Annotated in this window: 102 protein-coding genes and 7 pseudogenes (2 of these 109 cut by a window edge); 63 read left to right on the top strand and 46 right to left on the bottom strand. The window is 56.1% G+C overall.

Annotation, left to right across the window (positions count from 1 at the left end; all coding sequences use genetic code 11):
• Nucleotides 1-720, bottom strand: the 5' portion of a protein-coding gene (gene aruF / locus M0746_RS04275; protein WP_064598807.1) for an arginine/ornithine succinyltransferase subunit alpha. It extends 300 nt beyond the left edge of the window; 720 of the gene's 1,020 nt are visible here — the first part of the coding sequence; its start codon is at nt 718-720; its stop codon lies beyond the left edge, outside the window.
• 204 nt (nt 721-924) lie between these two features.
• Nucleotides 925-2,145, bottom strand: a complete 1,221-nt coding sequence (locus M0746_RS04270; protein WP_258448314.1) for an aspartate aminotransferase family protein — start codon at nt 2,143-2,145, stop codon at nt 925-927.
• 304 nt (nt 2,146-2,449) lie between these two features.
• Here M0746_RS04270 and M0746_RS29145 point away from each other — a divergent pair, with 304 nt between their 5' ends.
• On the top strand, nt 2,450-5,587 hold the full coding sequence (locus tag M0746_RS29145) for a dermonecrotic toxin domain-containing protein (RefSeq protein WP_342454958.1): 3,138 nt from the start codon (nt 2,450-2,452) through the stop codon (nt 5,585-5,587).
• A gap of 4,653 nt (nt 5,588-10,240) precedes the next feature.
• On the opposite strand, the gene argR is transcribed toward M0746_RS29145, so the two are convergent.
• The 7 genes from argR to acs all read right to left on the bottom strand — a co-directional run bounded on the left by argR (nt 10,241) and on the right by acs (nt 18,305).
• Entirely contained in the window at nt 10,241-11,221 is a 981-nt protein-coding gene (gene argR, locus M0746_RS04260) for a transcriptional regulator ArgR (RefSeq protein WP_258448312.1), read from the bottom strand.
• Between the two features lie 247 nt (nt 11,222-11,468).
• Nucleotides 11,469-12,233, bottom strand: a complete 765-nt coding sequence (locus M0746_RS04255) for an ABC transporter ATP-binding protein (RefSeq protein WP_007912705.1) — start codon at nt 12,231-12,233, stop codon at nt 11,469-11,471.
• A 27-nt stretch (nt 12,234-12,260) separates the two neighbouring features.
• Complete coding sequence (locus tag M0746_RS04250; protein ID WP_258448311.1) at nt 12,261-13,373, bottom strand: succinylglutamate desuccinylase/aspartoacylase family protein; 1,113 nt, start codon at nt 13,371-13,373, stop codon at nt 12,261-12,263.
• A 1-nt stretch (nt 13,374) separates the two neighbouring features.
• A complete protein-coding gene (locus M0746_RS04245; RefSeq protein ID WP_093099200.1) occupies nt 13,375-14,073 on the bottom strand; it encodes an ABC transporter permease in 699 nt (232 codons plus the stop codon).
• A complete protein-coding gene (locus tag M0746_RS04240) occupies nt 14,070-14,759 on the bottom strand; it encodes an ABC transporter permease (protein ID WP_016773583.1) in 690 nt (229 codons plus the stop codon). The genes M0746_RS04245 and M0746_RS04240 overlap by 4 nt, the downstream gene beginning before the upstream one ends.
• Before the next feature lie 91 nt (nt 14,760-14,850).
• Complete coding sequence (locus M0746_RS04235) at nt 14,851-15,624, bottom strand: ABC transporter substrate-binding protein (protein ID WP_090285420.1); 774 nt, start codon at nt 15,622-15,624, stop codon at nt 14,851-14,853.
• A 725-nt stretch (nt 15,625-16,349) separates the two neighbouring features.
• Nucleotides 16,350-18,305, bottom strand: coding sequence for an acetate--CoA ligase (acs, locus tag M0746_RS04230; protein WP_090285423.1), 1,956 nt, complete (start codon nt 18,303-18,305; stop codon nt 16,350-16,352).
• A 447-nt stretch (nt 18,306-18,752) separates the two neighbouring features.
• Here acs and M0746_RS04225 point away from each other — a divergent pair, with 447 nt between their 5' ends.
• Together M0746_RS04225 and M0746_RS04220 are read left to right on the top strand one after the other, a co-directional pair.
• Nucleotides 18,753-19,013, top strand: a complete 261-nt coding sequence (locus tag M0746_RS04225; RefSeq protein WP_258448310.1) for a DUF2790 domain-containing protein — start codon at nt 18,753-18,755, stop codon at nt 19,011-19,013.
• Between the two features lie 536 nt (nt 19,014-19,549).
• The gene (locus tag M0746_RS04220; RefSeq protein ID WP_258448309.1) at nt 19,550-20,800 is read left to right on the top strand and encodes a ribonucleotide-diphosphate reductase subunit beta; all 1,251 of its coding nucleotides are present in this window, start codon (nt 19,550-19,552) and stop codon (nt 20,798-20,800) included.
• A gap of 343 nt (nt 20,801-21,143) precedes the next feature.
• On the opposite strand, the gene M0746_RS04215 is transcribed toward M0746_RS04220, so the two are convergent.
• Nucleotides 21,144-21,377, bottom strand: coding sequence for a helix-turn-helix domain-containing protein (locus M0746_RS04215; protein WP_236379588.1), 234 nt, complete (start codon nt 21,375-21,377; stop codon nt 21,144-21,146).
• A gap of 93 nt (nt 21,378-21,470) precedes the next feature.
• On the opposite strand from M0746_RS04215, the gene M0746_RS04210 reads away from it, so the two are divergent.
• The 6 genes and pseudogenes from M0746_RS04210 to M0746_RS04185 all read left to right on the top strand — a co-directional run.
• Complete coding sequence (locus M0746_RS04210; protein ID WP_258448308.1) at nt 21,471-21,983, top strand: hypothetical protein; 513 nt, start codon at nt 21,471-21,473, stop codon at nt 21,981-21,983.
• 55 nt (nt 21,984-22,038) lie between these two features.
• Nucleotides 22,039-22,818, top strand: coding sequence for an SIR2 family NAD-dependent protein deacylase (locus M0746_RS04205; RefSeq protein WP_258448307.1), 780 nt, complete (start codon nt 22,039-22,041; stop codon nt 22,816-22,818).
• Nucleotides 22,819-23,375: 557 nt separating this feature from the next.
• A pseudogene (locus M0746_RS04200) lies at nt 23,376-23,567 on the top strand (transposase domain-containing protein); the annotation flags it as partial.
• Nucleotides 23,568-23,625: 58 nt separating this feature from the next.
• Nucleotides 23,626-24,165, top strand: a complete 540-nt coding sequence (locus M0746_RS04195) for an SMEK domain-containing protein (protein ID WP_258448306.1) — start codon at nt 23,626-23,628, stop codon at nt 24,163-24,165.
• The gene (locus M0746_RS04190) at nt 24,101-25,342 is read left to right on the top strand and encodes a tetratricopeptide repeat protein (RefSeq protein WP_258448305.1); all 1,242 of its coding nucleotides are present in this window, start codon (nt 24,101-24,103) and stop codon (nt 25,340-25,342) included. Before M0746_RS04195 ends, M0746_RS04190 begins: the two co-directional genes overlap by 65 nt.
• A 118-nt stretch (nt 25,343-25,460) precedes the next feature.
• Nucleotides 25,461-25,948: pseudogene (locus M0746_RS04185) on the top strand (IS5 family transposase); the annotation flags it as partial.
• Between the two features lie 415 nt (nt 25,949-26,363).
• Here M0746_RS04185 and M0746_RS04180 read toward each other — a convergent pair.
• Nucleotides 26,364-26,539: pseudogene (locus M0746_RS04180) on the bottom strand (helix-turn-helix domain-containing protein); the annotation flags it as partial.
• Between the two features lie 272 nt (nt 26,540-26,811).
• Here M0746_RS04180 and M0746_RS29140 point away from each other — a divergent pair.
• From M0746_RS29140 to M0746_RS04140, 8 genes are all read left to right on the top strand, one after another.
• Entirely contained in the window at nt 26,812-28,302 is a 1,491-nt protein-coding gene (locus M0746_RS29140; protein ID WP_258451429.1) for a sugar ABC transporter ATP-binding protein, read from the top strand.
• Entirely contained in the window at nt 28,299-28,721 is a 423-nt protein-coding gene (locus tag M0746_RS04170) for a hypothetical protein (protein WP_258448304.1), read from the top strand. The genes M0746_RS29140 and M0746_RS04170 overlap by 4 nt, the downstream gene beginning before the upstream one ends.
• A gap of 86 nt (nt 28,722-28,807) precedes the next feature.
• Nucleotides 28,808-29,260, top strand: coding sequence for an ABC transporter permease (locus M0746_RS04165; RefSeq protein WP_258448303.1), 453 nt, complete (start codon nt 28,808-28,810; stop codon nt 29,258-29,260).
• 1 nt (nt 29,261) lies between these two features.
• Nucleotides 29,262-30,308 (top strand): ABC transporter permease, encoded by a 1,047-nt coding sequence (locus M0746_RS04160; RefSeq protein WP_258448302.1) that lies wholly within the window; start codon nt 29,262-29,264, stop codon nt 30,306-30,308.
• 56 nt (nt 30,309-30,364) lie between these two features.
• Entirely contained in the window at nt 30,365-31,615 is a 1,251-nt protein-coding gene (locus tag M0746_RS04155) for a sugar ABC transporter substrate-binding protein (protein ID WP_258448301.1), read from the top strand.
• A gap of 49 nt (nt 31,616-31,664) precedes the next feature.
• The gene (locus tag M0746_RS04150) at nt 31,665-32,219 is read left to right on the top strand and encodes a hypothetical protein (RefSeq protein WP_258448300.1); all 555 of its coding nucleotides are present in this window, start codon (nt 31,665-31,667) and stop codon (nt 32,217-32,219) included.
• Between the two features lie 30 nt (nt 32,220-32,249).
• Nucleotides 32,250-33,164 (top strand): N-acyl homoserine lactonase family protein, encoded by a 915-nt coding sequence (locus M0746_RS04145; protein WP_258448299.1) that lies wholly within the window; start codon nt 32,250-32,252, stop codon nt 33,162-33,164.
• Entirely contained in the window at nt 33,157-34,119 is a 963-nt protein-coding gene (locus tag M0746_RS04140) for a 3-hydroxyacyl-CoA dehydrogenase (RefSeq protein ID WP_258448298.1), read from the top strand. Before M0746_RS04145 ends, M0746_RS04140 begins: the two co-directional genes overlap by 8 nt.
• Before the next feature lie 183 nt (nt 34,120-34,302).
• Here the strand turns inward: M0746_RS04140 and M0746_RS29390 are convergent, their stop codons facing one another.
• Together M0746_RS29390 and M0746_RS04135 are read right to left on the bottom strand one after the other, a co-directional pair.
• Nucleotides 34,303-34,551, bottom strand: coding sequence for a TetR/AcrR family transcriptional regulator C-terminal domain-containing protein (locus M0746_RS29390; protein WP_446731314.1), 249 nt, complete (start codon nt 34,549-34,551; stop codon nt 34,303-34,305).
• 139 nt (nt 34,552-34,690) lie between these two features.
• Nucleotides 34,691-35,551, bottom strand: coding sequence for an NmrA family NAD(P)-binding protein (locus M0746_RS04135; protein ID WP_258448297.1), 861 nt, complete (start codon nt 35,549-35,551; stop codon nt 34,691-34,693).
• Between the two features lie 106 nt (nt 35,552-35,657).
• Between M0746_RS04135 and M0746_RS29135 the strand changes: the two genes are divergently transcribed.
• On the top strand, nt 35,658-36,662 hold the full coding sequence (locus tag M0746_RS29135) for an AraC family transcriptional regulator (RefSeq protein ID WP_342454957.1): 1,005 nt from the start codon (nt 35,658-35,660) through the stop codon (nt 36,660-36,662).
• Nucleotides 36,663-36,676: 14 nt separating this feature from the next.
• Here M0746_RS29135 and M0746_RS04125 read toward each other — a convergent pair whose 3' ends face one another.
• The 3 genes from M0746_RS04125 to hisD all read right to left on the bottom strand — a co-directional run bounded on the left by M0746_RS04125 (nt 36,677) and on the right by hisD (nt 40,463).
• Nucleotides 36,677-37,555: an SDR family NAD(P)-dependent oxidoreductase gene (locus M0746_RS04125; protein WP_258448296.1), complete on the bottom strand. Its 879-nt coding sequence runs from the start codon at nt 37,553-37,555 to the stop codon at nt 36,677-36,679.
• A 92-nt stretch (nt 37,556-37,647) separates the two neighbouring features.
• On the bottom strand, nt 37,648-39,039 hold the full coding sequence (locus M0746_RS04120; RefSeq protein ID WP_258448295.1) for a GntP family permease: 1,392 nt from the start codon (nt 39,037-39,039) through the stop codon (nt 37,648-37,650).
• Nucleotides 39,040-39,155: 116 nt separating this feature from the next.
• Entirely contained in the window at nt 39,156-40,463 is a 1,308-nt protein-coding gene (hisD, locus tag M0746_RS04115) for a histidinol dehydrogenase (protein WP_258448294.1), read from the bottom strand.
• A 133-nt stretch (nt 40,464-40,596) separates the two neighbouring features.
• On the opposite strand from hisD, the gene M0746_RS04110 reads away from it, so the two are divergent.
• From M0746_RS04110 to M0746_RS04090, 5 genes are all read left to right on the top strand, one after another.
• A complete protein-coding gene (locus tag M0746_RS04110) occupies nt 40,597-41,349 on the top strand; it encodes a LacI family DNA-binding transcriptional regulator (protein ID WP_258448293.1) in 753 nt (250 codons plus the stop codon).
• Nucleotides 41,349-41,660, top strand: coding sequence for a substrate-binding domain-containing protein (locus M0746_RS04105; protein ID WP_258448292.1), 312 nt, complete (start codon nt 41,349-41,351; stop codon nt 41,658-41,660). Before M0746_RS04110 ends, M0746_RS04105 begins: the two co-directional genes overlap by 1 nt.
• A 287-nt stretch (nt 41,661-41,947) precedes the next feature.
• Nucleotides 41,948-43,069 carry a Re/Si-specific NAD(P)(+) transhydrogenase subunit alpha gene (locus tag M0746_RS04100; protein WP_258448291.1) on the top strand — a complete coding sequence of 374 codons (1,122 nt, stop codon included), beginning with the start codon at nt 41,948-41,950 and terminating at the stop codon, nt 43,067-43,069.
• Nucleotides 43,070-43,080: 11 nt separating this feature from the next.
• A complete protein-coding gene (locus M0746_RS04095) occupies nt 43,081-43,431 on the top strand; it encodes an NAD(P) transhydrogenase subunit alpha (RefSeq protein ID WP_046042645.1) in 351 nt (116 codons plus the stop codon).
• On the top strand, nt 43,428-44,861 hold the full coding sequence (locus tag M0746_RS04090; RefSeq protein ID WP_258448290.1) for an NAD(P)(+) transhydrogenase (Re/Si-specific) subunit beta: 1,434 nt from the start codon (nt 43,428-43,430) through the stop codon (nt 44,859-44,861). Before M0746_RS04095 ends, M0746_RS04090 begins: the two co-directional genes overlap by 4 nt.
• Nucleotides 44,862-45,154: 293 nt before the next feature.
• Here M0746_RS04090 and M0746_RS04085 read toward each other — a convergent pair whose 3' ends face one another.
• Complete coding sequence (locus M0746_RS04085) at nt 45,155-45,520, bottom strand: histone-like nucleoid-structuring protein, MvaT/MvaU family (RefSeq protein ID WP_258448289.1); 366 nt, start codon at nt 45,518-45,520, stop codon at nt 45,155-45,157.
• A 274-nt stretch (nt 45,521-45,794) separates the two neighbouring features.
• Nucleotides 45,795-46,097 (bottom strand): annotated as a pseudogene (locus M0746_RS04080) (plasmid pRiA4b ORF-3 family protein); the annotation flags it as partial.
• Between the two features lie 360 nt (nt 46,098-46,457).
• On the opposite strand from M0746_RS04080, the gene M0746_RS04075 reads away from it, so the two are divergent.
• The 4 genes from M0746_RS04075 (at nt 46,458) to M0746_RS04060 (ending at nt 51,839) form a co-directional block, all read left to right on the top strand.
• On the top strand, nt 46,458-47,132 hold the full coding sequence (locus M0746_RS04075; protein ID WP_258448288.1) for a hypothetical protein: 675 nt from the start codon (nt 46,458-46,460) through the stop codon (nt 47,130-47,132).
• Between the two features lie 879 nt (nt 47,133-48,011).
• Nucleotides 48,012-49,934 (top strand): ATP-dependent nuclease, encoded by a 1,923-nt coding sequence (locus M0746_RS04070; protein WP_258448287.1) that lies wholly within the window; start codon nt 48,012-48,014, stop codon nt 49,932-49,934.
• The gene (locus M0746_RS04065) at nt 49,931-50,911 is read left to right on the top strand and encodes a UvrD-helicase domain-containing protein (protein ID WP_258448286.1); all 981 of its coding nucleotides are present in this window, start codon (nt 49,931-49,933) and stop codon (nt 50,909-50,911) included. The genes M0746_RS04070 and M0746_RS04065 overlap by 4 nt, the downstream gene beginning before the upstream one ends.
• 337 nt (nt 50,912-51,248) lie before the next feature.
• On the top strand, nt 51,249-51,839 hold the full coding sequence (locus M0746_RS04060) for a hypothetical protein (protein ID WP_258448285.1): 591 nt from the start codon (nt 51,249-51,251) through the stop codon (nt 51,837-51,839).
• 401 nt (nt 51,840-52,240) lie between these two features.
• On the opposite strand, the gene M0746_RS04055 is transcribed toward M0746_RS04060, so the two are convergent.
• The 4 genes from M0746_RS04055 to iteA all read right to left on the bottom strand — a co-directional run bounded on the left by M0746_RS04055 (nt 52,241) and on the right by iteA (nt 57,247).
• Entirely contained in the window at nt 52,241-52,954 is a 714-nt protein-coding gene (locus M0746_RS04055; RefSeq protein ID WP_116665704.1) for an ArsR family transcriptional regulator, read from the bottom strand.
• Between the two features lie 906 nt (nt 52,955-53,860).
• On the bottom strand, nt 53,861-54,589 hold the full coding sequence (locus M0746_RS04050) for a hypothetical protein (RefSeq protein ID WP_258448284.1): 729 nt from the start codon (nt 54,587-54,589) through the stop codon (nt 53,861-53,863).
• A complete protein-coding gene (locus tag M0746_RS04045) occupies nt 54,526-56,118 on the bottom strand; it encodes a S8 family serine peptidase (protein ID WP_258448283.1) in 1,593 nt (530 codons plus the stop codon). The genes M0746_RS04050 and M0746_RS04045 overlap by 64 nt, the downstream gene beginning before the upstream one ends.
• Entirely contained in the window at nt 56,069-57,247 is a 1,179-nt protein-coding gene (gene iteA / locus M0746_RS04040) for an anti-phage ATPase IteA (RefSeq protein WP_236379558.1), read from the bottom strand. The genes M0746_RS04045 and iteA overlap by 50 nt, the downstream gene beginning before the upstream one ends.
• A gap of 533 nt (nt 57,248-57,780) precedes the next feature.
• Here iteA and M0746_RS04035 point away from each other — a divergent pair.
• Nucleotides 57,781-58,281: a hypothetical protein gene (locus M0746_RS04035; protein WP_258448282.1), complete on the top strand. Its 501-nt coding sequence runs from the start codon at nt 57,781-57,783 to the stop codon at nt 58,279-58,281.
• Nucleotides 58,282-58,800: 519 nt separating this feature from the next.
• On the opposite strand, the gene M0746_RS04030 is transcribed toward M0746_RS04035, so the two are convergent.
• A complete protein-coding gene (locus M0746_RS04030; protein WP_258448281.1) occupies nt 58,801-59,460 on the bottom strand; it encodes a site-specific integrase in 660 nt (219 codons plus the stop codon).
• A 423-nt stretch (nt 59,461-59,883) separates the two neighbouring features.
• Between M0746_RS04030 and M0746_RS04025 the strand changes: the two genes are divergently transcribed.
• Complete coding sequence (locus M0746_RS04025) at nt 59,884-60,840, top strand: DNA-binding protein (RefSeq protein WP_258448280.1); 957 nt, start codon at nt 59,884-59,886, stop codon at nt 60,838-60,840.
• 40 nt (nt 60,841-60,880) lie between these two features.
• Here M0746_RS04025 and M0746_RS04020 read toward each other — a convergent pair whose 3' ends face one another.
• Entirely contained in the window at nt 60,881-61,759 is an 879-nt protein-coding gene (locus tag M0746_RS04020) for a hypothetical protein (RefSeq protein WP_258448279.1), read from the bottom strand.
• A 1,041-nt stretch (nt 61,760-62,800) separates the two neighbouring features.
• Between M0746_RS04020 and M0746_RS04015 the strand changes: the two genes are divergently transcribed.
• Together M0746_RS04015 and M0746_RS04010 are read left to right on the top strand one after the other, a co-directional pair.
• The gene (locus M0746_RS04015; protein WP_258448278.1) at nt 62,801-63,319 is read left to right on the top strand and encodes a hypothetical protein; all 519 of its coding nucleotides are present in this window, start codon (nt 62,801-62,803) and stop codon (nt 63,317-63,319) included.
• On the top strand, nt 63,306-63,743 hold the full coding sequence (locus tag M0746_RS04010; RefSeq protein WP_258448277.1) for a hypothetical protein: 438 nt from the start codon (nt 63,306-63,308) through the stop codon (nt 63,741-63,743). The genes M0746_RS04015 and M0746_RS04010 overlap by 14 nt, the downstream gene beginning before the upstream one ends.
• 32 nt (nt 63,744-63,775) lie before the next feature.
• Here M0746_RS04010 and M0746_RS04005 read toward each other — a convergent pair whose 3' ends face one another.
• Nucleotides 63,776-64,105: a hypothetical protein gene (locus M0746_RS04005; protein ID WP_258448276.1), complete on the bottom strand. Its 330-nt coding sequence runs from the start codon at nt 64,103-64,105 to the stop codon at nt 63,776-63,778.
• Nucleotides 64,106-64,218: 113 nt separating this feature from the next.
• Here M0746_RS04005 and M0746_RS04000 point away from each other — a divergent pair, with 113 nt between their 5' ends.
• From M0746_RS04000 to M0746_RS03980, 5 genes are all read left to right on the top strand, one after another.
• Nucleotides 64,219-65,193, top strand: coding sequence for a hypothetical protein (locus M0746_RS04000; RefSeq protein ID WP_258448275.1), 975 nt, complete (start codon nt 64,219-64,221; stop codon nt 65,191-65,193).
• Nucleotides 65,194-65,457: 264 nt separating this feature from the next.
• A complete protein-coding gene (locus M0746_RS03995) occupies nt 65,458-66,414 on the top strand; it encodes a TniB family NTP-binding protein (RefSeq protein ID WP_258448274.1) in 957 nt (318 codons plus the stop codon).
• Nucleotides 66,407-67,498 (top strand): TniQ family protein, encoded by a 1,092-nt coding sequence (locus tag M0746_RS03990; RefSeq protein WP_258448273.1) that lies wholly within the window; start codon nt 66,407-66,409, stop codon nt 67,496-67,498. Before M0746_RS03995 ends, M0746_RS03990 begins: the two co-directional genes overlap by 8 nt.
• Before the next feature lie 355 nt (nt 67,499-67,853).
• On the top strand, nt 67,854-68,255 hold the full coding sequence (locus M0746_RS03985; protein ID WP_258448272.1) for a hypothetical protein: 402 nt from the start codon (nt 67,854-67,856) through the stop codon (nt 68,253-68,255).
• A complete protein-coding gene (locus M0746_RS03980) occupies nt 68,255-68,893 on the top strand; it encodes a hypothetical protein (protein WP_258448271.1) in 639 nt (212 codons plus the stop codon). The genes M0746_RS03985 and M0746_RS03980 overlap by 1 nt, the downstream gene beginning before the upstream one ends.
• Before the next feature lie 322 nt (nt 68,894-69,215).
• Here the strand turns inward: M0746_RS03980 and M0746_RS03975 are convergent, their stop codons facing one another.
• Together M0746_RS03975 and M0746_RS29130 are read right to left on the bottom strand one after the other, a co-directional pair.
• Nucleotides 69,216-70,544 (bottom strand): DNA cytosine methyltransferase, encoded by a 1,329-nt coding sequence (locus M0746_RS03975; RefSeq protein ID WP_342454980.1) that lies wholly within the window; start codon nt 70,542-70,544, stop codon nt 69,216-69,218.
• Between the two features lie 50 nt (nt 70,545-70,594).
• Nucleotides 70,595-70,831, bottom strand: coding sequence for a hypothetical protein (locus M0746_RS29130; protein ID WP_342454994.1), 237 nt, complete (start codon nt 70,829-70,831; stop codon nt 70,595-70,597).
• Here M0746_RS29130 and M0746_RS03970 point away from each other — a divergent pair.
• From M0746_RS03970 to M0746_RS03935, 8 genes are all read left to right on the top strand, one after another.
• Nucleotides 70,800-71,300, top strand: a complete 501-nt coding sequence (locus M0746_RS03970) for a very short patch repair endonuclease (RefSeq protein ID WP_342454956.1) — start codon at nt 70,800-70,802, stop codon at nt 71,298-71,300. The genes M0746_RS29130 and M0746_RS03970 overlap by 32 nt on opposite strands.
• Nucleotides 71,301-71,510: 210 nt before the next feature.
• The gene (locus M0746_RS03965) at nt 71,511-74,150 is read left to right on the top strand and encodes a Z1 domain-containing protein (protein WP_258448269.1); all 2,640 of its coding nucleotides are present in this window, start codon (nt 71,511-71,513) and stop codon (nt 74,148-74,150) included.
• On the top strand, nt 74,131-75,141 hold the full coding sequence (locus tag M0746_RS03960) for a PD-(D/E)XK motif protein (RefSeq protein ID WP_258448268.1): 1,011 nt from the start codon (nt 74,131-74,133) through the stop codon (nt 75,139-75,141). The genes M0746_RS03965 and M0746_RS03960 overlap by 20 nt, the downstream gene beginning before the upstream one ends.
• Before the next feature lie 544 nt (nt 75,142-75,685).
• Nucleotides 75,686-76,720, top strand: a complete 1,035-nt coding sequence (locus tag M0746_RS03955) for a hypothetical protein (RefSeq protein WP_258448267.1) — start codon at nt 75,686-75,688, stop codon at nt 76,718-76,720.
• 31 nt (nt 76,721-76,751) lie between these two features.
• The gene (locus tag M0746_RS03950; RefSeq protein WP_258448266.1) at nt 76,752-76,994 is read left to right on the top strand and encodes a hypothetical protein; all 243 of its coding nucleotides are present in this window, start codon (nt 76,752-76,754) and stop codon (nt 76,992-76,994) included.
• Nucleotides 76,991-77,896, top strand: a complete 906-nt coding sequence (locus M0746_RS03945) for a hypothetical protein (protein ID WP_258448265.1) — start codon at nt 76,991-76,993, stop codon at nt 77,894-77,896. Before M0746_RS03950 ends, M0746_RS03945 begins: the two co-directional genes overlap by 4 nt.
• Entirely contained in the window at nt 77,896-78,687 is a 792-nt protein-coding gene (locus M0746_RS03940) for a DUF6339 family protein (protein WP_258448264.1), read from the top strand. The genes M0746_RS03945 and M0746_RS03940 overlap by 1 nt, the downstream gene beginning before the upstream one ends.
• 521 nt (nt 78,688-79,208) lie before the next feature.
• The gene (locus M0746_RS03935) at nt 79,209-80,195 is read left to right on the top strand and encodes a hypothetical protein (RefSeq protein ID WP_258448263.1); all 987 of its coding nucleotides are present in this window, start codon (nt 79,209-79,211) and stop codon (nt 80,193-80,195) included.
• A 3-nt stretch (nt 80,196-80,198) separates the two neighbouring features.
• Here M0746_RS03935 and M0746_RS03930 read toward each other — a convergent pair whose 3' ends face one another.
• The 3 genes and pseudogenes from M0746_RS03930 to M0746_RS03920 form a co-directional block, all read right to left on the bottom strand.
• Nucleotides 80,199-81,335, bottom strand: a complete 1,137-nt coding sequence (locus M0746_RS03930; RefSeq protein WP_258448262.1) for a hypothetical protein — start codon at nt 81,333-81,335, stop codon at nt 80,199-80,201.
• Nucleotides 81,336-81,416: 81 nt separating this feature from the next.
• Nucleotides 81,417-82,135: pseudogene (locus M0746_RS03925) on the bottom strand (DUF6933 domain-containing protein).
• 76 nt (nt 82,136-82,211) lie between these two features.
• Entirely contained in the window at nt 82,212-83,027 is an 816-nt protein-coding gene (locus tag M0746_RS03920) for a sulfite exporter TauE/SafE family protein (RefSeq protein WP_258448261.1), read from the bottom strand.
• Nucleotides 83,028-83,138: 111 nt separating this feature from the next.
• On the opposite strand from M0746_RS03920, the gene M0746_RS03915 reads away from it, so the two are divergent.
• The 3 genes from M0746_RS03915 (at nt 83,139) to M0746_RS03905 (ending at nt 84,589) form a co-directional block, all read left to right on the top strand.
• Nucleotides 83,139-83,906 (top strand): AraC family transcriptional regulator, encoded by a 768-nt coding sequence (locus tag M0746_RS03915; protein ID WP_258448260.1) that lies wholly within the window; start codon nt 83,139-83,141, stop codon nt 83,904-83,906.
• Between the two features lie 93 nt (nt 83,907-83,999).
• Entirely contained in the window at nt 84,000-84,317 is a 318-nt protein-coding gene (locus tag M0746_RS03910) for a DUF3071 domain-containing protein (RefSeq protein WP_258448259.1), read from the top strand.
• Between the two features lie 14 nt (nt 84,318-84,331).
• A complete protein-coding gene (locus M0746_RS03905) occupies nt 84,332-84,589 on the top strand; it encodes an XRE family transcriptional regulator (RefSeq protein ID WP_208940104.1) in 258 nt (85 codons plus the stop codon).
• Between the two features lie 39 nt (nt 84,590-84,628).
• On the opposite strand, the gene M0746_RS03900 is transcribed toward M0746_RS03905, so the two are convergent.
• Nucleotides 84,629-85,684, bottom strand: a complete 1,056-nt coding sequence (locus M0746_RS03900; protein WP_208940103.1) for an MBL fold metallo-hydrolase — start codon at nt 85,682-85,684, stop codon at nt 84,629-84,631.
• Between the two features lie 212 nt (nt 85,685-85,896).
• Between M0746_RS03900 and M0746_RS03895 the strand changes: the two genes are divergently transcribed.
• Both M0746_RS03895 and M0746_RS03890 read left to right on the top strand, forming a co-directional pair.
• Nucleotides 85,897-86,505: a TetR/AcrR family transcriptional regulator gene (locus M0746_RS03895; protein WP_258448258.1), complete on the top strand. Its 609-nt coding sequence runs from the start codon at nt 85,897-85,899 to the stop codon at nt 86,503-86,505.
• Nucleotides 86,506-86,957: 452 nt separating this feature from the next.
• Nucleotides 86,958-88,277 carry a methyl-accepting chemotaxis protein gene (locus tag M0746_RS03890; protein ID WP_258448257.1) on the top strand — a complete coding sequence of 440 codons (1,320 nt, stop codon included), beginning with the start codon at nt 86,958-86,960 and terminating at the stop codon, nt 88,275-88,277.
• Nucleotides 88,278-88,440: 163 nt separating this feature from the next.
• On the opposite strand, the gene M0746_RS03885 is transcribed toward M0746_RS03890, so the two are convergent.
• A complete protein-coding gene (locus M0746_RS03885) occupies nt 88,441-88,767 on the bottom strand; it encodes a DUF2025 family protein (RefSeq protein ID WP_208940100.1) in 327 nt (108 codons plus the stop codon).
• Between the two features lie 220 nt (nt 88,768-88,987).
• Here M0746_RS03885 and M0746_RS03880 point away from each other — a divergent pair, with 220 nt between their 5' ends.
• Both M0746_RS03880 and M0746_RS03875 read left to right on the top strand, forming a co-directional pair.
• The gene (locus M0746_RS03880; protein ID WP_258448256.1) at nt 88,988-90,115 is read left to right on the top strand and encodes a glycerophosphodiester phosphodiesterase; all 1,128 of its coding nucleotides are present in this window, start codon (nt 88,988-88,990) and stop codon (nt 90,113-90,115) included.
• Nucleotides 90,116-90,271: 156 nt separating this feature from the next.
• Complete coding sequence (locus M0746_RS03875) at nt 90,272-90,577, top strand: PepSY domain-containing protein (protein ID WP_030142484.1); 306 nt, start codon at nt 90,272-90,274, stop codon at nt 90,575-90,577.
• A gap of 344 nt (nt 90,578-90,921) precedes the next feature.
• On the opposite strand, the gene M0746_RS03870 is transcribed toward M0746_RS03875, so the two are convergent.
• On the bottom strand, nt 90,922-92,544 hold the full coding sequence (locus M0746_RS03870) for a methyl-accepting chemotaxis protein (RefSeq protein ID WP_258448255.1): 1,623 nt from the start codon (nt 92,542-92,544) through the stop codon (nt 90,922-90,924).
• A gap of 276 nt (nt 92,545-92,820) precedes the next feature.
• Between M0746_RS03870 and M0746_RS03865 the strand changes: the two genes are divergently transcribed.
• Nucleotides 92,821-93,843 carry a transporter gene (locus tag M0746_RS03865; protein WP_208940098.1) on the top strand — a complete coding sequence of 341 codons (1,023 nt, stop codon included), beginning with the start codon at nt 92,821-92,823 and terminating at the stop codon, nt 93,841-93,843.
• 239 nt (nt 93,844-94,082) lie between these two features.
• Nucleotides 94,083-95,696, top strand: coding sequence for an inorganic phosphate transporter (locus tag M0746_RS03860; protein WP_208940097.1), 1,614 nt, complete (start codon nt 94,083-94,085; stop codon nt 95,694-95,696).
• Nucleotides 95,697-95,819: 123 nt separating this feature from the next.
• On the opposite strand, the gene M0746_RS03855 is transcribed toward M0746_RS03860, so the two are convergent.
• On the bottom strand, nt 95,820-96,716 hold the full coding sequence (locus tag M0746_RS03855) for a LysR family transcriptional regulator (protein WP_258448254.1): 897 nt from the start codon (nt 96,714-96,716) through the stop codon (nt 95,820-95,822).
• A gap of 122 nt (nt 96,717-96,838) precedes the next feature.
• Between M0746_RS03855 and M0746_RS03850 the strand changes: the two genes are divergently transcribed.
• On the top strand, nt 96,839-97,597 hold the full coding sequence (locus tag M0746_RS03850; protein ID WP_258448253.1) for an SDR family NAD(P)-dependent oxidoreductase: 759 nt from the start codon (nt 96,839-96,841) through the stop codon (nt 97,595-97,597).
• 47 nt (nt 97,598-97,644) lie between these two features.
• Here M0746_RS03850 and M0746_RS03845 read toward each other — a convergent pair whose 3' ends face one another.
• The gene (locus M0746_RS03845) at nt 97,645-98,082 is read right to left on the bottom strand and encodes a multidrug/biocide efflux PACE transporter (protein ID WP_258448252.1); all 438 of its coding nucleotides are present in this window, start codon (nt 98,080-98,082) and stop codon (nt 97,645-97,647) included.
• An 89-nt stretch (nt 98,083-98,171) separates the two neighbouring features.
• Here M0746_RS03845 and M0746_RS03840 point away from each other — a divergent pair, with 89 nt between their 5' ends.
• Nucleotides 98,172-99,026 (top strand): LysR family transcriptional regulator, encoded by an 855-nt coding sequence (locus M0746_RS03840; RefSeq protein WP_258448251.1) that lies wholly within the window; start codon nt 98,172-98,174, stop codon nt 99,024-99,026.
• 200 nt (nt 99,027-99,226) lie between these two features.
• On the opposite strand, the gene M0746_RS03835 is transcribed toward M0746_RS03840, so the two are convergent.
• From M0746_RS03835 to M0746_RS03825, 3 genes are read right to left on the bottom strand one after another with little or no spacing between them, the layout of a single operon-like run.
• Entirely contained in the window at nt 99,227-100,468 is a 1,242-nt protein-coding gene (locus tag M0746_RS03835; RefSeq protein ID WP_258448250.1) for an RNA polymerase sigma factor, read from the bottom strand.
• Nucleotides 100,461-100,805 carry a YciI family protein gene (locus M0746_RS03830; protein WP_150592919.1) on the bottom strand — a complete coding sequence of 115 codons (345 nt, stop codon included), beginning with the start codon at nt 100,803-100,805 and terminating at the stop codon, nt 100,461-100,463. The genes M0746_RS03835 and M0746_RS03830 overlap by 8 nt, the downstream gene beginning before the upstream one ends.
• A 40-nt stretch (nt 100,806-100,845) precedes the next feature.
• Nucleotides 100,846-101,271, bottom strand: coding sequence for a YybH family protein (locus M0746_RS03825; RefSeq protein WP_258448249.1), 426 nt, complete (start codon nt 101,269-101,271; stop codon nt 100,846-100,848).
• Nucleotides 101,272-101,411: 140 nt separating this feature from the next.
• On the opposite strand from M0746_RS03825, the gene M0746_RS03820 reads away from it, so the two are divergent.
• Complete coding sequence (locus M0746_RS03820; protein WP_258448248.1) at nt 101,412-101,897, top strand: GNAT family N-acetyltransferase; 486 nt, start codon at nt 101,412-101,414, stop codon at nt 101,895-101,897.
• 18 nt (nt 101,898-101,915) lie between these two features.
• The gene (locus M0746_RS03815; protein ID WP_258448247.1) at nt 101,916-102,521 is read left to right on the top strand and encodes a pyridoxamine 5'-phosphate oxidase family protein; all 606 of its coding nucleotides are present in this window, start codon (nt 101,916-101,918) and stop codon (nt 102,519-102,521) included.
• 151 nt (nt 102,522-102,672) lie between these two features.
• On the opposite strand, the gene M0746_RS03810 is transcribed toward M0746_RS03815, so the two are convergent.
• From M0746_RS03810 to M0746_RS03800, 3 genes are all read right to left on the bottom strand, one after another.
• On the bottom strand, nt 102,673-103,161 hold the full coding sequence (locus M0746_RS03810) for a GNAT family N-acetyltransferase (protein WP_258448246.1): 489 nt from the start codon (nt 103,159-103,161) through the stop codon (nt 102,673-102,675).
• 87 nt (nt 103,162-103,248) lie between these two features.
• Nucleotides 103,249-103,734, bottom strand: a complete 486-nt coding sequence (locus tag M0746_RS03805; RefSeq protein ID WP_258448244.1) for a GyrI-like domain-containing protein — start codon at nt 103,732-103,734, stop codon at nt 103,249-103,251.
• Nucleotides 103,735-103,803: 69 nt separating this feature from the next.
• On the bottom strand, nt 103,804-104,466 hold the full coding sequence (locus M0746_RS03800) for a LysE family translocator (protein WP_258448243.1): 663 nt from the start codon (nt 104,464-104,466) through the stop codon (nt 103,804-103,806).
• A gap of 139 nt (nt 104,467-104,605) precedes the next feature.
• Here M0746_RS03800 and alaC point away from each other — a divergent pair, with 139 nt between their 5' ends.
• Entirely contained in the window at nt 104,606-105,814 is a 1,209-nt protein-coding gene (gene alaC / locus M0746_RS03795; protein ID WP_258448242.1) for an alanine transaminase, read from the top strand.
• A gap of 185 nt (nt 105,815-105,999) precedes the next feature.
• Here alaC and M0746_RS03790 read toward each other — a convergent pair whose 3' ends face one another.
• Nucleotides 106,000-107,352, bottom strand: a complete 1,353-nt coding sequence (locus tag M0746_RS03790; protein ID WP_208940085.1) for a GntP family permease — start codon at nt 107,350-107,352, stop codon at nt 106,000-106,002.
• An 82-nt stretch (nt 107,353-107,434) separates the two neighbouring features.
• Nucleotides 107,435-107,968, bottom strand: a complete 534-nt coding sequence (locus tag M0746_RS03785) for a gluconokinase (RefSeq protein WP_258448241.1) — start codon at nt 107,966-107,968, stop codon at nt 107,435-107,437.
• A gap of 216 nt (nt 107,969-108,184) precedes the next feature.
• Here M0746_RS03785 and M0746_RS03780 point away from each other — a divergent pair, with 216 nt between their 5' ends.
• Nucleotides 108,185-109,216, top strand: a complete 1,032-nt coding sequence (locus tag M0746_RS03780) for a LacI family DNA-binding transcriptional regulator (protein ID WP_258448240.1) — start codon at nt 108,185-108,187, stop codon at nt 109,214-109,216.
• Nucleotides 109,217-109,363: 147 nt separating this feature from the next.
• Here the strand turns inward: M0746_RS03780 and M0746_RS03775 are convergent, their stop codons facing one another.
• A complete protein-coding gene (locus M0746_RS03775) occupies nt 109,364-110,236 on the bottom strand; it encodes a LysR family transcriptional regulator (RefSeq protein WP_258448239.1) in 873 nt (290 codons plus the stop codon).
• Between the two features lie 121 nt (nt 110,237-110,357).
• Between M0746_RS03775 and M0746_RS03770 the strand changes: the two genes are divergently transcribed.
• The 3 genes from M0746_RS03770 to M0746_RS03760 all read left to right on the top strand — a co-directional run bounded on the left by M0746_RS03770 (nt 110,358) and on the right by M0746_RS03760 (nt 113,020).
• Nucleotides 110,358-110,798: a PACE efflux transporter gene (locus M0746_RS03770; RefSeq protein ID WP_258448238.1), complete on the top strand. Its 441-nt coding sequence runs from the start codon at nt 110,358-110,360 to the stop codon at nt 110,796-110,798.
• A gap of 125 nt (nt 110,799-110,923) precedes the next feature.
• The gene (locus M0746_RS03765; protein WP_258448237.1) at nt 110,924-112,348 is read left to right on the top strand and encodes an MFS transporter; all 1,425 of its coding nucleotides are present in this window, start codon (nt 110,924-110,926) and stop codon (nt 112,346-112,348) included.
• Nucleotides 112,349-112,501: 153 nt separating this feature from the next.
• Entirely contained in the window at nt 112,502-113,020 is a 519-nt protein-coding gene (locus tag M0746_RS03760) for a hypothetical protein (RefSeq protein ID WP_258448236.1), read from the top strand.
• A 141-nt stretch (nt 113,021-113,161) separates the two neighbouring features.
• On the opposite strand, the pseudogene M0746_RS29385 reads toward M0746_RS03760, so the two are convergent.
• A pseudogene (locus M0746_RS29385) lies at nt 113,162-113,590 on the bottom strand (methyl-accepting chemotaxis protein); the annotation flags it as partial.
• Between the two features lie 120 nt (nt 113,591-113,710).
• Nucleotides 113,711-114,481: pseudogene (locus M0746_RS29380) on the bottom strand (PAS domain-containing protein); the annotation flags it as partial.
• A gap of 651 nt (nt 114,482-115,132) precedes the next feature.
• Here M0746_RS29380 and M0746_RS03745 point away from each other — a divergent pair.
• Nucleotides 115,133-115,343, top strand: the 5' portion of a protein-coding gene (locus M0746_RS03745) for a GNAT family N-acetyltransferase (RefSeq protein ID WP_258448235.1). 206 nt of this gene lie beyond the right edge of the window; 211 of the gene's 417 nt are visible here — the first part of the coding sequence; the start codon lies at nt 115,133-115,135; its stop codon lies off the right edge, out of view.

Below are 115,343 nucleotides of genomic sequence, written 5' to 3'. Positions count from 1 at the left end.
CAGGATGTCGAACGTGATCTGTGCCCGCGGGTGCACCTGGCCCATCGCTTCTTGCGCGGAATCCGGCAGCAACGGCACGTAGATCGGGTAATGCGGCATCAGCTCGGCGAGGAACGTGCGGCTTTTCAGCCCGCACAGGCGTTCGGCTTCGGCGTAGTTGAGGTCGAAGAAGTTGCGCCCGATCGCATCCCAGAACGGCGAGTCACCGTTTTCATCGCTGTAACCGACGATCTCGGTCACCACCGAATCGGCGAAACGCTCCGGGTGACTGGCGACGAACAATAGACGACCGCGGGAATTGAGCTCGGCCCAGGGCGATCCGACCAGTTCGCGTTGCACGTAGAAACTGGTCAGCAAGCTGTTGCCGGTCAGGTCGTGGCACTGCGAGAGCACGTGGATCTTGTTATGGATCTTCAGCTCGCGCGAGGCGTGGACGAAAGTCTCGTTGCGGAAGCTGTAGAACGGCTCCGAATAACCGGCCGAAGCGACAATCGCCGAACAACCGACCAGCTTGCCGGTGGCGGTGTCTTCGAGGACGAAGAAATAGCTTTCCTCACCGTTGAAGCTCACTTCGGCGGCAAACGACGCTTCGCTCGCGGCGATCTTGTCGCTCAGACGTTCCACGTCATCCGGCAAGGAAGTGACACCAATCGGGCTGTCCGCAGCCAGACGCTGTACCTCGCCCAGATCAGCCATTTGCGCGGGGCGCATCACCAGCATGGTGTCACTCCTTTTCTCTTCAAAAAAATCACAGAAAGAACACCGGACCTTGTAGGAGTGAGCCTGCTCGCGATAGCGGTGTATCAGTCGACATTGATGTGTCTGATACACCGCGATCGCGAGCAGGCTCACTCCTGAAGTTGAACGTGCCCGGTATCAAAATTTTGATCGACGCCTGAAAAACTTCAGGCATCGATGGGTCCATCAGGCTTGCGTCAGTGCGGCAGCGGCGCGTTCGAAGCGGTCCAGACCGGCATCGATATCGGCGTCTTCCACCACCAGGCTCGGGGCGAAACGGATCACGTCCGGGCCGGCCTGGAGAATCATCAGGCCTTCTTTTTCAGCGGCGTTGAAGATGTCCTTGGCCTTGCCTTTCCACGCGTCGTTGAGCACGCAGCCGATCAGCAGACCGAGGCCACGCACCTGGGTGAACAGGCCGTATTTCGCACCGATCTGCTCCAGACGCGACTTGAACTTGTCGTGCTTGGCGTTCACACCGCTCAACACTTCTGGCGTGTTGACCACATCGATCACCGCTTCCGCCACCGCACAGGCCAGCGGGTTGCCGCCGTAAGTGGTGCCGTGCGTACCGACCACCAGATGCTTGGCCAGCGCTTCGGTGGTGAGCATCGCCGCGATCGGGAAACCGCCGCCCAGGCTCTTGGCGCTGGTGAGGATGTCCGGGGTCACGCCGTAATGCTGGTAGGCAAACAGCTTGCCGCTGCGGCCCATGCCGGTCTGCACTTCGTCAAACACCAGCAGCGCGCTGTGCGCATCGCACAATTCACGGGCGCCTTGCAGGTAAGCCAGTTCAGCCGGCAGCACGCCGCCCTCGCCCTGAATCGGTTCGAGCACGACCGCGCAAGTCTTGTCGGACACCGCCGCTTTCAGCGCGGCCAGATCATTGTAGGGAACGTGGGTGATACCGGTGATTTTCGGGCCGAAACCGTCGGAGTACTTCGACTGGCCACCGACGTTGACGGTGAACAGGGTACGGCCGTGGAAGCTGTTCAGCGCGGCGATGATTTCGTACTTCTCGCTGCCGAAACGGTCGAACGCGACGCGACGGGCCAGCTTGAACGCGGCCTCGTTGGCTTCGGCGCCGGAGTTGCAGAAGAATGCGCGCTCGGCGAATGTCGCGTCGATCAGCTTGTGCGCCAGGCGCAGGGCCGGTTCGTTGGTGAACACGTTGGACACATGCCAGAGCTTGTTGGCCTGCTCGGTCAAGGCACCGACCAGCGCCGGGTGCGCGTGGCCCAATACGTTGACGGCAATCCCGCCGGCGAAGTCGATCAGCTCGCGGCCGGCCTGATCCCAGACCCGGGAACCGGCGCCACGCACCGGAATGAAAGCGGCAGGCGCGTAGTTGGGAACCATTACCTGGTCGAAATCGGCGCGTTGTACCGCAGCGTGCTCAACGGACATCGGAGTCTCCTGAAAAGGAACACTCGCCGGAAACTGGCGAGCGATTGGGGGGATTGTAAGGACAGTTTTGTGCCCGGCCTTGCCGCCAAGCGACAACTTCTTATAGCGCAAACCCCGGATTTTCCCGGGTTTACGGCAATGCGACATATAGCGTCGCAAAGGCGCAGTTTACCGGGCGCGGCCGATTTGCGGCAGGCCGCGCAGAATACCAACTCAGCCTCGCCCCAGAGATATAAATATGTACCGCACGAAGGGCGCGGCCTGCTGGTTTGCTGGGGGTTCTTAATGACGCCAAGGAATGGCCATGCATTTGTCTCAAGGACACCCATCCGCAACCCCCAATGCCACCCATGACGCGCAACACGCGGACGCACATTACCAACCGCTCAAGGATGCGCTTCCCCAGTGGCTGGGCAACACCTCAGCCACACGGCGCGAAGCGCTGAAGAACAGCGCCCCGCTGCTGCCTGAAACGCTCAAGTCAGCACCTGCCGACCAGCACGCACTGATGAAAACGCTCACGGGGGCGCACATCGACGCGCAAAGCCAGGCCGATAAAGCCCTGGAGCATCTGCAGGACGCCGCCGCCTTCGCCGAGCCCTTGCTCAAGGCCGAGCTCAAGAGTTGTTTCGACCTGGAGCTGGATGTCAGAAACACCTATGTGCGCCTGTACATTCCGGCGACTACGCCGCTGTTTCCGATCAAGACCGGCGCACGCGTCTGGAGCGTTTCCTTGCTGGAGGCGGCGCTGCATAACTTCGAAGACCGGGAAACGCGAGACAACGCCTTCGAAGCCGAATCGACCTTCACCACGGCGCCGACGCCGACCGGGCAGTTCGACACCTTGCCTGCCGTCCAGTCCCGAATGAGCATTCCCGCCTTCACCCAACTGTGCCGGCGGCTGGACATCGGGGCGAAGTACACAGCCAGCCTGGAGGAAAATCTCGGTTACTCCGATCCGATGGTCGCTACCGTGTTGCGCAGCAAACTGGACGCCAGCCAGAAAACTGCAATGAAAGCGGCCCTGCAGTGGGCGCGAATGAACCGTGACGTGTCGGAGAATGCCGTGCGTCTGGTCGAGGCCATGCTCGATGGCATGAAAGGCCTCTACGTACACGGCGCACCCTTGCTCTGCCATGACGTGAGCATGCTTTGCGCGCCGCTGACCGGCATCGTCGTGTTCGCCCCGGACCTGTACCTGTCGCGAAACAATGCGCGAGTCGTGGCGTATGTGCCGGATGACCCGGAACATCCGTTCAAGGAGTATGCCTCGCCGCTGGAAATGATCATTGAACTGACGCGCCAGCTGCGCTCGAAGGATTACCAGCGTTTCTTCAGCCGTTTCGTCAATCACGAGCAACGCGGGTTCTTCTTCAGCACCCTCAACAGCCGCCTCAGCGAGATCAAGTGGCACCCGCATGAACCCGGCGACTCCCGGCCGGCGTGGCGCGAAACACCGGTGGAGCGGCCCGATCTGCAGACGGCCCTGGTGCCCTTTCATGACGACGTCTTGCAACACCTTCATCAGGCGAAACTGAACAAGATCTTCAACGACGCCCGAACCATTGCCGTGCCCACCGCCATCGTCGATCAAAAGGCGCGGTGGGCGTTCTGGGACTCGGTGGTCGACATCCTTTCCACCATCGCCCAGACCGCCGCATTGATCGTCGCGCCGTTTGTGCCGGTGCTGGGCGAAGCGATGATGGCGTACATGGCATATCAGATGCTCGACGAAGTGTTCGAGGGCATCGTCGAATGGGGTCAGGGGCGTAACACCGAAGCGTTCGGGCATTTGATGGGCACCGTTGAATCGATGATCCAGTTGGGCATGTTTGCCGTGGGCGGCGCGATTGCATCGGGCGAGTTTCGCAAGGTCTTGCCCAAGGAAGTGGTGGCGTTCATTGATCGCTTCAAACCGGTGAAGCTGGCAAACGGTAAAACCCGTTACTGGGAGCCTGACCTGCAGCGCTACGAACATCCGGCACCGCCACCTGCGGATTCGCAGCCGAATGAACGGGGCCTGCACGCACATCAGGGCAAGCAACTGCTGCCGCTCGACAAGGCGCATTTTTCGGTAGTCGAACATGAGGTGCCCGGTCAGTACCGTATCGAGCACCCGACCCGTCCCGACGCCTACCAACCGGTGCTGCGGCACAACGGCGACAGTGCGTGGCACACCGAACTCGAACAACCCATGCAATGGGACGGCGAAACCGCACTGCGGCGGACCGACCCGACACTGGAGGCTTTTACTCCAGCAGAGCGTGAAACCATTCTTCAGGTCAGCGGCAGCAGCGGAGATGCCTTGCGCAAGATGCATGTCGATCAGGAGAAAACTCCGCCGCTGCTGGCCGACAGCATTCAGCGCTTCAAGATCGATCGGCAGTTGCAGCGGTTTATCGATCAGCTCGACAGCGACACAGCTGATGATTTCCTGCAAGCCGACCAGGTGACGCAATTGCAATTGCTCAGCGAACAAGGCCGCTGGCCGAGTAACCAGCGCCTGCGCCTGCTGGATCGCAGCGGTGATTTGCTCTGGCAGTCCAGCGCCGACGAGAGCCTGCCATTGACGGAATTACAGCAGGACCGCTTGATCGGCAGCGACTTGCTCAAGACCTTGCTGACCACACTCGACGAAACGCAAATCAAGGCGCTGCTCGCCGAACCCTTCACTGCGCAGCCCCCACTGGACGTCCGCAGCCAGACCTTGCGCAAGCAATTGGCCGGCCTGGCGAAAGCCAACCGCAGCGCGCTGTTCGAATCCCGTTATCAACTGTCGCAGCAGCTCGACGACCCGCTGGCGCAACAGCTCAAGGCTCACCACCCAGACCTGCCCGCAAGCGTCACCCGCGAACTGCTCGACACCGCCACCGGAAGCGAACTGCTGCAGATCAACGACGGACAACTGCCCCCGCGCCAACAGGAATTGATGCAGCTGGCCAGTCAGGAAGTGCGCGTGTCCCGTGCCTATGAAGGGCTTGAACTTGGCTCAGTGAATAATCCCGACTCCGACTCGCTGGCGCTGCACAGCCTCAAATTGCTGCCGGGCTGGAGCGGCGATGTACAGATCGAAATCCGCGACGGTCGCTACGAAGGCCCGGTCGTCGACAGCATCGGTAGCGAGGACGCGGCCGAAAAAAAGGTTCTGGTGAGGAGCGATGACCAGCGCTATCAAGCCTTCGATGATCGCGGCCAGGAGTTGCATTCGCTCAGCGATTTCTACTCCAGCGTGTTGTACGCGCTGCCCGACAGTGAGCGCGCCAGCCTCAACATCGGCATTGGCCAGGGCAGATGCTCAAAGGCGCCATTCGCGAACGCACGCTGGAGCGCGACGAGTTGCGAGTGGTGCTGCATCAAACGCCCATCAAGCCACCCGTTCTGGACACGTTACGGCTGTTGGGCAGCGATGGTTATCCCCGGATCGATCGCGTTGAAAGTCTGAATAACCCTGCGCGCGTTTACGAGCAGGATATCCGCGCGCTCTACCCGAGGATGACCGAACAGCAAGTCCGCGCCCTGGCGGAAAACCTGCGTGCCAGCCCGGCCGGCCCGCATGTGGAAATTCAACGACTGCAGAATGATTACCTGCAACTGCAAAACGATCTGCACATCTGGGCCAACGATCCGCCCGCCAGGCATCCCGATACCGGCGCTGCGCTGACCGCGCTGCAAAAGCGCGTCGAAATCCAGAACCGCCGCTTGCTCAGGGAAGAAATCCTCAAGGGCTGGCGCCGCGAATACCCGACCGCGATCAATCAATACGGCATGGCCACCGGTCACGTCTTGCAGCTTGTCCACCCGATCATTGGCGACTTGCCGACGCTGTCGGCCGACCTCAGCCATATCACCGCGCTGATCCTGGATGGCAGCGCCACGCCCGGCTCTCTGGAAGGCTTTCTTCAGCACTTTCCTCAATTGCAGATGCTCGATGCACACAACCTGAAATTGCCGGGGCTGCCGCAGGTACTGACCTCGATGCCATCGCTGCGCGAACTGCGAATGCGCAAATGCGGGCTCAGCCTGACGATCACCACGCAATCGGTGCTGGCGTCCATGCCACAGCTGACCATTCTCGATCTGCAAGGCAACGCCTTGGGTTTACCGCCCGATCTGCACACGATGCCTTCGCTGCGTTACGTCAATTTGTCCAACACCGGCATTCACAGCCTGCCGGACGACCTGCTCAATCATCCGCGCCTGATTTCCGGCCAGTTCGACGGCAATCGCATGACCGCCGTGCCCGAAGCCTTCTTCCGATTGCCGCCTTCGCTGAGTGATGGTTTCACCTTTGCCGACAACCCGCTGACGCCTGCCGCACGCGAACGCGTGAAGCGCTTCCATGACGCTACCGGCAGGCATTTCGGCATTCGCCCGGAACGTGAGGACCTGCAGCGCACCACTACATTGTTTCCAGCGCTCGGCGAGGAGCAAGCCACTGCCCTGCTGTACCGTTTACCCGGAACCCTGGTGGAGGGCCGTGCGCAGTTGAACCTCTGGGAAACCGAACTCAATCAGTTGAAGCTGGAACTCAGCCAATGGATCAATCAGGCCGCCACGTCTCATCCTGAAACGGGTGAACGCCTGCCTCACGCTGAGCAGAGGCGTGAACTCGACGCCCGACGCGCCTTCGCGCAGCAACTTGAGCGCTTCTGGCGTAGCCGCGATCAATTCACCCGCAGTGGAGAATTTGAAGCGACGGCCGGGTTCAGCGGCGACATGCCTGTGCTCAGCGCCAATTTCGAGCATGTCTTGCGCCTCAAACTGACCGGCAATGCCGATATTTCGGCGAGCTTGCCTTTTGTGGATTCCTTCCCGAATCTGGTCTCGCTGAGCCTCAATGGCTTTGATCTGAGCACTGACTCCCTTCCCGGGAGGAATTTGCCTCAGCTGACCGACCTGAAGCTGAAGAACTGCGGCGTGGTGATGACGCCCGAACATCAGGCCGAACTGGTTTCGCTGAACGCTTTGCAGACGCTGAATCTGAGTGACAATCCCCTGGGGACTTTCCCCGATCTGAACCTGTTGCCTGCGCTCACGTTCATCGACCTGTCCAACAGCGGACTCACCGTTGCTCCGCCAGGTCTGGCCAGCCATCCGCAACTGCGCACTGCGGTATTGACCGGCAATCGCCTTACACAGCTGCCCGACGCGCTATTCGAGCTGCCTGCAGAACGCACTGATGGCCTGTATTTTTCCGACAATCCGCTATCGAGCGAAACACGCGACAAAATCAAAACCTACTTCCGCACCTATCAACAGGATTTTGAGGTCAGGGCCGCGGAGCAGGACGTCAGCCTGACCCGGCAATTGTTCCCGGAGCTGGATGAGCAAGAGGCCAGCGACCTGATCTATGACTTGCCGGGCAATCTGGCCACCGGTCGCGCACAACTGCTGCGCTGGCAAGCGGAGCTGGCGCAGATGCAGCTCGACCTCGACCGCTGGGTATTGCAAACCCCGTCTACAGATTCGGCCACGGGGCGTGCGCTGACCGACAATGAGCGCGCTCGCCAGCGCTCGGCACGATCGACGTTCAAGCAAGACCTGGAGACGTTCTGGCGCCAGACCTCCAGCGAGACCGGCCAGCGCAGCCTGTCCTTTACCGCAGACCTGCCGTTCGTTGGCCAGTTGCCTCGCCTGAGCGTCGACTTCAGTCATGTCGCAAGCCTGAAACTGACCGGCAACGCAGCGATCGATGGCATCGGCGAGTTCGTGGCGTTGTTTCCCGAACTCCACACCTTGCAAATGAAGGATTTCGCGCTGAACGAAATACCCGCCTTCATCGGCCAACTGCGCAATCTCAAGAAGCTGCGCCTGGACAACTGCGCGATAAGCCACACCTCAGCGGGCTATGACGTGCTGAAGTCGCTGCGCACGCTTACGCGTCTGGATCTGATCAACAACCCGTTGACCGTGGCCCCCGATCTGCAGACGCTTCCAGCAGTGCAGGATGTCTTTCTGCTCAATAGCGGTCTGACAGCCGTGCCTGAGGGCATCGTTGGGCACCCGACACTGCAGACGGTGCACCTCAACAACAACCACATCAGTGAGTTGCCGGAGGCACTTTTCAGCCTCACACCCAATCGTGCAGACGGTGTGCGTCTGGCTGGCAATCCGCTTTCTGTGGCGGCTCGCGAGCGCATCAAGACTTACTACGCCCAACATCACCGCAACTTCGGCATCATGCCCGCGGCGAACGATGTCGCGAGGGCGCGCAGAGTGTTCCCGCACCTGACCGACCACATGGCCGGCGACATGATCTATCGCCTCCCCGGCACCTTGCAGGCAGGTAGTTCGCAATTGATGAACTGGGAAACTGAAATCACCCGGTTGCTCAGCGACCTTACGGCGTGGCAGGAGCGCGTACCAAGTCATGATCCGACGTCAGGCCAGCTATGGAATGCCGAGCAGCGCGCCGCACAGCTTGAGGCGCGATCCCGGTTCAAGGAAGACCTCGAAGGACTCTGGCGCGGCAGTCGCGTCGATGTGCCGGATCTACGTGCGGAAATATTCAAAGCCAAGGCTGCGTTTGCTGGTGAATTGCCCGAGCTCAGCGCTGACTTCAGCCAGATAACCCACCTGGAAATTCAAGGCAATCCACACTTGATGGTTCCCGATGGCTTTCTCGATTGCTTCACTGGCCTGGAAGGTCTCGAGTTGCCCGGGTTCGCCCTGGGCCGAATCCCGCGAGCGCTCGAAAGCATGCCAGCGCTTGAAACGCTAATGATGAGCCGGTGCAACATCACCCTCGACGCGGCCGGGCAATCCACCCTGTCGACACTGAGCCGCCTGACGTCGCTGGATCTGTTCAATAATCCACTGGGCCAGACGCCCGATGCCTCGGCACTGGTGAATCTGGCGTTCATCGACCTGATCCGTACAGGCATCGACCGTGTTCCCGCCGGGCTGGACCAACTCCCGCACCTGCAAACGGCGTTGCTGAGCGACAACAACATCATCGAATTGCCCGACTCACTGGCGGCGTATGCCAACCGCGGCATCGATGTGGGCTCCAATCCGCTGTCGGCGACTTCGCGCGAACAGATGAAGGCATGCTATCTGGTCAAAGGCGACAATTTTGGCGTCTGGGTCGAACAGGCCGACATTGATCTGGCCCAAACGCTCTATCCCCGATTGAGCGGTTTCGATGCCAACAACCTGATCTACAGTCTGCCCGGGACCTTGACAGACGGACGCACCGAGCTGCTGCGCCGGCAAACCGAACTCAGCACGCTGCTGAACACGCTCGAAACCTGGGTGAATGCGGCGCCCGAAGATCCGGTTGCCCACGGTGTGCCGGAAATTGCCCCACCAAGCGCGCAAATCAGCCAGCGCCGGCGCTTCAAGGACAACCTGGAAAAACGCCTGCGGCGCTTTCCGGTCCATGGCCTGGACACCGAATTCGATTGCGATCTCTCCTTCACGGGCGAGCTGCCACAAATGACCGGGCGCTTCGACTACGTCAAACAGTTGCAGCTGACCACCACGGTAAGTACGCCGCCACCAGTCGATGCCTTGCTGGCGCTGTTTCCCCGGCTCAGGGTGCTGGATATCCGCGATTACCCATTACTTCGCGTTCCGTCGGCAATCTTTCGTCTCGAGACATTGAGCAGCCTCAGCCTGTCGGGTTGCCAGATCACGATTACGCCGCAAACTGCAGATGCATTCGCCAACCTGGCAAAGCTCGATACCCTGGATTTGAGTAACAACAGCCGACTTTGGAGAGTGCCCGACATGGATCACTTTCCCGACCTGCGAATGCTCGACCTGAGTAATACCGGGCTGACCCGGTCGCCCGCCGGTTTGTACAGACTCACTCAGACGAGACGCGTGGACTTGTCGAATAACAAGATCAAGCGATTGCCTGCGGACTTTCCTTCACGTCCCGATACCAGGATGACCGAGTACAATTTCAGCGGAAATCCATTGATCCCGGAAAGTCAGCAGCGCCTGGACAGCTACAACACGGCGCTGGCCGAGCACAATATGGAGGCGCGGATGCCGGGCCCCAACTTGATGCAACAAGTTGACGATTTTGTGGATTCGGACTTTTCCGACGGCGAGGAACTCACATGACCCGGCAATAGCTGAACCGCCGTCAGCCTCGCTCGGGCGGGACTGACGACAATTCGAACGGGCTGCTGCTGCGCCGCTGGTTGCGATCTTCGCGCGGCGTGGCACCGAAGAAGTTGCGGTAGGCGCTTGAGAAATGCGGCCCTGAAGAGAAGCCACACGAGAGGCCGATCTGGATGATCGACTTGCTGGTCTGCATCAACATCTGCCGGGCCTTGTTCAGGCGCAGTTCCAGGTAGTACTGGCTCGGCACGCGGTTGAGGTATTGCTTGAAGATCCGCTCCAGTTGCCGCCGCGATACGCACACGTGCTGGGCGATTTCGTCGGTGGTCAGCGGCTCTTCGATGTTGGCTTCCATCAGCAACACCGCCTGGGTGAGCTTCGGATGACTGGAGCCGAGACGGTTCTGCAACGGAATACGCTGACGCTCGCCGCCTTCGCGAATGCGCTCGACCACCAGCTCTTCGGACACCGCACCGGCCAGTTCCGCGCCATGATCACGCGCCAGCACCGCCAGCAGCAGGTCGAGTACCGACATGCCACCGCAGGCGGTCAGGCGATCGCGGTCCCAATCGAACAAGTGACTGGTGGCGATGACTTTCGGGAAGCGTTCGGCGAAATCGTCCTGCCAGCGCCAGTGCACCGCAGCGCGATAACCGTCGAGCAGACCGAGTTGGGCCAACGGGTAGACACCGGCCGACAGACCACCGATCACACAACCGGCACGCACCAGTTGCTTGAGCGCACTGCTCAGTGCCGGCGCCAGAGTGATCGGTGGTTCGTCAGCGAGCAGGAACAGTTTCTGGAAATTCTCGAGCTTGCCGGCCCACGCCTCACCCGGCAATTGCCAGGCGCCTTCGGCTGGCGTTTCGGCCTGCAGGAACGACAATTCGTAGACCACGTCCGGGTGCACACGCTGAGCGACACGCAAGGCTTCCTCCGCCAGCGCCAGCGTCAACGCTTTAGTGCTGGGCCAAATCAGGAAACCTATTCGATGGGCAGTCATGGGCGGGCAATCCGAAGCGAAAAACGGTGATGAAGGCATGGGCCAATGCTAGCCCGTAAATGAACACACATCCTGAAACCAACATCGATCAACTGTGGGAGCTGGCTTGCCAGCGATGGCGATATGTCTGTGCCAGATTTGCAAACTGGTTCACCGCTATCGCTGGCAAGCCAGCTCCCACAGGGTATGGAGCCGGCTTTCAGGTTGCGAAGCATGACCTAATCTGGTGCACAACGGCAGCCCTGTTTTATTTCAGGCTACCGGACAGGAACTGCTGCAAGCGCTCCGACTGCGGATTGACCAGCACTTCGCGCGGGTTGCCGCTTTCTTCGACGACGCCTTTGTGCAGGAACACCAACTGGTTCGACACTTCGCGGGCAAAACCCATTTCGTGGGTGACCACGACCATGGTCCGGCCTTCCTGCGCCAGCGCCTGCATGACTTTCAGCACGTCGCCGACCAGTTCCGGGTCGAGGGCCGAGGTCGGCTCGTCGAACAGCATCACTTCCGGTTCCATCGCCAGTGCACGGGCGATCGCCACGCGCTGCTGCTCGCCACCGGACATGTGGCCCGGGAATGCGTCTTTACGATGGGCCACGCCGACCTTGTTCAGGTAGTACTCGGCTTTTTCGCGAGCTTCGTACTTGGGCACGCCAAGCACGTGCACCGGCGCTTCCATGATGTTTTCAATCGCGGTCATGTGCGACCACAGGTTGAAATGCTGAAACACCATCGACAGGCGCGAACGCATGCGTTGCAGCTGCTTCGGATCAGCGGCTTTCAGCGCGCCGTCCTTGTTGGCGACCAGTTTCAGCTCTTCGTTGTTGAGCAGGATCTTGCCCGCGTGCGGCTGCTCGAGCAGGTTGATGCAACGCAGAAAAGTACTTTTGCCGGAGCCACTGGAGCCGATGATGCTGATCACATCGCCGGCGGCCGCTTTCAGGGACACGCCCTTGAGCACTTCGTGACTGCCGTAGCGTTTATGCAGGTCTTGGACTTCAAGTTTGTACATGCGGTCGGTTCTCACAAAAACAGTCAGTCAGTCGTTGAGCAAGCGCCCGCGACGCAGCGCTTCGCGCCCCGCCACCTTGGCCAGCCAGAAACCGGGTTGGGCATAACGCAGCCGTTCAATGGCAAACAGCACCCCGGAGGTACCAGCACATACCGTGCTGACCCGATCGGCCACAGGGTCGATCACTTCAAAAATCTCCTCGCCCGCCTCGACCCATTCGCCGGGCTTGCGGGAAAAACTCACCACACCGGGGTGCGGCGCGAACAACAATTCGGTGCCTTCGAACGGCATGCCTTCGCACGGATCAAACGCCGGATTCGGCCACTCGCCGGTGATCAGGCCCTGCTCGGCAAGAAACGCCAGAATGCCTTCAGCGTAAGCCTCTGCTTCAGCTCGGCCGGTATCGGCCTGACCACCCAGTTCGATGGTCGTGGCCAGGCACGCCAGCGGAATCTGCGCATCGGGGAACTGCCGCGACAGGCGCAGCCACGGCAGCGAACAGGCCTCGTCGAACGAGCTGCCGCCGGAGTCTTCCGCGAGCAAGCCGACCTTCACATTCAGGTGCGCGGCGAGCGAGCGCCACTGCGGCCAATGCTGCGGCAACGCGTACATGTGCAGCGCGGCTTCGGCGTCGCAATGCAGATCGAGCACCACATCGGCAGTGCAGGCATGGCTGAGCAATACGCGCTGCATGCCTTGCAACTGGCTGCTCGCCTCAGGCAAAGCGGCGAGATGGTTGGCCATCGCCTGACGGATCAGCCGCACATTGGCGTGCGGATCGTCCCCGAGCTTGTCGGCCAGCGCGGCGGCGACCGGCGCGCTCAGCTCGACGAAATCACGGTTGAAATTCTTGCCGCTGCCCGCCTCGAAACGCCCCTGGTGATTGCCTTGCAGCAACTGCCCGAGCCCCAACGGATTGGCCACCGGCACCAGCTCGATCACGCCGTTGAGCAAGCCTTGGGCTTCGAGTTCGCCGAGGCGCTTCTTCAGCTCCCAGGCGGTGCGCATGCCCGGCAGTTCGTCGGCGTGCAGGCTGGCCTGGATGTAGGCCTTGCGCTCGCCATGACCGAAGCGAAAAACCGACACCCTGCGCTCGCTGCCCAGATGGCTCCACGGCAACACGTGGTCGATGCGTTCCATATCAGTGCTTCCGCGGCGCGAGGTAGCTCAACCAGCGACGCTCGGCCAGCTTGAACAGCTTGACCAGAATGAAGGTCAGGCACAGGTAGAACACGCCAGCGGTGATGTACGCCTCGAACGGCAGATAGAACTGCGCGTTGACGGTACGCGCCGCACCGGTGATATCGATCAACGTCACGATGGACGCCAGACTGGTGGTCTGCAGCATCATGATCACTTCGTTGCTGTATTGCGGCAGTGCCCGGCGCAGGGCCGATGGCAGCAGGATGCGCTTGTACAGTTTGAAGCGCGACATGCCCATGGCCTTCGCCGCTTCGATCTCACCGTTCGGCGTGGCCTTGAGGCTGCCGGCGATGATCTCGGCGGTGTAGGCGCTGGTGTTGACCGCAAACGCCAGGCACGCACAGAACGTTGCGCTGGACAGCCACGGCCACAAGAAGCTTTCGCGTACTGCTTCGAACTGCGCCAGACCGTAATAGATCAGGAACAGCTGCACCAGCATCGGCGTGCCACGGATCACGTAGGTGTAGAGCCACGCGGCGCCGTTGACGACCGGGTTCTTCGAGACGCGCATCAGCCCCAGCGGCAGGGCCGCCAGCAAGCCGAAAAACAGCGACAGCGCGAGCAGTTTGAGGGTGGTCAGCAGGCCGCCGAAGTACAGCGGCAGCGCCTCCCAAATGACGTTGTAGTCGAAGATCATAGATCAGCCGCCCTTACGCCTACCGAGTAGCGCTTCTCAAGGTGACGCAATGCCAGCAACGAGACACTGGTGATCACCAGGTACATCGCCGCCACTGCGAGGAAGAAGGTGAAAGGCTCACGCGTGGCATCCGCCGCCTGCTTGGCCTTGAACATCATGTCTTGCAGACCGACCACGGAAATCAGCGCGGTGGCCTTGGTCAGTACCAGCCAGTTGTTGGTGAAGCCGGGAATCGCCAGACGGATCATCTGCGGCACCATCACCCGGAAGAACACCTGAAAACTGCTCATGCCGTACGCCATGCCGGCTTCGGCCTGGCCTTTGGGGATCGCCATGAACGCACCGCGGAAGGTTTCCGACAGGTACGCACCGAAGATGAAACCGAGGGTGCCGATGCCGGCCGCCAGCGGGTTCAGGTCGATGTAATCGTCATAACCGAGCATCGGCGCGACGCGGTTGAGCAAGTCCTGACCGCCGTAGAAAATCAGCAGGATCAGCACCAGATCGGGAATCCCGCGGATCACCGTGGAATACAGATCGCCCAGCCAGGCCAGCCAGCGCACCGGCGACAGGCGCAGCGCGACACCAATCAGCCCGAGAACGATGGCCAGAGCCATGGACGACAAGGCGAGCTGAAGCGTCAGCCATGCGCCATCGAGGATGACAGCCCCGTAGCCTTTCAACATGATTCAGGTCCTCGAAAGTTGGGATGAAAAAATGGCGCAAACCGCAGAGATTCTGTTGCTTGCGCCATTTCGGACTTGTCGCAGAGACGTGTTACTTGCCGTAGATATCGAAGGCGAAGTATTTGTCCTGGATCTGCTTGTATTTGCCGTTCTCGCGGATCGCCGCAATGGCGCTGTTGATCTTGTCTTTCAGGGCGTCGCCCTTGCGTACTGCGATACCCACGCCGTCGCCGAAGTATTTGACGTCGGTGAACGCCGGGCCCACGAACGCGAAGCCTTTGCCGGCGTCGGTTTTCAGGAAGCCGTCATCGAGCAGGGTCGCGTCAGCCACGGTACCGTCGAGACGACCGGCAGCCACGTCGAGGTAGATCTCGTTCTGCGAACCGTACGGCTTGATCTCGGCACCCAGTGGCGCCAGCACTTCGCGGGCGAAACGCTCGTGGATCGAACCGCGCTGTACGCCGATGTTCTTGCCTTTCAGCTCAGCCAGACCTTCGCTGACCTGAGTGCCGGCCTTCATCACCAGACGCGCCGGGGTGTTGTAGTACTTGTTGGTGAAGTCGACCGACTTCTTGCGGTCTTCAGTGATCGACATGGACGACAGGATCGCGTCGATCTTGCGCACTTTCAGCGCCGGGATCAGACCGTCGAACTCTTGCTCGACCCACACACACTTGACCTTCATTTCTTCGCACAGCGCGTTGCCGATGTCGTAGTCGAAACCGACGATGCTGCCGTCCGGAGCTTTCGAGGCGAATGGCGGGTAAGCCGCTTCGATGCCGATCTTCACAGGCTTTTCGTCAGCGACGGCATTCAGCGACAGCACGGACAGTGCCAGGGCGCCAAGCAGCACAAGTTTCTTCATCTTGGGACTCCATCGGTAAAGGGCAAAAACGGCAGAGTGAGCAACAGCCCAATATGCGAATGGGTGAATCAGGAAATCGGTTGCTGCATCGGTGGGAAATTTCCTATTGAAACCGGCGAAGATTTCAACGTCAGCCACGATGAGCGAGTGATCGGCATTCTAACGACAGGCCCGAAGTCGATATTTCTTCAATGCGACAACTAATTACAGATGCACAGAGAAAGCGACTTGAGCGCATTGACAGCCTTGCAATTTCATGCAAGAGCGAAAGACAGTGAACCGATCCATGCTGCAAATTGCGGGCCTATTATTCGCAAACCCTTCTAATCCGGCAAGCGCAGCGTTGTGTCTTATTTTTCAGCAACGTTTTTGAGGCTCTAATACGGGGCGTAGCGTTTCCCTTCGCCCCGGTTTGGCGCGGGCGGTTACACATTGGGTTGTGGCGGGTAACAGCGGGAAAGGCCCTACGGCGCAGGTCGATAATTATTGGTTGGCTAACTGATCATTCCCACGCTCTGCGTGGGAATGCAGCAAAGGACGCTCCGCGTCCCAAGAGCCGACGCAGAGCGTCGGGGAGGCATTCCCACGCGGAGCGTGGGAACGATCATCTGTAGGAGTGAGCCTGCTCGCGATGAGGCCAGCCCAACCACCACAAAACCAGCAGACACAAAAAAGCCCTGTCCGGCATACACCGAACAGGGCTTTTCAGCACATCAACCTGCTACTTAAGCAACATTCATGGTCTTGTGCGTATCAATCAAATGCTGCACAACACCCGGATCGGCCAGGGTCGAGATATCGCCCAAGCCATCGTATTCCGCCGTGGCAATCTTGCGCAGAATCCGCCGCATGATCTTGCCCGAGCGGGTCTTCGGCAGCCCCGGCGCCCACTGGATCACGTCCGGCGAAGCGATCGGCCCGATCTCCTTGCGCACCCAGTTCTTCAGTTCCAGACGCAGTTGTTCGGTCGGCTCCTCGCCATTCTTCAAGGTCACATAGACATAAATGCCCTGGCCCTTGATGTCATGCGGCACACCGACCACCGCCGCCTCGGCGACTTTCGGGTGCGCGACCATCGCGCTCTCGATCTCGGCCGTGCCCATGCGGTGACCGGAGACGTTGAGCACGTCATCCACGCGCCCGGTGATCCAGTAGTAACCATCGGCATCGCGACGTGCGCCGTCACCGGTGAAATACATGCCACGGAACGTCTTGAAGTAGGTATCGACGAAACGATCGTGATCACCGTACAGCGTGCGCGCCTGACCCGGCCACGAATCGAGAATCACCAGATTGCCCTCGGCCTCGCCCTCGATGATGTTACCGAGGTTGTCGACCAGCGCCGGTACCACACCGAAGAACGGACGCGCCGCCGAACCCGGTTTCAGCGCATGCGCGCCCGGCAGCGGGCTCATCATGTTGCCGCCGGTTTCGGTCTGCCACCAGGTATCGACGATCGGGCAACGCGACTTGCCGACATTCTTGTAGTACCAGTCCCAGGCTTCCGGGTTGATCGGCTCACCGACCGAACCGAGCAGACGCAGGCTGCTGCCATCGGCACCTTCAACGGCCGCCTGACCCGACGCCATCATCGCGCGGATCGCGGTCGGCGCGGTGTAGAGGATGTTGACCTTGTGCTTGTCGACGATCTTCGCCACCCGGGTGATGTCCGGGTAGTTCGGCACGCCTTCGAACAGCAGCGTGGTCGCGCCATTGGCCAGCGGGCCGTAGACGATGTAGCTGTGACCGGTGACCCAGCCGACGTCGGCGGTGCACCAGTAGATTTCGCCCGGGCGGTAATCGAACACACGCTCGTGGGTCATCGCCGCGTACAGCAGATAACCGCCGGTGGTGTGCTGCACGCCTTTCGGCTTGCCGGTCGAGCCGGAGGTATAAAGGATGAACAGCGCTTCTTCGGCGCCCATCTCTTTCGGCGCGCAAACAGTGCCCGCGACTTTCATCAGGTCTTCGTACCAGATGTCGCGATGCTGGTTCCACTTGATGTCGCCACCGGTGCGCTTGCAGACGATGACTTTCTGAATGCTGCTGGTTTCCGGGTTGGTCAGCGCGTCGTCGACGTTGGCCTTGAGGGAAATCTTCTTGCCGGCACGAATACCTTCGTCGGCGGTGATCACCACTTTCGAACGGCAGTCGATGATGCGACCGGCCAGGGCTTCCGGCGAGAAGCCGCCGAATACCACCGAGTGAATCGCGCCGATCCGGGTACAGGCCAGCATGGCGACCACGGCTTCGGGAATCATCGGCATGTAAATGGTCACCACGTCGCCACGGTGCACGTCCTGACCGCGCAGGGCGTTGGCCAGTTTGCACACTTGCTCGTGCAGTTCGCGATAGGTGATGTTGCGGCTTTCGGAAGGATCATCGCCTTCCCAGATGATTGCCACCTGATCGCCGCGCTCGGCCAGATGACGGTCGAGACAGTTGTAGGAAACGTTGAGGGTGCCGTCGGCAAACCACTTGATATCAACGTGGTGATCGTCGAACGACGTCTGTTTCACCGTGGTGAAAGGCTTGATCCAGTCCAGACGCTGGGCTTGCTCGCGCCAGAAGCCGTCAGGGTTGACGACCGACTGTTGGTACATGGCTTTGTAGGTCGCCTCGTCAGTCAGCGTATTGGCCAGAACCTCGGGACGAACGGGATACAGAGAAGCCGCACTCATCTTTCCTACCTCGGTGTAATAGTTGTTTTTGTATGACCCTGTTGTAGCCGGGTGGGCCCCATAGAACCATTCGACGATGGTAGTAACAAGCCCCTACAAAACATCCAGACATCCACATCTGCTGACTTGAAATACCCTTTCGAGCCACACGCAATCCCTGTGGGAGCTTGCCTGCGAGCGATGCAAACACCACGGTGTGTCAGACAATCTGCCCGCCGCCGATTGTTACCAAATCTGCCAAAAGTGTTTATCAAAACCCGCTCTGTTTACCCTCGGCCCATCTCCTTAAAATTCACTCCGCCAACACGGCAAACGCGATTAACAACGTTACAGCCCCCACGAAGGCCGTTAATCCAGCTCTCGCAGTAAAGATCAAAAACTGAAGTTACACACGCAATCCCAAAAAGGTTGCGTGACCCCTTTCGACCTCAAAAAGGTAAACAGCAGATGAAAGCTTTAATGTTCCTGGTCCTCAGCAGCCTGTGCGCAACCGCCATGGCCGACGAGGCCACGACAGATGTGGCACAGCAACAACCGGTGATCGAGGAATACACTTACTCCACTCACCTGGACATCGCCAAAGTTGTCTCGATGAGCGAAATCCCGAATGTCTGTGAAGTGGTCCCGGCAAAAATGGAATACGACGACTCCAAAGGTCAACGCCACATCCTGCGTTACAGCATCATGGGCAACGGCTGCACGAACTGAATCAGACTGCACCGAATTGGATCGCTCAGCACAGATCTGAGGCCCGATTCCAGCCCGACTTCGGTCGGGCTCAGTTGTGTCTGAGGTCGGCAAAAAGGCTTGCAAAACACTAGATGTAGTGAAAAACGTGTTTTTTTGTTCGTTTTTTGAACAAATCCACAATGCCGTGATTTTTACGAAAAAAATCTTCCCCCGGCAAAGCCCTGTAAACCCTCACTCTCACCGAAAAACCACCCTCCTCGACCGCTTCCTGCGCGGATTCGCCTCAGCACAGCCGTGTTTTTTCCCTATAATGCCGCCCCATACGGGTCAGCAATATTCCCTTACAGGGAGCAAGTGCCATTCTGAAGCCCCGCAACCGTGCTCGACACTGGCTGCGCCCATCAGAGGCTCTCGGAACCCGTCAAAATTTCTGTTTATTTGCCTGCGTGCATCGCTGCAAAAAACGACATCCAACGCGGCTTGTTTGGCCGTGTGAAAAACCAACCCATCAGGTTTCACACGGGCACAAGCCCTCACGCAGGAGACGACACGTCATGCTGAGCTGGGACGAATTCGACAAAGAAGACAGTGAAGTAGCAACCGGTAAAGGCGCCAACGCCGGCCACGCTTCCGAAGCCAACATGGACCGCCTCGACAACGCCGGCGGTGCCGCCGCCCTCGAAGCCCGCGCCGTGACCGCCGACGACTCGGCCGCCGTGGCCCGCGCCAAGGCTGCACTGAACTCCCTCGACGTCGCCGAAGGCCTCGCCGAACTCGAAGGCGCCGCCGCCCGTGTCGCCGTCGACGAAAAGCGCATGATCAACTGCCGCGCCGACCTCAACCAGCTCGTGCCATTCAAGTACGACTGGGCCTGGCAGAAGTATCTGGACGGTTGCGCAAACCACTGGATGCCGCAAGAAGTCAACATGACCGCCGACATCGCCCTCTGGAAAAACCCGGAAGGCCTGACCGACGACGAGCGCCGCATCGTCATGCGCAACCTCGGCTTCTTCTCCACCGCCGACTCCCTGGTGGCCAACAACCTGGTCCTGGCCGTGTACCGCCTGATCACCAACCCGGAATGCCGCCAGTACATCCTGCGCCAGGCCTTCGAAGAGGCGATCCACACCCACGCCTACCAGTACTGCATCGAATCGCTGGCCATGGATGAAGGCGAAATCTTCAACATGTACCACGAGATCCCATCGGTCGCGAAAAAAGCCGCCTGGGGCCTGAAATACACCCGCTCGATCTCCGATCCGAAGTTCGAAACCGGCACCCCGGACACCGACAAAGAGTTGCTGCGCAACCTGATCGCCTACTACTGCGTGCTGGAAGGCATCTTCTTCTACTGCGGCTTCACCCAAATCCTCTCCATGGGCCGCCGCAACAAAATGACCGGCGTCGCCGAGCAGTTCCAATACATCCTGCGCGACGAATCCATGCACCTGAACTTCGGCATCGACGTGATCAACCAGATCAAAATCGAAAACCCACATTTGTGGGATGCCGAAATGAAGGAAGAAGCGACGCAGATGATTCTGCAGGGTACGCAGCTGGAGATCGAATACGCTCGCGACACCATGCCTCGTGGCGTGCTGGGTATGAACGCGGCGATGATGGAGGACTATCTGAAGTTCATCGCGAACCGTCGTTTGAGCCAGATTGGTTTGAAAGAGGAATATCCAGGGACGACTAACCCGTTCCCTTGGATGAGCGAGATTATGGACTTGAAGAAAGAGAAGAATTTCTTCGAGACTCGCGTGATTGAGTACCAAACCGGTGGTGCTTTGAGCTGGGACTAATAGTCTCGCCCCCACTTATCACGAAGTATTGATACGTTGTCAAGATGACTTAGCACGGCAGCTTCCGATTCGTTTAAGCCTGATTTTCTCAGGTTTTCGGATCGGGCTAGAGCTTTGACTGAAATAGCCGCAACAAAGCGCTGAATGACTGAGTTGCGGCTATCTACTGATACTAAAAGGCGCAGCAACGCCAAAATATCAAACGAAGCGAAAGCGATCGACTCGGCGTTTCTTTCGTATAGGTGAGTTGACGAAGGGACGCACGCACCCAGCATCCTGATTTATTGCCGGAGCTTGAGGGGAAATAAGTTAGGTGAAAAAGCTAAGATTTGTTAATTAAATGCTATTCGGAAGCCGATATTTTTTCCATCGTCGACCTCACCAAGTCCAACGGGGAACTATTGAGTGCTGCTGCCAGAGAGAAAATGGTAGCTAATGTCGGTTGGTGATGGCCTCGCTCCATAAGACTCACATAGTTGCGCTGCAACCCAGCTTGGGCAGCTAATGCCTCTTGCGTAACCTTCTGACTTAATCTCGCCTCACGCAAGACCTTACCAAATGCAACTGCGATATCCACTCACCCCTCCTGTCAGAAGGGCACTGTGAGGTAGCGCGCTGCAATCGTCTTCACAGTATACTGTGAATATTTCGCTGATTAAGGAATCTGGATTTGCCTGAATTGATGATCGCGGTCGTGGACGAGTCAGGGCTTGAGGGTCAAGACATCTCAAAGTATTTGGATGGCCAAATCGCTCTAGATCGATTCGAGCATACGGGGACGCACCCGCTATTCATGATCTTTCATTGGCACCTAAACTCAACGGGTGCAAATCATAGCGTCTCGATCATGGATAACTATTTTAGGATGCGAGATTTCTCGGCAAAAAATTTAAACCATAAGAATCTTGGAATTGAGAAGATATCAATATTATTTCCTCCTGACGTTGCAAGCGGACGCGGTTGGATCGTAGAGGAGTTTGTAGAGGCTGTCATTGATAAGAAGATAGAGGGCCGCCCCACATACATAACATACAAAACATTTTTGCACTCTTATAGATATCTACTTTCAGATGCTGTTGAAGCGACATCTCCCGATCAAAGAGTCATTTTAAAAAACATTGCCTCTCCCCCTCGGAACAGTCGCTGCATCCAAAAGCCAAAAATAGGATTACAGGTAAATTAGAGCAAGCAATAAATCTCAAACCATTAAAACTCAATTAGCAGCCATGAAAAAATTAATGACGGATTACGAGCAAGCGGTAAAGGCCCTTATAGAAGCCAAAAAAATCGTTGTCTCAACAGGCGCAGGCATGTCACAGGAAAGCGGAATTCCCACGTATCGAGACGGACTCACCGGACTATGGGCAGGGCATAATCCAAAGTATTTGGAAACAGCCAACGCATTTCGCGAGAATCCTCAACTAGTATGGGGATGGTATCTGTGGCGTCGACAGCAAGTCGCAAGAGCGAAACCCAACGAAGGTCATATCGCTCTACACCAGATGGCTGCTTTGGGACTTAAGGTCTCCATCATTACGCAAAACATTGACGACTTGCACGAAAAAGCGGGCTCGGAAGAAGTACTCCATCTACATGGCAGTTTGGCTACACCGAAATGCTTTGCGTGCCACCGGCCCGCCGCCCTGTCGTCTGATAACGTACACGTGACCGATTTCGGTGCCCTGATCGAGCCACCTAGGTGTAAGAAGTGTAATGGAAAGTTGCGTCCTGGAGTGGTCTGGTACGGAGAAGACCTCCCCAAAGGCGCCTGGAAGTCAGCGATGTTATTGATTAAAGATTGCGACGTTCTGGTTTCCGTTGGCACATCGGGGATCGTCACCCCGGCCTCGGAGCTGCCTGATATCGCGTTTGGGTTGCGCAAAACGGTGATTCATGTGAACACGATCGATCAGGGTGTGGGCGAACACGAACTCAACGAAATCTCGCTAGTTGGTAAAGCTACTGAAGTACTCACACGACTATATTCGATGATGTTAAAAGAGGTCCAGACACGATGAAATTGGTCTGTGGATGCACGCGAAGCAAAGTGAAATCAGGCTAATTTTTGGCGAACCTTTCTTCAGAGTTGACTCCCCCTATACCCAGTATACTTCGTTGAAAAAACTAGCAAAGATTATAAGTCACTCGACCGGCCTAGCCATTTGAATGCAGCTCTCTACGCTATTTTATTAATCATGACCAGAAATGGACACGACTCTTGATTCGCCTAGTGGATACAATAATAGCTAGCCAGCATTCCTCTTTGGAGCCTGTTTGAAAGCAAAAAGTCAGAGTTCTTGGAGGAGGCAGCGATGAAAATAACTGGAATAGTCTAAGTCGAGACCGTTACTAACGAGGTCTGTGAATATGCCGCTGCTTCACCGAGGATGGATACTGAAGCGCGTCAGTTTTGCATCCTACAAGCAACACTAGGGTCATAGCACTCCCCATGAGAGGAAGCGCTATGAACCGCACCTGCGCGAGGATAGCTTCTTGCAAGCATAGGCTTGACCTCTGCGGGAGCGGCGAACTCAGGATCTGTTCAGCGAGGACGGCCAGGATCACGAAGATAATGTCTCTCGGGCAGAAGAAGCAGCTCGTTGCCGGGTCGCTTCATAGTGGCAAGCACTCGACTTCAATCTTGAGTTTAATCCAGCCGGTGCGTAACAATGGGCACGATCCGTATGCCTATCTCAAAGACATGCTGACGCGGTTGTCCACGCAACGGGCCAGTGAGGTTAAGTTACTGCTATCACATCGTGGCGTCAGCCTTGGTCACGCAAGATGGGTTGGCGCGACGCATATATTTTACCTAAGGAGTGACTATGTTAGAACGGAAGCGATTGATTTCAGAGCTCGAAGCTTATTTCGGCGTGTTAGATTATATTGTCGCCAATAGTGGTAGGCGTGGCCGATACGATGCTCACGTGCACAGTGAAGACTTTGTAGCCTCGATTTTAAATGCCCTCCATGGATGGAAGCTAAAAAATGTGAATAACAAGGCGTCTAACATAGCAGCTATTGACCTCCTTGATAGCGAAGTTAGAGTCGGCGTTCAAGTTTCTTCAGACAAAACAAGCAGCAAGGTTAACTCAACTATAAAGAAGCTTTTGAAAAGCTCACTCAGGTCAAGCATTGATGAACTAATAATTTTTTTGCTGCAGTCAAAGCAGAAAAGCTACACGATTAATACTGATTGCCCAGGGGTCAGGTTCTTTGAAGAAAATATCTGGGACTATGACACGGTATTGAGTTTCGCTAGCAATAGCTCTACAGGGCCAGAGCTTCTCGAAGCAGTTCATGCTGTTGTCGTCAAAAGCTTCGGGGACTGGCCAGGTAAAAATTGGATTTCGGAAAACCTCTAAAGCAGCCTTTGGGGCTGACTTAGCAAGTGATGAGAGTAGCCGATTATTGGAGCGATCCTTCGGAGAAGGTGAGCAAATCAAAGCTAGAGTAATACTTTTAATTGAGAAAAATGAAGCTAAAGAGGCGCAGCGGCTACTTGACGAATATGCAGCATCATACACGACGGTGGCGGCTCAAAATTTTTACGATATCGCAAGTCTATATTCTTTATTGAAGTCGGATAAAGCGGATACGTACTATTCACGTGCAATTAGTTTGGAACCAAGGAGCGCCGCCAAAGCGAATCTTTACGCTATAGGACTTATGCGGCAAGGCCAGCTTGCAAAGGCGGTATTGATATACAAAGAGTGGCTTAAAGATCCAGAATTGAGCATGCGCGACCGTGCAGGCTTCTTAGGAAACTTAGGCTTTATATATAAGAAAATGGGCCACTACGATCAATCAGCCGAACATTTCAAACAATCAATTTCAATTGCGCGCAACTCAAGCGACTTGTTAGGCGCAATCAAAAACTTAAACGGCCTGGGCAGCTGTTATATAAATATGCAACGGTATGATAACGCTCGCACCTACTTATATGAAGCTCGCGACCTCCTAGAGGAAGAGATGCTGATTTCTGAGGATGAGGCAACACTCAAAATTTATCGTTCATTAAAATCAAATCTGCTAACAAATCTGGGAATTCTTTACAAATACACAAAAGAGCCTGCCAAAGCGCGTGACTTTTACAGACAGGGCATCGATCTAGCGCGTTCCATGGGTGACTCTCAAGCTCTATATCGCAACTATGGGAATCTAGCGAACGCTTATCAAGCAGTGAAAGATTACGGTCGTGCTCGTGAGTTCGGCATGAAGGCCTATGAGATGGCTGTTGAGCTTAAAGATATACACGGACAATGTACCGCGCTAACGAATCTTGGGTCCGTGGATAACCACGATAACAAATTTGACTCTGCTCAAAATTACTTAGAGAAAGCGCTTCTTATAGAAGGTGGAAACTTTCCTAAAACCAGAGCAACTATATTCGCCAACCTGGCGTTCGCTTATAAAGCGAAGGGCGAACACGATAAGATGCATAATAGTTTTAAGGCTGCGGAGCAGCTTTATGTTGAAATGAATCTCAAAGATTCATTGCGGTGGCTGCACGCTGTTTTCTCGGATGATATTCGTATCTGATAACGGTCTTACCTTAGACAAAGAACTAGGTTCTGTACGAAATCAGCCGAAACCAATTTGAATTCCACGGGCGTTGAGACTCAGTAAAGTCCGCGACCATCAAAGGAAGGAGACCACGATGGCCAAACGGTACGAACTCCCCCGACGCAGCCTGGGATTTGGTTGCAGATATCTTCTATGAGCCACGCCGTAGCGGGCGCCCACGAACAGATGATCGTTTGATGCTCAACGGCGTCATTTAGGTGCTCTGCTCTGGCGCTGCCTGGCGCGATATGCCTGAGCGCTTCGGCCCCTGGTCGACGGTTTATCAGCGCTTTCGTGATTGGCGCAATCGCGGATCGTTTGACCAGATGCTCAAGCGCCTTCACATCAAGCTCAACGGGCAAGGGTTAATCGATCTGGAAACCTGATGATTGACTCCACAGCCGTACGAGCAACCCGAGCCTCTTCTGGTGCTGGGAAAAAGGGGCCTGAAGAACCGCAAGACCAGCGCTCGGGCGCAGCCGGGGCGGCCTGACCACCAAAATCCATATGCTCTACAATGCCAACAGCGTCCCGCTGAAGTTTCTATTGTCGAGTGGACTGGCCAGCGATATTGCTTACGCGCACCGGGCATATTCAGGCAAAGTGAGTTGGCTGGACGCTTACAGACCTACATATTTTCTGCCTGATGGGCAGCAAATCGGTCCCGATAGAAGGCGTGCAGATTTGGCGAATATCGGTATATATCCTGTTGGCTATAAATTATAGTCAGCAGGATATATTCGGATATTTTCCGCCGGTAGGTATCCATCAGCACTGCAGCGCCACCCTTGCGTTCATCAGCGAAGTATGGATCGACACCGTCATCCTGCGCTCATGTAATCGACTCGGGCGGTAATGGCAAGGCAGTTGAATCGTACGGGGCAAATTCGAAGAAAATGGCTGGCCAGGTCGAATGAAAATAGGTGGGCAAATCTTGCGATTACTCATGCGGACTTGCATTTTCGTTAAAATGCGAAAATTTTAGGAGCGTAAATTGTTAAGTCAATTCGCCATCTCGAGAGAAGCGTTGTGCGTACTCCGTTGGGCTCACCCCAAGACGTCCACAAACGCATTCCTTAGGACATCCACGCTGTGATAACCACAGCGACGGGCGACTTCTGATATCGACTGTCCTCCAAGCTCCAGTTCTCTACAAGCTGCTTCCACCCTAACCCTTCGTCGCCCCGCGACGCGCATTCGTCGGCTAAAAACCTCCTCTCCTAATTTCTCTTGACGATCTGAAGAGCTTGGTCATAGACTCGGTTGCATGCGTATGCAATACCGCCAATTCTAGGTATTGAGCGCAGCCCGAACTGGCTAGCCGCACGTTATTTTTTACCGACGAGCGCTTGCCAGGACGAAAAATAAAAATAAAAGCAGGTGATGAAGATGCATGCGTCCGCACACCCAGAAAAACCGATCTTGCAGGTTGACGGCCTGCGCAAATCCTACGGGCCGACCAATGCGCTCGGCGGAGTCAGCTTCGATATCCAACCAGGGAAGTACATGCCCTGCTTGGAGAGAACGGAGCCGGAAAGTCGACACTGGTTAAGATTCTGACTGGCGTCGTTTTCCCCAATGAAGGTTCGATGCTTTTTGCCGGACAAAACTATTCTCCCCGCACGATTCTGCAAGCCCGCTCGGTAGGCGTAACAACAGCTTTCCAAGAGCTGAGCTTGCTCTCCAATTTGACGGTTGCAGAGAACTTGTCGTTGCCGACGCTCACCAAAGGTTGGTCGGGACTAAATTCCAGAGCAGAAAACTGTGCGGCCGCAGTAGTAACACTCCTCAAATTTGGTCTTTCCGAACTCGATCCGATGACATTGGTAAGTGACCTTTCGCTTGCTGATCGGCAACGACTTGAGATCGTTCGCGCTTTAAGCCATTCACCTTCATTGCTGATCTTGGATGAGCCGACGGCTGTGCTTCCCTCGACAGACTGGCTGTTTGATCTGATTCGCAAAGAGACAGTTAAGGGCACAGCCGTCTTGTACATCTCTCATCGTTTGAACGAGATTCGCCAACTCTGTGGTCGTGCGACTGTTCTTCGAAGCGGTTGCAGCATCGGAACAACCGATCTTGGTAACACCGACGACTCACAAATATTCGAAATGATGGTCGGCCAGCGAATGGCCTTGGCGCCGAAGCGGTCATCGTTGAGCAAGCAAAATAATGCCTCTCCGACGCCCCGGTTTCGAGTCGATGGGCTAAATGCGGGGATCGTAAAAGATCTAAGCTTGAGTCTTCACCCAGGTCAGATCGTGGGGCTGGCGGGATTAGATGGCCAAGGGCAATGTGATCTTTTCCATGCGCTTTATGGCCTGATTCCCAAACGAACCGGAAACATCGAGGTAGAAGGAAAAAAGGTCACTATCAATTCACCTTCAGCAGCCCTTGCCGCTGGAATCCAAGTCGCTCTTCTACCCGAGGAGCGTAAAACCCAAGGGATTTTTGGTGACTTGGCTGTGCGCTCGAACATGGCGATTTCGGCATTGAATCAAATAGGACTTTTCGGGCTCACGAACCGCAAAAACGAAAGGAAGCTCGCCAAGGAAGTAGCTGGCCAGGTTGATCTGCAAGACCGATATCTAGACTTTCAAATCAAAGATCTTTCCGGAGGAAATCAACAAAAAGCTCTCCTTGGCCGAGTATTGCTCACTGGCGCCAACACCCTTCTACTCTTCGATCCAACTCGTGGCGTCGATGTAGGTACCAAACAAGCTCTGTATCTCGCCATTGAGGACTTCGCTCGCAAGGGTGGCAGCGTCCTGCTCTACTCCTCTGAGCTTGCCGAACTTGTCCGGTTGAGCGACCGCTGCTTGGTAATCTACGAGGGTCGGATAGCCGCTGAGTTCGAAGATCAGTCGATTGAAGAGAGGAATCTGGTTGCTGCTGCGACTGGGCATCATCGGCATACGGCAGGAGAGGCAGTATGAAGAAGTCCGCCCTCTCCTTTACATCAATAACCAAGAGTGGTGCTGGCACGGCAGCATTGCTCTACGCATTGCTGTTCCTGGCATATGCAAGCGTCGAGCACAGCGCATTGAGTGTTTCTGCATTCAGTGATCTCGTAAACAACGCCTCTCCTTTGGCCATTGCCGCCGCCGGCGGAACACTCATCATTTTGCTACGAGGTTTCGACCTTTCAGTTGCCGGCGTCATTTCTTTGGTCAACGTGATTCTTGCTAGCTACTCACTAGATGGTGCCTCAGGGGCAGCAGTAAGTCTCTGCATCGCATTAACCATCGGCGGTCTAATAGGACTACTCAATGGTGTCTTAGTCGCCTATGGGGGTTTTCAATCCATCGCCGTTACTTTGGCGACAATGATCATGACGGGGGACTTGCTCTGGTAATTCTCGACGCTCCTGGCGGATACGTTCCTGACTGGCTGAGTGAGACATTAACGGACACAGTTGCTGGAATCCCAGTATCTGGCCTGGTGCTTCTAGTGGTTATCGCGTTATGGGCCATTGTCCGTAAAACGGATTTCGGTATTTCCTTGTATGCGGTTGGTCAAGACGAACATGCAGCCTCTCTTTCAGGCATCAAGGTACAGCGAACCCGCTGCGTTGCATTCGTCATCGCAGGGGCGCTGTATGGGCTTAGCGGCTACATGCTTTCTGCGCAAACCGCCACCGGTAACCCTACTGCAGGCAACTCTCTTCTCCTTCTCACCTTCGCCGCAATAGCACTTGGCGGGACGTCGTTTCGCGGAGGTAAAGGTGGACTCACCGGCAGCATCATTGGCGCTGCCAGTCTCATGCTTCTGCAGAAGCTTCTGTTTTCCATTGGCGTTCAGTCTTTTTACATCGGTCTACTGCAAGGCATCGTCATGATCATTGCCGTAGGGCTCATGAATGCTACCGAATGGTTTGGCGCCAGGAGGGTTTGAGATGACCAGTGCTCGGATTAACTCAACCAAGAACGTGCAGGCCTTACCCGTGAATGAAGTCACTACAGACACTCGAAAATCTTCACGCATTTCGCGGGAAACCTTAAACATTGCCGCCGTCTTCCTGCTCTGTGTGGTGGCGCTCTTCGCTGCAAAATGGATCAATCCAAACGCCGGTGGATTCCAACAGTTGGAGACCATTCTTATCCTTTGCTCCTTCCTGGTGGTGGTCGCTTTCGGCCAAGGGCTAGTAGTGCTGATTGGCGGATTAGATCTCTCTATTCCATCAGTAATCACGCTAGGAGGAGTTCTGACCGCTGTCTGGGTCGGTGCAGACGGCGGATTATGGAAAGGCATTGTAGTTCTCGCTGTATGCGCTGGGGTCGGTGCAATAAATGGGCTTGGCGTTGCGGTCTTCAAAATCCCCGCATTCATCATGACCCTAGCGATGGGCATCATCATCTACAGCCTCTGCTTGGGGGCTACTGGCGGCTCACCTGATGGTGTTTCGCCCAAGGCGTTAACCTGGCTGATGAGTGCCCGTGCACTTGGCATTCCGGTGATCGTAATCTTCACAGTGGTAGGGGCTATCATTGCATTCACCGTGCAGTCACGCACTCGATTTGGTACTCGGCTTTATGCGTTAGGGTCGAACCCAATGGCCGCTAAATTTGCAGGTCTCCATACGGTCAAACTGACCATCATGACCTACGGTCTCTGCGCACTACTTGCGGGGATCACCGGAATGCTTCTGGTGGGCTATTCGAATGGTGCAACGCTGCGGATGGGTGAGCCCTACTTACTGCCATCGGTGGCCGCCGTTGTGATCGGGGGATCGTCCATCAGCGGAGGTCGAGGTAGTTTCATCGGCACGCTCGCAGGCGCACTGCTGCTTACCATATTGGACATGATCATCTCGAGTCTGGGTTTCTCCCAAGGGTGGAGAACCGTCATCTCTGGGGCAATCATCCTCTTTGCCATTCTGCTTCAGCATGAGGGAGCGATGGACTACTTACGCTCGTTGAAACGTCGAAAAAACAAAAACTAACTCGCTTTTTCGATTGAAATTCATAGCTACTTACAACAACAAAAGGCGCATAAAAAATGAATAGAGCATTTGAGTTCCAAGCCTCCCGGCTGCATAAAAAAATGGTGGCACTGCTTGCGTGTGTAGTAGCACCTTTGGCGCTATGCGCAGCTCCGAGTGCAGTAAGCGCGACTCCAAAAGATCACTACGTGATCTACTTAAGCCTGAGTTATAGCGGCAACGCGTGGCAATCGGAAGCGGCAAACCTGGTCAAGGCCCTGGCTAAAACGCCTCCATACGACAAGATGGTGGAGCTTCGGGAAGTTATCTCGGGCACTGACGTGCAGGCGCAAATATCGGCATATGAAAGCATGATCGCTGCCGGCGCTGATGGAGTTGTCAGCTTCCCTGTGTCGCCTACCGCGTTAAATCGCACCATCAAAAGAGGGTGCGAGAAAGGCGTGCTGTTCTACATGTACGACTCGACCGTTACCGAACCCTGCGCCTATAACGTCAGCTACATCACTGCTGGTTTTGGTGAGAACACGGCTCAAGCGTTGGTGAATGAACTCCACGGAAAAGGGAAGATCTTCCTGAGTCGCGGAGTTCCAGGTAACTCGGTAGACAAACGCCACTATGACGGCGCCATGAAGGTCTTCATGGCCTATCCCGGCATTCAGGTTGTCGCCGAATATTATGGCTATTGGGATGATAGAACCACCCAACAGGAGACAGCTAAGGCCTTGGCTGCACACCCCGATGTTGATGGTATCTGGGCCCAGGCTGGCGAGAATGGCGCGCTGAAGGCGTTGATCGCGGCGAACCACAAGCTTGTACCAATGACTGGCGAAAACTCCAATGGTTTTCGGCTCGGACTTGCAAATCCTGAGTACAAGGCCAAGGGCCTGAGCGGTGTGTCCTCTGGCTCGCCTCCAGCTGCTGCGGGGTTTGCGTTCAAACTGCTGATGGAGCAGTTGCAAGGCAAGCGGGAGATGAAGGTTCACAACATCGAATACGCCTTGCCATGGGTTCCTGCAGATAAGGTCGTCATCTGCAAAGGTGACAAAGTCACCTCAGACTGCAACACCCTCGCCGAAGGAAAAGTGCCGGACTCGTTCGTCGCCGAAGTCTTCGACCAAGTGCTGCTTCCTGAGATTTCGCTCCAGTCAGCAACCGATGGAATTCCAACGCCCGGCGCCAGTATTCAAGCGTTACCTGAAGACGCAGTTCGAGCGGCTGCGAACGAACCAGGAATCAACTGCGCCAAATGTGATGCGCCCGCCAATTTATACCAGCTGACCAAAATAGAGTCGTTCGACGCTAAATAGCCGTACCTGAGCCTGAACCCTCGGGTTCAGGCTCAGTGGGAGAACAAAAATGACGTTACTACTGACTTCGACTCGCTTTGGAATTACAGAGCAAGCATTCGACGATGTCGAGCCGACGCCGCCCGATGAAGTAGGCGTCGGCATGCGCACGGATGAGTGGGTGTTCTACTCCGCGCAGATCCGAACCTATTACGACCAAATCAACGGGATTATCGGGCAGCTAGCAGGCTTACTGATCCTGGGACAAGCGAGAAGCTGCTTCGAAGTCTATTACAACCTCGCGGCGACACCACTTGATCAAATTGAAGACTGCCGCTGTGCTCTTTCCAAGATCCGTCCCCCTACAATCGCAGCCAAGCATTTCGCCCATTTGTCTCGCGCAGCAGAGCGTGTTGATGACATTGCTCGCTCACTCCGTCATTCGGTGGCATCACCGGAACGGCTCAGGATTGAAATACCAAGAATGGTTGATGGACTTGAGGGGGCGTGCTTGATTCTTCGATGCGCTGCTGATCCCGTGGTGCGCTTACAAACAATCGATTTTGGGCAGGGCTGCGCGTGCTGCACACCCGTTTCAGAACTGACAAATCGCAGCTCGATTTAACTCGTGCCAAATAACAACAAGAGGTGACCTATGTCTGGCAACGCTTACTCAATTTGGGTACTCGAATACAGCTATGTGATGGACTACGCGGTAAGCGGCATTGTGTTTGGAGCTCACAACCAAGGTGTTCGCAAGCTTCCTTACTGCTACGTCGTAATCAAAGGCAACGGTCGCACCATCATGGTCGACGTAGGCTATAACAACAAAGATTATGGAGGATATCTTGAGAGAAAATTCGGGGTTCAAAACTGGCATTCACCTGCAGATGTGTTGCCCAACTGTGGCATCACTCCCGAAGAAGTCGACACCATCATCCTTACGCATGCTCACTTTGACCACCTAGGTAATACCGACGCTTTCCCGAACGCGACTTTTTATATCCAAGAAAAAGAACTCGCAAAATGGATCTGGGTGATGTCTTTGCCGAAGAGTCAGCAGTGGATGATGATCGCGACCGATCCATCGGATGTCCTACGTGCGGTGAACCTCGCTAAAGATGGTCGCCTGAGATGCATTGACGGCCCTTTGGCTGATCTCGTACCTGGTATTGACCTCCACGTAGCCTATGACAGCCACACCTATGCATCAATGTGGGTGCATGTGCGCAACGACCTCGCCAGAGAGTCGCAGAACGGATGGGTGCTCGCGGGAGATCTTGTTTACAGCTATGACAACTTCCTTGTCGAGCCTGAAGTGGTCGATGGCGAACTGAGCGGGACTTTGCACACAACCCCCGTCGGACTCGCTGTCGGCAGTCAAACCAATCTGGTGCTGGCGACGGAGGAAATGCTCAAGGTCGTCGATTACGAACCCAAACGTCTTATTCCGATTCATGAGGAGCGTCTAAAGGACGTTTTCCCCTCACGGATAACCACCCAAGGTCTTCGTATCACGGAGATTTGCCTTGGCCAACAACAAATGTCGAAGGTGACTAACAATGCGTGAACTTGAATCCCTGACCAAAGGCCGGCCTATTGCGATTGTAGGAGCGGGCCTTGTGGGTGCCGGATGGGCATTAGTCTTCGCTCGAGCAGGGCTCTCTGTTCGAATCTATGATGCCAATCCCTCCATTTCCCAAGCGTCGATACCTCTGATCGAAAAACAAATTGCTGACCTAACTGGGTTCGGGTTATTGGCTGAATCCACAGACGCAATACTCGCCCGTCTGACAGTTTGCGACACGCTTGCAGAAGCAGTAGACGGAGCAGCTTATGTTCAAGAATCCATACTTGAGCGCACTGATGTAAAGCGAGAGCTGATGCTTGCGCTTGAAGACGTCGCCGGGCCTGATTTGATTATCGGCAGTTCCAGTTCAGGGATTCCGGCCTCCGCCTTCGCTTCAGGTTTGAATATCTCCTCCAGGGTCATCATTGCTCATCCGGTGAACCCACCTTATCTTGTACCGGTGGTCGAAGTTGTACCATCGCCAGACACCTCCCCATCAGTTACCCAGTTTACTGCAGCTCTTATGGAAGCAGTGGGTCAAAGCGTTGTTCATGTGCACAAGGAAGTTGAAGGATTCGTTCTGAATCGTCTCCAAGCTGTACTGTTACGTGAGGCTTGGTCGCTTGTGGAAGATGGTGTCGCCACATGTGAAGACATCGATAAAACAATACGTGACGGTTTGGGGTGGCGCTGGTCGTTCATGGGCCCCTTCGAAACTATCGATTTGAATGCCGTGGGTGGCGTCGCTGACTACGCCCAACGCTTGGGCCCGCTGTATCGCAGCATTGCCGATTCACGCTCGCATCAGGATGACTGGAGTCCAGAGTTAATCAAAGAAGTGGAAGGCCAGCGTCGGCAATACCTCGGCCACGATGACCTTGAGGCTCGACGTGGATGGCGTGATCGGGCTCTTATGGCCTTCAGTGCTCAACGTCGTAAATCAGATACGCGCTGATCCACGAAGAATGCCGAAGACGGTGACGGCTTCAGCATTCTCCACGACTCAAACTATCTACGACGTTCCGCCCCGACTTACAACCTACGGCGGTTTCAAGTTCCGGGGGCCACGATAGGCAGTGCCGGAGCTGTCTCGCATGAGGATGGTCTTGCTCCGGGATCGCTGTCAGCCACGGGCGATTTAAGGTCTAGGCGCATAGCCCAGTAAAAAGGTGTCCAGCGCTCGTTCCACCGCCTGACGGATAAAAGTGGCCGTAGGCTTCTTTTTGACCCCCAGCAGACACAGTGAGACCGTTTCCGAATTCAGCAAAGCCATCAAATGGCGGGCTGCGACTTGGGGATCGCATAGCCGCAGTTCTCCCGCCTCAATTCTGCACGTCAGGAATGCTGCAAGTTCGACGACGCCCTTCTTGGCCCTACACCGCGCAATAGGGTTTGATCAGCACGCAGTTGTCACGCTTTACCAACCTGGTGACTTTCTACAAGACATTGGGCGGGGGATGGATTGATACCACCGGAATGCCGGTCGCCACTGTGGTAACGGCATTCAAGGATTGAAGGCATCGCACCTATAAAAAGCTTTTTTCGAGCCAGGTTGCGAATGTCGTAGGTGTCGTCGACGCCGGCGTGCGCGCCTCGCGTTGGTAGAGGCCTTCACGAATAGCGCGGTGCATGGCGCACAGATCGTCAATAAGATTCGGCGGCACGCCGTGCCCCTGCAACCCCTCGAAAAAGATCTTCTCCAATACTTCCTGGCATCGGACAGACCGCCCAAGGAACGCACTGAACCGGTCGGCAATTTGCTTGCCGTCCAGATCCTCGGGGCCATATATCAACCGGTAAGTCGTACCTGTCCAGGCGGGCCCAGTCAGTAACTGTGCCGCAACTTCAGCCACGTCGCTCGCAGTACAAATCGGAATCGCCAGTTCCACAGGACGCGGCAGGGTTATCGCCGATTGAGCGAGGACCTGCCGTCGGTATTGCAAAAAATTCTCGGCGAATGAGCCACACCGCAAAATAGCCTTGGGCGTCGAAATCGCCGAATAAATGTCTTCTGAACGGTGCAGAGCGCCAATAGGGCCGGCACCATAGGCCGGGTATCCAGCGCTGGAAACTACAACGAGGCGCGCGAGATTGCTTCGCTGAACAGCATCGGTCAGGACATGCGCAAAACGAACGTAATGCGGTTCGAAACGCCCATTGATATGGCCCGGCGGCGTCACCCAAAACAGTGCCTCTGCACCCTGTAGTGCTGCGTCCAGAGCTGCCGGGTCGTCACTTGAGCCTATGACGATATCTGTCTTTGACTTAACTGCGCAATCAAGCCTCTCAGGGTCTCGTGCCAACAGCCGAACAGGCTGTCCATCGGCAATCAGTTTGGTGGCAAGCTTGGACCCAATATGACCCGATGGGGTGGTGACGACGATCATTGAGACGCTCCTCGATTGGCGATCAGCTATCATCGTTTGATAAAATCGGCGTATCAATGCCGGAAAATCCCAGTTTTTTGTTCAAAGAGCCCAACGGAAGGCAATCGTGGATGTGTTAACACAGGTATTGGATGCGGTGCGGTTATCAGGCACGCTTACCTTTTGCGGTGATTTCGCTGCGCCTTGGGGTTTCGAGAAGACTGCGTTAAGTGGGATTCCTTTCCACATTGTCCAGGCGGGCGAGGCATGGTTGCACTGTGCCGGTGCTGACGCTCGGCAACTGGAGGTAGGTGATAGCGTCTTTTTTCCGACAGGTGCCGCACACAGTCTCGCAAGTGGGCGAACGACAGCATGCATGGCGTTTCCTGATCTGTTAACGCATTCCGGGCACCCAGCAACCATGCCCGATGCGAATGAACCTCGATCGCCGCTTCGCGTCGCTTTCGGCGATGTCGGGGCACGCACGCAGTTGTTGTCTGGAATCTTCGCGTTGAACGGATCTAGCGGGTCTCCATTGCTACAGGGGTTGCCGCCGATGGTCATTATCCCTGGCCATAATGGAGGCGTGCCGTACTCGATTCAGCATACAGCCTCGGCATTACTGGCAGAGCTCGATACGCCGGCGCCAGGCTCATCTGCGATTGTGCGACGGTTGGGCGAAATCCTGTTTGTCCAGATGCTGCGCCGCTACATTGTCGAAGCGGATACGACGGCAACCGGATGGCTGCTGGGCGTCTGCCATCCCCAAATTGGACGTGCGCTGATGTTGATCCATGCCGCACCGGAACGCTTTTGGACGATTCCCCTCATAGCCTCTGAATTGGGTACGTCACGCTCACGACTCGCAGAGGCGTTTTCGCGAGTGGTCGGACAGCCGCTCGGCCAGTATTTGACGGCGTGGCGCATGCAGATCGCCGCGCAGCGCCTTGCGTCGGCGAATCCGCCCGGCCTGGCCGATCTTGCCCGACAAGTCGGATACCGGTCCGACGTCGCCTTCGCCAAAGCATTCAAGCGCTGGGCCGCGTGCACTCCGCGCGCCTACCGATTGCGAGCGCTGGATCTGCTCGACATGCCGCTGGCGCATCGTGCAAACCAAGCCAGCGCCCAGTAACTGAATAGTGGGAATTACTGAGCGGTCCATCCCCCATCGACTTTCAGCGACGTCCCAGTAACCATCCGTGCTGATGGCCCTGCGAGGTAAAGGGCGGCACCCACAACGTCTTCCATTTTGGCCATATGCCCCATTGGAATTTTCGAGACCAGAAAAGCCTCCTTCTCCGGCGTATCTACGATTTTGCGAACCATCGGCGTATCCACAAATGTCGGACAAAGGGTATTCACGCGTATGCCACGGTCAGCCAGCTCGACGGCCATGGCTTTTGTCAGCCCTTCAATCGCATGCTTGGTCATGCAGTAAACAGTACGATTCGGTGAGCCCACGTGTCCCATCTGTGATGAGACATTGATGATGACACCAACGTCCTTTCCAGTGTTTGCCAACATCTTCTCGACCGCTGCTTGCGCCGTGACAAAGCACGCCTTCACGTTGAGATTGAGCATCGCATCCAAATGCTCGTCACTCACTTCCAGGATTGGTTCGGGATAGTTAGTCCCTGCGTTGTTCACCAAAATATCGAGTATCGGAATGCTGCGAATAACCGATCTAATGGCAGCGCTATCCGTGACGTCGCAAATCATCGTCTTGACGTTGCCACCCCGATTGCGGATGGAGTTTGCCACTTCATCGAGATTGCTCTGCGTTCTTGCTACTAAAATCAGATCTGCCCCTGCTGCACTAAATGCTAACGCGACGCCCGCGCCAATTCCGCCACCGGCGCCAGTGATCAGAGCGACTTTTCCATCCAAGCGAAAGGATGGCATTCCTAGGGTTTCGGATTCGCTTATCACGGTCTTCTCCTCACGTATTTTACGGGCCACAGAAGGTCTGAAAGCAGCAAACGAAAGCACTGAATGGCTTTTGAAAACATCATTCATTGTCATCATTCAAAACCTCATACCCACCGGGCAAACCTGGCCGTAGAGGTTTGCATACTACGAGCCGAAAATGCAGCTGATGGCGATCCTTTCTGTCGTACTTACACGATGCCAAACGTATAAAAGACTGCTATTGCAAAGAAAGAACTCAATGTCTTGAAAATCGTGATGCCAAATATGAATTTGTACGCTTCACGGTGCGTTAATCCCGTGACAGCCAGGAGCGTGATTACGGCCCCGTTATGAGGAAGCGTGTCCATGCCGCCAGCGGCCATCGACGCCACGCGATGCAATACTTCTAGGGGAATATGCGCAGCGTTGGCAGCCGCCACAAAGGTTTCGGCCATCGCTCCTAACGCGATACTCAATCCACCGGACGCTGATCCAGTGATACCCGCAAGGATGTTTATCGTGAGGGCTTGGTTTAGCAGAGGGTTAGGTATCGCTTTCAACGAACTCGCGACGGAGAGGAAACCTGGCAGGATGGCAATCACTGCGCCAAAACCATACTCCGACGCAGTATTGAGCGTTGCCAACATAGCTCCCCCCACCGCCGCGCGACTGCCCTCAGCCAGCTTAGCGACCACAGCTTTGAAAGCAAAAATCAACACTGTGATAATGCCTACAAGCAAGGCAGCTTGAACCGCCCAGATCGCGATCATCTTCGAAACCTGAGTTTGGACAGGCGCTTTCAATCCAGGAAGTGCGATGTCGTAGACAGAGCCGTACCAGTGAGGGATCCAGTAGGTGAAAGCCAGGTTCATGACACCGACCAACACTAAAGGAAGTATCGCGATGAGAGGGTGAGGCAGCGGGATATCTTCCGGCGTTTCTGGCTCGTTGCGAAGATCTGTTCCGTAGCCTTCGCCCGTTCTACGCGCCTTGCGACGATAGTATTCGAGATAAATGAATCCACAACTGAGTACAAACACAGATGTCGCCAACCCTAACCATGGCGCCGCCCAAGAGGTAGTGCCGAAGAAAGTCGTTGGGATAATGTTGAGAATTTGTGGCGAACCGGGCATTGCGTCCATCGTGAACGTAAATGCGCCCAGTGCGATGGTGGCTGGCATTAACCGCTTTGGGATATCACTTTGCCGGAACATTTCTGCGGCAAAAGGATAAACCGCAAAGACTACGACGAAAAGCGATACACCACCATAGGTCAATAGACCGCAAACCATCACGATGACGGGAATAGCTCTCTCTTTGCCCAATAGCCTGATGAACGCTTGGACAATTGAACGAGAGAAGCCCGACATTTCGATAAGCTTACCGAATACTGCGCCGAGCAAGAAAACAGGGAAGTAGAGTTTTACAAATCCAACCATCTTCTCCATGAAAATATCAGTAAATACCGGAGCGACAGCGCTTGGCTCTGTTAAAAGAACAGCAGCAAGAGCAGCTATTGGTGCGAAAATAATCACACTGTATCCACGGTAGGCGACAAACATTAGGCCGCATAACGCAAGCAACGCAATAATTACACTCATATGAGGATCCACGAAGCCCTGCCGCGCTCGCACCCAAGTTACAGGTGACGGCGCGGCAAATGATTATTGTTATTATCGGGCCACTTGAAGTGACCCAAGCCCGCTACTATCACTCTTTATTCAGCGATACCTGCGTATGGAACATCCTTATGACCATAGCGACGCACGCGGATGTTTGCTTGCTCACCGTGCCCTGCAAAACCTTCCAGCGCACAAAGACGCGAGCAGTACGAACCAACCAAAGCAGAAGCTTCGTCAGTCATAACTTTCTGATATGTGCAGGTTTTCAGGAATTTACCGACCCACAGACCACCGGTGTAACGGGCAGCTTTTTTGGTTGGCAGAGTGTGGTTAGTACCAATTGCCTTGTCACCGAATGCTACGTTAGTGCGTGGGCCAAGGAACAAAGCACCGTAGTTACGCATATTGGCGAGGAACCAGTCTGGATCCTTAGTCATCACCTGAACATGCTCAAATGCCAAATCGTTGGCAATCGACAACATTTCTTCGTCGCTATCAGCCACGATTACTTCGCCAAAATTTTCCCAAGCTTGGCGAGCAACACCGGCGGTAGGAAGGATCTGCAGCAGGCGCTCGATTTGAGCCATGGTATCGCGGGCCAGCTTCTCGGAAGTGGTCAGTAGAATTGCTGGGGAATCAGGGCCATGTTCGGCCTGGCCGAGCAGGTCGGTAGCACAGATTTCGCCGTCGACGGTGTCATCAGCAATAACCAGAGTTTCGGTTGGGCCTGCGAACAAATCGATACCCACACGACCAAACAGCTGGCGTTTGGCTTCGGCTACGAAAGCGTTGCCTGGGCCCACCAAGATGTCTACAGGAGCGATGGTTTTGGTACCAATGGCCATTGCGCCGATAGCCTGGATACCACCGAGGCAATAAATTTCGTCAGCGCCAGCCATATGCTGGGCAGCGACAATCGCGTGTGCAGGCTTTCCATTGAAAGGAGGAGCACAGGTGATGATACGCGGCACACCTGCGACCTTTGCAGTAATGACCGACATATGGGCTGACGCCAGCAGTGGATATTTACCCCCTGGAACGTAGCAGCCTGCGGCATTCATTGGCAGGTTTTTGTGGCCGAGAATAACGCCCGGCAAGGTTTCAACTTCGATATCTTGAATGCTGTTGCGTTGATGTTGCGCGAAATTACGCACTTGGGTTTGAGCAAACTCAATATCGGCAATGTCGCGCTTAGTCAGTTGTGAGTAGCAGGCGTCGATCTCTGCGGCAGTAAGCCGATAGCTGTCACGTTCCATTTTATCGAATTTAACGGCGAGGTCGCGTATCGCGGCATCTCCACGCGCTTCGATATCGGCAAGAATTGTTTCAACAGTGTCGCGAACCTGACGGTCGGCAGATTTTACGGCTTCCGCTTCAGCGCCTTTCTTCAGCCACTTAGCCATTTGCAGTCTCCTGGGATTGTTTTTTTCGGATGAGTGCATACGTATGCAGAGCCATCATAGAAGACTCTTCAGTGGTTTGAAAAGGGGTAGATGCGTAGGATGCGATTTTTATTTTCGTTCAGGGTAACCGTCCATGGCTGAATCTATTCGCCGCCCCGCCACGGCCCACGACGTAGCTAGGCTCGCTGGAGTCTCTCAGTCTGCGGTATCGCGTACCTACACCAAGGGCGCGAGTGTGGCCCCAAAAACCAGGGAAAAAGTCGAAGCTGCAGCAGCAGAGCTCGGATATCGTCCAAATTTGGTCGCACGCTCATTAATTACCCGCCGATCAAACCTCATCGGTGTAGTCATTCCAAGCATGGCCAATCCTTTCTACTCCGAGGTGCTCGAAGCGCTTTCCAAAGCTTTTGAGTCCATGGAGTATCGAGTGCTGCTTTTCTCGATGGTTACCAATGAGGATTCAGACCCAATCCTTGAAGAGGTGCTGCGGCATCGTGTCGAAGCATTGATTCTGGTATCCGCAACTCTTTCGTCGCACTTTGCTGAGGAATGCAAGCAAACCGGTCTCCCTGTTGTGCTCCTCAACCGGAAAAATGACAGCGAAACAGTCTCGAGCGTGACCAGTGACAACGCTCAAGGGGGCGCTCTTATCGCCGACTTCCTAGTGTCTACACGCCATCAAAACTTGGCCTTCATCGCAGGGCACGAAGGCTCTTCCACAAGCCGTGACCGAGAACGTAGTTTTTCGCAGAGACTCCAAGAGCATGGATTTCCTGCACCTTTACGGGAGGTAGGCAACTACAGCTTTCAAACGGCTATGGAGGCCACCCGTCGATTGATGTCCCTTGCGAATCCCCAGATGCGATTTTCTGTGCAAACGATTTAATGGCTCTTGCGGCGTTGAATGTAGTCACCCGTGAATGCGGCCTGATACCCGGGAAAGATATTTCGATTGTCGGATTCGACAACATCGAGATGTCAAAATGGCCAATGATTGGGCTAACCACGTACCTGCAGCCAATCGACCAGTTGGTGCAACGAACAGTTGATGTTATTCGCGCCCAGCTCGCAGCCAATACCACTCCATCCATTCAAGAGGTATTAGCGGGCCAGCTCATTATTCGAGGTAGCACACGTCTACCTGAGACAGGACTAAGAGAAATCGATGGCAATACCGTCTGGCAGATGATTCAGTAATTTCCCCCTTTCCATCGTTCGATTTTGCCCCCGCTCACTACGCGGGGGCTTTTCTCCTCTCCTTTACACCCGCTTTTCCTTTCTCACCCAAAAACTATCGGCACTTGAAGCAGCATACAAAGGAGTTGATTATTGCATACGTATGCAATATCTTTTCTGCCACTCATCAATGGTGCCTGCGATTTAGCGCTTCCCATAATGGGTGTCGACCGTTTGCAGTCATGGGCTCCTCCCCTAAAAGGCAGGTAGCAACGTCTCTTACAAGAATAATATTACGGAGGTGGGAAGTGCATATTAGCGTTCCTCTCGAGATACAAATGGGTGAAACACGTGTTGCTGCAACCCCGGAAACCATCAAAAAACTGATCGGCCAGGGCCATAAGGTCACTGTGCAAACCGGCGCCGGCGTCAAAGCCAGCGTTGTTGACAGTGCTTATGAAGCCGCCGGCGCAACCATTGGCAGTGCCAACGATGCGTTTGGCGCCGAGCTGATCCTCAAAGTCGTCGCGCCAAGCGATGCCGAACTGGCGCTGATCAAGCGCGGTACGGTGCTGGTGGGCATGCTCAACCCGTTCAACAACGAAACCATCGCCAAAATGGCCGAGCGCGGGATTACCGCGTTCGCACTAGAAGCGGCACCGCGCACCTCGCGGGCGCAGAGTCTTGATGCGTTGTCGTCGCAGGCGAACATCGCGGGGTACAAAGCGGTGCTGCTCGCCGCTCACTATTACCCACGCTTCATGCCGATGCTGATGACTGCTGCGGGCACCGTGAAAGCGGCGCGCGTGCTGATTCTCGGCGCGGGTGTGGCCGGCCTGCAGGCGATAGCCACGGCGAAACGTCTGGGTGCAGTGATCGAAGCGTCCGACGTGCGTCCAGCGGTGAAGGAACAGATCGAATCCCTCGGCGCCAAATTCGTCGACGTGCCTTACGAGACCGATGAAGAGCGCGAGTGCGCCGTCGGTGTCGGCGGTTACGCGCGGCCGATGCCGGCGAGCTGGATGCAGCGTCAGGCCCAGGCTGTGCACGAGCGCGCCAAGCAGGCCGATATCGTCATCACCACCGCGCTGATTCCGGGCCGCAAAGCGCCGACGCTGCTAAGCGCCGAGACTGTCGCGCAGATGAAGCCGGGCTCAGTGGTCATCGATCTCGCCGCCGCTCAGGGTGGCAACTGCCCACTGACCATTGCCGATCAGGTGGTAGTCGAACACGGCGTGACCATCGTGGGCCCGACCAACCTGGCCAGCGCCGTGGCGGCCGATGCTTCGGCGCTGTACGCCCGCAACCTGCTGGATTTCATGAAACTGTTGTTCGATAAAGACGGAAAACTGGTGATCAACCTGGAAGACGATATCGTCGCCGCGTGCCTGATGTGCCGCGACGGCCAGATCGTGCGCAAAAACGGCTGAGGATAAAAACAATGGAAGACATGCTGATCTCTCACGGTATCTACAACCTGATCATCTTCGTGCTGGCCATCTATGTCGGCTACCACGTGGTCTGGAACGTCACACCGGCCCTGCACACACCGCTGATGGCGGTGACCAATGCCATCTCGGCCATCGTCATCGTCGGCGCCATGCTCGCCGCCGCCCTCACCGTGACCCCACTGGGCAAGACCATGGGCACCCTGGCCGTGGCCCTGGCCGCGGTCAACGTGTTTGGTGGCTTCCTGGTGACCCGGCGCATGCTGGAAATGTTCAAGAAAAAAGCGGCCAAAGCTCCGGCTGCCAAGGCCGCCGCAGTCAAGGCCGAGGTGCAGCAAGCATGAGCATGAACCTAGTTACTTCCCTGTATCTGATCGCCTCGGTCTGCTTCATCCAGGCGCTCAAGGGGCTCTCGCACCCCACCACGTCGCGTCGTGGCAACCTGTTCGGCATGCTCGGCATGGGCCTGGCGATCCTCACCACGGTGGGCCTGATCTACAAGCTCGGCGCCGAGCTCGCACACGATGGCATCGTCTACGTGATCGTCGGCCTGCTGATTGGCGGCACCGCCGGTTCGATCATGGCCAAACGCGTGGAAATGACCAAGATGCCCGAACTGGTCGCCTTCATGCACAGCATGATCGGCCTGGCCGCGGTGTTCATCGCCGTGGCCGCCGTGGTCGAGCCGCAGTCCTTGGGCATCGTGCAGAACCTCGGCGACGCGATCCCGGCCGGTAACCGCCTGGAACTGTTCCTCGGTACCGCCATCGGGGCCATCACCTTCTCCGGCTCGGTCATTGCCTTCGGCAAGCTGGCCGGCAAGTACAAGTTCCGCCTGTTCCAGGGTGCACCGGTACAGTTCGGCGGCCAGCACAAGCTGAACCTGCTGCTGGGCCTGGCCACACTGGGTCTGGGCGTGACCTTCATGCTCACCGGCGACTACACCGCCTTCGCCGTGATGCTGGCCCTGGCCTTCGTGCTCGGCGTGCTGATCATCATCCCGATCGGCGGCGCCGACATGCCGGTCGTGGTGTCGATGCTCAACAGCTACTCCGGCTGGGCAGCGGCGGGTATCGGTTTCTCGCTGAACAACTCGATGCTGATCATTGCCGGCTCGCTGGTCGGCTCCAGCGGTGCGATCCTCTCGTACATCATGTGCAAGGCGATGAACCGCTCCTTCTTCAACGTACTGCTCGGTGGTTTCGGCAATACCGCCGATGCTGGCCCGGCAGGCGCCAAGGAGGCTCGCCCGGTGAAATCCGGCTCGGCTGACGACGCGATCTTCCTGCTGACAAACGCTGACACCGTGATCATCGTTCCAGGCTACGGTCTGGCGGTAGCACGGGCGCAGCACGCGCTAAAGGAACTGACCGAGAAATTGACCCATCACGGTGTGACCGTGAAGTACGCGATTCACCCGGTGGCAGGTCGGATGCCGGGGCACATGAACGTGTTACTGGCCGAGGCCGAAGTGCCTTACGACCAGGTGTTCGAGATGGAAGACATCAATTCCGAGTTCGGTCAGGCCGATGTGGTACTGGTGCTGGGCGCCAACGACGTGGTCAACCCGGCTGCGAAGAACGATCCGAAATCGCCGATTGCCGGCATGCCGATCCTCGACGCGTTTAAAGCCAAGACCATTATCGTCAACAAGCGCTCGATGGCCAGCGGCTACGCCGGTCTGGATAACGAACTGTTCTACCTGGACAAAACCATGATGGTCTTCGGCGATGCTAAGAAGGTCATTGAGGACATGGTAAAAGCTGTTACCTAACCTCTTATCAGGCGGGCCAGGTCTATGACTTGCCAGCAGGAAATACGCTGCTAGTTCTAAGGAGCCTCGACCCGCAGCTTTGCGACATACCCGTAAAAAGTTTCTGCCTGAATGCATGAACTTGAACGACCCGCGATCAGGGCGTGTGGAAGTTCACTTGGTTTGGTCACCCGCCGTTATGAATTCAGCAGCTAGCTTTCGGAGAAATCCGAAAGCTTTTTTTATTTATGGTGAGGCTTGCTAACAAGTAATCCGCCTACAATTGGCAGGGCCCTTTTGTACTCAAATCTAGATCACTTGGTCAGCCAGGACTCAACCTTGTCGGCACCGTATTTCGCTTTCCACTCTTTCAGGGTTTTGTGGTTGCCACCTTTGGTTTCGACAACTTCGCCAGATTCCGGATTTTTGTAGACCTTCATCTGGCGTGGCTTATGCGTGCCCGATTGCGACTGGGCAGCGGGAGCACGACGACCGGCTTGTGGATCAAGTAGGTTGATTACGTCTTTCAGGCTGTAGCCATACTTGGCAAGCAAGTCGCACAGCTTTGATTCAAATTCGATTTCTTTCTTGAGGCCAGCATCGCCCTTCAGGGCTTCGAGAGCGTCGAGCTGTTCGGCCAGGTGTTTTTCGAGTTGGCGGAATTCTGCGAGCTTGGACATGGGAAATCTCTATGTGATTAGTGTCCTAACATTACACCAAAAACAGCGATTTGCATGAAGTATGCTTATTAGCGTTGCTCAGCAAATCACATCCATGGCTTCGCACGGGCGCAAACGTTGCTGCGATGGCGCCGACTCTCAGACTGGTTTGCGGAACAGAACTGGAAGCGAAGGTGTCATTCGTATTAGGCACCTTGGTGTCGCAAATCTGTAGAGATAGAGAGGTGGTTTTCATGAACAATAAGTAACCGCCCGCCCAGCACCCTCTTGCTGATCAGGCCTTCACCTGTTTCTTCAGCCATTGGTTGACCCAGTCGCAGTCAAACGCTGTCGGATCAAATCCATCATCCCCATACCACTCTGACATTTCTTCATGTTCGGGATGATTCGGATCTGCCAACGCCGCCAGAAACTCTTCATAACCAGGCACACCACCAATATCTTCCGGCGGGCGTCTATTGGCCCCATCGATGCACCACGGCACCTGTGGGAACATAATCGCGGGCAAGGTTTTCTCGACTTTGATGCGCAGTTCCCAGTTGTCGCCAAAGTCGTAGACATAACGAAACGTCTTCTTCCATGAGGGCGATCGGACCTTAAGGTGCGAAAAAATGGAGGCAGCCCCATCTCGCCATGCCCCTCTTCCCGCACCCTATACCCGGCAGCACGGCGAGCACACCGAGCACGCTGAGTACCTTCAGCACGCCGAGCACCGAAAAACAATAATAAAACCAATAAATTCATGAAATTATAAATTTTTTCTGCGTGATATCACGCAATTCGAGCATCTGAACTAGTCTCATATCATGAATTTGAGTGGTCTGTATCGTTCATTCACGCGCGTTGAGATGCGTGATATGGGCGCGTAATGACGGTTTGTCATCGGCAACGGATGTCAGGAAACTGAGCTCAACAGAAATCGGATAAGGGCTGCACAATGGCCAACGCAAAACAGTCAGCAAAACGCCGCTTAACGATGGCGGAACGCGCTCAACAATTGATGCTAGTCCACTTCCCCGACGTTCCAGAGGCGTGGAAATGGACGCGCAAAACTCACGACGGTTTCAGCACGATTCCTCGGACCCTGCCTATTGCTATGCAGATAATCGACGCCCAGTCGAAGGGACAGCCTGCCGGCCATGTGCTGTTTTGTCTATGGGCGCGGATGCCCGATCATCCGGTCATCACCATCGAGAATCCCAGCACTTTTGCTGCTGAAGCAGGGTTCATCGGGGAGCGGGCTGTGGACACCTGGCGTCGCCGGATGAAGACGCTCCGGGAGCTGAAGTTCATCACTACCAAGCCGGGCGCATCAGGGGAGTTCCACTATGTGATGCTCACCAATCCTAACGCTGCGGTTGAGTGGATGCGCGATGCAGTTAAGGTTCAGGATGGCTTGTATAGCCGCTTCATCGAGCGACTGCCCGAGATCGGTGCCTATGGCGACATTGAGGCAGTCCACACCTATTGGGCTGCGTGCAAAGAGGCAGAGAAAGCGACTGCGGCGGCGGCAGCTGAGGCAGCCAAACAGGCTTTGAACGCATCCACACCACTTCCGCCGCCTCCACCCACCAAGCAGAAACGCACCGGGAGGTCTAAAGCGAATGCATAGGAGATTTTGGAGCACTGAGTGCCGTCCACACCCTCGAGGCCCTCAAAAATCAAAGCGCAGATCCGACTAACGGTCGCGTCTTAACCGGTTAAGGCTGTGGCGGTGCAACGCAAAAATGTTGACCTGAGTAAGGAGGCCGTATGCGGATAGAGAGGAGAAGAGCGACGGGCATCGAGTGCTAACCCACCCACTTCGACGCCCTCAAAATGAAAGCCCTGAACTAGCTGAGGGTCGAGTCTTGACTGGTCGGGGCTGTGGTGGTGCAACGTAAAAAGTAAGACCTACGTAAGGAGGCCGTATGCGGATCGCGAGGAGAAGAGTCACGGGCATCGAGTGCTAATCCATCCACCTCGATGCCCTCAAAATGAAAGCCCTGAACCAGCTGAGGGTCGAGTCTTGACTGGTCAGGGCTATGGTGGTGCAAGATCTGGGATGCTAGACCTCGCGAGGAGTCTAGCATCCCTTCATGTTTTTACGGCAAGGATCGACATGTAGTAGTCAACAAATCCCGGACAAAGAACGGAGTTTTTCTTCCGCAACCTCCAGCGGTACGAAGCTGATGTGCTGATGCGGCCCTGTCCATGTACCGCTGAATCAGATAGGCCGATGGTGTGAATAGTCCTGCATTGCTGCTTGCCTGGGCTTGGATAGAATCAGTGGAAATTCACTGTCCAAATGGCCATGAAATGAATGTGTATTCATGGATTTGGTCTTCAAGTGCCCATGGAATCCTCATTCCACCCCCTAGTAATGGCTTGCTGCCATTGAATTACCCTTCCGACCCGCTTCCTCCCGTGATAAAAGCCAATCACACCCACAGAGTGCACGGACTGCCTTACGCCATTCGGGACAGGCTTTCCAATAGGACGGAGAAGCAAGATGCATTTGAAGCGGATCAGGGCGTCAAATTTTCGTGCGTTTGGCGACGGTACGGTTGCCCCATCACTTAATTGGGAGCTTGCCCCCGGACTGAACATACTCGTCGGGGAAAACGACTCCGGCAAAACCTCCGTAATCGACGCGATTCGCTATGTGCTGTGGACAACCAGCTACGAGTTCATTCGCCTTTTCGAAACCGACTTTCACATCGCGGGCACAACACGAGCACGCTCTTTGTTCATCGAAGCCACTCTTGTGGATTTAGACCCCGCGCAAGAGGCATCCGTTCTCGAATGGATGACCCACGAAGCAGACGGGTCTCATAGCTTGATCGTCTATCTGCAGGCGCGTTGGATACCACCGAAGGCCAACAAGCGTGGACGGGTCGAGGCAATCACCTGCTCGGGCCCGAATGGCACGGGGCCAGAGATCGGCACGGCGGTGCGCGAACTCATCCGAGCCACCTACTTGCGCCCCCTTCGAGATGCCGAAGCCGAGTTACGCCCTGGTCGTCAGTCACGGCTGTCCCAAATTTTGGGCGCTCATAAACGCATTGATGGGCAGGAGCAAAATGACTTCGACCTAGCGGCTCCAGCTACCGTCCCTAGCAACCTGGTCGGGCTGATGGCGTTTGCTCAGCACCACTTGGGCGAGCATCAGGTCATCAGAGATGTCCAGGACGACATCAACGACAACTACCTGAACAAGTTCGCGTTTGCCGGCGATGCCCTTTCGTCACGTATCCAGATCGCTCCGGAACTGGGGCTACAACCCATTCTGGAGCGCTTCGAATTGGCGCTACTGCCATCCTCCACCGTCGACCCTGGGGAGCGGTGCATTCGCGGACTCGGCTATAACAACGCTCTGTTCATGGCGACCGAACTGGTTCTGCTCCGGGACGGTGATGAACTCGGATTGCTGCTGATTGAGGAACCCGAGGCCCATCTCCATCCGCAGCTGCAGGAGCGCGTTCAGCAGCTTCTCGAACGCACCTCTATGGCGGCTGAGCCAGATAGCCGGCCTGTTCAGATCGTTATGACTACCCACAGCCCTTCTCTGGTGGCAGGTGCGGATATCGCGAGCCTGACTTTGGTAAACCGTGCTCAGCTATTCAGCTTGGCCCACGGGAAAACCAGGTTACTGAAAAGCGACTACGAGTTCTTGAGACGCTTTATAGATGCTACCAAAGCGAATCTATTCTTCGCTCGCGGCGTTGCGATCGTGGAAGGGCCAGCAGAAGCGCTACTGCTGCCCGCTCTGGCTGCAGCTTCAGGATTCTCGTTTAACGAACACGGCATTTCTTGCGTTAACGTCGGCGGAGTTGGGCTTTATCACTACGCCCGGATCTTGCAGCCGATTGATGGCTCGGCGATTCCCATTCCTGTCGCCTGCATCACGGATCGTGACATCGTTCCCAATGAGGCGACCTACATATCTCCTCCCAAGAACAAACGTAAACGATTCGAAAAAGACTACACGCCAGAGGAAGTCGAGGCACTGATCAAAACGAAGGTCGACCGCGCCCAAGGTGGTAGCACTATTGTCTGCGTCTCCAACAACTGGACGCTGGAATTCGATCTTGCCCTTCATGGATGTGCCCAGTTGATGCATGACGCAATTCACCTAGCGAAGAAGGCAGATTCAAGGGGTGAACGGCTGACGGAGGATGATGAGAAGAAGACGATCGTCGAGGCAGGCGAGCGCTGGAAAGAACTCTCGAACGCCGGACACTCGGCAGTGGAATTGGCGTCACTCATCTACCAGCCGCTCGTTGAAAAAGATGCATCGAAAGCGATCACCGCCCAGTACGCCGCTCACCTGATTTCAACAGGCGACTATGGGAAAGGCAATGAGCTGTTCAACAAGCTCCCACCTTACCTAAAGCAGGCGTTACGGCATCTGACTGGCAGGGCTGAGCCATGACAGTCCCTGTGATCAATGCTGGCGATCTTGCGGCTCTACGCGAATTGACACCCGACTTGAACTTCGATGATCAAGAGCGGCGCGCCGTATTACTGGAGAACCAGTCTCGTGACATAAACGCCGCGCCAGGCAGTGGCAAGACCACGGTACTAGCTGCGAAGCTCCTGATGCTGAGCCGTAGATGGACCTCAAGCCGCGCAGGCGTTTGTGTGCTCAGTCATACCAATGTCGCCCGGGATGAGATTCGACATCGGTTAAGTACAAGCCATGACGGGAGTCGCCTGCTCACGCATCCCCACTTCATCGGGACGATTCACGCCATGGTGAATCAGTTTCTGGCTCTACCCTACCTGCGAAGCAATGGGATAACTGTCGATGTGATCGACAACGATATCTTCGCTCGCCGGGCATTGGCGTTAGCCCAAGCTAACTTTGGCTTGAAGCTTTATATGCAAAACAATGCGAGCGTTGCGACCATGCTAGAGGGGCTGGTGTACAAAGGTGCCTCTCTGGACCTCGCCAGCGAGTTTGGCTCGCTTCCTAAACCAGGCGCGAAAACGCTTCCGACAATCGTCGGTATCAAAGAAAAGCTCACTGCTGAAGGGGTTTTCCGGCACGCAGACATGTTTGCATACGCAGAGCGTTTGCTGACCCTTTTCCCTAAGGTTCGCAGCCAGCTATCCCGAAGGTTCCCTATCGTCTTCATCGACGAAATGCAGGACACGTCCTGGGAGCAAGAGCGTTTGTTGCAGTTGATGTTCGATGAGACCGTCACCATTCAGCGCTTCGGCGACATCAACCAACGAATCCTTGGAAGCTCGGAAGGCGCGGAAAACCTGACTTTCCCCGAGGCGACGCAATTCCGATCTCCTCCAGCAAGCGCTTCGGTCCCCACATCGCTAAGTCTGTGTCTAGAACACAGCTGGCAGGCACTGCTGTTACTGGAGAGGCCGAAGACCGACACGCGTCCATGCTGATCGTCTACAGCACAGGGCGAGTACAGGATGTGATTTCGACGTTTGGAGGCCATGTACTAGACCGGTTCAGCGATGCCGATCTGACCAGTGGAAAAGTCAAAGCCCTTTGCGCTCGCAAACAAGGGGATGCCTTAACACAGTTAGCAGGCCGTACCCTTTTAGACTACTGGCCGGCTTCGGGTGGCGACAAATCACCCGGACTCAAGCTTGTGCGAGTCTGGGCGCTTCTCGGGGGCCCAAGCCTGCCGTAAACGCATCATTTTCATCAAGATTTGAGGAGATCCGCAGAGCACTGTTTCTGGTACTGCGCGCGGCCAAGGCAGAGATTGTCGAAGGCTTGAAAACCGATCATCAGCTAATTCGAAAACTCCGTGATGCTGATGGAGATGTTTCAGCCTTCCGGCTACTGATTCGTGATCTGTGCATGACAAACGTGAGCGATGCGGATGAAGCTAGGCGCATCCGTATCGTGAATTTTTTATACGTGAGGTTGCGTCCGTTGCTACCTAATCACATGACGCCACAGATATTCGCCGCGCTCCCGGTTTTTGAGCGGCCAGAGGCCATGGCTGTTCACGGAGCCCACCGGTCCATGTGCCCTATCGAAAAAAATGGTCGCAACTTAGATGTTCATATCGGTACCCTCGCCTCGATGAAAGGCGAAACGCATCTGGCAACCCTCGTCATGGAGTCTCTCGGCCATCCAAGTCGTCGCTTCGACGTACAGCTGGCATTACCCATCATCGCTGGGATTGGCACTCGCTCCGGGAAAATGCCTGAGACTCAGCTTTCTCAATTTCGAAACCTGTATGTCGGTATGTCGCGACCTACCAGCTTTCTATGCTTGGCAGTCAACGCAGAACGGGTCTCGGACGAGTGTAAAACGGCATTGGTCGATCAAGGGTGGACCATCACTCATTTGCTGTAGCAGGACCAGGAGCAGGCTTCGAGAGCGAGGGCTTCCTGACAGGCTTTGAGTCATTAGCACTCACCCTCCAGAATTGATCGAGCCGTGTCGAGTACCGCTGGCTCATCACCTCCCTCTGCATACCTCAGTCGGGAGCAACCGATACGCTGGCAGAGCGCATCGTGCCTCTGCCCCAGCGCCGTTGGTGGTGTTCATTTCCTGCAAGAACTGATCGCAGGCAACCGTCTGCCTGGTCGCGAGCCGGTATTCTGCAAGCTCGCCTGGTTGGCGTAGGTCGTTCAGCACGATCTCTGCCGTCCTGAGGGCACAAAAGCTAGTGATACTATCGGTGATCGCCCGATTTGTTCACGGATGGGTATGTTCCAGCATGAACAGAACCTGAACAGGTCGGACTCAGTCTATTAGGCTGCGGGCGCGGGCGTGATAGCCTGCTGGCCTACAAAAAGCTCCCTGTAACCGCGCAAAAAGTATTTGTTCGGTTCCTTCTTCTTGACGTCCTCCGAATGCTCTCGCGACAAGTTGGCCAGAAGGCCGCAGTTGATGAGAAACGCGTTTGCTCGGGGAATGCGCTTTTCGGGCACGCCTGTCTTTTCGCAGATCGTTTCGAACGACGCCATCGTGTATGGCGTTTTGTTATCCCGGGCGAAAGCAAAATAAAGGAATAGTTTGAGCGCATCGAGTTCGCAAACCGACCGCTTCTGGAACAACTGGAAGGGCTCGATCAGCGTCTGTTTCAGCGGAATGTACAAAGCCCTAGCCGGCAGCTTGCACCAATTGCCGCTGAAGTCGTAGCCGGTAATCAGGTACCGGCATTTCCGGCCTTGTTTCTCACTCGTGATCCGGCCAGCCTTCACCAAACCCTCCAGACCTGCTGCCACCAGCTGCCGACTTAGATTGGTGATCCGCATCAGATCGCTGTACGTAATGTCTGCAACCAGCTTGCAGCCATCAGTCCGCCAGTCCTCCTCTGCGACAGTCATCAGTGCGATGTACAGCTGCAACGCTGCGATGGCTGAGGAACGCGACACATTGCTCGTGTTAGCCCACCCGAAGTCTCGCAGTCCCCCTGCCTTAATCCAAAGTGCTGGCATCTTCACCCAAGGGAGAATCCTCATTTGCCTACTCCTTGTTGCAAACCGATGACGATGATCGCAGCGAAGATCGCGAAGGACAGAACGAGCGGAACTAGTTTGTCTGCCTTAGATGCGAGTTTTTCCAGAGCTTCTACAGCTTTGCGAAAGTTATTCATTTTGGTAGATCTCAAATGGCTTCTGATGAGACCTTTCTACCGAAATCGGAACAGCTCTCTCTAGATATAGGTGACACGCCCTTTCAAAAAAAATACAAAATAACACTTAAAAATCATAGGATTACTTAAGAAATCCAAGGTCTTTTGTGATCTTGAATTGGTTCACGAACGGTGATTTTCTAGCTTTTCCTCTGCGAAATACTGATTCTACAGACGGCGACAAACTCCCACCCGAACCTCTGGTGCACCCCTCCCGTAACTCGGAGCGCCGGAGGATGGTCGACGGATTGAATCGACCCTGGTTCCCTAGACACGCCGCCCTTCTATTGCAATAAATCTAGGTTCAACTAATTTTGCGAAGCGGTCTATGAAGCTCCTCGCATCGCGCATGCCTTCCGACAGCTCAGCTTCACTCAACTCATGAGCACCATGGACTGCGGTTTCCCGGCGAAGACGCCCGACAAGCATGCGGTTTCTACTACTTCGCCAAAGCGCATATCCAACTTCCTCGACTAGCCATCTCGATCTAATTCATCCCCTCCTGGCTCGATCATGCGTTGCGCGCAATCAGATAGAGCAGTGTTAAGCCGAGCCCTCTCAGTGGCGCTGCCATAACGGCTAAGGAACCAAGCAAGGGAGAAGGACCAGCCCTGCGGCAATGGCGGCCCCTGGCAACTCGGGCGATCTCCTCATGGCCTCTTGACCTGATAGATAGAAAATACGACCCAAGAGTCTACGTCCGATATCTATCAGGCTACGCCAATCATCTTGATCACACGCGGAGCGGTACTCGCACAGGCAGTGGTGTGTTCACCCAGTTGGTCTGGGCAAGGGCTCGAAGGCCCGCCGCGCGAACCTGTGGATCTCCATCCAGCGACCGGACTGTGACAATGATATGAACTGGCAAGGGCTCTATCAGAGCTGGCTCATATGCACGCAGCAGAGCAGTCGCCTGCAACCCCCACTGCTCACCTGTGACGCCTCTAGGGAAACTGTTGCGATGCACCTTTACGGGTGACCATTTGCTACCGCATGTGATCTGCGCAGCCTCATAACCACTTCGTCCCTCATCGCTATCCATAGGAACCATTCCCTTGATTGTTTCGCCATGGATGAGGCCGAAGCTCAACTCAATGTTCGCGCGTACATATTCACTTCCAGCGTTCGGGTCCAGCGGTGGAGCGTAAGCGGCCGTGATGATGATTTCGCCGCGAAATTTGTCCCCATCCATCAGCACGTCCGGCATAGGGTAGTTGGCCTTTCGCCAACGCATGTTTCCAGGAACTAGATTGGCCTGAAACACTAAGGTGAAGCTGTCATTGGAATCGTAGAGCGCTTTCAATACATCATCTGGCCGTCCAGCGCCGAGGTAGCGGCGATGATATGCATCGTAATCAGGCGATGAAAGCTGAGCGGCATGAATCATCAACGCTTTGACTAGCGACGGCGAGGGATCAAGCCCAGGACGACCGGCGATGGCCCGCCAGGCATGAGCCGCCATGCTCGACGCCAACGGTGCTGCGTAGCTGGTTGCAACTGATCGGTAGGTCCAAGAACTAAAAGACTTGCCTGACCGGCGTTCCACGGCGCGTGCACACCTCCACCTACATGGGTGATGTCGGGTTTTGGTGTAAACACCGGTCCGGGACCTGAGCGCGAGTATGGTGCTGGGTGGCCAATGGCAGTCAGTGCGTCAGCTGCATTAATATGTGAGATCGAGCCGACAGTGAGTGACCGCACGGACTCACCAGGGCAGGAAATCCTGTCCGCCAAAGTCGCAGGCGTTAACCACTGCCGCCGAGGCTCGTCGTTGTAATTCCCGGCTGCTACCACGAAGAGCACTTGGTACTTGTCACTTAGCTCATCCATCGTCATGGCAAAGTCGCCGAACAGGCTTTCGTCACAAGGATCGCCACCGATCGAAATGTTCCAGATCTTAACATCAGGACGCCGACGTACTGCCTGGCTAAGCCGCAGCTCCAAATCCGACATGTTTGACCCACCGACTTCCAACGCACAGACGTCATGAATCATCGCGGGCGTTGAAGGCAGCCACGCGTGCTTATTGTTGAAGTGAGCTCCGGCGGCTACCAGTGATCCAACCGCAGTGCCGTGCTCGTAGTTGGTATCCGGCGGCAGTACGTAAGTGTCACGCGACGCGACGTAATGAGCGATTGCTTTGGCCGAGGGGCTCACCCCGGTATCGAAGACCCCAACTGTCGGCAGACCGTCCAGCTCGGCCGAAGCCTGAGCGGCATTCTCGCCGCTTTGAGGTGTGGCAACAGCCTGGCGTGGCCTGAATACCGGCTCGGCGAAGACTGTTCGTATACCTGGGAAATTGAGCAGCAACTCGAGATGGTCATCTTGAATCTTGTCGAGATCCCGAATGGCGAATACTGGCAAGCCTCGGCCTTGGGCAATCTCAATAAAGGGAAGTGAAAAGGACTTAAGCGTGCGCTGCACGGTCTCGTAGTTGAATGCATTAAAGACGTCGTGCTGATACTGGAAAAGTCGCAAAACCGCGCGGCCGTGCTCCAACAGTCGCACACTGCCTTCCGGGTTCCTCCGCTGACGGCTCCAAGGCTGAATTTCTTCGATCACGCTCAAGTTATGAAGAATCTTCTGCGTCCCGCGCTGGAGGATCACTCTGTTCAAGTCGTTCAGGCTTTCCGACGACGCACCGACGAGCATTTCGTTGATACGAGCATGCCCTGCAGGTTGGAGGCTGGCTTCTTCAGCCAACTTGATAGGTCTGTGGGTTTTAGCGATTCCCTGTTCTCGCAGCTTGAGAACCAAGTGCGTCAATGCTTGAGGATGAAGTGCTCTCTCTCGCGAAAGAGCTGTCATTGCGCTTGCCAAGCCCCGCGAGAGAGCCTGGCGGTAGGCCTCATCAACATCCAGCAGCGGTTTGGGGCTTCTGGCGTTGCCATCTACAGCGTTGAGATCCCGTGCTTGGAACGGGATATGAATAAAGGGGTTTTCAACCCTGGCATTCAGCGAATGCCCCGGGGGCAAGTTCTTGCGAGCCACTTACGATCTCCTCCTTAAGGATCTTGGTAATACGCCTAGTCGACAGGTCGTACAGCCGCCCTAATGTTCTTAGGGAGAAGTATCGAGGTGCCCATCCATTAAGCCACCGTATTTCAGACTCCACAGTAGATAGCACCCGGCCACCACTCAGCGCAAGATTTAAACCCAATCGGCGGAGCAACTGGCCCTCATCTATTTCTGTTTTGTTAGAAAGCACTGCTGCGCGCTTGGTATCAAGACAAACCTGTTCAATGTTTGCGCCGGTGATACCTGCGGAAACCTTAGCCAAGTTGGAAAGATCCAATTCCTCGGTATTAAACGGTGCTAGGAACTGCTTCCATAGCAAGGTACGCAGAGCCAAGTCTGGCTCGCCCAGCGGGATCCGGAAGCTAAAACGACGCCATACAGCAGGATCCAGAAGCTGATCGTGGTTGGTTGCCGCGATGATAATCGTGTTATCAGGCACTGCATCAATGTTCTGAAGCAATGCGATGACGACCCGCTGCAGTTCGCCCACGTCGCGCTCATTTCCACGAGCACCAGCCAGCGCATCGAACTCATCCAAAAACAAGACGCAGGGCCGCTGTTGTGAGAATTCGAACACCCGACGTAGATTTCGGCTGGTCTGGCCCAGCAGACTACTGATCAGAGTGTCGCATCGAACAGTGAGAAGCGGCATCGCGAGGTTGGCTGCGACGTAACGGGCAAGACGTGTCTTGCCAGTGCCGGGAGGCCCATAGGTCAGTAATCGACTTGGCATAGCGGCACCGACTCTGGCGAGATCATCATATCGATTGATGTTGGCCAGGAACTCCTGAATACGGCTATCTACGGCGCTCGAAAGAATCAGCAACTCATGGTCCAGTGCCGGATAGCTTACGTCCACCGTATGCAGGTGGCTTTCACCGTCGGTCGGCAGATTCGACAGGCTGAGCCCGTTGGCAGCATCTTGCGCGCTGGCGAGAGCGACAGGTGCTCGCGCCAGTCGCTCTCGGATCATGCGGGCCTGCTTCTTATCACCATCATTCTCAAGCTTGTCAGCCAAGAGACCAGCATAGTTGGACGCCATGCTGGCATTTGCCTTGAGAGCTCCATCTAGGATCTTCAAGATTTCGGAGAGATATTCCACGGTTTGGATTCGCTCAAGGAGTCATCTGTTACGGAATTCGGCAGGAGTGTAGCGCATAGCCTAAAAATCGTTTCGCTTTTATCATATTTTGATTCGCTCGGCCTCACCGGCACGCTGACCAAACGTATAACTGACGAGGGGTTCTCCGTTGGCGATCAGTTGCCCAGTTAACAGGCTTTTTTCGGAGGCCTACGGGGTAAGCCGCAGCAATGTGCGAGTGGCGTTGGACACTGTTCAGAATCTGGGACGGTTACGCGACGCCGCCGTTCTGGAACAGTTGTCAGTGCGGCAGCACCTCACAAAACAGTTACACCAAGTCGGCGAACATGCTCGAAGAACTCGTGAGCGCAGCGCAGATTTCAGGTGGAACGACGCTACACATGTCGCGCTCCTGTTAACACCTTCATTTGAGGACAACGGTCGCGTCGCTGGTGATATCGGCATGGACGAACATGGCTGGAATCATAATGATGGCATTGGCTATCCACGCTCGATATTCTTACATCTCAGATAACTGATTTTTAAGGATAAAGATGACACTCACCGAATTTTCTCTGAGCGTAATTGCTTCGATCGTTGCGGCTCTTATCTTCGCAATTGGCGCGAAAGTGACGCTGCTGAAATGGAAGAAAATCGCTATCGGTTTCGGAGCATTGCTAGCCATTTGCGCCATAGGAACAGTCGTAGTGTTCGCCGGTATCACGGTGACCAAAGAATTCACCGAATACCGTACCCGCTCAGCTCTTCAGGAAAAAATCGACTCCTACACTAAGGGCCACTACCCTGAGGACTACGAGGAGGGCTTCCGTGTGGAAGTGACGCAGGTAGGCGAGCGCCCATTCCTGGCCTTCATGTTCCCGGACGGAGTCTCGGCCACACCGACCTCTCACCCATGGAGCAATGATTTGTTCACAAACCAGATCCAAACATTGCTCAATGATAACGGGTATCCGGGCGCACCCGCGTGGGGTTACCAGATGAAGCCTTTGACCGAGGAACAATTTCAGCAACTGCTGAAAAGGAAGCGTGAATAGCCTTTAGCTGAGCAGTAGTTTTTTTAAGCAACGTTGCTGCGTTGACCGCCGCCCAAAACGAAGTCCGAAAGAAGTCCTTTTGGCTTTACCGGAGCGCTCGCGTACCAGTGCGATACCAGCGACACAGCCCCATGGTAGTGATCACAAGTGAAATCGACCGGGCCACGTAAGACCTTATGGAGAGCAGCGATTGTTTGCATTTACCAATCCCCCGCCAATCCGCTGGGGGATACAGGTATGACTTCAGCGGCGTCCGTTTCTAATTCAGTGCATCCGACTTAGCTGATTCCGTCGCAGCATATGACCCGGAGCTTCACGAAGCGCCACTCATCATTGGCCATCCTCAACACGAAGCCCCACAGCAATCCGGATCAAGTCGCTGTCAGCCACTACCTGGGTTCTAATCGCCGAGCCCCAACATATCGACGCGGCGTTCGTCGTACACGTCGCCTAGGGCCGCTGCAACGACCTCTTCGCCTCCTTCTATCCTCCCAGCACCAATCAACGTGATTGACACGCTTACCGCCGCCAGTCCCCGAAAGGTGCGGTTGTGTCGATGTAACGCATCGCCGACTGCACATCCTGCCAACCGACATAGTCCATCAAGGCCTTAGCCCCCCACTCGTTACGGTTGGCCCAGGTCGCAAAACCCCGGCGCAGCGAATGCCCACTGTATCCCTCCCCATCCAGACCATTGCGGGCAAAAGCCATCCGCAACAGCCGCGACACACTGTTCGCATTCAGTCCCTCCGCACCCAGATGCCCCCAGCGGTCAATGGCCCGGAACACCGGACCTTGCTTCAGACCGCTGGCCGCCAGCCAGGCCTGATAGGCCGTTACAGGGCACAAACGCTTCAGCGCTGGCACCACTACCGTCCTTCCTTGGTGATCACGATCGGTTTTACCGCTGGCGAGGAAGATCTCCAAGCTTGCGCCCGGTTGGACTGTGATGTGCTCGACGCGCAGTTGGCACAGATCGTCGCTACGAAACGCCCGCCAAAAGCCAAGCAAGATGAGCGCTTGGTCTCGGCATGCACGCAGGCATTCTGCGGCAACAGGGGAAGTAGCCTGTCCCTGTAACCCGGTGATGCAGGCCTCCAATGCTTGCAGTTGCAGCGCCTCTGCCCGCTTCACCGGTTGGGGATGCTCGGCGCGGATGCCGCGCAGCACGTCACGCACCCGAGGTTCTTTAGTCGGATCCACAAACCCATGGCGCTTATGCCACTGAGCCAAGGCGGCTAGATGGGTATGCAGGGTAGAGCTGGATAGCCGCTCGGCATGCTCCGCCAAATAGCGCGCGACACTTTCACTGGACGCCGGCAACACCCCCCCACGCCCCCTCAAAATGCTCTAGCGCGCGTTTGTAGCGTCGCTGCGTACTCTCGCGCCGGGCCGCCTTCAAGTACCGATCCACTGGGGCCGTCATGCCGCACCCTCCTCGCATACCACGGATAAGCCGAATATTTCCCACAAACGCTCTCACGTTTGAGAATTAAGGATTCTCAAACGTCACTCCATCGCCTGTTCGTACATACCAGAGGACAGAAGTACACCCGTACTTACATACTCCATAACAAGCTACGAAATCGTAGGAGACATCCCATGGCACGTGGTGGCATCAACAAGGCGCTGGTCCAGAAGGCTCGCGACGCACTGCAGGCTCGAGGCATCCGGGCCAGCATTGACGCGGTGCGAGTCGAGTTGGGCAACACGGGCTCCAAAAGCACCATCCTGCGCTATCTGCAGGAGCTCAGTGCCGTGCAGGCACCCTCAGGCCCGGTAGCTCTGGAAGACGAACTGGGGCGCCTGATCAGCAGTGTAGCCGAGCGGCTGCAAGAGGCAGCCAAACAAGCAGTCGCGAACGATCAGACCCGAGTCGATCAAGCCTGGCAGCGGCATGCGCAAGCTCAGGAGCAACAACGCGAACTAGTGGAATCTTTAAGGGATCAGGTCCACCGCCTGGATGCACAGGTGGAAGAGCACCGCCAGCGCGAATCCGCGGCGCAGAGCTATGCCCGGGACCTGCAGACCCAGTTCGAGGCGCAGCAGCGACAATTGACTCACGTGCAGCACACGCTAGATGAGCGCGAGGCCCACCTCACCGCCTTGAGTGAGCGTCACGATCACCTCAAAGCTTCGCGGGATCACTATCAGGAGCAACAACGGACTCAGCGAGAACAGGAACTGGCTCGTCACGATCAGCAGGTCCAGCAGTTGTCCAAAGAACTTCGGACCCTGCAGGCATCCTTGCTCGCCAAACAGGAAGAACTGGCCACTCTCAATAGAGCCAACGAACGGCTGCTTACCGAGTCGCGCCTGGCTAGCCGACAGGCACTTACCGACTCGCGGGATTACAGCCAGGCCAGAGCCGAGTGGCAACAACTCGCCCATCGTCATCAGCAGGCACAGGCCCAGTGGCAAACGGAGGAGGCAGAATTACGCGAACGTCTGCGCGCGGCTCTGCTCAAGCAGCGCAGCGATGCTCTGTACCGACGGCATGAGCAGCGGCAGATTCTTCAACTGCAACGCCTGTTAGACACGTCGACGCATCGCGCATGAAACCTTTCCTATGCAAACAGTGTTCGGGCCTTGCCACGTGCTAGCCCTCGAGAGATCGGTCCACTCGCACCGCACTGGGCACGTCGAGCCGTGGGTCCAACGCCCTCATCGCTCTCATTAGTAAGGGCGGGCACCGACGCACGCCATGGTTCAGACTGCCCTGCAGCTTTTTTTCAAACGCTTTGCCACCAATACGGAGACACCAGAGCATCGCAATAGCGCACCGCGCGGTGCGATCATCGGCGGGCAACCATCCCCACTCCTTCAGATCAGCGAACCGTTCGTTGCACAAAGCACATTGATCAGCAAACGCGGCGGCGTCGACCGGCCAATCAGGCTGTGACGGATTGGGCTCCAGCCCTCTGGCGCGTAACCAATTGTCAATGAGTAACCACAGGTCAGCAAAACAGCCTTGGCACTGAGGCGAGAACGACACGAGAGTCAGGTAGTCGTTGAAATATTTATGCAACCACAGGCGCTGCGGCATCCGGCGCGGGCAGCGGCAGCCTAGCAGGGCCAGTGGCATCGCCAGCCTGCTCCAATCCGGTATACCCAGCGCCCAACTCATCCGCGCATTGACGCGACAGCGATAGGAACTAGGGACTAGAGCACGGCAACTGGGCAGAAGGTCCTGTAGAAAGGCCGCAGGCCTCTCAGCGTCTTCCGAGTCCCAAGTTAGCAACGTCCACAACGGATTCTGCAACACCTGATTGAGCACCGGGAAGACTGCAATCAGACGCTTTAGGCAATGCGTCTGCAACTGACTCCCGTCATCCAGCAGGCGCAGCCATTTGGGATTGGCTACACCTCCGCCAGCGATCACCTGACCGCCCGGTACGGCATACAGATACGGACGATCCAGATAGTCGCACCAACGGGCAAATTCGTTCCGGTCACGAGCCCCCGATATCTGGTACATCTGGGCGCCTAGGAAACGGTTGCGACAGCGGCATATTGCAACTTTCGAAAGTGTCGACACTTTGTCATTTCCTGCCACCCGTAGCCCCAGTACATAACTATAGAACGCTACGAAACAGAAGCCAGCGCATCTTGTCACCCATGCCAACGTCACAGGCTATAACCGTTCATGACAGGGTAATGCGAAAACTGGGTCGTGCTAACTCTCTGACGTATCTAGATATAGACAATGCCTATCGTAAATTTAGCGCCAATTTTGTCGTTTGACGGCCTGTCAGCTCTCGCCCAACTAATGCGCAACCTGAATGAGTGTAAGCCGTTGATCCGTATGGTTATAGCCAATACCTATCTAAAAATTTAGAGAGATTCTGTTAGAAGTATGAATGTACGTACCGTCCTACAGTGAGCTGACGATCCGGCACTTTGCTTGGATCCACCTGAAGGACATGACCATGCATCGCCATCGATTGTACCTGCGCAATATCCCGCCATTACGGTGGCCTATAGCCCTAGGTAACACCTCGCATAGACAACTCGGTCCACCGCCTTGGCGCACCCGCCTCTCTCACCACTGCGTCCAAGCACACCCCGAACAGGCCGGTCGTGCGGAGGCGCCTAGTGATGTCGGGGGACAGACTATGCACCAACGCAATCTTCTCGCGGCGTTGGCCACTTCACTAAACGACACCGGGCTGCGTATTCCCCACGCTGGAGTCCGGCACCGTGCACACATCATCGGCCGGATCTTCGCCGCGATGACGTTGGCGCTCAGCCCCCTATCGTCGCGACGACGGTCTCCTGGAAGACCCTGCTAGCGCTAATTGGGTACTTATCTCATGGCGTGCTGCGCGGAGGTCAGCTTGCTTGACAGTCATGACTGCTTAACTCAGCGCGCCCCCGGAGGAACACGATCATGCTTGTTACATCTAGGGATTGTCTCGAAAACCGGCCCCGTACGCCCTTGAGCAAAGGACGCCCAGGGAGTCGAGTAACGTTTTTCCCGTCACGAAAAAACCATGGCCCGATCACCTGCGGCAACCTCATGCAGGCTGATTATTGCGTTCACCTCGAGTATCACCACGATGTCCGCACCTACCAGTGCCGCCCTCCAACCGTGTGCAAGGGTGAACTGCGCTACAAGGCCGACTTTCTCGTTGCGCTCAGCAACGGACCGTCGGTGTACCACAAGTTTCTGCTACCGGATGACCAGGCCAGGCCACACGTGCGTGACTGGACGAAGGCGGTCGAAGCCATGCTGCTGGAGCATGAAGTGCTGTTCCGGTGGCTCATTCACGACAAACTGCCTCAGCGTCTGGTCACTCAAAACCTGCGGTACCTCTATCACCACAGCTTCAGCAGTTCTAAACGGGCAGCACTTGAAGTGCGTGCTCAGGTCGTCGCGCATGCTGGACAACAGACGACCATTGCAGCACTGCTGGCTAGGGGTATCGCTCCCGCAGATATCAGCCACGCCATCTTTCTGAATGAGTTGCGGGTCAACCTTGAGCAGAAGCTCACGCCCGAAAGCAGGATCTACGGAGGCCATGATGGACATCTCTGAATTTAAAATCGGTGAACACTACCGCTATCGCGGCCAGCGCTTTCAGGTCGTCGATCAACAAGGTGAAACCGTGCAACTGCGCGCCGTCGAAGCCCGCCGGATCGTATTGCGCCAAACCCGGGAAGTTCTACTACGTGCGATGAAGCGCTGTGACCTGGTCAAAGATCAGGAGGCGCCCATCGAAAAGGATCCACAGAAAATCCTTGCGGGGCTCCCCAAGCCTTACGCGGCTGCATTCGACCGACGCTGGCATTATGTGAATGCGCTCACCAAACGGTTTGGAGGGAAAATGCCGAGGGAGCGGAGCTCGCTGATGATCAGCGCTCTGGCTAAGGACATCAAGGACATCAGTCCCCCAGCTTCAGCACGGCACGCAGTTGGGTACGGGCTTTCTGCAAATCGGGGCACAGCAGCCTTGCCCTGATACCCGGCCGACGGCAGAGAGCAAAACATCGCTTAGCCCTCCAGCCTTGGGAGGTTCAGCAGGTGATCAATCAACAGGTCAGCCAGTTTTACCTGAAAGCTGAACCGGCCTGTAAAACTGAAGTGATCGATGCCATTGTCCTGGAGCTGGGAGCCTTCAACGAAGGCAGACCCAGCCACGATCGCTTGAAGATCCCATCGGAATCGACCCTCAACCGTATCCTGCGAGAGCTCGACGCTTATGAAAGAGCGCTGGCTCAGCATGGCAGCAAATATGCCCAGAAACACCAGGGATGGACTCGCAAGCGGGATCGGCCTGGACGATTGTTCGAACTCGTCGAGGCCGACACGCAGCAGATGCACGTGATGGTAGTGGGCAGTGACGGAGAGGTCATTGGCCGCCCCTATCTGACGGTGTTCCTAGAGGTCTACACGCGGATGCCGTATGCCTGGTCTATCGGATTTAATCCCCCTCTTTGGACACGACCCTTCAGGCACTCAAGCGATCGTTATCCAGTGATAACACATACGCCGGTGTTGCCATCCGCTACGTTTTCGACAGCGGCGCCGAGTTCATCGCGCAGAATCTGCGTCGAATTATCGCCATGCTGGGCGGTGAGGTGTGCTATTGCGAGCCTGCTACCGGCAATCAGAAGCCTCACGTGGAAGCGTTCTTCGGAACTTGGTCGAAAGAAATCGCCCACGTGATGCGAGGCACGACTTTCTCGAACATCGGCGCACGGGGTGACTACAGCTCCGAAAAAAACGCTTGTATGACCATCGGCGACGTCAGAAACGCCTTCTCCCGCTGGGTGACGCAGGTGTACTGCGAACGCGTGCACAGCAGTCTGAACACGTCTCCCAATCGGGCTTGGGAAGCGGCGTACTCCGAGATGTTTCCGCCCCGGCGCTATTCACAGTCCGAATTACGCCAGCACTTTCTCAGTGCGTTCCAAGCCTCTCCCCAACAGGGGCGGCTGCGCTACAACTCCCTGTTTTGGACCGGGCCGGCGGTAGGGTATCTGGCCAACCGCGAGCCCAAAGCAGAAAAGCTCCTGGTCTACTACGACCCGAGTGACCTCGGTCTGGCCTGGGCCTGCCATCCCAGTTATCCCGACGAGGTGTTGGAGCTGCAAGCTGTAGAGCCTGACTACCAGCAAGGCTTGACCATGCATCTTCATCAACTGACGCTTAAACGTCTGAGGGCCGAGCGTAAAAGCTTCGACTCGCACAAGGCGCGCCGCGCCAGGGTGGCACTGCTGCATGAGCTAGCCCTAGTAAAGACGCCGGCCCAACGGCGTAAACACAGCCGAGCCGAAGAACAGGGCTCATTGCAGCCCAAGACCCGGCGCGCTGCCAGCGGCGGCAAGCAGCAGCCGCTGAAACCGCAGCCCACGGCCTACCGTTACCACGACAACACACCCGACGACTATTCGTCTGAGGAGATTTAAGGCCATGCACATGCCAATGTCGAGGCACTCGCCTGTGCCCTCTCAGACCCAGCTCGGTGCCAACCAGCGATCACGACCACTCGCAGAGCATTGCCCTGTCAGCCACACGGGCTGCGCCAATCTCCGTCTCTGTTAGCGAAAAGCGATGTAGCCGGCTGCCGGCAACACTTCTTGGAGTGAGCCACAGCCGGGCTACCTCCCCGTCGTCAGTGTCCCCAACGCCCTGATAATCCGTCAGTCCGCACGCACAAAAGGTCCACCATCATGGAACTCGAGCGTCAGCAAGTGCTTAAAGCGTTCAAAAGCAAAATTGTCTTCCATCCGCGCTACCGGCACGCATTCTCGCAAATCCAAAATGCGATCGAGAATACGGAGGCACTAGGTGAACCAGCGTGCGCCCTGCTTTGCGGCCCAAGCGGGACTGGGAAGTCCACGCTGTGTAATTACTTTCGCAAGCATTATGTCGCGGACGCAGAAACTCATCGTAAAGACGGCACTTACTCCAACCTCCCCGTCTTCTATTGCGAGGTCCCCTCACCGGCCACCGTCAAAGGCCTGATCACGAACATGTTGCGCATGCTGATTAACGCTACCCCCAGTGGTACCGTTGAGAAGCTAACCCATCAACTCATCACGTGTCTTAAAACATCTCAGGTAAGGGTGATTTTTCTCGACGAAATTCAACGCCTCTGCATCACCACCGTGGCCGAGAAGGTACGACTGGACTCCCTGCAATGGATTGTTTCGCTGCTCAACGGCTCCGGAATTCCGGTGATCCTTTCAGGCACCTGCCTGTGCCGTAACATTCGCCGCGAAGACGAAGCCTTTGAAAACAGATATCCATACTTCGCCGAGCTTTCAAACTTCCGCTATGAAACGGGAGATAACTCCGACTACTACGCGACGTTGAAACATCTGGATAGGGCGATGTATCAAGTGGCTCCGCTCGAAAGAGGTGTCCACCTTAATGATCCAACGATCGCGGCTCCTCTGTTTGTGGGTACCAGAGGCAATCTAAAACGCATGCGCTTGGTCATCAACGATGCGCTGAAGACGTGCCTGTACCGCAATGAGAAGCTCGAGTTGAGGATGGATGATTTCATTACGGCTTGCCAGTACGCAGACATGCCGAAAAACTTGTCAGACGGAAATCCCTTCGGACTGTCTTATGACGACGCGTTGAAACTCATTTCGGATTGTGAGGAGACGGAGGGTGAGTAAAATACTGTTCCTGCCTGCCCCGCTTCCCGAAGAAAGTCCTACCAGCGTGCTGAGACGCATGGCGATCCGACATGGTTGTACAGTCAGGACTGATCTTAAGGACCTCTTTGGAGAAGCCAACTTCTACAGGCCGATACTCGTCCGCACGCACCCCATTATCCAAGCCATTGCGACGCAATCCAGCTGGAATGTGGAACGGTTTCTGAGCGGGTTCTACGAGCCGGTGGGGCCGTTACCAATCGCGCCGCCATTGAGAATCGGCGGGCAGGTGGTCAAGGCCGAGATGGTGCGAAAAAACCGATCTGCCTTCTGCTCTGAGTGCTGGGCAACTGGCCGGGAATATTTCATTAAGGACCTGAGACTTGCAGTCTATTGTCCTTATCACTTACGCCAATATTTGGATAAATGTCCTCGTTGTGGTACTGATCTGAGTTGGTGCAGCCTATTATCCGGCAGGTGCCGATGCAAAAAACTGCCAACGTCACCGGCCTGCACACCTGAAGATGCGGACATTGAATGTCAGCTTTTGAACTTATTCAGACAGGGAGACAGCGTGCGGTTCAGCAGGTTTGACGAATATCTGAAACTGCTGGACTTTTTAAAGAAAGATCAACACGAATGCAGCGCAGTAAGAACCTTAATCACGATAGCATTTGCCTTACTGAACATGGATCGGAAGGCAATCTTGTGCAATCTGGAAAAGCTGCACGTACTTTACCCCGACATACCCAAACGAATTATCTGTGCCAAACTTTCTCTGGTCCCGGCGGAGGAGTATCAGGACTGTGTAAAAATTTTTCTACTACAAAACACCACTCCTATTCAACAACGAAACCTTACAACAAAACCTTTGTCAGCCTTTTACCTAACTGGTCGCCAAATCTGTGCCTGGCAAAACTTGAACAACCACCAATGGAAAACAGCTCGCAAAACATTCAATATTCTCCCGACAACGGGCCATTACCACTTGGAGGAAGTGCAAACAATGGCTGCACACATACTTCAACTAAAGCTTAATAAAGGTTTCACCCAAAAGAAAACTATCTCGGGCATAAAGCTAGGAGAATTGAAAAAAATCTACTGATAAGTGTGAAAGTTCTAAGGGACGCTATCAACGAAAAGCTTCTGCACCCAATTAGCTGGCAGCAAAATGGCTGCTTATTCGATCCTACTGATATAGAAAATTTCTCTCAGCATTATATTTCCGTGCGGAAGCTGTCGGCCAACACCCAAATCCCGGTACGCAAAATACGCAGCGCGCTTCGACACTTAGAATTACACAGTTCCGAATTTAGAAGTCAAAGAGCGTGTTTACATGTGATGAATATTGAAACAAGCAAAGCAGTGATTGAGTGGTGCACCCCTCATCCTAAAAAATATCAGAAGCGGGACGCATCTTGGTTCGGGCTTCCAAAACATGACCCAAGTCAGGCCGGCATTTGGCTGAATTCATCGGCTGCAGCAAAATTCCTGGGGTCGGGCCGCCACAGATCGGTTGTTTTGTAGCGGCCGGGCTGGTAGCCGCTTCGGTTGGCGGATCCAAAAACAATGCTTACCTCATTGAGGAGACGGCGCTGATCGAATTCAAACTTAACTACATAAGCGTCACCGAAGCGGCAAAACTATTGGGCTTGACGCTACACTCCGCCAGTACCGTCCTCAAACAAGCGGGCATCGCTCCCGTCACGGGGCCCGGAGTAGATAGAAATTCTTCTTACCATTTTTTACGTTCTCAAGTACTTGCATCAATGCGCCCTATTGATAAAGCTTCTGAAGCTGGTGATTCAGGCATTACTAACTGTGACGCAAGTCGCCAGTTACACCTTCCCCCGCAACGATAGTGAAACTGATCAATGCCAAAGCATTGGAGCTTGTAGACCCAAAGGATCGCTTCAAAAAATCGCTAAAGAAGCGAAGCGTGGATGAATTTTATGACCATTACGCAACAGAGTTGACCGTCGCCAAGTTTTTGAACGTTCCAATCAAATGCGTAGTGCGAGCATTATCTAGGTTCGGAATAAATCCATTATCGGAAGTGGCAAGCAAATCGTCTAAGACCCAAATCTACAGGATAGACGACGTCGCCGCAGTTTTTTCCCTACCCTGTCGCCCCAACTCAATTGGTTATAAGGCAGGAAAAACTCTGCTTTTAGAAAAAATCTCGATTGTGAGAAAGAGACACCAGCTTTCAGCAGTACCATTCTTCCGACTCTTCATAGCGTCCGGATTTGTTGACGCGATTGGAAATTACGGACCAATTTACCTGTTAGAAAGTGATATCCTCAGAGTTTCACAGATAATGGAAAAGTACTGCATCATCTCGCAAGCCAACAAATACCTGGGGCATCCTAACCTTGCACACAACCTCATCCGGACAAAAAAAATAGATGTAACCCACCCGCTACTGCCCTATACAAACTACCCTATGGTTAAAAGAGTAGCTTTGTACGATTACGCGTTAAAAAATCATCTTATCTAAATTTTGCCCTCCCTCTACCAACACACTCGTTCGGCCAACACTGATACGATCAGCTACTAGTCCGGTTAGTAATAGCTGACTGGCATAACCGCTGTCAGCTTATTTTGCCAGAAACAAGCAAAAGCCAGCTTATTTTCACACCTTCTACCTAGTGATTTTGACAAATGTCATCAAAATCAAAGCTACTATGTCAAGGAGAAATGAAAAATGGGGCTCGCTCGGCATGATTTGACGATTGCGGTTTAAGTCGGCGAATCGAGAAAGCAAAAAGCCCCGATCTGATCGGGGCTTTTTTATGCATGAACAATTACTTTTTAATGTGTCATCGGTGTTTTTTACACACAATCCCATATACCACAGAGGCTATCTTACTAGCCAGCAACGGTGGCACAGCATTTCCAACCTGATGAAACTGATTAGTTCGATTACCCTGAAAAAAATAATTATCAGGGAATGTCTGAAGTCTAGCTGCCTCTCTCACCGTCAGACTACGGCACTGTTTTGGATCATAGTGAATAAAGTAGTGACCATCCTTGGAAATATGACTGGTAATTGTGGTCGATGGAAGCTGTTCAAGCTGAACCCTAAAGCGATCACTAAACTTACCGCTTTCCCAGTTTTTGTGGGCAGGTGCAAGCCCCGAAAGAGTGAATTGATGATGCCCTTTTGGAGACGTCTTGTAAGCACGAGCATACACACTGGCGAACATGTAGCGACGTAGATCCGAAGGCATATGCCCTCTCGCATCATGATTCAGCCAATAATCCAAGTTTTCATCGCGATACCATCGGTCCAAGCCCTCATCCTTCGTTTTTCCATCTCCCTTACGGCGGAGCACGCGAAGGGCCCCGACCTCTAGAGACGCAGAAAGAAGAGCCTCGCGCGCAATCTTCATTTCTGAGCTAAGCTTTGGCTCGATTCTACTGTCGACCTCAGAAATGAGACTATCTAGGTGGTTAGCTACTTCGTTATACCAAGCCTCACCATTATCTACTTGCTTGGTCAGGCGACTCCGCAACTTAGGCAAGTCATCCAGAACCTGTTTTGTATTCACACGATCAATGACCTTCGGAATACTTTCATATTCTTCAATACATCCTTGATCATCCAAGGCGATACCCAGAAGGATTACCCGATGCCTAGCCTGAGGAATTCCATATTCCTCTGATTTGATAATGAAGCCTCTAGGATCTACCTTGCTAACGTCCTCACCTGGACCGAAGGAGTGCCCCGTTACAAGAGAGCAAATTCGATATTTGGTGCCGGGAGTTGAATCCCCCAGAGCCTTATTGGGGTCAGTCAGATCCTGCAGAATTTGCGTAAAGATACTCTCGCCGGCGATCTTGGAAGATAGAATTCCTTTAACGTTTTCCATCACGAAAACAGCTGGTTTTCTTTCCTTGATGATTCGCAAATATTCTTTATACAAAAAATGGCGATGGTCATTTTCAGCACTGTAATCAGCCTTACCTTGGTTGCGGGACCGCCCAACAATTGAATAGGCTTGGCACGGTGGCCCACCTATCAAAACCCAAGGCCGGTCTTCGAGCCGTCTGTCTAAAATGCTATCAAGCTCTGCATCACCTTCTTCGGAACCCAAAGTGATGCATCTAGCTTCTTCTTCAGCCTCAAGCCACTGAGACTCACTCAAATCGCTATACGGCTTCTGACTGTTACCATTACAAAAGCTGTAATAGTCGCTCAGCCGGTCAGGATTTTTTTCTTGAGCAGTCTATAAAAGGCTCTCAACTTGAGCGTTTCGCGAGCAATAGGGTTCATTTCGGCCGAAACTAGAATCTCAAACCGGGAGCCACCTCCCGACGAGGCAAACCCCTCGCCGAGACCTCCAGGGCCAGCGAAGAGATCGACAATTTGAATTGGCTTCGAAAGCTCAGTATCACATTCGATGGCGGTGTCTCGGCCTAACGGCAAATTCATCTGGGGCTCATTCATGGACATAGTCAGTAAAGAAGTCAGGTCTCGGATGATGGCAGGCATTCGCGGCAGTAATACATCTCCCGAATTGAAGGTACGGAAGCTGCTGCATCGGCATGGCTTCAGGTATCGACTGCACCCTCGAGAGCTTCCTGGTCGGCCAGACGTGGTGCTTCCACGTTACAAGCTCTGCATTTTCATTCAAGGCTGCTTCTGGCACAGACATCAAGGTTGTAGATATGCCACAACTCCTCGGACGCGAGAAGATTTCTGGCGATTGAAATTCGACCAAAACGTGAAACGAGACGTCAGAAACAGAGCCGAACTGCTCGAGAAGGATTGGCGTGTTTTCGAGCTTTGGGAGTGTGGCATCCGCGGGCCCGAAGCAGAAATGAATTGGCTTCTGAAAGCCGTGCCGGATTGTAATCAAAAATATCTCTCTTGGCCCAACTTTACTGTGCCAGAAAACTAGGGCCTAGGGACCAGTCGCCGAGCCCGCTATTTCGCCCTTGGCCTGTCTATCAGCCTCTAGCTACTGACTATGCAAAATATGATGGGACATTGAGCAAGAAACTGGCAAAGTAATGCCACACATTGCACGTGGTCTGGACGCTGATGGAAACACCAAGCTCAGCAAGTCAGAGGCGACATTTTCTATGGATAGCAAGTAAGGACTGCTTCGATGACAAATCCACAGGTTGAAACCTTCGCTCGTCAGATTCGCGAGAAGCTCCCCACCCACGACTCTCCCCAGCAGGCAGCTGAGGCTCTGAAAAAGGATCTCACCAGTATTGGTTTTTCCTTTACATCTGAGATGGACCTGAATCTTGTCATTGCGCTTGAGCAAGTGATCGCGTCGTTGGAGGACGTAGAGATTTTACGTCGCAGCTCTCTCATCAAGAAAAGGGATCCTTGGTATAAGGGGCCTAACTCAAGGGATGTTCATTGGCCAGCGCTGAAGGGCTACCTCACAAACAGCAAGGGGTGGGATGAAAACACGATTGCATCTATCGATGAGAGCTCCTCAGAAGTAGTATCGCTACTTGCAAATCCAAATAACGAAGGGTTTCGCCATCGTGGTTTGGTTGTAGGCTACGTCCAGTCCGGCAAGACAGCAAACATGACCGCTGTTATCGCCAAAGCGGTGGACGCAGGATATAACTTGATCGTGTTACTGGGTGGTGTAACAAACAAGTTACGTGCTCAGACCCAACGACGCATAGAGAATGACATAGTAAATCGCCACCGCCATTTTTGGCAGTTGTACACCACAGAGCAGAATGACGGGGATTACACGTATCCCGCGAACGGCTCGTTTACGATGCCGGTTCCTGGGCGAGCTCAGCTAGTTGTGATGAAAAAAATCACTTCACGACTCGAGACGTTCCGCAAGACGATTATTGACGACAAGGGCAAACCAAAGACCCCCTTGGCAATTCTTAGACAGCTCAAGGTACTTCTGATTGACGACGAGTGCGATCAAGCGTCGGTTAACTCGTCTAACAATGATTACGATATGACGCGGATCAATGCCGAAATCCGCAAAATCATAAGAGCACTTCCCGCTGTATCTTATGTAGGTTATACGGCTACACCATTCGCTAACGTTTTTATTGATCCGTACCCACTGAATCCAAACGACCTAGACGATCTCTATCCGGAGGACTTCATTACCACGCTGCCTCGTACCGATGGTTATTTTGGCGCAAGGGAAGTATTCGGATACGCCCCCGCCAACCCAGATGGTCCTGAGTCTCCCGAAGAAGCTGGCAGAAACATGATTCGCCATGTGCCGGATGAAAAACTCAACTTGCTGCAACCGGCCCGCACCAGTGAGAAGGACTCGTTCTACCCGCAGATGACAGAGGAACTGCAAAAGGCAGTGCTCTGGTTCCTTCTCAGTTGTGCAATTCGAAGGGCGCGCGGACAACAAGATCAGCACATGACTATGCTGGTTCATACATCTCCTTACATCATCCAGCATGAAAGGATGGCGAAGCTCATCGAGAACTGGATCAAAGAAAACCTTGATGAATTGACCAGCGATTCTGGTGAGCTTCAAAACACCCTAGAGCATGTATTTAATGAGGAGACGATACAAGTCCCGCTGGAATATGACGGTATCAACTCCTTGGCCGATCTGCGCCCTCATCTCAAGAAAACCTTAGCCGTATTAGAATACGCTATTGAGAACGGTGAAAGCTTTGAAAGACTGGATTACACCCAAGAGCCCAAAACTTACATAGTGGTAGGGGGGACAGTGCTGGCTCGAGGGCTGACACTTGAAGGCCTATCTGTATCATTCTTCTTACGCACCTCTATGCAGTACGACACTCTACTTCAGATGGGCCGTTGGTTCGGATATAGAAAGGGATACGAGGATTTGCCACGTCTCTGGACAACCGCAGAACTCGCCTCCAACTTCCGTGCACTAGCGCGTATTGAAGAAGAGATTCGCGACGACATTAGTAATTACCGAAAACATGGCGTCACTCCCAAGGAATTCGCCGTTCGGGTTCGTGCTATCCCAGGCATGGCAATTACTGCGGCGTCCAAGATGCGGCATGCCTATCGCAGCAATATTAGCTTCGAGGGTCGACATGTGCAGACTATTCGTTTTGATCACCAGAGCGTTACAAAAGTAACTAGTAATTGGGAGGCCGCGGTTCAATTCGTTGATGAAGTTGCTACTAAATATTCTTTCCAAACTCAGACCGGCGCTAAGCGCCACCTTGCAAAAAATGTAAAGCTCCAAGAAGTGCGTAGGTTTTTGGTAGCTTATGACATATGTGAGCACCATATGGATCTGAAGAAGGATCTTCTTCTTGGCTACATTGACCAAGCTGCAGATAGCCTACAAGAGTGGAACGTCGGCATCATCACCCCGACCGGAGACCAAACGGCTGAAAATCCTCTTGGTATGCTTGGCTATGTGAATGCTGCTTGTCGTTCGCAGTTGAAGGATAACGAAAGAGGATATGCTGACATCAAAGCATTAATGTCCAAAAGCGACATTCTTATCGATGCCACGGACATTGAGAAAGTTACAAACAAAGGCACTTGGGCAGATATAAAAAATGGACGCCCGCAAGTCCCGCTCCTCTTACTGTACGTGATCGACGGTAATTCAAAGGCACAGTCGACATCTCGTAGGGACTTGGATGCAGTTGGAGATCTGATCGGTCTTGGTATAGTTTTTCCTGGGGCGCCGGATCAAGCGGGCGACTATTTCTCAGTGGAGTTGGACGCCCCTGTACCTGAGCAAATTGCGTCGGAAGAAGAATTGCTCGCGGAAGCTCTCGATGGTGCAGTTGATGACTAAAAGAGCGATCGAGCGTTGGAAACGACTCACGGCGACCGGTTCTGGTGACGGGATAGTTGAAGTTCCTAGTATCGATTCGGGTATCGCGACGGGCTTCGGCACGGCGCGATACGCGATAGGGGCACAGGGACAGCCTCGACTTCTGGTGCCAATCGGTGGACATGCCACCGCAAGTGAACTGACCTCAACGTCAAAGCTCCTAGTAACAACTTCGAGCTATAAGGTATCCAACAAGGGTACGTTATTTATCGACATCATGTGCTTGGACCGAGGTCTAGATCTGGTGTTTGCTGAACTGGCAGAAGACATTCTTCGCCGGATCAAGGAGGGATTCTCCCCGATCAAGGCAGTAATTGCGTCTATCGATGATTTCCGGGAACTGCTTAGAGAAAAGGCTAGTGAAGAAATCCTCGAAAGTAAAATTCTGGGGCTAGTAGGCGAGCTTGAAATGATGCGGCGTCTGGTCACTCTCAATCAGACAGCAGCAGAAACATGGACGGGACCTTTTGAACTCCGTCATGATTTTCGCCAAGGCATCCATGCTCTCGAGGTGAAGACATCTGGGCGATCCGATACAACACGAGTGTTCATTCATGGTATTGACCAACTAGACCCGCCAGTAGGAGGAACACTTCACCTTGCACATGTTCGTCTGGAGCGGGCCGAAAACGGTCAACTTTCGATAGGATCGGTCTTTGACAGTCTGCTGAAATCCGGGGCTGACAGAAAAACGCTCGAAAAGGGATTAGAAGCCCTAGGATGCTTGAATCCATATGGAAAAGAGTGGAATCGTCTCTCCTTTTGCTTAGAAGGAATTAAGATCTACAGTGTTTCCGAGGGCTTTCCAAGAATTACTGGCTCCAGTTTCGCTGACGGCCTCTTGCCAGCAGGCGTCTTGGCCTTGGAGTACCAAATCGACCTGAACCATGCGAAGGACTTCGAACTTCCGACGGACAATTACAAAATTGCACTTGAAAGGATTGCGGGATGAACCGGCTAGAGCTTTTTAGCGAGCCCTTTTCGAAGACAGGAAACATCGCAGCAGACGGCTTCAGACGGCTGCTGGGCTGCCCTGCTCTCAGGATCTGTTGCAGACTGTGCTTCGTGAATCTATACAGAACAGCATCGACGCTGCCTTGCCGGGATTGGGCCCCTCGTTGACGATTAGGCTCCGTACACTGACATCTGAACAGTGCACAACATTAAGGGATTTTGTACTGACAGACCTCCCGCCAAATGATCACACCCGGACTGAGATAGAAGCTTCAATTGGGACGGTCGGCCTCAAAGTGCTGGAGATCTGTGACTTCCATTCAACCGGACTCAGCGGGCCAACGTCGGGAGATGTCGCTTCGGATGGACGAGACGCGCTCAATTTCGTGAACTTTCTACGCAACGTTGGAGTTGCTCGTGATACATATCACGGAGGGGGTACCTACGGTTACGGCAAAACATCTCTGTATGCAATGAGTGCGTGCTCGACGATCTTCGTAGATAGCCAAACATCTTGCGAAGGTGAACCTGTACGGAGATTCATGGGCTGCCACTTGGGTTCGGCGTACGATTCCGACACAGCAGATAACAAGCGCAGAAGATTTACGGGAAGGCATTGGTGGGGCATCAGCGATGGCGAAGAAGGCATCGATCCGTTGATTGGTACCCACGCTGCCGAACTGGCAGCCTCTTTGGGGATGCCTGAACGAAATCTAAACAATACGGGTACCTCAATTCTTATCCTCGACCCTTATATTGAAGAGGGAGAAGGCGTCAGGTCGATCGACCATTACATTCAAGAAACGATTCTGTGGAACTTCTGGCCAAGGCTAACGGCGTCAACTCCGGAAGATAAAAAGCTCACCATTCGGATAGAAATCGAGAAGCACGAAGTACCATTACCAGTGCCGGAATATTTCCCTCCGTTTGATCTCTTCGCGTCAGCCATGAAAGCTTATAGAGATAATTCTGCTGATGTCCAGATTATTAGAAGTGAGCGTCCTAAAAAGGATTTGGGCAGGCTGATTATCAAAAAGGGGCTTTGCGCGGATCGCCTGGGCTTGGCGCTGGATCAACACTCGGGGATACCTGAACAAGCCTGCCACATCGCCTTGATGCGACCAGTAGAGCTGGTTGTGAAATATATCGAGGGTACTCCCTTTGCTGACTCACGCTTTGAGTGGGCTGGAGTATTTATATGTTCGGATGAGGATGATGTGGAATCTGCATTTGCAATGTCCGAGCCACCGGCTCATGACGATTGGATTCCTGACAATCTTCCTGATCGTAATGCGAAAACATTTGTCCGGGTAGCTCTCAAGAGGATCGAACAAACCGCCAGCAATTTCGCAGCTCCAATCATTTCAGTCGCAAGCGGTACCAAGGACCGCGGTCCTTCGCTGGCTGGAACTGCAAGCCGTCTGGGACGCTTACTTGATTCAGTTTCGGGAAAAGGTCCGGGAAAAGCTAGGCCTAGCCCCCGCCCACCGCACGTAAAGCAGGAACTTGCAATTTCACCAGCGCGGTTTATACGTCTCGAAATCGACAATCAAAATCGACGTTGCGCTTTTTTTTGAAGCAGACCTGCAGAACGATGGGGCAAATCCCATGCTTGAAGTATCTGCTGAGTCTCATCTGGTTGCGGACGGTGCCGTCGCTGATGGCGAAGATTTACCAACTGGATTTGAAACCCAAGTGATTGGGATGTCGTTTAATGTCATCGAGGATTTCACTCTTGGGCCAATCATAAAGGTAGGTGCTAAGAGCGGCACCATCAGCATCTCGGTTCTGAGCCCGCCAGAAGCAGCCGTAGGTGTCCGACTTCGCTTTATGGATGAGGGTAGAAAATGAGCCGAATAGCCCTCCCATTCCTCACCCTTTCCGATGAGCTGGTCAACTTCAGCGGATGGATGATTGGACCTCCGGGTGAACCTTTATCCCCGGCATCCGATATCTTGGAAAACTGGGATTATGAACAAGACATTCAAGTCAATGTTCATATCGATCTAGATTTCAATGAGGCAGCGAATTTACTGGGAATAGATGCCGCCGATCTAAACTTGGCGGTGGTGCTTTCAGCAGGTACTGGTACCGGTAGCTTACCTAGGCGAGTAGATCGCTTGGCGACCGCAATTATAGATATCAAGGAACAAGCGGCTACGCTCGAAGCAATTATCCCAGGACGCACCCTTTCAGGGCAGCTTCAACTCAGCCTCAGGATAGTTCTTGAAGCCCCAGTTGACTCCGGTAGCCCATTATCTCCGAAGCTGCGCGGCGCACGCCTCTGGCAGTATCATAAAAATATTCTTATTGAAGACGGTGGCGACTCTAGGTTCCCTATTGAGCTTGCCAGCTTTTCCGAGAGTTTTAAGGCTAGGCCAGAGCAATACGCTCCCTGGCTTGTAGACTGGTGCCCGACAACCTTGGACGCAGACTTCAGTGGCAACGTGAGGCTGTATGTCAACTCTGATATCGAATGCGTGTGCACAAGATTCGTCCAAGGTGATGCGCTTACGCTCCAAGCAATGGTGGCTGATGTCTTGACACAGCTTATTGAAACCGCCCTAGGCGCTGAGAATGAAGGCGAACTTGATCGGTACGAGGAAGGTTCGATAGGTTATCAGGCGAGAGCATGGATGGAGATGTCATTTCCCGGACAAAATCTGGAGAAAATCCGACAAATGCGCAACTTCGCACCTGGAAAATTCAAGGCGTTGATACTCGCGACAGCAGACTTCAGAGAGGGTAATTGATGCGTGTACCACTTTTGCCCCGTTTGAAAGCTCACGGTGTCGCCACAATTCTTGAGAAACTTAAGAGTGAGATCCCGTCCCCCAAAGACAGTATCGATCAGCTGAAGGAATACTCAGCTCTGAAAACTAGCGCGCCTAGTGGTGGAACAAGAGCTGATACAGTGGCTATTGAAATAGCAGCCGAGCTTAGGAGAATTGCTCAGAGAGCGGGTTTCCCCGCTTCCAACAACCAAGCGGCTCGAGCACAGTTCGACCAAGACGCAGCTCTTTATCTTGGCCAGTTAAAGGAATTGCAAACAGGTGAAGCATTGCGTGATGACGTATGGGCGTTCATTACGACGGTTTTGGCCCCAGATATAGTCGCATGGCGTTTCACGGATAAGAACCGCGATCGAACTGCACGGTTTGCAGGAGGGGTCCGCAACTCGTTTCAACGGCTTTGGGTGCGAGGTACGATTCTAGACAGAGGCGAGAATCATGCGCATCGCTGGGAATTAATAAAGCAACTAACAGAGGATGCAATGGTTCAGATTTTCGAGCGTGCATCCATAGGCGGAAATCCTCCTTTAGCCATAGCGATCGCCGAGGGCTGGCTAAACACTGCAGGTAAGATCGGTCGAGGCCCAATGGAAGGCATAATGCGTTCTGCCACTAAAATCCTTCGAGTAAAGAATCAGATTATTGATCTTGGTTATCTAACTCCCCAAGAGCTAAAGGACTTAGTCTTAGATACGTTCGAAACTGCGACACACATGTTTATTAAAACTGTCGACCCTAAGAGTAGAACCTGAAATTTGCGGTATTCGCGCTAAGTGAAGCGCGACCTATTCGTTGATTGATGCTTTCTTCAAAGCGACCTGCTGCTCCCTCTTACCTAAACGCCTTGGTTGGTCGAAACTGATCGAATTCCCCGAAAAGCATCTGATTAAGATGCTTCAGGTCTACGTAATTTCGTAAGCGTCCGGCGAAGTCACCCACCCTATCCGTGCGATAAGGGCAATGTTCTCCACTTAAAAATACGTGGACACCATCGCCCTTATCTTCAGGATTGCCATGCGCCAAAGAATTTCTAATCCCGATTTTTGTTCTCCAGATGCTTGAGGCTGCTCCGCAGCCCAGCGGTAGCAAACGCCCTCGCCACAGGGTGATGCGTTGTCTGCAATGGCGGTGTAACGATTGAAATCTGGTTAATGCCTGGAATCGCCAGTAGGCTGGCTCCCGTCGAATCCGCATCATCCTGAAAACAATCAGTGCAACCCGCGCCGCCTCCCGCTATTAATACCCCTCCCCACTCAAGGATCCGAGCCCCACCATGAAATTCGATCTCGCCTACTGCCTCAGCCTCGACGACAAGTTGTCGATCTATGACGTTCGCGATCTCAATTTCGATGAGACGGTGGCGTTTGATTCTGCGAAGGAACACTTCCAGTGCCCGAACGATGCCTGTCGTTCGGCGTTCGCGGCCACCAACGAGTTGGGCACGTTCAATGCCAAGAACGTCAATTACGTGCGCACGCCGCACTTCAAGAATCTGCCCACTACGCAGCATGTGGCGGGTTGTCCGTATGTGAGTTTGAAGGCTTCAGCGTCTGGCGTTGAGACGGCGGATGGTGAGGCGGATGACGGGCGTGAGGAACACTTTCCGTCGGAGTTGTTGCTGACGCGGCGTGAGTATGTGCGCAAGCCTGCTGCGCCTTCGGGGGCGGTGGATGTGTTGCGGGATGATCCGGTGCGGGCGGCGGCGGACAGTGGTAAGGAGTCAGCGGGGCGTGAGTCGGCGCCGGACAAGACCAGTGTGTTTGCGCATCCGGTGGAGTGTTTTGTTTCGAACTTCGCTGACAGGGAGTTGCTCAAGCGAATGCCGTTGAAGATTGGCGAGCATTCGGCGCCGTACAGTTCGTTCTTCAAGAAGATTGAATATCTGACGGACAACAAGGGGCTGATTTACTGGGGGCGGATCAAGAAGATCGAGGACTTCCACAGTGCCAGTTTTCGTATCGATTTCGAGGACAAGGTCTGGTTCAAGAAGCCCGAGGACAGTAAGAAGAAGCCGTACCCGGTCAGCGTTTATCTGAACAAGAAGCTGATCGACAACTACCGCAAGCGTAAGGCGTTTCTGGAAGAGATCAAGCACGCGGTGGACAGCGACAAGGCGTTGTTCTGTTTCTTCTATGGGGTGACGCCGGAGTTGAAGCAGGTGCCTGGCAAGAAGAACCCCGATAAGCCTTTCGAGGTCTTCAATGCCAATATCGAGAACCTGGATCACTTCATCATTCGTGAAGCGCCGGGTCTGGAGTGACGGTTAGCCTTTGGGTAGTTGCAGTTTGGCTTCGCCACGGTGTTGGTTGACTAGCGAGTACGGCAGCACTGGCCAATCGGGGTTGTCGCAGTTGCGCTGGTATCGGGCGAAGTAAGCGCCGAGGTAAATCCCCTTCGGCGTGAAGTGCCAGTTGGAGTAACCCCACACACTTTCATCGGTGTAGTCGCAGTCGCCATCGTCTTCGGCAGGCTTTTTCATTTCGTCGGGGTACAACGTGGTGAACTGCTTGACCAGCCACGGCGCCATGACTTTCAGTTGATCGTATTCGGTGGCTGCGCTATCGGGCTCACCAATCCACAGCACGTCTTTTAGCTTCAACAATTCACCGGTGTGCGCATTCAGGTTGATCGGCGAACTGCCGAAGTCCGGGTGGGCGCCGCCGCAGCTGTAGCCGGTGGAAATTTCCAGACTGACCACATCGGCTGAGAGAAACTGCGGGGCAGCACCTTGATCGAACTCGGCGTATTCCCCGCCATCCATCATGCAGCGGTGATAGTCGATGACTTCAGTCCAGAGTCGTCCGAGCAAGTGGTTGTTGATGCGCTGCTGCTCTTCTTTCGGGTAGCCAGACTCGACGCTGAACAGCGAGATCTTCGACTCAGGCTCTGTCCACCATTGCAGGTCGTAGCCCATGAAGTTTTCTTTCTTTTCCGGCTTGAGCTTGAGCCCCTGTAAGCGCAAATACTCGTAGGGATCGTCCTTTGGCAACGTGGCAATAAAGGGCAGCGTTGTGGCGGCTGGCGCAGGAAGTCGGGCTTCGGTCAGTTGCACCGGAAACTTCTTGCCCTTGGGATTTCGCCATTCGCCCTGCCAACCATTGGCGGTGGATTTCAACGTCAACGTTGGAAGCGGTTTGTCTTCACTGTAACGGTTGTTGCCTTCGACGAGGCTTAGCGTGTTGTCCTGCAGCGAGCCGCTGAGTGCCAGGTCACGGTGGTACTTCTCGTAGAAATAACGACCGGTCACTTCGTCGTGTTGTGCAGTGTTGAGCTCAACCACGATCGGTGATTTGCCCAACGTGCCGGTGAAGACACGCGGGCCTTCTTCGGCATGCGCGACGGAAACCAATAAGAACAGCACAGCAGCGCATGGCGCCAGGCGCTTCAGTCCTTTGAACATGGATCAATCCTTGAAAAAGTCGGAGATAGCGTCGACGGGGCCGACGCTGAAAAATACGCTGCGGATTATGGCGAGAGTCGATCAACTATTCGAGTTTTCTCGTTCGTACTCTTTAAGCCAGGCTTCGTGCTCAAGGGCTGTGAGTTCTCGAGCCACTTGTTGGCGTCGTTCCTTGGCTGCATGAAGCTGGAGATCATCAAGAAAGCAGTAATGACGCAGCCAGTGGAGTGTCATTTCTTCATCCGGGAGGAAGTAAGACTTGGCGCCCTTGCTATTCCTGGGCGTGTCATTCATTTGCGCATCGAACACCATCGCTGCGGTTTCATCCGGTGGCAAAGATCCGGTATGGGCGACCTTGTCCTGGAACATCCATGCAATTTCATCAATGTGTTTTTGCGCGCTGCGATGGCTGCGTCGATAGAACCGTTGGTGTTCACAGGTCTGTAGCAGACGCGCCGCCTCAATTCCGGGTCAAGCCAAGGTCCGAGTTCATGAAGGTGTGCGTTGATCATCAATCCATGGACCCAGCGATCAATAAACCGCGCAACGAAGTCTTCGGTATTGGCCTTTTTCAGATCGGCCAGAATCAGGCAATAACGGGTTTTGACGTGAATGACCAGCAGCACGTGCTTGCGTTGCACCGTTATGGCGTGGACCAGCCACTGCTCGTCAGCACCGTTCAACTCATGATCTTCAATGATTGAGGACGGCGGATTAGCGTCCACCGGCGTAATCTTTTTGCCTTTGTGAACACGGCTGAAAAACTTGCTGGCGGCTTCGGTGCAATTAAAGATCAACATCCTGGTTCTCTGGTCGTTGCTGGAGACAGCGTTCAGTTATCGATTTTGGATTCTTGCGCTGTAGTCTGGCAATGGTTCATTTCACCGAGATAAACAGCAGCACGATAATCAGCAATCCAATATAAACCCACGCATGCACCCGATCCGGAATCCGCCCGATCCACGGTGTGGCCAACCTGATCCCCAACAACGACCCCACCGTCAGCACTGCAAAAGCCAGCAAATCCACATACCCGACAAACCAAGCGCCCAGATCCGTCCCGCTGAATCCGGCCAGCGCCATGTACGTCAACGTCCCGGCCACTGCCACCGGCACGCTTAGCGGATTGGCCATCGAGGTCGCTTGCGACATGCTCAGCCCGCAGCGGCGCAACAGCGGCACGGTCATGACGCTTCCTCCTACACCGAGAAAGGTCGCGATGGCGCCGATGCCTACGCCGCCGGTTGAAGTTTCTGTACGGCTGAGTCGGCGTGGGATGACACCTTCGGTGTGGAGAAGAAATCCGCGTCTGAGCAGGCAGTCAATAATGGTCACGCCGAGATAGGCGATGAATGCATAGCGAATCACTTCGCCGCTGACCCACACCGCCGCTATTGCACCTACGACCGCACCCACTGCGATAAACCCACCCAACGGCCACAGGTAATGGCGGATGAGATTGCCGGCGCGGCGGTGTTGGTTGGTGGCGATCAGGGCGTTGACGATCATCACGCAGGTCGAAGTGGCGACGGCAATGTGCATGGCTGATTGGCTGATTGGGTCGTCGGCGCCGTGGCTGGCGGTGAGCAGGCGATACAGCAGCGGCACAATGACGAAGCCGCCGCCAAAGCCGAACAGCACGGCGCTGATGCCGGTCAGGCAGCCGAAGAGAGTCAACAGTAGATAGAACATGTCGAGGCGTCCGTGGTGGGAAAGCGCTCGACGATAGAGTTTCGCCGCTTGGCCCGCTTCAGCATGTCGGTCAATAATGTTTGCGTTTACGCCAACCACCGGAAGTCGCACATGCGCAATGTTTCGATCAACCAACTGGACGACACGCCGCGCAAAGTGGTGGCGCTCGGTACGGATTATTCCCACGGTCACCTACTGCCTTTTCATACACATCGGCGCGCGCAGTTGCTGTACGGCGCGACTGGCGTGATGCAGGTACGCACCCATGACGGCAATTGGGTGGTGCCGCCGCAGCGGGCGGTATGGATTCCGCCGGGAGTGGCACATGAAGTGTTGATGCTCGGGGTCAGCACGCGCAGTTTATATATCGAGCCCGGTACGGTGGACCTGGGCTCGCGCTGCCAAGTGATCAGCGTGTCGCCGTTGATGCGTCATCTGTTGATGGAGGCGGTGGCAGCGCCGCTGATTTACGACCAGGCAGGACGTGACGGTGCACTGTTTGACTTGTTGTTGCATGAGCTGACACGCAGCGAGGTGCTGCCCCTACATATCCCTATGCCAGCCGAAGGAAAGCTCCTCAGTCTGTGTCAGACCTTTCTGAACAAGCCCAACGCACACCAATCCCCGCAGTATTGGGCCGAGCACATACACATAAGCTTACGCACCTTTAACAGATTGTTTCGGCAGCAGACCGGGCTCAGCTTTCGTCAATGGCGGCAGCAGGCCTGCGTAGTGCTGGCGCTGGCGCGACTGGCCGAGGGCGAGGCGGTCACGCGCATTGCGCTGGACTTCGGTTACGAAAGCCCGGCGGCATTCTCGACGATGTTCCGGCGCGTGCTCGGTCAGGCACCGTCCGTCTGGTTGGAGGCGGCGAAGTAGGGCAAATCTAAAAATGCGTTTGATCCCGGCCGAAAACAACTGTACAAAAACACAGTACATTTTCAATCAGCACTTTTGAGCCCGGAGCACACCATGGCCTCTCTTGCGATGAACCACATTCTCGAACGCATTGCCCTTTTCCAGTTCACCCCGACGCACTGCGTCCAGGCCCGAGCGATGCTGGGCTGGAGCGTGGAACAACTATCGCGCGAGGCGCTGGTGCCGGTTGAAGACATTCAACGGTTCGAGGCGCAGCAAGAGGTGGCGGACGCAGCGCGGCTGGCGCTGGCTTATCGGTTTGAGGCGCTGGGGTTGGTGTTTTTTCCGGGATTCAGGCCGGGGCGTAGTGTGAAGGTTCAGGGTATGACAGCGGAATCGGTGGGGCTTGGGGATTTAGCGATGGTTGAATAAGGAGCAGGTTAAGGATGGATATCGAAAAGAGTACGGGCAACGTTTACGAAGATTTGGCATTAGAGGGTGCCGAGGAAATGCTGACCAAATCGGAATATGCGACAAGGTTGGCCGCGTTCATCAAGACTGCCAACCTGAGGGAATCAGAGGCGGCGCAAAGAATTGGCATAACCTCGGAAGTACTGCGGCAGATTTGTCGTGGGAAATTCAGGGAGTTGTCAGTCGCTACGATGGCGGAGTATCACAGGCGAGTACTGGAGAGCAGTATTTGATTCCTCCGGTTCGCCACGAGGCGAACCGGGTGAACATTGTCATGCATTCTGCGCCACCACCTCACCCTCCCCTTCAACCGCCAGCCACCACGCACTGCCGCGTTGCGGTTGAGCGATGTTGAACGCTTCGCCCATCTGCGGGGTGGTGATCGCGACGCTGCGTTCCCAGGCCAGGGCGAGGATGCGGTCGAAAGGTTCGTGCCAGGCGTGCATCGCCAGGTCGAAGGTGCCGTTGTGGATCGGGAAGAGCCAGCGGCCCTTTAGGTCGATGTGCGCTTGCAGGGTTTCTTCTGGCTGCATGTGCACGTGTGGCCATTCGACGTTGTAGGCGCCGGTTTCCATCAGGGTCAGGTCGAACGGCCCGTACTGTTCGCCGATGCGTTTGAAGCCGTCGAAGTAACCGCTGTCGCCGCTGAAGAAGATGCGGGTGTCACCGTCGATCATGACCCAGGATGCCCACAGTGTGCTGTTACCGTCGAACAGTCCTCGACCGGAGAAGTGCTGGGACGGCGTGGCGATGAAGCGAATACCGGCGATTTCCGCGCCCTGCCACCAATCGTACTGGCGGACTTTGCTGGCCTCGATGCCCCATTTGATCAGGGTATCGCCGACGCCCAACGGCGTGAGGAACAGGTTGGTTTTCGCCGCCAGTCTGAGCACGGCGGCGTAATCGAGGTGGTCGTAGTGGTTATGCGACAGGATCACGGCTTCGATCGGCGGCAACTGGTCGATGCTGATCGGCGGCTGGTGGAAGCGTTTCGGGCCGGCCCACTGCACCGGTGAGGCGCGCTCGGCGAAGACCGGGTCAGTGATCCAGAATTTGTCGCGCATTTTCAGCAGCAAGGTCGAGTGACCGAGGCGATAAACGCTGTGATTCGGTGCAGCCAACAGATCTTCACGGGTCAGCGGTTGCACGGGGATTGCGGCGCTGGGCCGCGTAGTGCGCGGTTTGTGAAAGATCATGTTCCACATGATTCGCAGCATTTTGCGCAGGCCTTCACGCTGCACGGGTGCGTGATTGCGGAACAGGCCTTGATCCTGGCGCGAGGCTTCAGGCTTGGAAGTGTTATCCGTGAGCGAAACTGGATTGGCCATGACTGAATGACTCCGGAACGCCGCGTATTACACGGTTTTCCAACGGTGGGACGGTTGATGGCCAAGCTGCACGCAAAGGCCGAACTGTCGGTTTTGTAAGCGGCGAGGATTAACGCAACATTACACTGACGGGTGTAGTTTCTAGGTTGCATCAAAGCTGCCGCCAAGTAAACTGCCAAGTGTAATTTCCTCTTTTTTGCCTAAGCGACCTTATGACAGCTCCCCAGCGCCTCACCGAGCGTAAACGCGCAGCCATTATTCAGGCGGCGATTGCCGAATTCCGTGCACACGGGTTCGAAATCACCAGCATGGACAAAATCGCCGCGTCCGCTGGCGTATCGAAGCGCACGGTGTACAACCACTTCCCCAGCAAGGAAGAGTTGTTCGCGGAGATCCTCAATCAGTTGTGGGCTCGCATCAGCGCCGAGCAATCCGTCGCTTACCGCAGTGATCTGCCATTGCGCGAGCAGTTATGGCCGCTGCTCCAGGCCAAAGTGCAAATGATGGCCGATGAAAACTTTCTGACGCTGGCACGTGTGGCGATCGCGGCAACCATCCACTCGCCCGAGCGCGCGCAGAACATGATCGAGCGCATGGGCGAGCGCGAAGAAGCACTGACCGTGTGGATTCGGGCGGCGCAGGCCGATGGTCGTGTAAAACCGGTCGACCCGGAATTTGCTGCGCATCAGGTCCAGGGACTGCTGAAGGCTTTTGGTTTTTGGCCGCAAATATCCATGGGCCGCGCCGCGCTGGATGCCGAGACGCAGCACACCGTGGCCGAATCAGCGCTGGAGATGTTTCTGGCGCGCTATCAGGTCTGACCCCCTACCGGACTAACGCGGCCGACGAACGGATGGCCGCCTGAATAATCCTGCAACGTATTTCAGGAACAATCTTGCGCAGATTGTTCCGGTTCCAGTGCGCCAAAGTATCGGTGCAAACCGCTTCGCATGTTGTACAAGAATGCCGGTAACGCTCCGGATCATGCCGACAACATGCTTATAATCCCGCCACGCAAGGCTTGCAGCCATTCAAGATGCCACTCGGCAAATTACTGACCGATCGGTCGACCCTCCCTAAAACTTATACAAAATTATAAAAAAGTACCTTCCCCTTGTACAAGTTTGTGATTTTTTGTATAAGTAGCACTCTGCCAGCTAAGGAACGCTGGCATTGAGCAGTCACCGCCGAATGCCGCCCCGCGCATTCGGTCTGCCGGCGCGGTAATAGGGACTGAATCCTTGATCTTCCCAATTTCCAGAGTACTGCGAGCATGTTCTTCAATCGCCAAAAATCCATTATTGACGACCTTCAGCGCACCCTCACTGAACAATCCGGCCTGCTCGACGCGATCAATCGTTCGATGGCGGTGATCGAGTTCGATCTTGAGGGCGTGGTGATGCGCGCCAACGACAACTTTCTCAAGACCATGGGCTTCACGGCTGAACAAGCCGTCGGCCAGCCGCATCGGCGTTTCTGTACGCCGGAATTCGGCCGCAGCGCGCAATACACCGAACTGTGGTCGCGCCTGAAGGATGGCCAGTTTCAGTCCGGCACGTTTGAGCGGATCAACAGCCAGGGCCAGCCGATCTGGCTCGAAGCCAGCTACAACCCGATCAAGGATGCTGCGGGACGCGTGGTGAAAGTGGTCAAGTACGCCATGGACGTGACCGCCAAGGTGCAGCAGGAAAGCGAAGCCAACGCCAAGCTTCAAGCCATTGACCGGGCGATGGCCGTGATCGAGTTCGACCTCGAGGGCAATGTCCTCACTGCCAACCAGAATTTTCTGACGCGCATGGGTTACACGCTGGCCGAGTTGAAAGGTAAACATCACCGGTTGTTCTGCACTTCGGAGTTGGTCAACAGCGGTGCGTATCAGGATTTCTGGCGTCGCTTGAATCAGGGTGAGCTTTTTCACGGCTTGTTTGAACGCGTCGATAAACGCGGGCAAACGGTTTGGCTCGAAGCCAACTACAACCCGGTCTACGATGCTGCCGGACGCTTGTGCAAAGTGGTCAAATTCGCCTCCGACGTCACCGCCCGCGTGGTCCAGCATGAGCAGGATGCACGCAGCGCCAGCGCGGCTTATCACATCTCGGTGGCGACCCGTAAAGTCGCCGAGCAAGGCACGCAGGTGATCCAGCAAGCCGCCAGCGAAATGCGCGAGATCGCCGAAGACATCGCCCAGTCTTCAACCTTGATTGCGCAACTGGGCGAACGCTCCGAACAGATCACCGCCATCGTCAACACAATCCGCGCGATTGCCGACCAGACCAACCTGCTGGCGCTCAACGCCGCCATCGAAGCCGCTCGCGCCGGTGAACAGGGCCGTGGTTTTGCCGTGGTTGCCGACGAGGTGCGACTGTTGGCCGGCCGTACCAGCGGTTCGACCGCAGAAATTTCCAACATGATCGGCCTGATCCAGAGCGAAACCCGCCAGGCCATCAAGAGCATGGAAGGCACCCGTGGCCGCGCGGCGGAAGGGGTCGAACTGGCCAATCAGGCGGGCACGGTGATATTGCAGATTCGCGACGGCGCCAGTGAAGCGGTGGAGGCGGTGAGCATGTTTGCCAATGAGCGGGCACCGGGGTGATCAGGACTGACATGAGCTCGTGACTGGATCGCACTTGCGGCTGGCGGTGAACCGAGGTGTGGCCTTCGCGAGCAGGCTCGCTCCCACAGGGATTTTGTAAACGCCACAGATCCAATGTGTGCGAGCCTGCTCGCGGAGAGGCCCGCAACCACACTGCAAAACATCAACCGCGCACCAGACTCCGCACCGCCACAATCTCCGGCACTTCAACCTTGCTCATGTAAACCCGCAGCGGTTCGGTGATGTTGATCCGGTCGTCGATGCGTTGGTCCAGCAGCAACTGGATCAACTCGCGTTTAAGGGTCATGGTCTGTTCGGTCGCGGTCGCCCAGACGAATTCGCTGGCGGGGATGATGCCGTCGTCGGCGACGTCCATGCCGAAGGAATCTTCGCTGAACCTGACGATGTGCTGACCGGTCTTGCGATTGAAGCCGACGAAGCCCTTGAGGTCGTCGGCGGCCTGGCAGATGAGTTGGGAGGTGATGCGCATGGTAAACCTCGCGAATGATGATCGATGGTTTACACGCAGGGCCACTGAGCGGCGCACCCTCTGCCGGGGTGTCTGCCGAGGGCAAGCGTACTGCAAACGGCGCCACAAACGTGCAGGAAAATTCGCTTTTGATACGTTTATGTCGGTCTTGCGCTGGCACCCGAGCGCTTCAGTTGTTAAAACAGTGCACTTTGAAATTGCCTGCGAAAGGAACTCGAACATGACCGCCACTTTCACCAAAAGCGCTTTGGTCCTGAGCCTGCTGCTCGGCCTCGGTCAGGCGCAGGCCGCCAGCCACAGCGCCCCTGAGGCCATCGCTGCGGCCCACGGCATCCCGCACCCGGCGGTGATCGCTCACCGTGGCGCGTCGTTCGATGCGCCGGAATCCACCGTCGCGGCTTATCGACTGGCCCGCGACCTGGGTGCCGATTACCTGGAACTGGATTTGCAGCGCAGCAAGGACGGCGTGCTGTTCGCCCTGCACGACGACAATCTGCAGCGCACCACCGACGTGGCGAGCAAATTCCCGGAGCGCAAGGACAGTCCGGCCACCGCGTTCACCATGGCCGAACTGAAAACCCTCGACGCCGGTAGCTGGTTCAACGCCAAATATCCGGATCGCGCGCGCGCGTCCTACGCCGGGCTGAAGATTCTGACCCTCGATGAAATCATCGACATCGCCCGCGCCAATCCGCAGCACAAGCCGGGCCTGTACATCGAAACCAAAGAGCCGCAGCTGTTTCCCGGCATCGAAAAAGACCTCAAGGAAAAACTGCAGGACCGCGGCTGGCTGAGCCCGGCCGGTTCGAAACTGGCGAAAAGCGCGCTCGGCGTCGGCCAGGGCAAAGGCAAGGTGATCCTGCAGACGTTCGACAAGAACAGCCTGCAAATGCTGGAAAAGGAAATGCCGCAAGTGCCGAAGATCCTGCTGTTGTGGGTCGGCGAAGGCAGCATTGAGCCGAAATCGAACGTGACCTTTGCCGCCTCCGGCGAGAACGACAAGAACGTTTTCTACGGTAAACAGGAACCGAAGTCGGAAGCTGAATTCAAGCAGTGGGTCGACTTCGCCAAGGCCCAGGGCGCTATCGGTACCGGTCCGTCGGCCAAGCTGACCCATGGCGGTGACCAGAGCTATTCGGATCTGGTGCAGCCGTGGATGAATCAATACACCCATGATCAGGGCATGCTCGTGCACGTCTACACCGTCGATGAGCCGGTGGATTACGAGAAAGTCATGGCCGCCGGTGTCGATGGCATCTTTACCAACCGCGCCAGTGAACTGTTGAAGTTTTATAAGCGCCCGGCGGCGGGCAGCGTTGATGAGGTTTTGAAGAAGAACGGTTTCTGAGCCGTTATCGAGTCGCCTGCTTCGCGAGCAGGCTCGCTCTCACAAAGAGCAGTTTTATCGCGAAGCAGAGATTTAAGGGTGAATTAAGTTGCGCTGGTTAATCTGAACCCACTTACACAGATCAACCACTTCAACGCACCACCAAGGAATGAACCGATGAAAACTTTGACTGCCCTGTTTACCGCCGCTGCCCTGACCCTCACCGCTGGCTTGGCCCAAGCTGACGTGCGCATCGACCAGATCCCGCAACTGGTGAAAGACGGCAAGATCAAGTCGCTGGAATCGATGAACGCCGAAGCGCTGAAACTGCATCCGGGTGCGACCATTACTGATACCGATCTGGATAACCACTTCAACGGTTATGAGTACGAAGTTGAACTGAAGACCGCTGATGGCAAAGAGTTCGACGTGGACTTTGATGCAACTACCGGCAAGGTTTTGAGCAACAAGCAAGATACTTGATAGAGCGCTGGTAAAGAGCCGCACGATTGAATGATCGTGCGGCTCTTTTGTGGCTGGCGTTTGGCGTGAGGCTTGGGGTGACTGGGAAATCGATTCCCCCTCACCCCAGCCCTCTCCCCCAAGGGGGCGAGGGAAAGGGAGCAGATCGGGGGCCATTCAAAGCCTGAGTTCGCCTTGAGATCTTAGTTATTCGTTGATCTGTTCAGAGCCTGAGTTCGCCTCGATATTTCAGGTCGACGTATCTCCAGCAATCAACACGGTCAGTCCCCTCTCCCGAGGGAGAGGGCTAGGGTGAGGGCCAAGCCATCACGCCGAAAACACTGACATACCACGACCCAAACCAATCAAGCACTCAACCGCGCCGTCACTTCATTCAACTGCCCCGACAGACCATGCAGATTCTGGCTGGCACTCTCGGTGCGCTGCACATTGTCGAGGTTGGTGCTGGCAATCGCAGTGATCTCGGTGAGGTTGCGCGAAATGTCTTCGGCCACCGACGTCTGCTCCTCAGCCGCAGTAGCGATCTGCCGGTTCATGTCGCGAATCGCTTCCACGGCATGAGTGATGCGCTCGAGCATCGCGCCAGCCTGAGTCACTTGCTCGACGCTTTCATCACTGCGCGCCTGGCCGTTGTCGATGGCGTGCGCAGCGTCTACCGCGCCAGTCTGCACGCTCTGGATGATCTGGTTGATCTCGATGATCGACTCAGCGGTGCGCTGCGCGAGGTTGCGCACTTCGTCGGCGACCACGGCAAATCCACGTCCTGCCTCACCGGCGCGGGCCGCTTCGATGGCAGCGTTGAGCGCGAGCAGGTTGGTCTGTTCGGCGATGCCGCGAATCACTTCCAGTACCTTGCCGATGCGCCCGCTATCCGCTTCGAGACGGCGGATCACGGTGGCGGTGTTGGCGATTTCGCCGCGCATCTGCGTGATCGAATGAATGGTGGTCTGCATGACCTTCTCGCCCTGCTGCGCCGACTGATCGGCATCGTCGGCAGCGCGGGCGGCGTCGGCGGCGTGGCGCGCGACTTCCTGGGCGGTGGCGGACATTTCGTTCATCGCCGTGGCCACCTGATCGGTGCGATTGAATTGCTCGTTGGTGCCGCCGGCCATGGTTGTGGCGATGGCGTTCAACTCGCCGCTGGCGCTGTCCAGATCGCTGGCACTGCGCTGCAAACGGCTGAAGGTGTCGGCGAGGAAATCGCGCAAGGTGTTCGCCGCGGTGGCGAGATTGCCCAGTTCGTCCTGCCGCTCGTTGGTCACCCGTTCGGCGAGTTGGCCACGACTCAATTGGCTCACATAGTCGATGAGTTTGCGGATCGGTTCGACCAGGTTGCGGTTGACCAGCCACAGGCTCAGCAGGCCGATCAACAGCCCCGACGCGAGCATCACCAGCAAGCCGATCCACACAGTGCGATCGGCACCGGCACTGATCAGCGCCGACTGCTCGGTGCCCTGCTGGCGCAGTTCTGCGACCAGTTCACTCATCTGATCGCTGGTCGCGCGGTCGACACCTTTGACTGCGGCATCGCCCGTCGCCGGATCACCGCCGGCGGCGACGTAGGCATCACGGCCCTTCTGGTAGGCCGCGCCGAGTTGGCGGTGTTCGTCACGCAGGCGTTCGATGCGGGTTTTCAGGCTCGGCTCGATGCCGCTCTGGCCGGCCAGTTCGCCGAGGATTTTCTGTACGTCGCGCTGACGGTCTTCGAACTGGCCCCAGTACTTGGCCAGATCCGCCGGTTGCTTGCCGCGCAGCAAGACGTTTTTCCATTCCTGCACCTGCACCTTGAATTGCAGGTTGGCTTCGTCGATCAGTTGCGACGTGTGCAACGGCCCGGCGAGCAACTGGCTGTAACTCTGTACGCCGTTGGACAGGAAATGGAAGCAGGCCAGCGCGATCAACAGCACCGCCAGCAGACTGCCGCTCAACAGGGCGAGCATTTGCGCTCTCAGGGATTTTTGCAGCATCGAAGATACTCACGACAGGGGTGGAGCACGCCCGGAACGAGCGTGAAAAATGGCCGGACCTCCCTGTCGGCGAACCTTGGCCCAAGGCCAATGGCGCGCAACCTAACTCAGCTGAGATCGGCGTGCCAGAGCCCTTCTTGAGAAACTTCCGACAGCCGGTAAGGCATTGATTTGACGCCGTTTTACTGTCACATAAATGTCATGTGACATTGCGATGATGCCGCTCAGGTGAACCTGTAAAACCCGCATCAACCGCCCTCCTCGCAGCGAGCCGCCATGAATCACAGCCTCGATATCAGCCATCGCGATCCGGACCTGTTTGGTTTGCTCTATGGCTTCCGTTTTCTGCCCGGCGAAAGCGGTCGCGAAGTCGATTCAGCGACGGCGCTGCGTTGCTTGCAGGACGACAGCGACAGCGGCGAATTCCTCTGGCTGCACTTGAATCTGGCCCACGCCGCCTGTGAGCGCTGGATGAAAAGTCATCTGCAGTTGCCGGAAGAATTTTTCGAAGCGCTGCATGAGGGCTCGCGCTCGACGCGCATCGAGCATGTCGATTCGGCGCTGCTGGCGGTGGTCAACGACGTGGTCTTCAACCTCAGCAGCATGGTCTCCTCGGACGTGTCGACGCTGTGGGTCTGTGTGCGCAGCAAACTGATCGTCAGCGCACGCCTGCAACCGCTGCACTCGGTGGACAAATTGCGCTCGTCGGTGAAGGCCGGCGAACGCTTTCGTTCGCCGTCGGAATTGCTCGTGCATCTGTTGCGCGATCAGGGCGAAGTGCTGACGCAGATCGTGCGCAAGACCAGCCTGAGCGTCGACCAGATCGAGGACGAATTGCTCTCCTCGCGGCTGTCGACCAACCGCGCGGAACTCGGCGCCAACCGCCGCGTGCTGGTGCGCCTGCAACGTTTGCTGGCGCTGGAACCGGGTTCGCTGCTGCGCCTGCTCAACCGTCCGCCGCCGTGGTTGCAGAAGGAGGACGTGAAGGAGCTGCGCAAGTCCACCGAGGAGTTCGCGCTGATCATCAACGACCTCACCGCCCTCGGTGAGCGGATCAAACTGCTTCAGGAAGAGATCGCCGCCAACCTCAACGAACAAAGCAACCGCACGCTGTTCACCCTGACCGTGGTCACGGTACTGGCGCTGCCGATCAACATCATCGCCGGGTTCTTCGGCATGAATGTCGGCGGCGTACCGTTATCACAGGACCCGCACGGGTTCTGGGTACTGGTCGCGCTGGTGGCGACGTTCACCGTGATCGCCGGGCGCTGGGCGTTTCGCAAGCGTGGGGATTATTGACCACATATTCCACCGTTCCCCTGTGGGAGCTGGCTTGCCAGCGATAGCGTCAGGTCAGTCAACATCCATGTTGAACGTCAGTCCGCCATCGCTGGCAAGCCAGCTCCCACAGGGGGCTGCGGCGTCCTTAAGATCAATGGTCAGACTAATCAGGCAAACACTGATCTGCCGCAGTCTCTCTGTAACATTCTGCAACGATCATGGGCGACATTCCTTCCCTCGCTCAGGATTGTCCGCTCATGGCTACTCCCTCCCTGACCGCCAGCCCCGCCTCTGCCGCTAGCGGCCGGCCCGCGCTGGACAAGAAACCCGGCCCGTTCACCTATGTGATCTTTTTCGCCGTGCTGGCCATGGGCATGCTGTTCACCGCCTACAGCCTGATGCACGACATGCACGAACTCGGCACGGTGGTGACCACCTGGACGCCGTTTCTGCTGCTCGGCGTGGCGCTGTTGATTGCGCTGGGCTTCGAGTTCGTCAACGGTTTCCACGACACCGCCAACGCGGTGGCGACGGTGATCTACACCCACTCGCTGCCGCCGAACGTGGCGGTGGTCTGGTCGGGCTTTTTCAACTTTCTTGGCGTGCTGCTTTCCAGCGGCGCGGTGGCGTTCGGCATCATCGCGTTGCTGCCGGTGGAGTTGATTCTGCAGGTCGGTTCGTCCGCCGGGTTCGCGATGATTTTCGCTTTGCTGATCGCTGCCATTCTGTGGAATCTCGGCACCTGGTGGCTGGGCCTGCCGGCGTCGTCTTCGCACACGCTGATCGGCTCGATCATCGGCGTCGGCGTGGCCAATGCGCTGATGCACGGCCGCGACGGTACCAGCGGTGTCGATTGGGCGCAGGCGACCAAGATCGGTTACGCCTTGCTGTTGTCGCCGCTGGTGGGTTTCGGTTGTGCGGCGTTGTTGCTGCTGGCCCTGCGCGCCTTCGTCAAGAATCGCTCGTTGTACAAGGCTCCCGAAGGCAACACTCCCCCGCCGTTGTGGATTCGCGGTTTGCTGATTGCCACCTGCACCGGCGTGTCCTTCGCCCACGGCTCCAACGACGGGCAGAAAGGCATGGGCCTGATCATGCTGATTCTGGTCGGCACCCTGCCGATGGCCTACGCCTTGAACCGCACCATGCCGGAAGAACAATCGCTGCAGTTCGCCGCCGTGGCCCAAGTCACCCAGCAGGCACTGGTGAAAAGCGCACCGCTGCCGGCACCGGCCGACCCGCGCCCGATCCTCTCCGATTACGTGCGCAGCAAGGAAGCCACGCCGCAATTGATCCCGGCCCTCGCCGCGCTGACCGGGCACATCGGCGAGCAAGTCAGAGGCTACGGTTCGCTGGCCAAGGTGCCGGCCGAGGCCATGGGCAACGTGCGCAACGACATGTACCTGGCCAGCGAAAGCATTCGCCTGATGGACAAGAACAAGGTCGGCAATTTCGATGCTGACACCAGCAGCAAGCTGCAATTGTTCAAACAGCAGATCGACAACGCCACACGCTTTATTCCGCTGTGGGTGAAGATTGCCGTGGCCATCGCGCTGGGGCTTGGCACCATGGTCGGCTGGAAACGCATCGTAGTGACCGTCGGCGAGAAGATTGGCAAGACTCACCTGACTTATGCGCAAGGCGCCTCGGCGGAAACCGTGGCGATGCTGACCATCGGTGCGGCGGACATGTTCGGTTTGCCGGTCTCGACCACCCATGTGCTGTCATCGGGTGTGGCCGGGACCATGGTCGCCAACGGTGGCGGGTTGCAGATGAAGACCATCCGCAATTTGCTGATGGCGTGGGTGCTGACCTTGCCGGCGGCAATCCTGCTGTCGGGCAGCCTGTACTGGCTGTTCACCCAGATCTTCTAAACCAATACAAATCTCCTGTAGGCCTTCGCCTGCTCGCGATAGCGTCCTTTCAGTCGATACAGATGTGACTGACACACCGCTATCGCGAGCAGGCGAAGGCCTACAATTGATTGTGGTGCCCCGTCAAAGCGTCGACCGAACCACCTCCCCCAGCCAATCCATGAACACCCGCACCCGCAGCGGTAAATGCCGTTGCCGCGCATACAGCAACGAAATCGCCATCGCCGGTGCGGTGTATTGCGGCAGCACGGTGACCAGCTCGCCGTTTTCCAGATGCGGCTGCATGCCGGTGCGCGGTACTTGAGTCAGGCCGAAACCACCGAGGCATGCCGACTCGTAGGCATCGGTGCTGTTGACCGTGATGCTGCCGGCCATCGCCAAGCGTCGCACCTGCCCGCCCTCCTCGTAGACGAAACCTTCCGAACGCGACCCCAGCACGCCGACGTAATGCACCAGCCGATGCTGCGCGAGGTCTTCCAGAGTTCGCGGCACACCGTAGCGCTCGAGGTAGGCGGGGCTCGCGCAGTTGATCATCGAGAAGTCGCCGAGATGCCGCGCCACCACCGATTGATCCGGTTGCGCACCGACGCGCAGCACGCAATCGAAACCTTCGCTGAGCAGATCGACGCGGCGGTCGGTGCTGCTGATTTCCAGTTGCAGGTTCGGGTGCCGCGCCATGAATTGCGGCAGACGCGGCATGACCAGACGCCGGGCGAGAATATTCGGCATGTCGACGCGGATGCGCCCGCTCAGCGAGGCCTCGTCCTGGCGGAACAAGCCTTCGATCTCGTCCATGTGCGACAGCAGATCTTTGCTGCGCTCGTACAGGACCATGCCGTCCTGAGTCGCTTGCACCTTGCGCGTGGTGCGCTGCAACAAGCGCGTACCGAGTAGGGCTTCCAGCGCCTGCACATGCTCGGACACGGTCGAGCGCGGCAGGCCCAGGCTTTCGCCGGCAAGGGTGAAACTCGACAGTTCGCTGACCCGCACGAAGGTGCGCAGCAGTTCCAGTTTGTTCATTTTGGTGCCCTGCGATTGTTCGGCTGATCCGATCAGTGATTCCGTTTTCACTCTGTTTATCAGCTTGGCACGGATAAATAAACTTTGATCCATCCCCACTCAACGCAATCGGAGCAAGCCCCATGAACCGTAAAATCGCATTGATCACCGGCGCCAGCCGTGGCCTGGGCAAGAACGCTGCACTGCACCTCGCCGCGCAAGGCATCGACATCATCGGCACCTACCACAGCCGCGCTGACGAGGCGCAGGCGCTGGTCACTGAACTGCAAGCGCTCGGCGGCAAAGCCGTCATGCTGCAACTCGACGTCGGCCGCAGTGACAGCTTTGCCGATTTCGGCGCGCGGGTTGAGCAGGCCTTGCTGCACACCTTCGACCGTCAGCGCTTCGATTTTCTGATCAACAATGCCGGAATTGGCGTGCATGCCCTGTTCGCCGAGACCACGCCGGAGCAGTTCGATCTGCTGATGAATGTGCAACTGAAGGGGCCGTTTTTTCTGACTCAACAGTTGCTGCCGCTGATCAACGACGGTGGGCGCATCATCAACATTTCCAGCGGCCTGACCCGCTTCAGCCTGCCCGGTTACGGCGCTTATGCGGCGATGAAAGGCGCGATGGAAGTGCTGACGCGTTATCAGGCCAAGGAGCTGGGCGCACGGCAGATCGGCGTGAACATTCTCGCGCCGGGCGCCATCGAGACTGATTTTGGTGGCGGTGCCGTGCGCGACAATTCGGCGCTGAATGCGATGGTCGCCAGCAACACGGCGCTGGGCCGTGCCGGACAACCAGACGATATCGGCGGCGCGCTGGCGTTGTTGCTGTCCGACGGCGGTCGGTGGATCAACGGCCAGCGTGTCGAGGCGTCCGGCGGCATGTTTCTCTGATTTGAAACGAAAAAAATCGCAGCCTTCAGTGGCTGCGATTTTTGCGTTTAACCCTGACAGACGTTGCGCGATACGAAGCGCTCGCGCAGCACGTCATAAACCCAGTGATAAACGTAGGTGTACGGCAGGAAAAACAGCAGCACACCGATGTCGAGCAAAAACGCCTGCCACAGGCTGACCGACAGCCACCAGGCAATCAGCGGCACGCCCATCACGATCAAACCGCCTTCGAACAGCAGCGCATGCACCACTCGTACCCAAGCATTATGGGCAACGTGCAGACGCACCAGCACCCGATCAAAGAAGCGGTTGAACAGCACGTTCCAGCCCAGCGCCAGCAGCGCGATCAGCACGGTGACCGCGCCCATGTCGAGCAGCGGCTTTTGCAGCAGCCACGCCAGCAACGGCGTACAGATCAGGATCGCCAACAGCTCGAAACCGATGGCCTGGAAGATACGTTCAGTGATGGATTTGTCGGCAGTCATGGCCTGACTCCTTGAGTGAAGATGATTGCCATGATCAACCCTCGGACCGATACTTCATAACCAATAACCATCGATCAAGGCGATAGTTGATGATTTCCCAGGAAGTGCTGTTGGCGTTCGTGCAGGCGGCGACGCAAGGTTCGTTTTCCGCGGCGGCGCGCAAATTGGGGCGCAGTCAGTCGACCATCAGCGCGGCGGTGGCAAGCCTGGAGATTGATCTCGATGTGGCGCTGTTCGACCGCAGTAGCCGTAAACCGACCCTGACCCCGGCCGGGCATGTGCTGCTGCAACGGGCCGAGGCGATTCTGGCGGCGAGTAATCGCCTGGAAATGACCGCACGGCAATTGTCGCAAGGGGTCGAGCCGAAGCTGACGGTGGCGATTTCCGACACCTATCAGTCGTATCGTTTCGAGGCGGCGCTGGTGGAGTTCGAACAGCGCTACCCGGATCTGCAACTGGAATGCCTGATCGCCGAATGCGAAGACTTGATCGAACTGGTCCAGCGCGGCCGCGCGCACCTGGCCTTCGCCGAAATGCAGGAAGCCTACCCGCCAGATCTGGTGACCTCGACCGTGGCCGAACGCACCGAGATTGCGCTGTTCGTCAACCGCGAGCATGCGCTGGCGAAGCTTGAACTGGTGGATCAGCAGCTACTTGAAGAGCATCGCGAGTTGCGGTTGGCGACCATCGTCAATCCGTATGACAGCCGTGGCAAAGGCCGGGTGTGGTCGGCGCCGAGTTATCTGATGTTGCTGGAAATGGCCGAAAAAGGTTTTGGCTGGGCACCGCTGCCGCGCTGGCTGGCGCAGCGCTATGGCAATGACTTGCTGGTGGAACTGAACGTGCGCGGCTGGCCGAAACCGGTGTTCGTCGATGCACTGTGGTCGCGCCTGTATCCGCCGGGGCCGGCGGGGAGCTGGTTGTTGGGGAAGATGCTCGAATAGTGCTTTGCCTTGAATTAGGGAGCCCTCATCGGAACGCCGCCCGCCCAGCCCTCTCCCGGAGGGAGAGGGAGCCGACCGAGGTGTCTTGCGTCATGCATCGACCTGCAACACCGAGTCGATTACCGATTCACAGCCATTCATCCAGGTCGGCGAATTTCTCCAATATCCCCCAATCAGTCCCCTCTCCCTCTGGGAGAGGGTTAGGGTGAGGGCTTTTCCAGCGCCAAAAGCCTACCTTGAATAAACCGCCGCTCCGGCTCCTGCCGGGTCAACGCCAATGCCCGCTGATACGCCTCGCGCGCCTCGCCCACCCGCCCCAACTGCCGACAAAACTCCGCCCGCGCCGAATGCGCCAGGTGGTAATCCTGCAATTCGCCACGTTGCAAAATCCCTTCAATCAGACTCAACCCCGCCCCCGGGCCATCGCGCTTGGCCACCGCCACCGCGCGATTCAACTCGATCACCGGCGACGGCAGCGCCCGCAGCAGCACGTCATACAGCCCGACGATCTGCACCCAATCGGTTTGCGCTGCGTGCGGCGCCTCGGCGTGTACCGCCGCGATCGCTGCCTGCAGACAATACGGGCCGAACCGCCGCGTGCTCAGCGCGCGCTCGACCAGCGCACAGCCTTCGGCGATCAACCCGGCGTCCCACAACGCGCGATCCTGATCGTCGAGCAGCACCAGTTCGCCACTCGGCGAGGTACGCGCCGGTCGTCGCGATTCGTGCAGCAGCATCAGCGCCAGCAGGCCCATGACTTCCGGCTCCGGCAGCAATTCCATCAACAGGCGCCCGAGGCGGATCGCCTCGCGCGTGAGGTCTTCGCGAGTCAGCTCAGTGCCGATCGACGCCGAATAACCTTCGTTGAACACCAGATAAATGACCCGCAACACGCTGTCGAGGCGTTCGGGCAACTCCTTCAGGCTGGGCACTTGATAGGGGATTTTCGCGTCACGAATCTTGGCTTTCGCGCGCACGATGCGCTGGGCGATTGCCGCCGGCGCAGAAAGAAAGGCGCGGGCGATTTCTTCGGTGGTCAGGTCGCAGACTTCACGCAAGGTCAGCGGCACTTGCGCATCCGCCGCCAGCGCCGGGTGACAGCAGGTGAAGATCAGCCGCAGGCGATCGTCTTCCACGTCTTCGCCACTCCAGTCGGCCTGTTCGAGTTCTTCCAGTTGCGCCAGCAACAACGGTTGCGAAGCCTTGAACCGCGCACGCCGGCGCAACACATCAATCGCCTTGAAGCGCCCGGTCGAGACCAGCCAGGTGCGCGGATTGTCCGGCACGCCGTCGCGCTGCCAGCGTTCGACCGCGACGAAGAACGCCTCGTGCAAGGCTTCTTCGGCAAGGTCGAAATCACCGAGCAGGCGGATCAGCGTTGCCAGAATCCGTCGTGAATCCTGACGGTAAACCTGCTCGACCCGCGCCCGTATGTCAGACATTCAACTGCCGCACCGGTCGCACCTCGACGCTGCCGACCCGCGCTGCCGGAATGTTGCCGGCGACCTGGATCGCTTCGTTGAGGTCCTTGGCGTCGATCAGGTAGAACCCGGCCAGTTGCTCCTTGGTTTCGGCAAACGGCCCATCGGTGATCGACAGTTTGCCGCTGCGCATTCTGACCGTGGTGGCGGTCTGTACCGATTCCAGCGCTTCAGCGGCGACCATCCGCCCGCTGCCCTGGATCGACTCGGCGTAGGCCCAGCATTCGGCGTCTTCGGGGCTGTCGGGCGACGAATGCAGCAGGCGCTCGTCGCTGTAGACCAGGCATAAATACTTCATGGCGTTCTCCTGATTCGAACGGTTCAACTATGGCTGAAGATCAGGGCTGCACATCGAACAGCGTCGCGCCGCTCATCGGATCGAACGGCGCCGACCAATGCTCATGGACGATTTTCCACGCCCCGCCGACCTGCCGATAACACGCGGTGACGCGCATCCAGCAGCTCTGGGTTTCGCCTTTTTCATTGGTCCCGCCGCAGTTGGCGACCCAGTGGGCAAAGGCAATGTTATCGGCGCTTTCAATGGTGATTTCCTGAAACTCGAAAACGTGCGGGCCAGGGCACATTTGCATGCACTCGACCCAATGCGCGCGGTACGCCGCTTTGCCCTTGAATTGCAAAGCCTTGATCGCATCGAAGGAGACGATGTCGTCGGCGTACAGGGCCATGACTTTTTCGACGTCTTTGGTCATCACCGCTTCGCGGTAAGTGTTGATCAGGGTCTGAATTTCGCTCTGTGCGTTCATGGTGTTCTCCGTGTTTTTTGTGGGAAGACACCCTTAGTCGTTTGTGCTTTTCGCGGATCGACAGGCCAAACAAAAATATTTCGCGACGCCAATATCGCTAGAATCCGAGGCTCACTCTTTGTAGGAAAAAGGAAATTCCCTTGTCAGCCAGACTCGTGCCGTACGACAGCCTGAACGCCTTGCAGCGTCAGCAAGTCGAGGCGATTGAAATTCATGCCGAGCAGATCAAGTTCTCCGGCGACATTCACGGCGCGTTGCACACGCTGCTGTCGAAACCCGGCCCCGGCGTAAAAGGTTTTGCCCTGCTGGCGGACGAGGTGCCGGTGGCGTTTCTGCTGCTCAAGCGTCCGCCGGTACTGCCTGACTGGGCCAATGAACACAGCGCCACATTGCACGCGTTGCAGGTCGATCGCCGCGCACAAGGCAAGGGTTACGGCAAGGCATGCCTGCAAGCGCTGCCCGCCGTCGCGCGTGAAGCCTGGCCGGACATCAAGGGGCTGGAACTGTCGGTGGACGCCGACAATGAAGCGGCCATCGCGCTGTACGCCAAACACGGCTACGTCGACAGCGGCGAAGCCTACAAGGGCCGGATCGGTTACGAGCGGCGCATGGGGCTGTTTTTCTAAGTCATCGAGGAATGCACGATGATCGATTCAATCGAAGCACTGGAAGCGATATACGGCCAGCCGCACGAACGCGCGGTGCGCAAGCAGATCGGTTTTCTCAACGAGGATTATCAAACGATGGTGCGGCTGTCACCGCTGGTGATCGTCAGCTCCATAGGCGCCGATGGCCTCGACAATTCGCCGCGCGGCGACAAACCCGGGTTCGTGCGGATCATCGACGAACGCACCCTGGCCCTGCCCGATCGCCCGGGCAACAACCGCATCGATACCTTGCGCAATGTGCTGCACGACCCGCGGGTGTCGCTGCTGTTCATCATTCCGGGGATTGGCGAGACGCTGCGGGTCAACGGCACGGCGCAGATCAGCGCTGAGCCTGAGTTGCTGGAGAGTTTTGCGGTGAATGGCAAAGCGGCGAAAACGGTGTTGCTGGTGACGGTAGAGGCGGCGTTTTTTCACTGCTCGAAAGCGTTCGTTCGTTCGGATGCGTGGAACCCGCAAACCCACCTGCCGCGCTCGGCGTTGCCAAGTGCCGGCGCGTTTCACAAGCGCCTGAATGGGGGCGAGTTCGATGCTGAAACTTATGACGCTGAAGCTCCGAAGCGGGTGCGCGACTCTCTTTACTGACCCTGTCGCCGATGATCGTTCCCACGCTCCGCGTGGGAATGCAGCAGGGACGCTCCGCGTCCCAAAAGCGTGACGCAGAGCGTCACAAGAGGCATTCCCACGCGGAGCGTGGGAACGATCAGGTTCGGTGTTTGGGTCAGAGGTCAGAGGGTCAAAGGGTCAGGATCATCTCGTGCCACGCCATGCCGCCGTGGTCGGACTCCGACGGTTTGATGTAGGCAAAACCAAACCCGGCATACAGCGGGATGTGTTGCTCTTTACACATCAGGTGAATCGTCGCCTTATCCATCCCGCGCATGCGCTCAATGAACTCGGCCATCAGCCGCTTGGCCAACCCCTGCCCCTGATAATCCGGATGGACCACCACCGACATGATCACCACGTTCGGCCCTTTCGGGTCGTGGCCGATCAGTTCCTTGAACGCTTCGTCGGACATCTGCACATCGAACGCCGCGCCGGAATTGACGAAACCGGCGACCACGCCCTCCACCTCGGCGACGATAAAACCTTCAGGCCAGGTGGCGATGCGCGTGGCGATCTTCTCGCGGGTGGCGGCTTCATCGCCTTCGTAGGCAACGGTTTCGATGGCGTAGCAGCGGTCCAGATCGGCGGCGGTGACGTTACGGATGACGGTGTTCATGGCAACTCGGAAATCATTGGAATTTGAGGTCGCCAAGCATAAAGCAGATCAACCGGGGCGGACATGATCCGCCTCGATGGGTAGCTGTCAGGCTTTGAGCGGCAGCCAGATTTCCAGCGTGCCGGTGTGCAGTTTCGGATCGAAATCTGCGCTGTAGCGTTCGAATTCCGGGGCATCCGCCGCTTCACGGCCAGACTGCGGCAGCCAGGTGTTCCAGATGTACTGGAAGGTGTCGGGGAGTTGCTCCAATCGCCCCTTGTGCTCGAAGACCGCGTAATGCTGCGGCTGAATTTCAACCCAACGGTACTTCTCCGGCAGGTCATCAAGCTTGTCGATCTGCACGCCAGCGATGTACTCGAAGCCGCCCTCGCCGTCCGCGTTGCAGCAGACGCCGTAGGTCACTTCACCCACTTGCGCGGGAATCTTCCCCAAGTGCGGAATGAGCTTTTCCCACAACGCCGGAATGTCCTCGGTGGAATCCTGGGTAAAGCGTCCACCGAATCCGGCAATCAACAGAAACGACCCATGTTCGAAGCGAGGTTCTGCCACTTCAACGCCTGTTTGCTCATCCATGACGCGACTCCCTGATACAGAAAAGTGGGTTCGGCTGGGAGTATAGAAAGCCCGAGCCGTTTCGCTCGTTTATAGCGTGTGCAACTGCTCGGCGGCGCCCGAACCGACAAACTCGTTGTAGCCGGAAAGAATCACGTAGACCGCGAAATAGCAGAAGATCGCCGCCGATGCCAGGTACGAATAGCGCAACAGCTTGTCGCCCAGCAGCTTGCCACCGTGGCTGGCGGCGAAGCACAGACCGGCCGACCACAGCAGCCCGGCACACAGGAAACCGCCGAGAAACAGCGCCGAGCTAATCGCGCCGCCGCCACCGGAACGGGCGATCAATGTGCCGCCAACCGCCGCAAACCAGAGAATCGCGCTCGGCGACGACATGGCGAGAAAGATCCCCCGCAAGAACTCCTTGCGATGGGAGTTCTGCCCCACTTCTGCCGTGGCCGCCAACTGCGCTTGATGGTGAATCGCTGAGTAAATCATCTTCGCCGCGAAATAGATCAACAGCGCCGAACCACCGATCCACAACACCCAGCGCACGGTTTCGTATTGCAGCAAAACGGTCATCCCGGCCAGCGCCAGCACTGCGTAAATCAGGTCGCCGACGCAAGTGCCCAAGCCCAGCGCAAAGCCCTGAAAGTAGCCGCGCTGCATGGCCAGGGTGATCATTGCGATGTTGGCCACGCCGATGTCCAGGCACAGCGAAAGGCTCAGCAAGAAGCCGCTGGTGAATTCCATTGACCGATTTCCTTCGGAAAAAAATGTTTACAAACAGGCTGGACAGTATGCCATCAGCGCCCTTATCTTCCGCCACAGGTCACCGCAGTGACCAGCGTCGCTCGGACGGTTCCGGGCGCTTACGTTATCCGAGGCAACAATGGCCGAACAAGGTTCGCCGCGCCGCTTTGCGCGCATCGATCGACTCCCCCGTTACGTTTTCAACATCACCGCCGAGCTGAAGATGGCTGCCAGGCGTCGTGGTGAAGACATCATCGACTTGAGCATGGGCAACCCCGACGGCGCTACGCCGCCGCACATTGTCGAAAAACTCGTACAAGTCGCCCAACGCGAAGACACCCACGGTTACTCGACCTCCAAGGGCATTCCGCGCCTGCGCCGGGCGATTTCCAACTGGTACAAGCAACGCTACGAGGTCGATATCGACCCGGAAAGCGAAGCCATTGTCACCATCGGCTCCAAGGAAGGTCTGGCGCATTTGATGCTGGCGACTTTGGATCAGGGCGACACCGTGCTGGTGCCGAACCCAAGCTATCCGATTCACATTTACGGCGCGGTGATTGCCGGCGCGCAGGTGCGTTCGGTGCCGCTGGTGCCAGGCGTGGACTTCTTCGACGAACTGGAACGGGCGATTCGCGGCTCGATCCCCAAGCCGAAAATGATGATCCTCGGCTTCCCGTCGAACCCGACTGCGCAGTGCGTGGAGCTGGATTTCTTCGAACGGGTGATCGCCCTCGCCAAGCAGTACGACGTGCTGGTGATCCACGATCTGGCCTACGCCGACATCGTCTACGACGGCTGGAAAGCGCCGTCGATCATGCAGGTGCCGGGCGCCAAGGACATTGCCGTGGAGTTCTTCACCCTGTCCAAAAGCTACAACATGGCTGGCTGGCGCATCGGTTTCATGGTCGGCAACCCGGAACTGGTCAACGCCCTGGCGCGGATCAAGAGCTACCACGACTACGGCACGTTCACCCCGCTGCAAGTGGCGGCGATTGCTGCGCTGGAAGGTGATCAGCAGTGCGTGCGCGACATCGCCGAGCAGTATCGCCAGCGCCGCAACGTGCTGGTCAAAGGCCTGCATGAGCTGGGCTGGATGGTCGAGAATCCGAAGGCATCGATGTACGTCTGGGCGAAGATCCCCGAGGCGTATGCGCATCTGGGGTCGCTGGAGTTCGCCAAGAAACTGCTCGCCGAGGCCAAGGTCTGCGTCTCGCCGGGAGTGGGGTTTGGCGAGTATGGCAATGATCACGTGCGCTTCGCGCTGATCGAAAACCAGGACCGCATCCGCCAGGCCGTGCGCGGGATTCGCGGGATGTTTCGCGCGGATGGCCTGGCCCCGAAATAACTGACACACCCCTGATCGTTCCCACGCTCTGCGTGGGAATCAGGCCGGGACGCTCCGCGTCCCAAAGCGGACGCAGAGCGTCCATTGAGGCATTCCTTTGCTGCGCGTGGGAACGATCATCCGAGTACCTTCAAGGCACAAAAAAACCGCATCGCTGCGGTTTTTTTGTGCCTGCAAGAAGCTGTTTAAACGAACAGCGACAACAGCAGGATAAAGCCCAGGCCGACTACCGACAGAATGGTTTCCATCGCGGTCCAGGTCTTGAAGGTTTCGGCCACGGTCATGTTGAAGTACTGCTTGACCAGCCAGAAACCGGCGTCGTTGACGTGCGACAGGATCAACGAGCCGGCGCCAGTCGCAAGTACCAGCAGCTCACGGTTGACGCCCGGAATCATCCCAACTACCGGCACCACAATGCCGGCACCAGTGATGGTTGCCACGGTCGCCGAACCGGTAGCAATACGGATCACCGCCGCCACCAGCCACGCCAGCAGGATCGGCGAGATCTGTGCGCTGACCGCCATGTGACCGATCACATCGCCCACGCCGCTGGTGACCAGCATCTGCTTGAAGCCGCCGCCGGCACCGATGATCAGAATGATCGCAGCGGTTGGCGCCAGGCTCGCGTCGAGCCACTTGAGCATCTGGTTGGAGCCGATGCCCTGCTTGTAGCCGAAGGTGTACAGCGACAGCAGCAACGCCAGCAGCAGTGCCGAGATCGGGTGACCGATCATGTCCATCCAGGTGCGGAAGAAGTTGCCGTCCGGCAGCGCCACGTCAGCGAAGGTTTTCAGCAGCATCAGGAACACCGGCAGCAGCACGGTGACCAGGGTAATGCCGAAGCTTGGCAGATCGCTCGAATCGTTTTCGCGGGCCAGTTGATCGACCAGTTCCTGATTCGGGTGACCCGGAATGTGCTTGGCGATGAACGTACCGAAAATCGGACCGGCGATGATCGCGGTCGGCAGCGCAACGATCAGACCGTAGAGAATGGTCTTGCCGATGTCAGCGCCGAACACGCCGATGGCCAGCAGCGGGCCCGGGTGCGGCGGCACCAGACCGTGTACCGCGGACAGGCCGGCGAGCAGCGGGATACCGATCTTGATGATCGACACACCGGTGCGACGCGCCACGATGAACACCAGCGGAATCAACAGTACGAAGCCGATTTCGAAGAACAGCGGGATGCCGACCAGAAACGCGGCGAACATCATCGCCCATTGGACCTTGTCCTTGCCAAACGCGCGAATCAGGGTCTGGGCAATCTGATCCGCCCCGCCGGATTCGGCCATCATTTTGCCGAGCATGGTGCCCAGCGCCAGAATGATGCCGACGAAACCGAGCACGCCACCGAAGCCGTCCTGGAACGCTTTGATGATGGTGCCGATCGGCATGCCCGAGGTCAGGCCGAGGAACGCGGCCGCAATGGTCAGGGCGATGAAGGGGTGAATCTTGAATTTGGTGATCAGGATAATCAGACCGATTACCGTGACCACTGCATCGAGCAGCAGGAACGTCTCGTGGGACATGCCGAACATTGGGGGTGTCTCCTGGATTGTTGTTGTTATTAAAGCGGGTTGAACAGAAGTCGGGAGGACAGCGCTGTCTTTTTCAACATACTCATACCGCCTGTTTCAGACCGTGGGCCTGCCACCAGACGTGAGCCTGCTTTGCCAGCTCTTCAACGCTGTGCACCGAGGCATTGAGCGCCAGGGTCAGCGGCTCGCCCTTGGGCGATTCGAGGGTGGCGAACTGGCTTTCGATCAGCGTGGCCGGCATGAAATGGCCCGGACGGTGCGAGACACGTTCGGCGGCCACTTCAGGGGTCAGTTCCAGAAACACGAAACCCAGGCCCGGCAAGGCGCTGCGCAGGCGTTCACGATAACTGTGTTTAAGGGCCGAGCAGGTCAGCACCGGGCGCTTGCCCGACGCATCGACGCGACGCAGTTCATCGCACAGGCTGTCGAGCCAGCCGGCGCGGTCGTCGTCGTTCAGGGGGATCCCTGCGCTCATCTTTTCGATGTTCGCGGCCGGATGAAAAGTATCGCCTTCAATGGCAGTGGCGCCGCTCAAATGGCACAAGGCCTCGCTGACGCACGTCTTGCCGCAACCGGCAACGCCCATGATGACCAGGGCGGTGATGGGATGACTCATATAACACCTCAGCGCGCAGACAGCGCTACCTTTGCTAGCTATGACTCTAGTGCACAGGCAGAAGTTGCCGACGCCTTCTTGTCGTTTTTTTGGGTTGCAGCAGGTTCGTTCCCAACGCCAAAGAGCCAAGATCAGGCAGGACCTCGCTCACGCATTTGCAGCTGCATCAGGACAGCGCTACCTTAGTGCCTTGATTTTTGTTTGGCAAGCCGCCCGATGACCTCCCCCAAGAACGATAAAAATACCCGTACCACCGGCCGTCCCACCCTTAATGAAGTTGCCCGCCTGGCCGGCGTCAGCCCGATTACCGCCTCCCGCGCCCTGCGCGGCGTCAGCACCGTGGCCACCGAACTGGTGGAAAAAGTGCAGAAAGCCGCGCTCGAACTCAACTACGTGGTCAACCCCGCCGCCCGTGCGCTGGCCTCGGCGCAGAGCCATTCGGTGGTGGTGCTGGTGCCGTCGCTGTCCAACCTGCTGTTCATCGACACGCTGGAAGCCATTCATCGGGTGTTGACGCCCAAGGGCTTCGAAGTACTGATCGGCAACTTTCACTACTCGCGCGATGAAGAAGAAAACCTCCTGCGCAACTACATGGCCTACCAGCCGCGCGGGTTTCTGCTGACCGGATTCGATCGCACCGAGAGTTCGCGGCGGATGATCGAGGCCAGCAACATTCCCTGCGTGTATATGATGGAACTGGACAGCAGCGCCGGGCTCAATTGCGTGGGTTTCTCGCAACTGAGCGCCGGGGAAACCGCCGCCGAGCATTTACTCTCTCGCGGACGCAAACGCCTGGCCTACATCGGCGCACAACTCGATCAGCGCACCCTGCTACGCGGTGAGGGTTTTCGCCGGGCGTTGCAGAAGGCCGGCCGCTACGACCCTGACCTGGAAGTGCTGACGCCGCGTTCTTCATCGGTGGGCTTGGGTGGCGAGTTGTTCTTGCAATTGCTGGCGGCGCATCCGGATGTCGATGCGATCTTCTTTGGCAACGACGACCTCGCCCAGGGCGCCTTGCTCGAAGCGCTGCGCAATGGCATCAAGATCCCCGAGCAGGTGGCGATTCTTGGCTTCAACGACTTGCCGATGTCCGAGCACATGGTGCCGCGCCTGAGCAGCATCAACACCCCGCGCGAGGCCATCGGCCGGCGCGCGGCGGAACAGATGCTGACGCTGATGGCCGGCAACAAAGTGCCGCGCCCGGTGGAAGACATGGGTTTTGAGTTGAAGATTCGCGAAAGCACCTGACCCCCTTACCGATCACGACCGATCGTTCCCACGCTCTGCGTGGGAATGCCGCAACGGACGCTCCGCGTTTGGCTCTGGGAGGGGCGCAGAGCGTCCCGGGCTGCATTCCCACGCGGAGCGTGGGAACGATCGAAATCTGCGCAACCTTTAATGGCTGAGCAAATCGACAAGCGCCAACGCGCCCTTCTGCAACGGCTGACTCTTGAGCCACACCGCATGCACCGGCATCACCAGGCCGTTTTCGATATTGCGAAAATTCAGCCGCTGCAAGCGCCCCGCATCCAGGCGTGATTGCACCACCGACAGCGGGAAATTACCCCAGCCCAACCCCGCCTCGACCATGTCCATCGCCGCTTCCAGGCTGTCGGTGCGCCAATATGATTGCGCCACCAGTGGTCGCGTTTCGCTGATCGGCAGGTCACGGCTGGCAACGATGATCTGCCGCACCTGGACCAGGTCCTCGAGAAACACGTCCTGGCCCTGCAACATCGGGCTGTCCGCCGCCAGCGTGGCGATCATCCGTTCATTGCCGACAAACTGGAAACGCTCCAGCACGTTCATGCGCAACCCGGCAAACGCCAGGCACAGACCGACGCGACCGCTGTGCAACATTGCCAGTACGTCATCCTGCGGCGCTGTCAGCACTTCGATATCGAGTAACGGATAACGCTCGGTGATCACCTTGATCGCCGCGAGCAAACGGCGCCGGTCAATGTCCGCCACCACGCCAATCGACAACTTGCTCTCCAGCCCCAGCGACAACTCCACCGCATGCACCTGTAACTGCTTGAGCTGCTCGGCGATCAGCCGTGCGTGCGGCACCAGGGACAGCGCCATGGCGGTGGGTTGCGGTTCTCGATGACTGCGATCGAACAGCAGATAGCCAAGCTCGGCTTCAAGATTGCCAATGCCCATGCTTACCGCCGAAGGGACTTTGCCCAACGCCCGCGCAGCGGAGGAAAACGAGCCGCGCTCGATCACCGCAAGAAATAATTCGATGCTGTCGCTGTTGAAATTCAAACGGCTTACCTGTCAACAAAACTGAAAGGACCTGACTTTTTCTGTCAGCTCTATTGAAGCTATCTTTCGTCGCCTTCGCCACCCCCGTTGGCTGTCATTCGCAAGATAGAGGCAAATCTCCATGCAAGGCGTGAAACGCAAACTGGTCTACGTGTCGCTTTACGAAGTCATCGGCATGACCTTCTCCGCCCTCGGTCTGGCGCTGCTGTCCGGCACGTCGCCGGGCAGCACCGGGCCACTGGCGGTGATCATCACCACCATCGCCGTGACCTGGAACTTCATCTACACCTCGCTGTTCGAGCACTGGGAGAGTCGCCAGATCTCGCGCACGCGCACGGTGAAACGGCGCATCGCCCATGCCGTTGGGTTTCAACTGACGTTGATCGTGTTTCTGATTCCGCTGATCGCGTGGTGGATGAACATCAGTCTGGTGCAGGCGTTTCTGCTGGATCTGGCACTGATCATTTTCATCCCGTGCTACACGTTTGCCTTCAACTGGCTGTTCGACCGCGTCTTCGGCTTGCCCGCGTCAGCCTTGCCGGATTCAGCGGCAGCAGCATAAATCGTTAATTCGTAAGCGAATATTGCAAGAAAAGTGTTGTGGCGATCGTTTAACGCACATATTCACAATCCATGAACTCCGATAGCAGGCTAAGCTTTTCCATCAAATAAAAAATGGATCTGCCCATGACTGCTCACGCCTTCGCCGCCGCGCCCAGCGACGGCATCGACCCGGTCCGCGCCGCCGAGATTTCCGCCCGCATCGATCGCCTCCCCGCCGTGGCGACGATCTGGCGGCTGGTGGCGCTGCTGTCGATCGGAGGGTTCTTCGAACTCTACGATCTGTTCCAGACCGCCTACATCAGCCCGGGTCTGATCCGCGACGGCCTGTTTGCCACCGGTAATCAAGGCGTGTTCGGGTTTTCCGATCAGGCAGCGTTCGCCTCGGCGACGTTCCTTGGCCTGTTCCTCGGTGCCAGCCTGCTCAGCCCATTGGCGGATCGCTTCGGCCGCCGGGCGATCTTCACCTTTGCGCTGATCTGGTACACGGTGGCGACGGTGTTGATGGGCATCCAGACCTCGGCGCTGGGCATTATCGGCATGCGTTTTCTGGTGGGCATCGGCCTGGGCATCGAACTGGTGACCATCGACGCCTACTTGTCGGAACTGGTGCCCAAACGCATGCGCAGCTCGGCGTTTGCCTTTGCGTTCTTCGTGCAGTTCCTCTCGGTGCCGGCGGTGGCGTTGATGTCTTGGTGGCTGGTGCCGCAGGCGCCGTTCGGTATTTCCGGGTGGCGGTGGGTGGTACTGGCGAGCGCGGTGTTTGCGTTGTTTATCTGGTGGCTGCGCAAGCGTCTGCCGGAATCGCCGCGCTGGCTGGCGCAACATGGCCGTTTTGATGAAGCCAATCAGATTCTCGACCGCCTCGAAGCGCGCTGCGCCAAAGATCACGGCAAAGCGCTGGACGCGCCCGAAGCGGTGCCGGTGGATGTCGAAGGCAAGGGCCGTTTCGCCGATATCTGGCAACCGCCGTATCGCCGCCGCGCGTTGATGCTGATCGTCTTTCACATTTTCCAGGCGATCGGCTTCTTCGGTTTCGGCAACTGGCTGCCGGCGCTGCTTTCAGGCCAAGGCGTGAGCGTCACCCACAGCCTGATGTACGCCTTCATCATCACACTCGCCTACCCGCTCGGGCCGTTGTTGTTTGTGAAGTTCGCCAACCGTTTCGAGAACAAATGGCAGATCGTCGGCTCGGCCCTTGGCGCGATGACCTTCGGCACCCTGTTCGCCCTGCAGACCAGCGCCGTCGGGCTGATCTTCTGCGGTGTGATGATCACCTTCTGCAACGCCTGGCTGAGCTTCAGTTATCACTCGTACCAGAGCGAACTGTTCCCGACCAACATCCGCGCCCGCGCGGTCGGCTTCTGCTATTCGTTCAGTCGCTTGTCGACAGTGTTCAGTAGCTTGTTGATCGGCTTGTTTCTCGACAACTTCGGTACACCCGGCGTGCTCGCGTTCATTGTCAGCAGCATGCTGATCGTGATGTTGACCATCGGCTGGTTCGGCCCGCGCACGCGTAATCTGGCGCTGGAGAATATTGCCCATCGCTGAACCGCACCGGTCAGCCTTTGCCGTCTGTCGGCAAGGGCTGACCGCCGGGCATCGTGCGATTTGTCTCAACTGATTGAAAATCAAGGATTTTGATACAAGGCACGGTAATTGCTCCTGAACCCGGGTCAGCCATCACCCACAGGTCTGCCCATCATGTTGATCAGTGCCAAACAACAACAAATCATTCACTTGCCGAAAGCGTTGAACGACGATGCGACGTCCACCGCCGCGGCCGGTCTGCACGGCGCCATGCTGCAAACATTGCAAAGCCAGACCCAGGCGCAAACCGCCAAGGTGCAAGACTCGGCCACCCAGATCGCCACCCAGCAAGTCAGCGAAGCCACGCGCATCAGTGACAACGTCGACGAAGCGTTCGCCAAGACCCGCGTCGGCCTGCAATCGACCGACACCACCGTCGCCGCGAAAACCGCCACCGACGAATTCAAGGACTACATGAGCAAAACGCCGGAACAGCGCCTGCGCGACAGCATCCTGCAGGAGATGGGCCTGAGCGAAGACGACATCAAAGCCATGCCGCCGGAGAAACAACTGGCCATCGGTAAAGAGATCGCCGAGCGTTTGCAGGACAAGGTGAAACTGGCGCAGGCCGAGAAAGATAACGACGTGAAGGACAGCGACAAAGCGGCGGACAAGTTTCTAGCTGCGCTCTGATTTTTTAAGATCACCTTGAATCAAATGTGGGAGCGAGCCTGCTCGCGAAGGCGTTGTATCAGTCACTTTATGCTTGGCTGAAACGCCGCTTTCGCGAGCAGGCTCGCTCCCACATGGGTCATTGGTGATGCTGAAAACGAGTCAGTTCAGTTGCAACGTCTCATTGAACTGGCTGATCGCGTCCACCACATGCCGCGAGCCCTGCTGAATTTCCAGAATCACCTCCCCTGCCTCGTTCGCCAGTTCCACACCCAGCCCGGTGCGGCTCAGGCTCGATTGCATGCTCGACACTGCGCTCAGCGACAGGTCGTGATTCCTGCGCACCACATCGACAATTTCCAGGGTGGCCTGGCTGGTCCGCGCCGCGAGGCTGCGTACTTCGTCCGCGACTACCGCGAAGCCGCGGCCATGTTCGCCGGCGCGTGCGGCCTCGATGGCAGCATTGAGCGCCAGCAGGTTGGTCTGGTCGGCAATACCGCGAATGGTCTGGACGATGGTGCCGATGATATCCGACTGTTTGCTCACCGCATCGATACTCACCGCGGCTTCGTTAAGATCACGGGAAATGTCCTGAATGATCTGCACCGTCTGCTGCACCACCTGCGAGCCTTTTTGCGCGCAGGCGTCATTTTGTACCGAGGTGCTGTGGGCCGATTCGGCGGCGCTCTGCAAGGTGGTCATCTGGCGGGTGATGTCGCTGTCGAACTTGACCACTTTGTACAAGCGGCCCTTGGCATCGAACAACGGGTTGTACGAGGCTTCCAGATAAACCATGTGCCCGGACTTGTTCTTGCGCTCGAAGCGGTGCGAGTGATATTCGCCGCGATTGAGCGAAGCCCAGAACGCCTTGTATTGCGTGGACTCGGACTCGCTGCGGTGACAGAACAGACTGTGATGCTGGCCGACGATCTCATTGAGCGAATACTGCATGGTCTGCAGAAAGTTATCGTTGGCGGCGATGACATTGCCTTCGGGGGTGAACTCAATCACCGCCATGGAACGACTGATCGCCGCCAGCATCGCCTCTTCTTCGTGTTCCTTGTTGATGCGTGCGCTGATATCCGCAGCAACTTTGATCACGCTTCTGACTTCTTTGTCGGGACCGAACACCGGCATGTAACTGGCTTCGAGCCAGATCTCCCGGCCGCTCTTGTTCAAGCGCAGAAACGTCCCGCTCAGGGGTTCGCCACGGGCCAGGTCGCGCCACAATCTGGCGTAGTCCTCGCTGCGGTAGTAACTCTCCTCACAAAAGATCCGATGGTGTTTGCCGCGTACTTCCTCGGCGCTGTAGCCCATGGTCTTGCAGAAGTTGTCGTTGGCATCGAGGACGATGCCGTCAGGGCTGAACTCGATCATCGCCATCGAGCGGCTGATCGCGGCCAACTTGGCGTTGGTCTCGGTCAGCGCGCAACTGAAGCGCTCGATTTCCTGCAGGTCAGCCTTGTGATGTAGGTTGAACATGGTTGTATCACCTTCCGCGCGGTCTTTCGATTTAATGAAAGTTCTGGTCTTTCAAGATCCACCACTACGTTCCGTGGAACAGGCACACGCCTTCCTCCACGGGAGGAAGTTGTCAGGTGATAAATGATGATCAATCGGAGCGTCCATGCAGCGACGTTCTAATCAAGACATCCTTCTCTTGATAGCCCGCACGCGGGCCAGCCCTAACGCATTGAAGAAATTCCATTTAGGCGACGCTCCTTGTTGGTTCAGTGTCGGTGCCTTGAATTGCGCACTCTGGCAGCATGAATCACGGGCCAACGATGCCAGTCAGTCGGGTTTTGACATGACGGTCGACATAGTTAGTTACGTCAAGCATAGCCAGACGGCTGCCGTGCGCAAGGCCACTAGTCGGCCAGTATCTGGCACTTTTTGCACAAGAAACGGTTCAGCGCACGAAGCTGAGCCGAGGGAGGACGGCATGTGCCGCAATTCAAACGATCAAATGTAGGAGTGAGCCTGCTCGCGATGGCGATTGATCAGGCGGCGATGTTGCCGGGGAGAATGCTATCGCCAGCAGGCTGGCTCCCACAGGGGAATGTGTTGCAAACCGGGCTATCGGTTGGCGCGCGTTCTCATATAATCGCCGCTTTGCCCAGAACAGCCCTGTCCATGCCCGATACCCATTACACCTTGCTCGACGCGTCGCTCTGGCCGTTGATGAACAAGTTCTACCGCCGCCACCAGTCCTCGATGAAAGCCGTGCGTGATGCGCAACTGTGGGTGGCGCGGCGCGGGGACATCGTCGCGGCGCTGTGCCTGCGCCCGGTGGCGGGTGGGCATTGGTTGACCGGGTTGTTCGTCGATCCGCAGTGCCGCGAAC

The organism is Pseudomonas sp. S11P7 (genome assembly GCF_023195435.1).
GTDB lineage: Bacteria > Pseudomonadota > Gammaproteobacteria > Pseudomonadales > Pseudomonadaceae > Aquipseudomonas > Aquipseudomonas fluorescens_G.
The sequence above is the reverse complement of the archived record's forward strand: the minus strand, read 5'-3'. Positions and strand labels throughout refer to the sequence as shown.

Excerpts from the sequence above, each read along its gene's own strand:
- M0746_RS03995 (WP_258448274.1), top strand. The coding sequence starts at position 65,458 with ATGGAACTCGAGCGTCAGCAAGTGCTTAAAGCGTTCAAAAGCAAAATT.
- M0746_RS03850 (WP_258448253.1), top strand. The coding sequence starts at position 96,839 with ATGAACCGTAAAATCGCATTGATCACCGGCGCCAGCCGTGGCCTGGGC.
- M0746_RS03940 (WP_258448264.1), top strand. The coding sequence starts at position 77,896 with ATGCGTGTACCACTTTTGCCCCGTTTGAAAGCTCACGGTGTCGCCACA.
- acs (WP_090285423.1), bottom strand. The coding sequence starts at position 18,305 with ATGAGTGCGGCTTCTCTGTATCCCGTTCGTCCCGAGGTTCTGGCCAAT.
- hisD (WP_258448294.1), bottom strand. The coding sequence starts at position 40,463 with ATGGCTAAGTGGCTGAAGAAAGGCGCTGAAGCGGAAGCCGTAAAATCT.
- M0746_RS03890 (WP_258448257.1), top strand. The coding sequence starts at position 86,958 with ATGTTCTTCAATCGCCAAAAATCCATTATTGACGACCTTCAGCGCACC.
- M0746_RS03920 (WP_258448261.1), bottom strand. The coding sequence starts at position 83,027 with ATGTTCTATCTACTGTTGACTCTCTTCGGCTGCCTGACCGGCATCAGC.
- M0746_RS03905 (WP_208940104.1), top strand. The coding sequence starts at position 84,332 with ATGGATATCGAAAAGAGTACGGGCAACGTTTACGAAGATTTGGCATTA.
- M0746_RS04020 (WP_258448279.1), bottom strand. The coding sequence starts at position 61,759 with ATGTACCAGATATCGGGGGCTCGTGACCGGAACGAATTTGCCCGTTGG.
- M0746_RS04140 (WP_258448298.1), top strand. The coding sequence starts at position 33,157 with ATGCGTGAACTTGAATCCCTGACCAAAGGCCGGCCTATTGCGATTGTA.
- M0746_RS29145 (WP_342454958.1), top strand. The coding sequence starts at position 2,450 with ATGCATTTGTCTCAAGGACACCCATCCGCAACCCCCAATGCCACCCAT.
- M0746_RS03880 (WP_258448256.1), top strand. The coding sequence starts at position 88,988 with ATGACCGCCACTTTCACCAAAAGCGCTTTGGTCCTGAGCCTGCTGCTC.
- M0746_RS03810 (WP_258448246.1), bottom strand. The coding sequence starts at position 103,161 with ATGAACACCGTCATCCGTAACGTCACCGCCGCCGATCTGGACCGCTGC.
- M0746_RS04095 (WP_046042645.1), top strand. The coding sequence starts at position 43,081 with ATGGAAGACATGCTGATCTCTCACGGTATCTACAACCTGATCATCTTC.
- M0746_RS04255 (WP_007912705.1), bottom strand. The coding sequence starts at position 12,233 with ATGTACAAACTTGAAGTCCAAGACCTGCATAAACGCTACGGCAGTCAC.
- M0746_RS04145 (WP_258448299.1), top strand. The coding sequence starts at position 32,250 with ATGTCTGGCAACGCTTACTCAATTTGGGTACTCGAATACAGCTATGTG.
- M0746_RS03910 (WP_258448259.1), top strand. The coding sequence starts at position 84,000 with ATGGCCTCTCTTGCGATGAACCACATTCTCGAACGCATTGCCCTTTTC.
- M0746_RS04055 (WP_116665704.1), bottom strand. The coding sequence starts at position 52,954 with ATGAGGATTCTCCCTTGGGTGAAGATGCCAGCACTTTGGATTAAGGCA.
- M0746_RS03825 (WP_258448249.1), bottom strand. The coding sequence starts at position 101,271 with ATGAACGCACAGAGCGAAATTCAGACCCTGATCAACACTTACCGCGAA.
- M0746_RS03945 (WP_258448265.1), top strand. The coding sequence starts at position 76,991 with ATGAGCCGAATAGCCCTCCCATTCCTCACCCTTTCCGATGAGCTGGTC.
- M0746_RS04085 (WP_258448289.1), bottom strand. The coding sequence starts at position 45,520 with ATGTCCAAGCTCGCAGAATTCCGCCAACTCGAAAAACACCTGGCCGAA.
- M0746_RS03930 (WP_258448262.1), bottom strand. The coding sequence starts at position 81,335 with ATGTTCAAAGGACTGAAGCGCCTGGCGCCATGCGCTGCTGTGCTGTTC.
- M0746_RS04135 (WP_258448297.1), bottom strand. The coding sequence starts at position 35,551 with ATGATCGTCGTCACCACCCCATCGGGTCATATTGGGTCCAAGCTTGCC.
- M0746_RS03915 (WP_258448260.1), top strand. The coding sequence starts at position 83,139 with ATGCGCAATGTTTCGATCAACCAACTGGACGACACGCCGCGCAAAGTG.
- M0746_RS03900 (WP_208940103.1), bottom strand. The coding sequence starts at position 85,684 with ATGGCCAATCCAGTTTCGCTCACGGATAACACTTCCAAGCCTGAAGCC.
- M0746_RS04035 (WP_258448282.1), top strand. The coding sequence starts at position 57,781 with ATGACACTCACCGAATTTTCTCTGAGCGTAATTGCTTCGATCGTTGCG.
- M0746_RS04065 (WP_258448286.1), top strand. The coding sequence starts at position 49,931 with ATGACAGTCCCTGTGATCAATGCTGGCGATCTTGCGGCTCTACGCGAA.
- M0746_RS04125 (WP_258448296.1), bottom strand. The coding sequence starts at position 37,555 with ATGATGACAATGAATGATGTTTTCAAAAGCCATTCAGTGCTTTCGTTT.
- M0746_RS03760 (WP_258448236.1), top strand. The coding sequence starts at position 112,502 with ATGTTGATCAGTGCCAAACAACAACAAATCATTCACTTGCCGAAAGCG.
- M0746_RS03800 (WP_258448243.1), bottom strand. The coding sequence starts at position 104,466 with ATGGAATTCACCAGCGGCTTCTTGCTGAGCCTTTCGCTGTGCCTGGAC.
- M0746_RS03840 (WP_258448251.1), top strand. The coding sequence starts at position 98,172 with ATGATTTCCCAGGAAGTGCTGTTGGCGTTCGTGCAGGCGGCGACGCAA.
- M0746_RS04105 (WP_258448292.1), top strand. The coding sequence starts at position 41,349 with ATGGCTCTTGCGGCGTTGAATGTAGTCACCCGTGAATGCGGCCTGATA.
- M0746_RS04225 (WP_258448310.1), top strand. The coding sequence starts at position 18,753 with ATGAAAGCTTTAATGTTCCTGGTCCTCAGCAGCCTGTGCGCAACCGCC.
- M0746_RS03855 (WP_258448254.1), bottom strand. The coding sequence starts at position 96,716 with ATGAACAAACTGGAACTGCTGCGCACCTTCGTGCGGGTCAGCGAACTG.
- M0746_RS03765 (WP_258448237.1), top strand. The coding sequence starts at position 110,924 with ATGACTGCTCACGCCTTCGCCGCCGCGCCCAGCGACGGCATCGACCCG.
- M0746_RS03965 (WP_258448269.1), top strand. The coding sequence starts at position 71,511 with ATGACAAATCCACAGGTTGAAACCTTCGCTCGTCAGATTCGCGAGAAG.
- M0746_RS03780 (WP_258448240.1), top strand. The coding sequence starts at position 108,185 with ATGACCTCCCCCAAGAACGATAAAAATACCCGTACCACCGGCCGTCCC.
- argR (WP_258448312.1), bottom strand. The coding sequence starts at position 11,221 with ATGACTGCCCATCGAATAGGTTTCCTGATTTGGCCCAGCACTAAAGCG.
- M0746_RS04010 (WP_258448277.1), top strand. The coding sequence starts at position 63,306 with ATGGACATCTCTGAATTTAAAATCGGTGAACACTACCGCTATCGCGGC.
- M0746_RS04150 (WP_258448300.1), top strand. The coding sequence starts at position 31,665 with ATGACGTTACTACTGACTTCGACTCGCTTTGGAATTACAGAGCAAGCA.
- M0746_RS04155 (WP_258448301.1), top strand. The coding sequence starts at position 30,365 with ATGAATAGAGCATTTGAGTTCCAAGCCTCCCGGCTGCATAAAAAAATG.
- M0746_RS03770 (WP_258448238.1), top strand. The coding sequence starts at position 110,358 with ATGCAAGGCGTGAAACGCAAACTGGTCTACGTGTCGCTTTACGAAGTC.
- M0746_RS03875 (WP_030142484.1), top strand. The coding sequence starts at position 90,272 with ATGAAAACTTTGACTGCCCTGTTTACCGCCGCTGCCCTGACCCTCACC.
- M0746_RS03790 (WP_208940085.1), bottom strand. The coding sequence starts at position 107,352 with ATGTTCGGCATGTCCCACGAGACGTTCCTGCTGCTCGATGCAGTGGTC.
- M0746_RS03970 (WP_342454956.1), top strand. The coding sequence starts at position 70,800 with ATGGCGGTGTCTCGGCCTAACGGCAAATTCATCTGGGGCTCATTCATG.
- M0746_RS04250 (WP_258448311.1), bottom strand. The coding sequence starts at position 13,373 with ATGGAACGCATCGACCACGTGTTGCCGTGGAGCCATCTGGGCAGCGAG.
- M0746_RS04220 (WP_258448309.1), top strand. The coding sequence starts at position 19,550 with ATGCTGAGCTGGGACGAATTCGACAAAGAAGACAGTGAAGTAGCAACC.
- M0746_RS04075 (WP_258448288.1), top strand. The coding sequence starts at position 46,458 with ATGGCCAACGCAAAACAGTCAGCAAAACGCCGCTTAACGATGGCGGAA.
- M0746_RS03865 (WP_208940098.1), top strand. The coding sequence starts at position 92,821 with ATGAATCACAGCCTCGATATCAGCCATCGCGATCCGGACCTGTTTGGT.
- M0746_RS04025 (WP_258448280.1), top strand. The coding sequence starts at position 59,884 with ATGGCACGTGGTGGCATCAACAAGGCGCTGGTCCAGAAGGCTCGCGAC.
- M0746_RS04235 (WP_090285420.1), bottom strand. The coding sequence starts at position 15,624 with ATGAAGAAACTTGTGCTGCTTGGCGCCCTGGCACTGTCCGTGCTGTCG.
- M0746_RS03935 (WP_258448263.1), top strand. The coding sequence starts at position 79,209 with ATGAAATTCGATCTCGCCTACTGCCTCAGCCTCGACGACAAGTTGTCG.
- M0746_RS03815 (WP_258448247.1), top strand. The coding sequence starts at position 101,916 with ATGATCGATTCAATCGAAGCACTGGAAGCGATATACGGCCAGCCGCAC.
- M0746_RS03960 (WP_258448268.1), top strand. The coding sequence starts at position 74,131 with ATGGTGCAGTTGATGACTAAAAGAGCGATCGAGCGTTGGAAACGACTC.
- M0746_RS04070 (WP_258448287.1), top strand. The coding sequence starts at position 48,012 with ATGCATTTGAAGCGGATCAGGGCGTCAAATTTTCGTGCGTTTGGCGAC.
- M0746_RS04195 (WP_258448306.1), top strand. The coding sequence starts at position 23,626 with ATGTTAGAACGGAAGCGATTGATTTCAGAGCTCGAAGCTTATTTCGGC.
- M0746_RS04120 (WP_258448295.1), bottom strand. The coding sequence starts at position 39,039 with ATGAGTGTAATTATTGCGTTGCTTGCGTTATGCGGCCTAATGTTTGTC.
- M0746_RS04110 (WP_258448293.1), top strand. The coding sequence starts at position 40,597 with ATGGCTGAATCTATTCGCCGCCCCGCCACGGCCCACGACGTAGCTAGG.
- M0746_RS04160 (WP_258448302.1), top strand. The coding sequence starts at position 29,262 with ATGACCAGTGCTCGGATTAACTCAACCAAGAACGTGCAGGCCTTACCC.
- M0746_RS03955 (WP_258448267.1), top strand. The coding sequence starts at position 75,686 with ATGGGCTGCCACTTGGGTTCGGCGTACGATTCCGACACAGCAGATAAC.
- alaC (WP_258448242.1), top strand. The coding sequence starts at position 104,606 with ATGGCCGAACAAGGTTCGCCGCGCCGCTTTGCGCGCATCGATCGACTC.
- M0746_RS03830 (WP_150592919.1), bottom strand. The coding sequence starts at position 100,805 with ATGAAGTATTTATGCCTGGTCTACAGCGACGAGCGCCTGCTGCATTCG.
- M0746_RS04090 (WP_258448290.1), top strand. The coding sequence starts at position 43,428 with ATGAGCATGAACCTAGTTACTTCCCTGTATCTGATCGCCTCGGTCTGC.
- M0746_RS03885 (WP_208940100.1), bottom strand. The coding sequence starts at position 88,767 with ATGCGCATCACCTCCCAACTCATCTGCCAGGCCGCCGACGACCTCAAG.
- M0746_RS04050 (WP_258448284.1), bottom strand. The coding sequence starts at position 54,589 with ATGGCGGCTCATGCCTGGCGGGCCATCGCCGGTCGTCCTGGGCTTGAT.
- M0746_RS04190 (WP_258448305.1), top strand. The coding sequence starts at position 24,101 with ATGCTGTTGTCGTCAAAAGCTTCGGGGACTGGCCAGGTAAAAATTGGA.
- M0746_RS04170 (WP_258448304.1), top strand. The coding sequence starts at position 28,299 with ATGAAGAAGTCCGCCCTCTCCTTTACATCAATAACCAAGAGTGGTGCT.
- M0746_RS03785 (WP_258448241.1), bottom strand. The coding sequence starts at position 107,968 with ATGAGTCATCCCATCACCGCCCTGGTCATCATGGGCGTTGCCGGTTGC.
- M0746_RS03870 (WP_258448255.1), bottom strand. The coding sequence starts at position 92,544 with ATGCTGCAAAAATCCCTGAGAGCGCAAATGCTCGCCCTGTTGAGCGGC.
- M0746_RS04240 (WP_016773583.1), bottom strand. The coding sequence starts at position 14,759 with ATGTTGAAAGGCTACGGGGCTGTCATCCTCGATGGCGCATGGCTGACG.
- M0746_RS03860 (WP_208940097.1), top strand. The coding sequence starts at position 94,083 with ATGGCTACTCCCTCCCTGACCGCCAGCCCCGCCTCTGCCGCTAGCGGC.
- M0746_RS03950 (WP_258448266.1), top strand. The coding sequence starts at position 76,752 with ATGCTTGAAGTATCTGCTGAGTCTCATCTGGTTGCGGACGGTGCCGTC.
- M0746_RS04245 (WP_093099200.1), bottom strand. The coding sequence starts at position 14,073 with ATGATCTTCGACTACAACGTCATTTGGGAGGCGCTGCCGCTGTACTTC.
- M0746_RS03805 (WP_258448244.1), bottom strand. The coding sequence starts at position 103,734 with ATGGATGAGCAAACAGGCGTTGAAGTGGCAGAACCTCGCTTCGAACAT.
- M0746_RS29130 (WP_342454994.1), bottom strand. The coding sequence starts at position 70,831 with ATGAATTTGCCGTTAGGCCGAGACACCGCCATCGAATGTGATACTGAG.
- M0746_RS04015 (WP_258448278.1), top strand. The coding sequence starts at position 62,801 with ATGCAGGCTGATTATTGCGTTCACCTCGAGTATCACCACGATGTCCGC.
- M0746_RS03895 (WP_258448258.1), top strand. The coding sequence starts at position 85,897 with ATGACAGCTCCCCAGCGCCTCACCGAGCGTAAACGCGCAGCCATTATT.
- M0746_RS04205 (WP_258448307.1), top strand. The coding sequence starts at position 22,039 with ATGACGGATTACGAGCAAGCGGTAAAGGCCCTTATAGAAGCCAAAAAA.
- M0746_RS03835 (WP_258448250.1), bottom strand. The coding sequence starts at position 100,468 with ATGTCTGACATACGGGCGCGGGTCGAGCAGGTTTACCGTCAGGATTCA.
- M0746_RS04270 (WP_258448314.1), bottom strand. The coding sequence starts at position 2,145 with ATGTCCGTTGAGCACGCTGCGGTACAACGCGCCGATTTCGACCAGGTA.
- M0746_RS03845 (WP_258448252.1), bottom strand. The coding sequence starts at position 98,082 with ATGACTGCCGACAAATCCATCACTGAACGTATCTTCCAGGCCATCGGT.